Below are 82,316 nucleotides of genomic sequence, written 5' to 3'. Positions count from 1 at the left end.
ATATTTAAAAATAAAAAAAATTTGGATTTTTATAAAATCCAAATTTTTTTCTTAAGTTGATGACATTGTTTGGGCTTGAGCCCATTATCCTTCTATAACCACAAAAAACCACTCTCTTATAGTGTTCAGTACAGCTGACGCTATTAAGTTTTAAGATTTACCTGAGCAAAGCAAAAGGTAAATCCACCCTCATTGTCCTTTGAGTTAACTTCTAGTTTAATAGAATAGGATAAACTTAGAACTTAAAATTTTAACTTATTTATAGCTTGATACTAGGAATTTTGATGTTGCCCATTATCTTTCTTAAATATGACGAATTTACTTGCGAAATAGTTAAAGACAATTACAATTATATTTGCTAGTACTTTTGCAAGTAAGCTATGCATTTTAATGACTTGCACACATAAAAACATGGTTCCTAAATCAATAAAAAGTGATAATATTCTAAATGTAAAAAAGGATACAGTTTCTTTTAATACAGTATTTAAATCTTTATTATAGCTTTTAAAAACAAATAATTTATTTGTTATAAATGCAAAAATTACAGCAAAAACCCATGCAAATACAGAGGAAATCATGTAATTAAATTTAAGGATATAGGTGAAAAACCAGTAAGAAACTAAATTGATTAAAGTAGTAAAGCCCCCAAAAATAAGGTAGGATATTTTTTCTATATTACTTTCAGTTAAATATTTATCTTTAATTTCGTATAATGTTTTCATATAATACCACCTTAATATTATTCTAAATAATAATATAGCTTTTAAATAAAATGCTGTCAAGAAAGCAAAATAACATCATTTTGGAATATTAAATAAAATTAATAAATCTAAGCATTAAATTGTTAAAAGTTTAAGAGCTTTTAACAATTTGACACTAAGATTTATAAAAGTTTAATTGGTTACAAAGATTCACACTCAAAATTCTGTAGATACGGAGGAATTTTTTCATTGCACTATCGTTGGGGAGAAGTAACAATACTGAAGGAACGATTTAAAAAAATCTAATAAATCTTGATAAAAAAAATCATAAAATACTTAGATATTTCAATTGTTTGAGTATTTTCTAAGCGAGTTATTGAAATATCTTAGGATTTTATGATTTTTTTATCTTAGATTTATAGAGTTTTTTTAATGTGACGAAGCATTGTTACTTCTTTTTATTTTTCATCGTACCCGTGAGGATGGCTGCTGTGCCATTTCCAGGCTGTAGCTATTATAGTTTCAAGAGAATTAAATTTAGGCTCCCAACCTAATTCTTTAATGGCTTTTTCAGAAGAAGCAATTAGAGTAGCAGGATCACCAGCACGTCTTGCAGCAACTTCTGCTTTTATATCTATACCTGTAACCTTTCTTGCTACATCTATAACCTCTTTAACTGAGAAACCTTTGCCGTTTCCTAAATTGTAAATTTTACTGTCGCCGCCATTTTGAAGTCTTTTTAAAGCGAGCAGATGAGCAGAGGCAAGGTCAGAAACATGTACATAATCCCTTACGCAGGAGCCATCAGCAGTATTGTAATCATCACCAAAGATCATTATTTTTTCCCTTACCCCAGAAGCAGCTTGCAATATTATTGGAATAAGGTGAGTTTCAGGGCTATGATCTTCTCCTATCTTACCGTTTGTGTGAGCACCACAAGCATTAAAATATCTTAAAGCGGTATATTTTATTCCATACGCTCTGTCGCACCATTTCAATATTTTTTCAACGGCAAGCTTTGATTCACCATATGGATTTGTAGGAAAAGTTTTGTCTTCTTCCTGTATAGGTGTGTTTTCAGGTTCTCCATAAGTAGCAGCAGTAGATGAAAATACAATGTATTTTACTCCATGCTTATTCATTGCCTCTAAAAGCTTTATAACTGAATAAATATTGTTTTCAAAATACTTTAATGGTTTTTCTACGCTTTCACCAACAAGAGAATTTGCAGCAAAATCTATAACAGCATCTATTTTATTTTCAGAAAAAACCTTGTCTAATATTTCTGAATCTCTTAAATCACCAACATAAAGCTTGCCTCCAAGTAAAGAGGACTTATGTCCAGTCTGAAGATTGTCAAGAACAACAACTTCATGATTATTTTCTAATAAATGAGCTACCATGTGGCTTCCTATGTAACCAGCGCCACCGCAAACTAATACTTTCATCATTAAAACCTCCTAAATTAAATATAATATTAAGTGAGTTCAATTCATTATAGCATAATAAACAAGTCTAAATTTGAATATGAGTAGTTATTTCATTAAAGTTTTTGTTAACAACATAGGATTATAGAAAAGGTTTTCTATAACCAGTTATATTTTATCACATATTTTAACTTAATTAAAGTGAAAAATGGTAGGTTTTTAGCTAAATGTATTTACAATTATAAAATTACCTAGTAAAATTTAAGAAAAGATTTTCTAGTGAGGAGGTCTAGTTATGCCGGTAAATATTAAGGATGTTGCAAAAGAAGCAAAGGTTTCAATGAGTACTGTATCTAGAGTTATAAATAATAACTATCCTGTAAAAGAAGAAACCAGAAAAAGAGTTGAAGCAGCAATAGAAAAACTAAAATTTAGCCCTAATGTACTTGCTAGAGCTCTAATAAATCAAAACACTAAAACTATAGGTGTTTTGGTTCCAAGAATAGATAATTTGTTTTTTCCAACTGTTATAAAAGCTGTGGAAACATCACTTAAGGATAGTGGATATTCAATTTATCTTTGTGACACGGGGGATAAGGCGGATCAAGAAGTTATGTACATAAACTCGCTTATGGCAAGACAAGTTGATGGTATTATCTCTATTGATCCTAAAACTGAAAATATAAAAAGTGGATTTTATGAAGATGTGAGTAAAGATTTGCCACTTGTTTGTATAAACGGATATAATAAGAACATAAAGTGTAATTTTGTATTAAATGATCAGGAAAGTGGTACGAGACAGGCAATCAATTATTTATTAGAGCTTGGACATAAAAATATTATATTTGTAAAAGGAAGAAAAAGTTATTCTTATGATTTGAAAAAGGATGTTTACATAGATATTCTTAAAGAACATAAGCTGTTAAAAAATAAGCATATTGTAGATGTTGGGCAGGGAAATAGTTATGAAACTGTGTATGTAACTATGGATATTATGATTAAGGAGCTGAAAAATGTTTCTTTACCAACAGCAGTTTTTGCCTGTAATGACCTTATGGCACTTGGAGTTCTTAATGCATGTAAGAGATTGAATTATGAAGTGCCAAAGGATGTATCCATAATAGGCTTTGATAATATTGTAATATCAAGTCTTGTAGAACCACAAATAACTACCGTGGATCAAAATATGTATAGGCTTGGTGAAAGTGCAGCTAAAATGCTGTTAGACGTAATAAAGGATGAAAATCAACAAACCAGTATTATAAGATTAAATACAAAGCTTATAACTAGAGATAGCTGCAGAAGAGTTTGATTTTTATATTAGTCACCTTAAAAGAAATGCATAAAGTATATTGAATAAGTAGCATTACTATAGTCAATACTATTTAAATAAATGCTTATACGATATTTAAGGTGGGGTTTAATGTGAGATTGCCAAAACATATAGGGATAATTCCAGATGGAAATAGAAGATGGGCACAGTCAAAAGGGATGTCAAAAGAAATGGGTTATGAAAAGGGTATAAATCCAGGACTCTGCCTTTTTAAGTTGTGCGAAAAAGTAGGAATAAAGGAAATTACATATTATGGTTTTACAGTAGATAATACAAAAAGGCCAAGAGAGCAGAGAATTGCCTTTACAAATGCGTGTATAGATTCAGTTAATGTTATTTCAAAAGAAAATGCATCACTTCTTGTTGTTGGAAACAAGGAGTCGAAGATGTTTCCACAGGAACTAAATTATTATACTGAAAGAAAGCAATTTGGTACTGGTGGAATAAAGGTCAATTTTTTAATTAACTACAGTTGGCAGTGGGATTTAGGTCAAATAATGACTGGTGAGAACATGGATACCAGGGATATAACAAATAATATAGCATCCAGGGATGTATCCAGAGTGGACTTAGTAATAAGATGGGGTGGCAGAAGAAGGCTTAGTGGATTCCTGCCAGTTCAATCAGCATATGCAGATTTTTATATTATAGATGATTACTGGCCGGATTTTAAAGAGGAGCATTTTTATGAAGCATTAAAATGGTATGATAAGCAGGATATAACCTTAGGCGGTTGATATATTGATTACTTTTGACAAATATAATATATTGCATAAATTACTTAAACTGTAAACAATCCAATTTACTTGTTTACTATATTGAAAAAAAATAGTATTATATTATTGACTTGGCTTACTTATTATAAAAGTAATTGGTGCGTGTATTTTTTTACTAAAAGTAATAAATTGTAAAAGTAAGCTTGTTATGTTTTTAGATGTAGTGATTGTGGAGGTATAATTACATGAAATATAATGGACTAGTACTGGATATTGATGAGTTTAAGTTTCTAAATAAAGATGAACTTATAAATAAATTTAAAATGTTGAAATGTTTAATTGATAGAGATGTACCTGTAGTGCTGTATACAGATGGTAATGGGGAGCTTGTAGAAAATATTATGCGGGATTTAAATATAAAGGAACCTGCTATAATTATGGAAGGTGCTAAAGTTTATTCTCCGTTTAAAGGTGAGTATAATTTTGAATTCCATTTAGCTATAAAAACTACTAAAGAGCTTTGTTTTTGGGCAAAAAAAAGAAATATAGGTTTTCGAATTATTACAAGCAAGGGAGAAATAGATTATGAAAAATGGCTAGTTGGAGTAAAGAGCTTTTTATATACCTGTGATATGGGTGAATGCCCTAATGTTCTAGAAATTATTATGGATATATCAGAGGAAGAACACAATGAACTATTAAAATTTATTTCACAAAATTATTTAGAATGTTATTCACATGTTTGCGAAAACAAGGTCATTTTAAAAAACTTAAGAGTTGATAAGGGGATGGCCTTAAGATGCCTTGCAAAAAAGAAAAAATGGAAGCTCAAAGATTTTATAGCTATAGGAGAGTATCCTAAGGATGTTTCTTTATTTGAAGAGGTTGGCCTTGGAATCTCAATTGAAGAAGATGGGGAAACAATAAAAAACATAGAAAAAAGTAATAAAATGAATGTTTTAAAGGAATGTGTAAGTAATTATTTTTGATTTGTGGTAAGCAAGAACTATTTCTCATAAAAGTTTATAAGATTTATGAGAATAAATATCATGTAGAGAGGCAGAAGTTTTAATGAGTAAGTTTAGAAAAATAGGTGTTTTATTTGTTATTGTTATACTTATTGCTGGAGTAATATGCTATAAAAACCCAACTGCAAGAGGGTATATTAATGACAAAGTGAATAAGCTTGAAGGTAAAACATTGAACAAGGAATTTAAAAGCAAAATAAAATCAGGTAATCTTTCAACAGACTATAATATTGAACAAGCTTTGAGTGATGTTGATAAATTTAAATTGAATACTGTGAACGTGCCTGTTGTTGTAGATATAAAGGATTTAAAATCTGATACTATGAAGGTAAATGGAGACAGTGAAGAAAAAGCGATAACACTTATAAAGAAGTTAAATAAAAAGGGCATAAATGTTATTTTGGAACCATATCCTTGGATAGCAAATGGATCACTTGAAGAAACTAGCTGGAAACCAAAATCAATTAATTCTTTTTTTTCGAATTGGAAAAACCTTGTGTTAAAAAAACTTATTGATGATATAGCCGTTCCTTATCATGTGGATGCTATGAATGTTGCTTCTAACTATGTTTGTATTGAATATGCTCAAAATTATTGGTGCGATACAATAGATTTTGTTAGAAAATATTACAAAGGACTAGTTACATATAGAACACCTTATTGGTATACAGCAGCATGGGATAAAAAGACTCAGGAGGATTACAATAAAAAGTTAAATAATAAGCTGTTTTCTAAGGTTGATTTTATATCCATATCAGCTTATTTTGAACTTACTGATAGAGAAACAAATTCTGTAGACGAGCTTTCAAATGCAATCAATAAAACGGAAATATATTATAGAAATCAAAATGTAAAGCAGGAGATAAAAAACTTTTATGATAAGTGGAAAAAGCCAATTTTCTTTGGAGAACTTGGTTTTCCAAGACAAACTGGTGCCTCCATCCAGCCATGGAATCCTGCCTCTGTAAAAGTGCTGGCTGATAAAAAAATAACTGTAAAGGAAAATGGACAGGAACAGGCAAATTGTTTTGAAGCCTATAGAAGAAATTTTGAATACGAAAAGTGGTTTTTAGGTTTTTCAATATTTGCAGTAGGCGAACACAGTAGCAGTAAAATGTATTACCCAAGCAGTGAAAGCACGAAAGTGATAAAGCAGTGGTATAATTATAAATAAAAAAGAGCTGATGTCAATATAAGCTGTAGAAGTTTATATTTACATCAGCTCTTTTTTATTAAAGGACTAATGAATAAATCATTTTTATAGCAACACCAAGAGACATGCATATGAATATTGGTTTTATAAGTTTACTTCCTTTCTTTAGTGCTATCTTGGTACCTAAATTGGCTCCTAAAATCATAGCACAAGCCGTTATAAGTCCCAGGTAAAAATAAATTTGGCTGTGCAGTGCAAATATTATAAGAGCGGATACGTTGCTGGTTAAGTTTAAGACTTTTGAATTTCCGCTTGCGTTTATATAGTTGTAACCATATATTTTTATCATTCCAAAAATGAGAAATGAACCTACACCTGGACCAAAAAAACCATCATAAAAGCCAAGGCAAAAGGCGAGAACCATTCCTAAAAGTATGTTTTTTCTGTTTATCCCTTTAAAGTTGTCTTCCATACCCAATTTCTTTGAAAATAAGCTGTATACGCCAACAAATAATATTAATATAAGTACAATTGCTCTGATTAGATTTTCATCTATTTTGAGAACTGTGTAAACTCCAAGCATAGAGCCTACAAAAGAAAAGGGGATGAGGTATTTTAAAAGCTTAAGATTAACTTTCCCGTTTTTAAAGTATTGAAAGCCGCTTATAACTGCACCAGAGGTTGAAGAAAACTTGTTAGTACCTAAGGCTACATGGGAAGGTATGCCGCACAGTATGTAAGCTGGCAAACTTATAAGGCCTCCGCCGCCTGCAATAGAGTCCACAGCTGCAGCTGCAAAACACGCTAAAGCGAGAAATATAATTATGGTTATTGAAAATTTAGTGTGATTTAAGTAAATGAAATAGTTCAAAATTAGCACTTCCTGTCTTCTGCATATTTATTTTTTGTTTTCAAACTTCTTTATAAGGTTATGGTTTAATATGTCGTCTGAATACTCAAGGTTTACTAGGGTTTTATCTTTAAGGTTTCTTAGCTGCGCGGTTTCTGGCACTATGTTGCCCGTTTTTATGTCGTAATAGGTATTGGTCCAGGATACATAAAATGTAGTTCCGTCAGTAAAAGAACCATTTCTAAACATTACAGTTTCATTTTTTGTATTAAACAAATCATGTCCAAGCATATATTTCTGTGGTAAATTAAACATATTTGCTATGGTTGGATATATATCAATCTGGCCTGTATAAGAATGATTTATGCCCTTATAATCATCCTTTGGGAAATGTATCAGCATTGGCACCTTTTGCAGCTGAAACCAGTTTAAATCAGTAGGATTTTTTATACCTTCAAAGTTGTACAGCTCATTGGTTTTATCCTTAGGTATAGCATAATGATCTCCATAAAGTATTACTATTGAATTATCAAGCATGCCGCTTTTTTCAAGATTGTCAAGAAACATTCCAAGCTGAGCATCTGTGTAATGTATACCATTAAGATAGTCTCCGGTAAGGGTATCTTCAATAGGGTCAACGTTAAGATCACTGTCATAACCTTTTGTATCATCATAAGGAAAATGACTGCTTAGAGTTATCAAAAATGAATAAAATGGCTGCTTGAATTTCTGCATTTTCACAAGAGACTGATTTAAAAATGACTTGTCACTTAATCCAAGTCCCACAGTTTCATCTAAATTATATGATTTTTCTCCCCAAAAGTCATCAAATTTTTCAGCTTTATACATAACATTTCTGTTCCAAAAACCTTCGCTGTATCCATGCAACACGGAAGTATAATAATTTTTATCATTCATTTCCTTTGCAAGTGAGCTGTAAGTATTTCCGGCGTACATGTAATATACTGCACCAGAAGCAGCAGGATATAGGGAGTTGTTTGTTAAAAATTCAGCATCAGAGGTGTTTCCAGAGGCAACCTGATAAAAGAAATTATCAAAGTATAGAGATTTTTTTATCCATCTGTTTAAATTCGGGGTTATTTCCTGATCATTTATCTTAGCGTTTATAACAAATTGCTGCAAGGCCTCTACCTGAATCATTATGAGATTTTTACCTTTACCTATATTTTTCATATTGCTTGTGGTATTAGAACTATTTTTGCTTAAGTAAGTTTTTATTTCCTTCTCTTTTTGGGGAGAAATCGTTTTAAGGCTTGCAATTTTATTTGAGGTAACGTTATATAGGTCAAGCACATGAAAGTTAATATCACCCAAAAATTTTGAAATGTATACTCTGTTGTACATTGTGGTTATAAGTCTTGGCTGGTCAAGGGACATCTTGTATATTGATAGTCCATCCCAAACTGCTCCTATAGTAAAAATAATTATAAAGGAAGCAAGTCTTTTGTAAATGGATATTTTGGGACTTATGTTGTATTTTTTATAAAGCATTAAAAGTGGGATAAAAATTAAAATGTCTAAAAGATATAGGAAGTCCTGTGCCTTTATCAAATCCGTTACGCTTGACTTTACTCCCCCCAGCATAACTCCATTTCTTAAAACACCAACAGAAATTACATCTTTAAAATATCTGAAATAGACAGTGTCCGCAATTAAAATTAAGCTTATTATTATATTGGTTATGTATAAAAATCTTGTTCTTCCTTTGTTTTTGAAAATTAAAGAAATGCCTATTAAACATATAGCAGAATATATAATTGGTTTGATTACTAGCTTGTAATTAAAATGTTCAGGGGAAATTGATTTGTCAAACAGAGTTAGCTTAAGCGTAACCAGTATTAAAAAAAATAAAATATCCAGTCCACTAATTAAGAAATTTTTTAGTTGGTTTGAATTGATGTTCATTGTTGTGCCTCCACATAAAAATTTAAATATAAAGTAAATAATTTATTAACTGTATTTACATATAAAGCATAGTAGTGCATAATAAAACATGTGCTATTTATTATTATTATATTATATATTTGGGAGGAATTAAAATGTCAGATGAAAATAATTATTCTAAAGAGCAGAATTCTGATAAAGCTTTAGAAGAAAATAAAGCTGAAGCAGTAGTAAAAGAAGAGGCAGCAGAAGAAATGCTTGAGGAATTAACTGATGTAAGCTCTGAAAGAATTCCATTTTCAAGGGTTATTTATTCGGTATTTGTTGATCAAGTTGTACTTTTTGCATTATCGGGTATATTACTTTTAATAACAGGATTTATACTTAAAAATGTTTTCTATCTTTATATAAAGCAGGTTACTGCAATGTATTTCCTTATCTATGCAGTATGTAATATTTTATACACACTTATAATGTTAGGTTCAAAGAAAAATGCTACAGTTGGATACATACTAGGCGGATTTAAAATATCAAAATAAAGTTAAATTAGGAGTAAATATTACATGAAAAAAAATGGAGTATACGATTTTTTAATAGAGGATATAGAATTTCCAGCTGAAGGAATAGCAGTACATGAGAATAAAAAAGTATATATAAAGGGTGCAGTTCCGGGGCAGAAGGTAACTGCTAGAATAACAAAAAAACGTGAAAAATATGCAAAGGGCAAGCTTCTTCAGGTATTAGAAAATATACCTGGGGCTGTACAGCCTTCATGCCCTGACTTTGGAAACTGCGGAGGTTGTATATATCAATTTTTGTCCTATGAGGATCAACTCAAGCTTAAAGAAAAGCAGGTTCTCGATCTTTTTAAAAAAGCTGGCATAAGTGGTTTTAAATATGAAGGAATTATAGGCAGTCCAGAGCCTTTTGAATACAGGAATAAAATGGAGTATACCTTTGGTGATCTTGAAAAAGACGGAGAACTTACTCTTGGGCTTCATGCAAAAAACAGCAGCTTTTCTATAATAAATACAGATAACTGTAAAATTGTAGATGAAGATTTTAACATGATTTTAAGCACTGTTGTAACGTATTTTAGAGAAAAGAAACTGCCTTATTACAGAGTTATGAAGCATTCCGGTTATCTCAGAAATTTGCTTGTAAGAAAGGCTAAAAACACTGGCGAAATATTAATAGGGATAGTTACAACTTCCCAGCTTGATTTTGATTTAGAAGAAATTAATTCTAAGCTTCAAAATATAGCTTATAAAGGGAAGCTTAAAGGAATACTACATATTATAAATGATGGTCTTGCCGACATGGTTCGTGCTGACAAGATAGATGTACTATTTGGTAAGGATTACATAATAGAAGAGCTTCTTGGTCTTAAATTTAAAATTTCCCCATTTTCCTTTTTTCAAACTAATTCTAAAGGTGCGGAAAGGCTTTACAGCACTGCAATGGAGTTCTTAGGCGATGCTTCAAACAAGACTGTATTTGACCTTTACTGTGGCACTGGAACCATAGGACAGCTTGCAGCCTCAAGTGCAAAGAAAGTAATAGGCATAGAGCTCATAGAGGAAGCAGTAGAGGCAGCTAAAGAAAATGCGGAACTAAACAATATTTCAAACTGCACTTTTATAGCAGGTGATGTTGCAAAGGTTATAACAGAGCTTCAAGATAAACCAGATGCTATAATTCTTGATCCTCCAAGACCTGGTGTTCATCCCAATGCTATGAGATATGTTATAGAGTTTAACGCTCCTACTATAGTTTACGTTTCCTGCAATCCTAAAACACTTGTGGATGACCTTGGCGTGTTAATTGCTAAGGGATATGTAGTGGAGAGGGTTAAAGTGGTGGATATGTTCCCTTCGACAGGGCACGTTGAAACCTGTGTACTGTTATATAAGAAGTAAGCACATCTATACGACTCAGTCTTGAAGTTTATTAAATATGTTTCTGTACATGAAAATATGGATTACTGTTGAGAATGAGGATATGAAATAGTTTTAGGATAAAATAAAGTTTAAATATAATAAAGAGCATTTAATCGTTGAGGTTGAGTGCTTTTTATTATGGTTAAAAATAGAAAACTATTGAATTAAATTCCATTAGATAATAGAATAGTATTATAAAAAAATATGTGGAATTTTAGGAGGAAATAGGTATGTTTATGGATGATGTAATTAATAAATTTCTATCTACAAGAGAATTGTCTGAATCTTCAAAACCAATTTATGAAAATGTTTTAATGGTTTTTTCGGGATATTACCGAGAGAATAACTGCAATTTAAGTAATTTTACATATAAAAATATTTTTAAAAGTTTAGATTATTATATAAAAGAAAGAAAAATAAAATTTGAAAATACGGCAAGGGTTTATATATCAGCAGTTAAAGAATTTTTGATATATTGTGTTGATAATACAGATCAAAAAAATACAGAATTAATGAGTCTATTTGGATATGGAAGCAATAATGGAGGTTTTGAAGATAAAGTAGATATAAAAATAAATAGCTTGATAAAAAATAAAATTATTAAAAAAGAAAAATCAGGAATAGAGATTGATAGTAAAGATTTAAAAAAATTAATAATTCAATGTGATAGAGTAATAGATAGCTTTAAGTTAGAAGATTTGAATACAAAGGTATACAACGGAAAGTATATTGATTATATTGGAGCATTAGGTATAAAAATAATTTCATATACTGGTGTAAAAGTGGGAGTAGTTACTGATTTGAAGTTAGATAACATAATGGAGCAAAAAGAATACTTAGCAATACATAATATTAAAAAAAATAAGAGTTTTGAAGTTGAAATTCCAAGAAAGTTGTATAATCAGATTATTAAATATAGACATAATAGAAATGAATTAATAAAGTGCAGAGGAAATAAAAGCAATACAGATTATTTATTCATCGATTTTAATTTAAAATCTTTAAAGGAGGGGAGAAAAAATGAGCCTTTTAATAATTTAATATATAAAATAGTTGGCGAAAATAAAGAGATGGGGTCAGCGACAGCATGTATATCAAAAAGAGCTATTATAGATATGATAAGTGCAGGAATGAGCCTGAAAATGGTAGAGGATTTAACAGGATATGGTGAGACAGTAATAGAGTATTGTAAAGAAAAAGTAGATGAAATTAAAAGAGAAGAAAAAAATCCTAATGATTATATAAACAATTATATTTCTAAGAGAAATAGAGAAGAGAAGTACTATGATATTTTTCAATAAAGGGTCATGCAAAATTTTACAAAAGTAAAGATACTTTGATTTTCTCATAAGTTCTATTGAATTAATTCCCATTAGAGGATAGAATAATATTATGGAAAATTGTGTAGAAATTTATGGGGGAATGGATATGGCGTACCAAAGTGAAGCAGAATTAGAAAAACAATTAGTTGGACAACTTGTTAATCAGGGGTATGAACAAGTTAAAATAACTAATGAAGATGAATTAATAAAAAATTTTAGAGTTCAACTTAATAAGAGTAATGAGAAGAAGCTTAATGGAGTACCTTTTACAGATAAAGAATTTGAACGAATTATGCGTTTTATTGAAGGAAAGAGTGTATTCCAAAGTGCAAAAATTCTTAGAGATAAATTTGTTCTTGAAAGAGAAGATGGTTCGGAAGTATATGTAGAATTTTTTGATACAAAACAATGGTGTAAAAACTTTTTTCAAGTAACAACACAAACCACAGTTATAGGGAAATATATAAATCGCTATGATGTTACATTGTTAATTAATGGATTCCCATTAGTCCAAATAGAGCTTAAAAGAAGAGGATTAGATTTAAAAGAGGCATTTAATCAAATAGAGCGTTATAGGAAGCACTCTTATCAGGGGTTGTATAGATATATTCAAGTATTTGTTGTAAGCAATGGAGTTGATACAAAATATTTTGCTAATACAGATAGAGAACTTTTATTTAGAAATACATTTTTCTGGACTGATGATAAAAATGAAAGAATTAGTAATCTTAGTGATTTTGCTACTACATTTTTAGAAAAATGTTTTGTTTCAAAAGTTATCTCTCGTTATATGGTGATAAATGACACGGAAAAAATGTTGATGGTTATGAGACCATATCAAATATATGCGGTTGAGGCACTTATTAATAGAGCACTTGAAACAAATAATAATGGATTTATTTGGCATACAACTGGTAGTGGTAAAACCCTAACGTCATTTAAAGCTAGCCAGATACTTGCTAATGAACCTAAAATCAAAAAGGTATTTTTCCTTGTTGATCGAAAAGACTTGGATATGCAAACTATATGTGAATTTAATAAATTTGAAAAAGATTCTGTTGATACTACTGATAAAACAAGCACTCTTATAAGTCAAATTAAAGATGTAAATAAGCCTTTAATAGTAACAACAATACAAAAGATGGCTAATGCAATAAAAGCTCCAAAGTATTCAAATATAATGGATCAGTATAAAAATGAGAAAGTAATTTTTATTATAGATGAATGTCACCGTTCTCAATTTGGAGATATGCATACACTGATTAACAAATATTTCTCTAACGCTCAATATTTTGGATTTACTGGAACACCAAGATTTAAAGAAAATAAAAGCCAAGATGGTCGTGTAACAGCAGATTTATTTGAAAAATGTTTACACCATTATCTTATAAAGGATGCAATAAAAGATGGGAATGTTCTTGGATTTTCAGTTGAATATGTGTCAACATTTAAAGGACAATTTGACGAAAATGATGATACAAAAGTTGCAGCAATTGATACAGATGAAGTTATTATGGATGATGAAAGAATAAGCTTAGTTGCTAATCATATTATAAAAAATCATTCTATAAAAACTAGAAATAAAGAATATACTGCCTTATTTGCAGTACAAAATATACCTATGCTGATAAAATATTATGATAAATTTAAAGAATTGAAGCATGAACTTAAAATAGCGGCTATATTTACCTATGGGGCAAATGAAGAGTGCGAAGGCAGAGATGAACATTCAAGAGATAGCTTAGAAAGAATAATAAAAGATTATAATGGAATATATGATACAAACTATTCTACAGATACTTTTTCAGGATATTTTAAGGATGTATCAAAAAAAGTAAAAGCTGCACAAATAGATATACTTATTGTAGTAAATATGTTTTTAACAGGTTTTGATTGCAAAACATTAAATACATTATATATAGATAAAAACTTAGTGTATCATTCATTACTACAAGCATTTTCTAGAACTAATCGTGTTGAAAAGTCTACAAAACCTTATGGTAATATAGTTTGCTATAGAAATTTGAAGAAAAACACGGATGAAGCTATACGTTTATTTTCACTAACTCAAAATACAGATACTGTGCTTATGGAAAGCTATGAATACTATTTAAAAGTGTTTAAAGCACAACTAAAAAAATTATTTAATATAGCACTAACACCGAATGATGTTGATGAACTTGAAAGTGAAGAGGATAAGAAAAAGTTTGTAATTACATTTAGAGATTTATCTAATATTCTTGTAAAATTACAGACATTTACTGAATTTGGATTTACTCAAGAGAAAATAGGAATAAATGAACAGACATATCAAGATTTTAAGAGTAAGTATTTTACTATTTATGATTCAATAAAACGTGCTGAGGCTGGGGAGAAAGTATCAATTTTATCTGATATTGATTTTGGTATAGAACTTATGCATACAGACAAGATAAACGTAGCATATATAATGAATTTAATAAGAAATATTGACTTTGAAAATGAAGAAAATAAGAAAAAAGATATAAAACATATTATGAAAGAATTAGATAGGGCGGATAATGAAGAGTTAAGATTAAAGGTTGATTTAATAAAATCATTCTTAGAAAAGGTAGTTCCAACACTTACAGCAAATGATTCAGTAGATGATGCTTTTAGTGAATTTGAATATAATCATAGAAAAGAAGAAATAGAAAAGTTTTCTGATAAAGTTGGAATTGAGCCTGATGTAATTAAAGAACAGGTTTCAGAATATGAGTATAGTGGTATTTTAAATAGCGAAGAAATTAGCGATCAAATAAGTGCACCGTTATTAAAAAAGAGAAAACTAGTGCAGCAAATTAAAGATTTTATTGTTGAACATGTAGAAAGATACCAATAAAAACTTGTTATTTTAAAAAATAGCAGAAAATCTATTGACGGTTTCTGCTGTTTTTGTTATGCTATTTTACATAATAGCATAATCGGGGGTGAGGTTTTGAAAATAGATGCTATTGGTAAAGTAATTCATGGAGCTACTATATCCAGAATAGAATCTAAATCAGGTGAAGAGTTTTATACTTACCCTGTATTTACAATGCAGGAATTGAGTAGGGAAACTGGTCAGTATGGCATAAAAGAAGAATTTCAAGAAGTAAATATAATAAAGGAAAAATTTGATAAAAGTTTTTTGTCAGAGATTAATATGGTTGTTATTGGACTTACATCTTACAAGGCTCTTGTAATAGGGGATCAAAATAAAGGAAAGCTAATAACTTCAAATTTTGCTATTATAGAGTTTAATAAAAATATAATTGACCCCTTTTATTTTTCTTGGTATTTTAATGAACACCCAAAGATTGAAAAACAATTAAGAGTAGCTATGCAAGGCTCAATTATTAGAGCGTTATCTATTCAAATGCTTAGGGAACTAGATATAACAGTGCCATCATTGGAAAAACAGGAAAAAATAGGAAGGCTATATTACTTACGAAAAAGAAAAGAAAAATTGTTGTTTGAGAAAAAGTCATTAGAAGAATTATTTTATAAGCAATTAATAGTTGATAAATTGAAGGAGGACTCAAAATGTCAGTAAGTGAAAAACAGCAGGAACAACAAGCAAATCTACATACAAGATTATGGGCTATAGCAAATGATTTAAGAGGAAACATGGAAGCCAATGAATTTAAAAGTTATATATTAGGCTTGATATTTTATCGCTATCTCTCAGAAAAAGTAGAAGGGCGTGCTGAAAGGTTATTGAAAGAAGATAATATTTCCTATTTAAAAGCTTGGGAAGATGAAGAAATGAGGGAAGCTTTACAAGAAGAACTACTTGGTGAAATAGGATACTTTATTGAGCCTAAGTATTTATTTTCTTCATTAATGAAAGCTATTGAAGATGGTAAGTTTGACATTGAAATGCTACAAGGAGCTATAAATGACATTACAGAATCAACATTAGGAAATACAAGTCAAGATGATTTTGATCACTTATTTGATGACATGGATTTATCTTCTACAAAGCTTGGTAGAGATGTAAAAAGTCGTTCTAAGCTTATTGCAAAGGTCATGGGAAATATTGTACAAATAGATTTTAAGCATGAAGATGCTGAAATTGATGTTTTAGGGGATGCTTATGAATATTTAATATCACAATTTGCAGCAACAGCAGGTAAGAAAGCAGGAGAATTTTATACACCTCAGCAAGTTTCTAAGATACTAGCAAAACTTGTTACAGTAGGAAGAAAAGATTTGAAAAATGTATATGATCCTACATGTGGTTCAGGTTCACTTTTATTGAGAGTTGCTAAAGAATCAAATGTTCGTAAGTTTTATGGGCAAGAATTAACTTCTACAACATATAACCTAGCACGTATGAATATGCTGCTTCATGATGTGTCTTACCAAAATTTTGATATTAAAAATGATGATACCCTGGAACATCCAAGACATATTGATATGAAATTCGATGCAGTAGTTGCTAATCCTCCATATTCAGCTAATTGGAGTGCAGATGATAAATTTTTAGAGGATGAAAGATTTAGTGCATATGGCAAGTTAGCACCAAAATCTAAAGCGGATTATGCTTTTGTTCAGCACATGATTTACCAATTGGATGATAAAGGAACTATGGCTGTAGTACTTCCTCATGGGGTATTGTTTAGGGGAGCAGCTGAAGGAGCTATTAGGGAATATTTGATTAAGGAAAAAAATTATTTAGATGCAGTAATTGGTTTGCCAGCTAATATATTCTTTGGAACATCTATCCCTACAGTTATTTTAGTATTTAAAAAGTGCAGAGAAAATAGTGATAATGTTTTATTTATAGATGCTTCACAGGAGTTTGAGAAAGGTAAAAATCAAAATATTCTTAGAGATGAAGATGTTGAAAAAATAATTCAAACATATATAAAAAGAGAAAATGTAGAAAAATATGCTTATGTTGCTACATTAGATGAAATAAAAGAAAATGACTATAACTTAAATATTCCAAGATATGTGGATACTTTTGAGGAAGAAGAACCTATTGATATTGAAGCGGTAAAAAGTAAGATAGAAAATATAGATAAAGAGATAGCTGAGATTGATAAAGAATTAGAAGTTTATTTAAAAGAACTTGGAATATAGGATGGTGATATTATGAATAAGACACCAAAGTTAAGATTTAATGAGTTCAATGGAGATTGGAAACCGAAAAAGTTGGGAGAGTTGCTTGAATTCAAAAATGGTATTAATGCCTCAAAAGAACAATATGGATTTGGAATTAAATTTATAAATGTATTGGATGTTTTGAACAATGATTATATTACTTATGATAATATAATCGGTAAAGTTGATATTGATGAGGAAACACTAGAAAAAAACAGTGTAGAATATGGAGATGTCCTGTTTCAAAGAAGTTCAGAAACTAGAGAAGAAGTAGGAACAGCAAATGTTTATTTAGATAAAGAAAAAAAAGCTACATTTGGAGGGTTTATAATCAGGGGAAAGAAAAATGGAGAGTATAATCCAGTTTTTATTAACAAGCTTCTAAAGACTAGTAAGGCTAGAAAAGAAATAACATCAAGGACCGGTGGAAGTACACGTTATAATGTAGGTCAAGAGATACTTAAAGAGGTAGAATTATTATTTCCATCAGATGATGAACAAAAAAAGATAGGGAAATTTCTTTATTTAGTTGATATAAAAGTGCAAAAACAAAATGAAAAAATTCAAATAATGCAAAATTATAAAAAAGGTATAATGCAAAAAATTTTCAAACAAAAAATAAAGTTTAAGGATGAGAATGGAAGAGAATATCCTAACTGGCAAGAAAAGAGACTTCGTGAAGTTTTAAAAGAAAGAAAAACTTATTCTACTAAGGGTTTAGAATATCCACATGTAACATTATCTAAAGATGGTATTTATGATAAAGGCGAAAGGTATGAAAGAGATTTTTTGGTTAAAACAGAAAATAAAAGTTATAAAGTTACTTTGTTGGGGGATATATGCTACAATCCTGCAAATTTAAAATTTGGTGTTATTTGTATAAATAATTATGGTGATGCTATATTTTCACCGATATATGTTACTTTTGAAGTTAACAAAAATTTTGACAATAACTATATTGGCTATTTTCTTATGCGCAGAGATTTTATAGATAGAGTTAGAAGGTATGAAGAAGGAACTGTTTATGAAAGAATGTCTGTTAAGCCAGAGGATTTTTTGAAATATAAAACAAAATTTCCATGTTTATGTGAACAAGAAAAAATAGCAAAATTATTTATAAAAATCGATGAAAAGATTGAGAAAGAAAACGATAAACTTGTGTTATTGAATACTTTAAGAAAAGGATTGCTGCAGCAAATGTTTATATAATAAAGGAGGTATAATGAAATGCCAGGCATTAAATATGCAATCAAGCAAAACATAGGAACTCTTTCAGAATCACTAAAAGGCTGGAAGAAAGAATTAGATTTAATTTATTGGAATGACAAAGAGCCTAAATATGATTTAAGAGATTGGGATTCTGAACATAAGAAAATGGGTAAAGGTATTACTTTAACAGCAGAAGAATTGAAGAAACTTAAAGATGTTCTTAATGAAATGAAACTATAAATGTAAAAGCACTAGGTACTTTCCAAGAAGCATCTAGTGTTTTTGCATTTATAAAGATTAATATTTTTTTTAGAGTAAAGGTGCGATTTTCTACTAATTGCTATAAGTTATCTTCAATCCAATCTTTTACAGATGATTGTTTTCTAATATTTGATGGCAATTCATCATGAATTAATTTTTCGATTTTTTTGCCATTAGATGTTGAAGAAGCTATTTTATTAATCATATATAATACTTCATATCCTTCATGTCTATTAAATAATGTACTATCTGGCTCACCAGAAACTTTAGGATCATCATTTTCATAGGCTGTCCATGAATAGTCATCATAGACCATGTCTGATTTTTTGTATAAAGCCATTTAAAAAACCTCCTTATATTAGAATGCACCCTTACTGTAGTAAAAAACATTAACAACCATATTATAACATAATATATAATAATTTTAATAAGATGCAAATATATATAGTAAGTTTTAATGTCAGATACAGCAGTATTTGGTGTTTTATTTTGTCTAAAAATATTTAAATTGGTATCTTAAGGGAGTATAATTTAATTATTATGAAATTTTAGAATAGAACAAATTTATATATACATAACAGATTGGGGGCAAAATTTATGCAGCAAAGGCAGATTAAGATTTATAGTTTTGGAAGAAAGAACATTATTGATGGAGTTATTTCTGCTGAAAATTTAGAAGAAAATATAATAACATTAACAGAAAGTTTTCTTACGTTTGTTTATGAATGTTATAAAAGTGAAAAATTATTAGATGGACAATTTATAGATGAAATAATAAAAGTAATGCTGCCAGCATCTGAGGAAGATGCTAAAGCTGAATGGGACAATGGATTAACTTTTAACGATAAAAAATATTATGCATGGTTTGCAACCACAAGCGGCATGAAAAAAGAAAATTTGGGAAAATGTGAAACTATATTTTTAAGGGAAGATTTCTGTAATTTTGGCAAGGAATTTGAAGTGTTAATTTCTTTAGGCAAATTTAAAGAAATAGAGGACAGTAAGGAGAAAATCTGTATTAATAAGGATGTTCTAAGCAGGTTGTCATTAGGAGTTAGTAATTGCTATATGGCAGGGGATATGCCTGATGTTATAGTATTGCCACAGCCTAAGTTTCATATGATAAAGGATTATAAAACCGTAGAAAAATATAAAGAAAAGGTTAAAGATAAAAATGATGAGGAACGAGAAAGGATAAATTATAATTTAATTGATTACAATTTCGATGATGATATAGATGTTTTTGATGGAGGAGCTATATCAACTCCTAAAGTTTTTAGACAGATACAAAAAGAATTAAATATTAACTATGATGTAGAATTTGCAATCATAAGAGGCTATGGCATTGGAATAAAAGGAATGATTACTAAGTTTGATATTCTGAAATATTTAGATGTTTTCTATAAAGAAAATACAGATTTTTATAAAAAAATGACAAATATTATTTAAAAGATATGTTTAAGGGGAGAATTATAATGGAAAATAATAATAATCAAGTACAAAATAGCAGTGAAAATAACAATGGAGTAAGCGAAAATAATCAAAAGCAAAATAGATTTAAAAGCATGGCATCATGGGCAGCAGTAGCAGCTCTGGTGCTTTTTATTTTGAAAACTTATGGACTTTTAGCACCTATAGGACTTACAGAAGATAGTTACAAAGAGCTAACGACTTTAATATTTTCTGTGCTTACAGCCTTTGGAATATTTAATGATCCTACAAATAAGGGAAGTTTTTAAGAGGTGATATAGGTGTTTGTTGCTCAAAATAATTCAGTAGAATATTTAATCAGTAAATCTATATTAAAGGAGCTTTTAAAAGATAAACTTATAACAGAAATTGAGTTTACTAAAATAGATGCGGAAAATAAAAAATCCTTTAATAAATAAATTGAGGGCTTGAACTGCAATGGTTCAGGCTCTTTATTTTTTGAATTTTTGTACATGTTCCCACTGCCTAAATTACTTGCTTTGAGGCGGTAGTAGAGGTAACATGTATTACCAATGAAAGGAGGTTTTACGTTGAAAAAGATAACTGCCATTGCAGCAAGAAATACAGTGTCTGCTGATAATCAAGAGTTATTAAAAAAGAGAAGGGTTTGTGCATACTGCAGGGTGAGCACAGATAGTTTGAAACAAATGGAATCATTTGAAACACAAGTTTCTTATTATGAAAGTTATATAAAAAGCAAAACTGGATGGGATTATGATGGCGTTTTTGCAGATGAAGGTATTTCGGGTACTGGAACAGGTAAAAGAACAGAGTTTAATAGAATGCTTAAAGTTTGTGAATTAGGAAAAGTGGATCTGATAATAACGAAAAGCATATCAAGATTTGCAAGAAATACAGCTGATTGTTTAGAAGTGGTAAGGTACCTTAAAAGTTTTGGGGTAGGTGTATATTTTGAAAAAGAAAATATAAATACATTAAATGCTGACAGTGAAGTGATTTTAAGTATATTAAGCTCTATTGCACAAGATGAATCAAGGAACATTTCAGAAAATGTTAAATGGAGTATTCAGAAAAATTTCAAGAAAGGAAAATTTGAAATTAATACAAAAAGATTTCTTGGCTATGACATGAATGATAAAGGTAAGCTTATTGTAAATAAGGAAGAAGCAGAAATAGTAAAGAGAATTTATAATAGGTACCTTGAGGGCGAAAGTTTCAAGGCTATAAAATTAGAACTTGAAAAAGATAATATAAAAACTATATCAGGAAATGTTTTATGGAGTGAAAACTCAATAAAAGGCATTTTAAAAAATGAAAAATACTATGGCGATGCTGTGCTTCAGAAAACTATAACAACAGATTTTCTAACACATAAAAGAGTAAAAAATAAAGGTGAAGTTCGGCAGTATTATGTTGAAGATAGCCATCCAGCAATAATATCAAAGGAAATGTTTCAAAGGGTACAGGAAGAAATAAAGAGAAGGGCATCACTTGCAGGCTATTCAGAAAAAACGAAAAGTAGATACAGTAATAAATATGCCTTTTCAGGCAAGATAATATGCGGTAATTGTGGCAGTAAATGCACAAGAAAAATGTGGGGACCCGGTGAGAAATATAGAAAATATGTGTGGCTTTGTACCAATCATATAGATAATGGAAATGAGGCTTGCAGTATGAAGGCAGTGTCTGAAGAAAAACTAAAAGCTGCATTTGTAAGGTCTATAAATAAAATTATTGAAAACAAAGAAGCCTTTCTAAAAACTATAATGGATAATATAAATAAGGTATTAGAAAGTGAAACAAATGGCGATGAAGTGCAAGCTACAAATGAAAGATTGGAAGAACTGAAAGAGCAAATGATGAACCTAGTAAGGTTGGATGTAAGGAAAGGCTTAGATCATGAAATTTACGATGAGGAATATGGAAGGCTTGAAGAAGAAATAAAGCAGCTGAAGGCAAAGAAGCAAAGGTTTGATAATGTGGAACTTATAAGGAAGAATGGGATTGAGAAGGTAAAAGAAATTGAAAATATATTAAGAGGCAGGCAAAATACTATTAAGGAATTTGATAAGGAGCTTTTTGGGCAGATGGTGAAGGAAGTGAAGGTGGTAAGTTTGGTGGAGGTGGAAATCTGTTATAAAAATGGGGTTGTGGTAAAACAAATATTGTAAATGTGTAATTGATAAAAGTATTAGTAATGTTTTTTTTACTAATACTTTTATTTTGTATTGTAGAAAAGCGACCATAAGCATATTTGGTATTAAATTCTGATTTTTTAATCATAATTCTTATCTTCAAAGTCACATTTTTTATAGTATGTGTCTTTGGAGCAATTTTTAATATACAGCTAATTAATTAAAAAATTTATTTAAATAAATTAAAAAATGGATTGAAACACATTGAAATTTATGGAGCATAATAGTAATATTAACATAAAAGCATAAACTGATTAGTGAAATTATGAGAGGTGACACTATTGGGAGCAAGTGAACTAGAATATTCAGCAAGTATAATAAGTGAATGTTCATGCAATATAAAAAATGGAAAAAGCAGTTTTTCTAATGGACTAGGTACTACGAACTTAGATAATAGAGATGAAGAAAACTTTGCAGTACTTCAAATATTTAATACTATAAAAACGGAAGTGGACACACTTACAAATTTGATGGATGAAATAGCGGAAGAACTTCGTGAAGAGGCAAATCGTTTAAGGCAGGCTGAAGAAGAAGCAAGAGAAAAAGCAAAACAGCAAGCTGGGGCGGGTGCTTCAGCATGATTTCTGTGGATTTTGAAAAATTAAAAGAACTTTATGAAATTGTAAATAGATTTGAAGGTACAGTTAGCGAAAATTTAAGCAGAGCAGAAGCACAAACCTCTGGTATAACTGCAAGTGGGGACAGGCTTCTTTGTCATTTAAACGAAACCAAGCAATTTTTAGATGACGAAATTTCAAGGTATCAAAATTTAGAAAGAAAATTAAATGAAAAGGCAAATGCAATTACCTTTAGAGGTTCAAAAGCATTAAATGCAGTATACATAAATAATATAAGCGAAAATATACAAGTGAGAGTAGTTAATGCAAATGCAGAAGCTTTTATACCTCTAGCGTTAAATGGTGATGCAGCGCTTGAAAGCAAAAGCAGTGAATTAAAATTAAAGAGTGAAAATGCAGTTGATAAAACTTTAAAAGCAGCGGATGAGAAAGTGGATTCAACAATTGATATGGTAAAAAATACAGCAAATGAACTTAAGAATTTTGCAGAAGAAAAAATAGAAGATGTAGATAAGGCAATAAAGAATGCAGAGGAATACATAAAGTCGGAATTATCGGAATTAACACGACAAATAAATTCTGTATTAGAGGAAATTTTTAAGACCTTTGAGAATAAGAATTTTCAAAAGGCTGGAACAGATTTTTTAGTTCTATTAGCCTTTAAATCAGAAGAGTTAACTACAAGCAATAAATCAGAACTAAAAGTACTTCCTAAGTTTGAATCTGAATGTGAAAACAATCTAAGTAACGACTTCGATAATTTCAAGGCGGATGTTTGGAATGAATTTAGTAAAAACCATCCCGGAGGAGCAAAATTACTTAGGGACACCTCAAATAAAATAAATGATTTAGAGGGAATAATAAAGAAATCGTGGGAACTATACAAGAAAATTGATCCTAAACATGCTGGAATTTTAGCAGGAGCATGCACATTTGCAAAAGAAACTGTAGAAATTCCATATGATGCAGCAGAGTTTTGTGGAAAGCAGTGGTATAACCTAAGGACTGATACAAAGGGTACTCTTTTAAATTGGCTGGATACTGGCGAAAAGATATATGGTCTTCTAAATCCACAAATACCAAAAACAGCAGAACAGTTGGAATTTGAAGGCAATTTGCTTAACTCTATAAAAAACAGCGTAGATAAAAATTTAATTAATGGAGACGAATATACTAGAGCGAAGTTTGGTACAGAAGTAGTATTGAATATAGCTACACTTTTTTCAGGAAAAGGAGTATTGAAAGCTGCATCTGAGGCTGATAAGGTGGAGAATGTAGTAAGACTTAGCAAGGATGCAAGTGAAATGTCCAAGCTTGAAAAGGGTACATCATATGCAGAAAAAATGTCGGAATTATCAAGCAAACTAAAAGGTCTTGGCAAAGTTAGCGAGGAAATGTTTAAGAATACGTTAAATGAAATATTAAGTCTTCAAAAATCAATAACAGATAGGTTTGGTGGTATAGCAGAAAAGTTAAAAAGCATAGATAAAGAAGTGGAAATTAGAAATGAAGCGAAAGAAATAGCCGAAACTGCTAAGAAAAGTGAAGTTGAAGAAAAAACAGTAAATGATATAATAATTGAAAAGAATGAAATAGGTTCACCTGCAAAGGTTGATGAAGATATAAAAAAAGTAAATGTAGGCAGTGATGAAGAAAAAATAGAAACTGATTTGGAGAAAGTAAGTGACCCTAAGAGTGAACAGCTTAAAGATGTAAAAGACAGTGGAGCAAATGAAGAAATAAATACAAAGGCTGATGAGGCTAAAGTCGTAGGTGAAAATTCAAAAGTTGATAGTAAGAATGCAGAAGAAGTAAATGTAGAGTCTAAGACTGATGAAGTTGCTGGAAAAGAAGGTGCTAAGGGAGTTAGTGAAGCTAATGAGGATGATTTAGACACAAGCATACTCGATATTGATAAAACGAAGATGACTGATGCACAGTTTAAACAACTGTGCGATGTTGCTAAACGATTAGATGCTACTCCAGAAAATGCAATTAAAATAGGTTCGGAAAAAACTTGGAGTGAATTTTTAGCCGCAAATTCATCAACAGATTTGAATAAGAGTGCTGAAAGTTATATAAAATTGATTACTGAACAATCTCCTTGGCCAGAAGGATATACACCTGTAATAACAACATTGAAAGGTGGAGAGCAGTTTAATATGGTTTTAAATGCAGATGCAGAATTGGATGAATTAGGTGGATGGGGATTAATTGATGATGTGCCAGATATTAAATTTGTTAATAGTAATATGGGAGTAAAATCTAATTGGAAAACAAATTTAGGTAAGGTAGTACGATGCGAAGTTAATGATGGGGTTACATTAAATGCATTTTCTGGACCAATTGGACCTCAAGTTGATTTAGCTGCTGATACATATTTGCCAGGAGATTTATCATTAACACAGCTTGATTTATTTAATGGAATGGGCAAGATAGAAAGAACAGACTATATTCATGCAATTAGTGGTTCTGAAATATATTTAAAGTAGTGAGGTATAGTATTAATGAATATTAAAATCGATGAAAGTGTCAAATGGGAACAGGATGGCGAGATAGTTGAAATAAAGATAGCAGATGTTTTAGTAGCAAAGAAATATGGTTTAAACAAAGTATATATTAAAAGATTGGATAATGATAAAAGTGAGATAAATGAATATTATGATTTGAAAGGAAGACTAATTTATTCATATGCAAGAAAAAGTGGAAAAGTGGTTTGCTATGATAATGCAAAAATTCATGATTTTATAGTTGATGATTTGATTTCAATTAAATATTGTGAAAAACATAAAAGATTTGTTGTTCAGGTTGGTGTAAAAAGAACAAATAGTAGAATAATTGTATTGAATAATGTAGGAGATAGTCTATATGAGGTTAAAGCTCCTATGCATTATACATTTTATAGTTTGTCAGAAAATGACAATGAAATAGAAATAATATGTCAAGGAGATGAAGAAATGGCAGATAAGTTTGGACGAAATGATTGGCGTTTTTCAATTGACGTATTAACAGGTAAATTAATAAAGCAATCATTAGCATATTAAGAGAATGCTAGCTATGATAGAGAATGAAATGTATGCGATTTATAAAGGTAAAGAATGCAAATGTGATATAGAAGATGAAAACACTATTAGTATTTATAGCTCATCATTGGATGATGGTTTTAGTGACTTTATGGGAGTATACTATATGGATGTATCGTTTAAGGATTGTACACGAGTTTATAAAAAAACATTATGCTTCAAATATAACAATGATAGTTTTCTTATTCGTGAAGAGCATGATAATAAGGTTTTACTTGAAACGGGATCAAGATCTTATGATTTAATTAGCTTAGGATTTAAACGTGTTCTTAATGATATATTTCAAAAATGGGTATCATTAAGTGAAGGGAAAAGGTATTGGGCAATTTATGATTATAAATAGAATTGATTAGGTATAGCTATTAATAAAAGATATTTAAAGGTATATGCAGTGTCAGCTTACTGCGAAGAACGAGTTTGTTAAAAATTATTTGAACTAAGGATTAAAGTTCCCAGTGAAAAAGATGGTTTCCTTTTCACCTTATAGCTTGTCTTCATGCACGTGGAGACGGTTGTGTTGCTACGAAGAAAAATTATATAGAAATCCTTAATTTTAGGCACTTCGTCAACTATGTACAAAAATATAATATAAAATCACCTGCTTTTATATGAAAAACCAGGTGATTTTGTATTCGGAAAATGGAGGAGGTTCTCCTTATTATTTTTTTTCTAGAAAAAGAATTATGATAAATTGATTCTTGATAGTAATTTTTAGCATCACAACTATTAAGAACTATATATTTTTTGAAACACAGTATTATTCAATTTTACGGTGTTTTTTAATAAGTTAAATTCGATACCTTCACCTTAATCATTATGTAAAAAGTATTTCTTGAATTAATAGCTTTTCATACATATATGTATGAAAAATATATATTAGTCATTAACAATAATAGCTAATATAATAGTAGATGTTAGGACTTTTAAGAAGTTTTACATCCTCATGAGGAAAGCAAAATTCAAGAAATGACCTATCTTTATTTAATTTAATTAATGAAAGGGGAAAATTATTATGCCGTTAAATCCTAAGTATAATGAATTTTTAAAACAAGATTTTGATAAAATGTATGACATGGGAGTTGATAAGGTAAGAGAGCTATATTTTGAAATGGTGAAAGCAGGTAAAGGAGTTCACAAACAGGTTGGTTCAGTAGAAGATCGCATTGTTAAAACTTCAGTGAGAGATACAAGAATTAGAATTTATACTCCCGAAGAAAAAGCTTCAGATGGAGTAATTATTTGGATGCATGGTGGTGGATTTGTATTAGGAGATATTGAACATGGAGATTCTACTTGCAGAGAATTATGCAGCAGAGTAAAATGCCTTGTAATAAGTATTGAATATGGTCTTTGCCCGCCACAAAGGTTTCCAGATCCTCAAGAAGAATGCTATGAAATTGTAAAATTTATATATCAAAATGCTAAGAAATTTGATATAAATAACAATAAGATTTGCGTTGCAGGTGACAGTGCAGGTGGAACTCTTACTGGTTCTATTTGCCTGATGGCTAGAGATAGACAAGAATTCCCCATTGCCTTCCAAATGCCTGTTTATGCATGCTTTGATTGGAATGATATGGGAGAAAGAAAATCCAGACGAGAAAATGGTAAGGGATACAGGCTTACACAATATGGTATTCAATGGTTTATTCAATTTCTATATAAGGATCGCATAGTTGATGGTAATAATGAGCTGGCATCTCCGTTACTTGCTAAACACTTTGATAGACTTCCTCCTGCATTAGTTATTACAGCTGAATTCGACATATTTAGAGATGAAAATCAGGACTACGCGCAGGCATTGGTTGATGCTGGGGGTGAAGCAGAATATGTATGTTATCCTGGAGATCTTCACGGTTTTTTAGGTTTCAAGCAATTAGGGCTTGAATCTCCCGATCATTGCTATGATTTGATGGCTGATAGAATTACTAAGGCTTTCAATAAGATAAAATAGGCTCAAGTACTACCTATAAATTTTTAAATATAGATTGATACGGTAGATCTAATTTACATCTCTAACAATTGTTATATCTATGTTTTTCAAAATAATCAATTATATAATCTTTGAATTGTTTAGCTGCCTTTGATAAATAATGATCTTGAACAAAAGATAAAGAAGTTGTTTGTTTGCAAATAGGTTCTATTATATGCAAAGCAAAAGGTTTATTTTCTTGGAGTCCACTCCATTGAGATGTTGGGAGTAGAGATATTCCTAGATTTAAATTAATCATATTTATTATGTTTGCTGCTATATCACTTTCAAAAATAATATTTGGAGTAAAACCGGCTTGATGGCAGAGTGTTTCTGTTAAATCACGTATACTAAAGCCCTTCGGTAAGCTGATAAATGGTTCATTGGCTACCTCAATTAAATTAATAGACTTACGATTTGCAAATCTGTGTCCGTAAGGAACAATTAAAAATATTTCTTCTGTTATTAGTGGTATGCATTTTATATAGTCACCCTTAATAGGTAGTGAAGAGATACAAAAATCAACATCACCATTTTGAAGTTGCTGCTGCATTTTAACTGTTGTGCCTATGGTTTGACGAAAACTTGCATGTGGATAAAGTTCTAAATAACCTTCAAGGAGTTTTGAGAATGGATATAAATTATTTACAGCTATAGATACTTTCTCGTTTTCATTACCTTGCATATCCCATAGTTCTTTTTTTGCATCATCAAGCTCAAGGAACACTCTTTCTACTCTATGAAGAAATACTTTGCCAAACTGGTTAAGTTTAATCTGTCGCCCTATACGATCAAATAAAGGAATGCCCAAGTCTTCCTCTAAACGCCCAATAGCTTTACTTAAAGATGGTTGTGCCACATGAAGTTCATCAGCAGCATGGGTCATATGTTCATGCATAGCAACTGTCTGAAAATATTTTAATTGAAGTAAGTCCATATATTTTTCACACTCCTTAAATTAATAATCTTAAAGCTATTAATATAAGAAAAAGTATACATTAATGATTATTGATAATCAAGAATAGAATAAATATTATGGATGTGCAAAAGCCACTTTTGATATAAGGAATTCCTATTACTTTACTAAATCAAAATTGTCAAAATTAAAAATAAAGGAGATAAGCTATGGAAAATAACCTAGAAAGTCTAATAAAAAACTATAAAGGAAATGGTATACCTAAAATTGATATGCATGTACATTATCTACCACAAGCTTATAAGGCTGCATTATTAACTAGAGGAGAAAGAACCCCAGATGGATTTCCAACTCCTAAGTGGGATCCGGAAGTACATTTAAAAACAATGGAGCAGCTAGGCATATCTAGATCAATGCTATCAATTTCATCTCCTCATATTAATTTTGGGGATAGAGATGCTGCTAAAATTTTAGCTAGAAAAGTAAATGAAGATGGAGCAGAACTTGTAAAAAAATATCCTGATCGATTTGGTCTTTTTGCCTCTTTACCATTGCCTAATGTAGAAGATAGTGTAGAAGAAATTCAATATGCAAAGGATATTTTGCAGGTTGATGGTTTTGCTTTACCTACTAATGCGCAAGGAGTCTATTTAGGAAATCCTTGTTTGAATCCTGTATTTGAAGAGTTAAACAGGCATAAAGCCGTGGTTGTTCTTCATCCAAATAAACCTAGTAAGGTTCCTGAAAATGTTGTTGAAGGTTTGCCTATTCCTATGATGGAATTTTTCTTTGATACAACTCGTACTGTAATTAATATGATATTAAAAGGGACATTAAAGAAATTTCCTGATATTAAATTTATCATTCCTCATGCTGGCGCTTTTTTGCCAATACTTGCTGATAGGATTGCTCCTGCAATTCAAATGACACCAGACTTATTTGGTGAGAATATAAAAGGAGAGGCAGATACGATAGATATATATGATGCTTTAAAAAGTTTATATTATGATGTGGCTGGAGTTTGTCTTCCTAGACAATTAGCTGATCTTTTGCAAATTGTTAATGTTGAGCATTTATTATATGGGAGCGATTATCCGTATACACCAAGGTTTGGGAGTATTATATTAGCGGATGCTTTAGATAAAACTAATTTGCTTGATAATAAGCAGCGTCATGCTATCTATCATGATAATGCATTGAAATTATTTTCACATTTAAAAGATGAATAAAATTTATTAGGACATATATATTGTGGTGAAGGGAATGATGGTTAATATGAAAAATAATGTTGATTTCAATCTAGGTGAATATCAATTACATGCTAATCCTAATTTTAATTATCAATTAAACCGAACCTACAACGTAAGTAATGGGAATCTTGATGAAATTTTAGAGCTTGCTAAAAAAATAACTGATATTAAAGCATGGGAAAAAGAAATGATGTTTCTTGCTAAAAAGGCATTAAAGGAAGACAGAATAAAAGATGCTATTGCATATTTCAGAATGACAGAATTTTTTATGTATGACGGTAACCCAGATAAAATAAAAACATATGATAAGGCAATAGAGTTGTTTTATAAATATCATGATGAATTGTTTCAATCTGGAATATTAAAATTTGACCATGTTCAATATGATCAAGGGTATCTTCCAGTAATACATGCGGTACCTGAAGGGAAGTGTGTAGATACAATTTTAATACATGGGGGATTTGATTCCTATATGGAAGAATTCCTTCCTTCGGTATTATATCTTAGGGAAAATGGATTTGAGGTATATTTATTTGAAGGTCCAGGTCAGGGAAATGTATTAAGAAAACAGGGCATTACATTTTCAATTAAATGGGAAAGACCTGTAAAGGCTCTACTAGATCATTACAATTTAAGAGATGTGACAATAATAGGCATATCCATGGGGGCTATTCTGGCACCAAGGGCGGCTGCATTTGAAAATCGAATAAAAAGAGTTGTAGCCTGGAGTGTATGTGTTAATATGCTTGAATTACTTCTTGATGCTGTTTCTACAAAAGAAAAAGAGACTTTAATAAAATTGCTAAGAGAAAATGATAAAGATGCTGTAAATGATATAATGTATAAACAGATGAAGGAGGAACCTTTAATAGATTGGTCAATGCATCATGGTTTTTATAATATGGGGGTAAATAATCCTTATGATTACATGCTTGCAGCAAATAAATATGAATATAGGGATGTTGCGGATAGGATTACACAGGATTTTATGTTACTAGGTGCTGAAAAAGATCATTTAATACGTATAGAAAAATATAAAGATGCTATTGATAGCCTTAAAAACGTAAAATCATTAACATATAGAATGTTCACTGAGAAAGAGAATGCAGCAAGCCATTGTAATACTGGAAATCCTAAATTAGTTCTTGATACTATCATTTCATGGATAAAAACTATTAAAAATAGAGAGCAGTAGTTTTTAAGGTATTTATGGAAAGCATTTTAAGAGTTGTTAAATCAATTAAGGATATAGTAGAAAACAAAAATTCAAATAGAAAATCTATGTCGGACAAACTCAAAGGTGAATTTGAAAAAAACTTTTTATAGAACGGCAGCAGATAAGAAGTTAAGAAAAAAATACTTTAAACATAAAAAAACAAAATTGTAAATGACAATGTAGTGTATTTAGATAATAGAGGAGAACAAAGTCCAGACGGAGGATGTTACCCTTCTTTTTAAGTTTTAGATTGGTAATTTCATAGACTTTTTTAATTTTAAAAGCAACTGATATATAAGTGTATAGATTTATATATCAGTTGCTTTTAAGTATGAATATAATATAGCTAATCAGCTTTCAATTAAGGTATAATTCATGTAGAAAAAGCTTAAAAGTGGCGGCAAACCTTTTGAGATGATGAACTTAACGAAAATTTAGTATGTAACAATTGTGATTTAGCTATGAGGAGGAATTAAGATGGATAAAACAAACCCAGAAAAAGCAATTAAAGAATTGACTATGCTGCTGATGTATTTGACATGAGACTACTTATATCGGATAAGTACAATTAAATACTTCAATGAGTGAATTATCTGAAACAGACATTAAACGATTATACGCAGTGTCAGCTTACTGTGAAGAACGAGTTTGTTAAAATTGTTTAAAACAAGGATTAAGTGTACAATGAAAAAGATGGTTTCCTTTTCACCTTATAGTCGTCTTCATGCACGTTGAAACTGTCATAAAACTTTATAGAAAATAAGAAAGAAGAGTAATACTATGGATGGAACGATACGAAAAAATATCAAAGTAGGAACAAAGGTCCTTGTTGTTCAAAAGCAAGACCAGCGTTCTGGAAAGTTAACTGAAGGTGTTGTGCAAAGAATCCTTACAAACTCAGAGGTTCATCCCCGTGGTATAAAAGTAATGCTTGAGGGTGGAATTGTAGGAAGAGTTAAAGAAATAAAATAGAATTTAAGTATTATGAAGAGCATTCAATCTTGGGGTTGGGTGCTTTTTATTATAACTTAGATTAGTAATTTCATAGTTTTTTTATTTTAATGGCACCAGATGTATAGGGATGAGAGTTATATTGTAATTGCCTATAAGTACGAATATAATATAGATAATTAGTTCTTAGTTAAGGTACTTAAGAAAAGTTTTAAAGTAAGATAAGTTATATAATAGAAGAAAGTATAAAAATAAAGAAAGAAGAAGTGATGAAAATGTCATGTTTGATTAAAGCTTTAGATAACTGTAAACTTGCATTAAATAATAGATTGGTTTTTCCACCAATGGCAACTGGAAAATCAGATAATGGAATGGTAAGTCAGGAAATACTAGATTATTATAATGAAAAATCTAAAGGTGGTTATATATCCTTAATTATTATAGAACATAGCTATATAACACCTCAAGGTAGAGCGAGTAAAGGGCAGCTTTCTATAGCAGAGGATTGCAATATGGAAGGCTTGAAAAAATTAGCAGAGGTTATTCATAAAAATAATTCAAAAGCAATAATGCAAATTAATCATGCAGGAAGTGCAACTAACATAGATATTACAGGGGGATATGAGAATGTAGGCCCTTCAGCTGTAATTAATCCACTAAAGAAGACTGATGTCCCAAAAGAACTTACTAAAGAGGAAATAAAAGAAATAATTGAAAGCTTTAAAGCAGCAGCAAAACGCGTAAAAGATGCAGGTTTTGATGGTGTGGAAATTCATTCTGCGCATTCATATCTTTTAAATCAATTTTATTCACCAATAACAAATAAGAGAACTGATGAATATGGAGGAGATGTATTAGGCAGAATAAAAATTCATCTAGAAGTTATAAAAGCTGTAAAGGAAGCGGTAGGTAATGAATTTCCAGTTCTTCTTAGACTTGGAGCTTGTGATTACATGCAAGGAGGAACAAAAATAGAAGATAGCAAAATAGCAGCCGTAGAATTCCAAAAAGCAGGAATAGACATATTAGATATATCAGGTGGATTATGCGGTTATACTGCTCCAGATGGATCTAAAGAACAAGGATATTTTTCAGAAATTACAGAGGCCATTAAGGAAGTTGTCTCAATACCTGTTATATTAACTGGTGGAATAATAGATGCCAAGGCTGCTGAAAAATTACTTTCTTCTGGCAAAGCTGATCTTATAGGTGTAGGAAGAGCTGTATTTAGAGATTCAATGTGGGCAAAAAATGCAATTGAAAGCTTAAAGCATTCTTGAAGGGGTTGTGCAAAGAATCCTTACAAACTCAGAGGTTCATCACCGTGGCATCAAAGTAATGCTTGAGGGTGGAATTGTAAGAAGCGTTAAAGAAATAAAATAGAACTTAAGTATTATAAAGGGCATTCAATCTTGGGGTTGAGTGTCTTTTTGTTAGAATATAGGCAGTTCTTAGATTATTATATTTAAAATCAAAAATTAGGGAACAATTAATCCATAAAGCTTTGATAAAATTAAAAATCTGCTATACAATATTTATTATAAAATGAAGATAAAATTTCCAATTATAATATATAGCATGAAAGGTGGTTTAGCAATGAAGATTCTTATAGTCGGCTATTTTACAGAGGCATCAAAATTAAATATCATAAGGCACTTTCCAGAAGAATGGGACGTTGTAATTATCCCACCAGGTAAAGAAATGCTGAATCATATTAAAGATTGTCAGGTAATCATACCTGAACATATTAAAGTGGACAGCAGCCTACTATCTATAGCAAAAAAATTAAAGTTGGTACAGACGGGTGCAGGGTTTGATAATGTAGATATTGATGCTTGCACACAGCAGGGTATTTGGGTGGCCAATGCTGCAGGAGTGAATGCACAGGCAGTGGCCGAGCACGTAATGGCACTGATATTATCTTATTATAAAAATATACCGTTTCTTGATGCTTTCATGAAGAATAGGATGGATGAAAATCAATTGGATTATACAGGAAGTGAATTAAAGGGCAAAACGATTGGGATTATCGGCTTGGGAGCCGTAGGTAAAAAAGTAGCTGAGTTTTGCAGGGTTTTTGATATGAATGTGCTGGCTTATGCTAGGAATGCGGCTGTACAGTCTGATGGTTTTGTGAAAATAACGGATTTCGATACTCTTGTAAGCACATCAGATATAGTAAGTGTACATGTATCATTGAATGGACAGACCAAACAGCTGATAAACAAAGAAGTATTCAAGAAAATGAAGAGCACCGCACTTTTTATCAATACAGCCCGAGGTGGGATTGTAAATGAAAGAGACTTGATAGATGCATTAAAAAACAAGGATATTTTAGGCGCATGCCTGGATGTGTTTGAATCTGAACCACTTCCTATTGACAGCGAGCTCAGGAATTTTGGCAATGTGATACTTACTCCACATACAGCAGGCATGCCTGACGGTCTCAAATTCCACAAAAAAAGATATGATTTCTTTGTGAATAATATAAAACGTGTAGAGAATGGTGAAGAGCCTAAAAGTAAGCTAAATATATTATAATAATTAAAAAAGAGTTAATGTTTCTAACAAGGGAGCATTAACTCTTTTTTAAATGATAGAGTTAAATAGTATATTTTAGAGAATTCAAGAGCATGTCTAGAAAAATTTTAAATCCTTAAAAATCATTTGGAGACTATTTCTTCATTTTTTGTACTTGGAATATCCATAAAAAGTCCGTATGCAGTTCTATTTTCAAAAGCAAACTCCAGGTAAATGTTGGCAAATTATCTAATAGCTTCATCACCACTTTTTCCAATTAATCTCTTCATTAATGATGAATTTAGATCATTTAAAAGATAAACCGTCATTCCTATTTTTAGGTCCACTATATTATTGAAATGATTGTATAAAGAAGGATATTTTATACCAAGCTTCTCTGCAAGTTTAGGAAAAGTTACTTGATTAAGACCAATTTCATCTGCTAATGACAAAGCAGCAAGAATAATTTTTTCTTTTGTTAAATTTCGTTTTTGCATGAGTATATCACTCTCCTGTAATTACGCTTCTTAAAAATAGTTTATCATCATATAATATTTTTACTAAACTATATTAATTATTTACAAACTATAAAATATAGTTTACAATTATACTGTAAATGATATTGCGTTTCTTGTTGATATTTTTGATATGAAAAAGACATGAAGGGGAGGATATCTATGAAAATGTGGAAGAAAAATTTATTAGTTTGCTGGTTTAGTATGTTCGTAACGGGAATAGGAATGAGTCAGATTGCACCAATAATGCCTCTTTATATAAAACACCTTGGTATTTCTAATACTTCTTCAATTTCACAACTTTCAGGAATTGCTTTTGGAAGTACTTTTGTTATTTCAGCCATTTTTGCTCCTATTTGGGGAAGTGCTGCAGATAAATTTGGGAGAAAGCCAATGCTTTTAAGGGCGAGTCTTGGTATGGCATTGGTTATAGCTTCCATGGGGCTAGCATCAAATGTATATGTACTTATTGGACTGAGATTACTTCAGGGAGCTATAACTGGCTACGGTACAGCCTGCACTACACTTATTGCAACACAAACTGATAAGGAACATGCTGGATATGCATTAGGTACACTTTCAACGGCAAATATTGCAGGTTCGCTTATTGGTCCGAGTATTGGAGGACTTATTGAAGAATTATTTGGGGTAAAATATGTATTTTTTATAACAGGTGGATTACTTTTAATTGCTTTTATCACGACACTTCTATTTGTAAAGGAATCTTTTGTCCGAGAAGATAGAAAAATACTTACGGCGAAAGAGGTTTGGAGTAGCATTCCGGAGAAGAGCTTAACTATTGTATTGTCTGTAACCTTTTTAATAATAACTATGGCATTGTATACAATTGAGCCAATTGTAACTGTATATGTTACACAATTAAGCAAAAATACTAGCCATATTGCGCTTATATCTGGATTGGTATTTTCAGCTTCGGGACTTGCTAATATAATTGCTGCGCCTAGATTAGGTAAGCTTTCTGATAAAATAGGAGCACATAAAGTTATGTTAATTGCACTTATAGCTGCAGGACTTATTTATATACCACAGGCTTTTGTAAAAAATCCTTGGCAGCTTATGATACTTCGCTTTTTATTAGGCTTAACCTTGGGTGGATTAAATCCGTCTGTAAATATATTGGTTAAAAAAATTACGCCAACTTCTATTACAGGAAGAATTTTTGGTTTTACAACATCGGCAGGTTATTTTGGTGTATTTGCTGGTTCAGTTTTAGGAGGCCAGGTAGCAGCAAGACTTGGAATTAGTTGTGTTTTCTTTGTAACAAGTGCATTACTGCTGTTAAATGCTGTGTGGGTTTATTTTAGATTATATAAAAAATTAACTTAGTATGGAGGGATTTTAAATGAAAATTAAATGGTTTGGGCAGTCATGTTTTATGGTGGTAGCTAAAAATGGTACAAGAATATTGATGGATCCTTATAAGGATGCTTTAGGGTATAAGTTGCCAAAGGAGCTTGAAGCAGAGATAGTAACAACAAGTCATGAGCATAGTGATCATAATTGTATACAAGCAGTAAAGGGGGACTTTGTACACATAAATAAAGTAGATACTTTTTTTGAATATGGTATAGAAATAAAAGGTGTTGAGACCTTTCATGACAAAGTATTAGGAGCAAAGAAGGGCAAGAATACTATATATAATTTTAATGTTGATGGGATAAATATTTGTCATTGTGGTGATTTAGGGCATACTCTGGATTCTAATATTATGAAGGAAATAGGAAATGTAGATATACTGCTTATTCCTGTTGGGGGAGGATATACAATAGATGCTTTTGATGCGGTTAAGGTAATGCAGCAGTTAAAGCCTATAGTTATTATACCAATGCACTATAGAACAAAAGCATTAGGAGTGTTAGGTTTTAAATTTGAAAAGGTTGATAAATTTATATCCGCATCAGAGCTGCCAGCAAGAGAGTATGCAGAACTTGAGTTAGATAGTTCAAATATTAAAAATTATTCAGGAATTGCCGTGTTAAAATATGACTAATGTTTAAAAAATAAAATAATCCAGTAACAGAGTAGTAAAAGCTTATTTTATGTTCCCTCAGCCTCATGGTTTGGGGAATTTTTAACTTATGCATAAAAGATAAAATTGGATAGTTTAAAGAAATTAACTTAAATAAAGCTTTATGTGAGAATAGATACAATGTTCTATTCTCACATAATAAAATTGTACTTTGAAAGTTGAATAATGTGGTGAAGTATAGTATAAAAATTACAATGTTTCTTTTTTATATTTATAAACTTCATCTCCCCATTCACCAAGACCCTGTAAAACAACTATGAGTTTTTGACTAAGTTCTGATAGTTCATATTCTACTCTTGGTGGAATTTCATTGTATTGACGACGAATAATAAGACAGTCGTCTTCAAGCTCTTTTAGGTTTTTTGAGAGCATTAGACTCGATATTCCGCTAACTTTTCTTTGTAATTCATTAAATCGGATAACTCCAGTTTGGGACATAACCCAAATGATTAATAGTTTCCATTTTCCATTTATAATTTTTAAAGCATATTCTATAGAACAGTCTTCCATAAAGATAACCTCCATTACTTATATAAATATTAGTAGCTAAACATTTTTTGCGTACTTGTTAATTTATATGTTACTTAATATAATGAAGTTAGTCAATAGATAATTGACTTGATTTAAGAAGATTCTATATTAAAAGGAGAAATGTGAAATGTCAAAGGTAGTTATTTTCAATGGTAGTCCAAGAAAAAATGGATATACTTCAAAATTATTAGCAGAAGCTGCAAAAGGAGCACAATCTAAAGGTGCTGAGGTTATTGAATTTGATTTAAATAATCCTGGAATTCGTGGATGTCAGGGATGCTTTTATTGTCGTACACATGATGGGTGTGCTGTTAATGATTATCTCCAACCAATGTATGATGCTATTAAGGAAGCTGATGCTATAGTATTTGGTTCTCCAATATATTATTATAGAATTACAGGTCAAGCAAAGGTTTGGTTTGACCGTACATTTCCAATGCTTGGCAATGATTATAAACCAAGACATCCAGGTAAAAAATTTATAACGATATTTGTCCAAGGAAACCAAGATTCTAAAATAGGCGCAGATGGCGTTGAATTTGCTAATAATATGTTAAAAGAATTAGGTTGGAAGTTAGAGGATAGTATTCATTATTGTGGAACTAGTCATAATTCTGATTTGGCAATTTTTAATGAGTTATCTGTAAGAGCATTTAAAGATGGGGAAAATTTAGTTAAATAAATTCCTAATATACAACTATTAAATAAACATAATTGTAGATTGTATTGAATTGTAATAAACATCTATATGGCTAAAATACAGTCTTCTTATTTAGTGAAGTAATAATAAAAACTTAGTGATAGGCAAAAACGCCGTATTATTCAGAAAATGAATTTTACGGTGTTTTTGTGTTTATAAGATAATAATGTTCTTTTGCTATATAGGATATTTTGTAGCCTATCATACAATTAAAAATAAATTATGAAAATATATTGACATTGTAATGTATAAGTGAAATAATATACATATAGATAATAATCACTATTAGATAATAATTTGTACAAGTCATATAAAGGTGTTATGATTAAGTTAATAGGAGGGAAAATTATGAAAAAGTTATTTAAATGTTCAGTTTGTGGATTTATATTTGAAGGTGAAGCTGCTCCAGAAAAATGTCCAAAATGCGGTGTAGGAGCAGATAAGTTTGAGGAGCTTAGCAGTGAAGCTGCTGAAAAAATATATCGTTCAGATAAGACAAATGCAATACACATGGAAATTATAACTTTAGCTGAGAAGATAATAGCTCTTAGCAAGGAAGGTATAGAAGATAACTTAGATCCTAAATGTGTAGCTGCCTTTAATCAAGCTAAAGATGAAGCATGGATTATTAAACAGAGATCAAAGACTGAACTTGCAGGACATATGAATTTAGGCAAGTGGTAAAATATAAACTCTTATTAAAGGCTTGACATTACGTGTGTTAAGCCTTTAATAATATCAGAAATATTTTTCGAGAGGAGAACAATATGGATACATTGAGAAAAGTAATTAAAATAACGAAAGGAGAACCAGCTGTTGATGGTGCAGGTGTAAAACTGGTTCGTGTTATTGGGTATAGTGATGCTGAGGATTATGATCCATTTCTGATGTTAGATGCTTTTGATTCAGAAAATCCTAAAGACTATACAAAAGGGTTTCCATGGCACCCTCATAGAGGAATAGAAACAATTACCTATTTGATTCATGGAGATATTGAGCACGGAGATAGCCTTGGTAACAGAGGAAGCATTCTTGATGGTGAAGCTCAATGGATGACGGCTGGTTCTGGTATTATCCATCAGGAAATGCCTAAAGCAAGTAGATATATGCTAGGAGCTCAATTATGGTTGAATTTACCCGCCAAAGACAAAATGACAGAACCAAGTTATGGAGATATAAAGTATGAAAATATACCTGTGATTGATGAAAGCGGAACAAAGGTTCATGTGATTGCAGGAAACTATAATGGACATAAGGGTGCTTTTGAAGGAAAATATATAAAAGCGACCTATCTGGATGTTGAATTGCCTCGTAATAAGGAATGGCATTTCATAAATGATGCTGAAAATACTTTGTTTGTCTATATTTTCACCGGAAAAGCAATTTTTGATCCCCACAAGAGCGTGAATAATCCAGAAGATTTAGTGGATGAAAAGCAAGCTGTATTGTTCAGTCATGATAATAAATTTTGGATTAAGTCAGCAGATAAGGATGTACGTTTTATTCTTTTATCCGCTAAGCCGCTTAAGGAACCTATGGCTTGGGGTGGTCCAATTGTTATGAACACAAATAAAGAGCTCCAGTTAGCTTTTGAGGAGCTTGATAATGATACTTTTATAAAAAATCAATAAAGATAGTTAAGAAAGCAATAAAATTTTTTATAAAAAATAGCTTATTAAGGTTATAGTAAGCTATTTTTTTATTGCCAAAATTAGATTTATTATAGATATTAATTTATAATAGCTATAATAAATGAATTATTTATAGGCAGATAAAAGGTGATGATACAGTTGTTAAGCAAAATGTTTGGGAAAAATAAAATAGATATAATTCCAATAAAAAAATTAGAGAAAGATAAGAATTGCTGGGGTGGAGATGGTATTGTTTTTTACCTCAAAAATGGGAAGGGTATGCTTAGACAAAAATATGGGAGTAATGATACTGAGGGTTTATCTTGTTTAGTTTATGATAATATTCCGCTAAGTAAATTTCATGGAGATGAGTATTTTTGTCCAACTTGTGAGAAACTAATTTCTGCGGGATATGGGCTAGACAAAACTAATGATCAAACTATATCAAAATTAAGAGAAACTCTAAATCAACCTTTTGTTTCATTAGAACAAGCATTAAAGAATTTAGAGCCACTTCTAGGTCTTCTGCCATCAGGATATTATGCTTTGGCAGATTTGGAACTATTTCCTACAGATGGAGATGGAAAGTTCTTTTGGGCTATAGAAAATAAGCCTACACTCAATAAAGCATCATGTCAAATATATGATGATGGTAATTGGAGTGAAGATAGACCTAAATATATTTTACCAACTCAACCGCCAAGACTCTTTAATAATGATACAGCAGAATTTTATAGAAAGAATGAAAATTATAGAGCAATAGCATATTATTTAGACGGGTATTTATGTGCGTTGCTTGATGGACATCATAAAGCTGTTGCTGCTGCTTTGGAGAAAAGACCAGTAAAAACTTTAGTTATTCTACCTGCAACAGGAGTATTTTTACCTAGCCATAGTAATAAAAGTATTGAAGGTGGTCTAGTTATATCAGGAGAAACAATTTATGAAAATGAACTGCTAAGTAGTTTGAAAAAAGTTAGAGATTCTTTTCCAGACAATAGAATGTCAAAAAGTGAGATGGAAAATTATCTAAGTTTAAAGGATGAAAGCTTTGGAACATATAATTGGTCAGAAGATATTTTAAGAACAAGTGACTATTTTCCTAGTGCATTTACAGAAGCTTGCATTGAATGGGCAGGGGATTTATCTGATTCAAGACTTAATAAAATTATTACATATGAGGAAGCTTGTGATGATAGAACGTTATATTATATTGCTAAAGCATTATTTGAACTAAAAAACCCAAGATTCAAGCAATTAGCATTTTTTATTGGAAAAAATCAATCTTATGTTTCTATATGGAATGAGGTATATTCTTTAATTGCAGAGATTAAAGATGAAGAAGTTGAAAATTTCTTTGTAGAATTCTTAGTAAATGATGAAAAATTAAGGCCAGATATAACTAAAATAGTAGATGATTATTTTAAAGTACAATAAAATAGTTATAAAAATGGAATATAATAAAGTGAATGGTGGCAATATCCATGAAATTGGAAGAAGTACGTAAGATATAGTCTAATAATTTTGTAAAACTTGAAGTTGAGGAGAATTATTTATGGATGCAAAAAAGTATGAAGATTATAAAAATCAATTAGTAGAAAAATTAATGGAATTTCTCAATAAGTTGAACAGTTTGGAGAAAAAATATAACGTCATGGAACAGGAATTTAACGATTCCTATGAGGGCAATCAGATTCCTGAAGAACTGGTTGATAAGGGAAGAAGGATATGGAAGGAATTTAGCCAGAAGAAAAGAGAAATTTTGCGAGAATATTGTACTGAGAAAATTAGCGAAGCATCAAGGATAGGGGGATGTATGGGGGAACCAACACAGTTTTATTTTATTGATAAGGAACACGACTTGCAATTTATAATGAAAACAGAAAAAAAGCTGTTATTGAAATTAACTATGAAGAATGGAAAGGTTCTTGTTTTGGTAAACAATTTATTTTTTCGCCAACAAAAGATGGTTGGAAAATTAATAGTATAAAAGAACGACTTGGAAAAGATGAAAGTTGGTCTAAAACATATATGTAGTTATTAAAGAAGGGGGAATATATGAGATATGAAGTTAGTAAATGGATGTGAATTATATAAGATAACCGACACTGAATATGTTTATTACTATAGGAGCAAAGAGAATTATGGACCGTGGGTTACAGTAAAAAAATCTGCTATGGGAAAGTGGTATTACATTAGATTAAATGATGTAAGTGTATCGGACGAGTATGAAGATTTCGAGGTGTGCATCAATGTGGCTTATAACGATATGGTTCGCTCGAAATATTAGTAGAGGTAGTGATTTTTGTAATGTATTATGGAGGAGTAAACTATGGGATTAATGGAGTTAAATGAAGATAGTATTAGAACGAATAGAGTTGTAATTAGAAGACAATGGGATGAACTAAGACTTGCAGTGGATGCAGCAATATTTCCACTATATTGTACAAGGTGCAATCATCCACAGCCTAATTTATATGTCCATTGTGGTTCTAGATATGGACAGGTTGGAACTGCAAAGTGCTGTAAATGTGGAGGAGAAATCCATGTAATTGACAACGATAATATTGTGAATTCTATTTTTATTAACAATTATCCAAGCAATGAAATTTTCTTTAGTAAACTTTATTTGTTGGATGTAAAATATCTAAAGCAACTTGGAAAAGAACATTTTAATAATATTAAAGCTGCATTGTTAGAACTTGCAGAACAAGATAGATTTATTGCTGTTGACAGATTAAGAACAATTGTAGAAAATGAAATGAATATTTTGACAACAGGTATGAAAAAGTATGTGACAGATGAAAGATTTTTAATTTTGCCAGAGGATATTAATAGGTGGATTGAGGCATTGGAGAATGCTGGCATAAAGCATTTGCCAGTCAAAGAGTGTAAAGAGTCTAGTGATATTAGTAAGAAAAGGGGAGTTTTAATGGGATTATTTGATAAATTAAAAAAGCATGGACAAAAAATAACATCAGAAAATAAAAATATTAAATATACTTCTAATATTAATTTGGGACAGCTTGGTTTCATGGAGCAGCTTGACCGCGACATAGTAGTGATAAGTGATGATGAAAATATTGAAATAGATAGAGCTGTGCATATGTGTATTTCCCAGGAAGCCTTAAATCAAACTTTACAGGAGTTTAAACGGGCGAAGCAAAAAGAGTATCAGTTCATTCAGCTGCCTCTTGGAATGGCAGTAGATAATGTGATTCAGAAGACTTCTTTCGATGCTCTTATAATTCGTGGTCTTACACCACAGGCGCTTATTATTACCAAAGAAGATTTAATGCCTATAAAGGATTTGATTGATTCCTTTTGCATTATGTATGCAGCAGCTAGAAATAGAATTAGTAATGAAAAGGCATTTGAACTCATGAAGGATAAGGTGGTATATATTCTTGGAACATTGCCTACTATTAGCATGAAATCTGAAGGGAAATTTGGTTTTGATATAATTAAGCGAAAAGCAGAAGATGGCGAAGAATATGAATCTGTTAAGTGTTTTTTAACGATGGAAAGTGCAAATAAATATAATGGTGGCAAAAGCGAAATTACTCCAGTAGCAGTTAATCAAATTAAGCATTTCTTTGGTTCTATTATTATTGAGCCACATAGAAATTATTGGGTTGAGTTTAGATAAGTAATCCAAGCAAGCTTGTGGAGTATGGTTGCTTGTAATCTACTGTGTAGGAAAATTTATAAAATGAAAATAACATTGGGTATTTCAAGCACCCAATGTATGTTTATGTATACATTTGTGTAAAAATAACCGTTAGCAGTGGTTGTCAAGAAAAGCAATTGCTTGATTGCGTAGATTATCCCAAGCGGGCATAGACACACCTGCTTTTCTTTTGAGTTCTTCAAATTTTTGATCCAACGCAGACATTTCTGGAACTGCGTGAGAACAATGAGTGCTAATAACATATTTTCCGGCCGGAGTTTTTACCATTAAATAAAGTAACCTCTGCTTTTTTTTACGTTTTTCTTTGTAAGCTTCCTCTTCTCCATCCGGTCGAATCGGATACCCAAGTTTTTTTAGCATTTTATGAGCCTCCGAAGTGGCATCAATTGCCAGACGGATTTGTTCTTTACTTGTGCGTCTTAAATTACAATCTACACTATAGCAAATATATGCAGTTGGCAATATATGCGCTGCATGAGATAAAAGCCACCCCTCCATATTTTGTTCCCATGTCAATTGGTATCCTGTGTTATTAAATGCAGTAATAATGAACTTTTGAAAGTCTGAAGTTAAATGCCCATTTAGACCACCAACTGTCATTCCAACATGAAAAGAGTGCATGCTGATGACCTTACCGTTTTCTCTGCGTCCACCAGTCCCCTGAAAACCAAAAGCAATTTCTTTTTCTGCAGTAGATAGATTTTTTATTTGTTCCGCACAATTCAATGGAGTCATATTGTTTCCTACTAGCACGATATAGTGGCTTACATTGTTTGCTATCTGTTGTAAGACATTCAATATTTGATTATATTGCATTGTTACAAAAATTAAATCATATTTGTCGTCTGTGTTTAGTTTTTCTATTGTATTAACAGAGTCTTTTGTTGTATGCAGCTGACCATAATGTTGTACAACTAGACCATTTTTTTCTATGCTCTGTTTCCAATTTCCTCGTGCTAGAATCGTAACATCATTTTTTCCTTTACACAATTCATGCGCTAGTTCACATCCGATTACTCCTGCGCCATAAACTAAAATTCTCATATAAATCATTTCCTTCTTTCTATAATATAAAATAATAGGAGAATATTTTATTTAGTCAACATGTTTACTATATCGTTATTTATTCAATTTGTCAACATGTTGACTATATAGAAATTTTATGTTATACCATTTATAGTGATATTTTTGCTTTACATAACGAAAAGGTGGGAGATATAAAATGGATTTTAATCATTATAAAAAGGAACTTGAGATTTTAGATGATATGCATCAAGCCTTTAGCCTTCTTTTTATAGCTTTAAATAAAATACAGGTAGAAGCGGATTCACAATTAGAAAGTCTTACTTTAAGGCAACTGATGCTGTTAATTGCAATCGCTCATCTAGAACCGAGGGAAGCAACAATCGTAAATATAGCCAATACTCTTGGAACAAGCAAACAGAATGTAAATCGTCTCGTAAGCAATATGGTTAATGTTGGATATCTTTCTAGTAAACCGAGTGAAACTGATAAAAGAAGTGTAAATATCAGTATCACAGAGATGGGGCTATCCGTAATGCAAAAAAACGCTATCAATTCAAACAGATATTTTCTGAATCTCTTTAAGAGTTTTACAAAAGATGAAATTGCAGCGTTTCGTAAAGCTCTAGAAAAACTAGCCAACCATGATTATATCGATCAAAAGCACTTTGAAGAGAAAGTTGAAATTGATATTGGAAAAGAATCAAAGGATATGGAGAAATTTTTGGAACAGATTAGAGAAGAATTTTTATAAAATCACTAAAATCCAGTTGATATGTTTCATCAAACTAGAAATTAGCATTTAGTACGCTAATATTAGTAAATAAAGGTTGACATAGGAGTAGTTGATGAAGTAGATATAAAAATGATTGAACTAGGCTTGCAGTAAGTCGTTCTGATAAAAATAAAATAATTTATGTAGGTGCAGTTAAGCAAGATAAAGTTAAATATTATCAAAAGACTGGTTTTAAAACAGGAGAATCTAGAAGATGTATGAAGGGCAATATAGGAAGTTCAAACCAGCTTCAAGCTTTAGCAGGGCAATTAGGAATTGAAATAAGCAAATTTAAAATTAATTAATATTGATAGAGTTTAGGATGCATTTTAAATAAAAAATGTAGCAAACTACTCTACTACTTCATAAGATATTTTGAAAACTAATAATAAAAATGGAGTTATCATGTATAATTGTTGTTTCAGGCAAGCTACTCTATATACTAGAGTTGTTTCTTATGGGCGTGGAGATGTAAATGGCGACAAAATACCTGATAATGTGTATTTGACTGCTGTAAAGACGCAAGATAGTCCTTTTGAACAAAATATCACGCTTGTAATTCAAGATGGAGCTACAAGAAGGTTTACAAGCATACCTCTTAAAGCAAATGCAGGCTACGATCCAAAGCTGTTTTTGGCTGATTTTACAGGTGACAAGGTGAAGGATATTAAGATAAGCATTTTTTCCGGCGGCAGCAGTGGATATACTTTTCACTATATTTATTCCTTTGTAAACAATATACCAAAGCTAATCTTTGACTTTGAAGCATATAATGAGGAATATAAATATGATATTACCTTCAAAAATAATTACAAGGTTGAAGCTTTAAGCATGAAAAACAAAGAAAAATACATTATAGATATATCCCTTAGGGACAAAGATTATTTGAATGAAACATATGATGCAAATGGAGTTTTAAAGCAGCCAATAAGCGGTTTTGTAGATCCAATAAGCAACCTTTATCCTGTGGATTATGATTTAGATGGAGTATATGATCTAATGGCCTATCAAAAAATAGCTGGAAGATCTAATGTTGACGGTTTGGGTTATTTTTTGAATATCTTAAAATGGAAGGATAATAAGTTTGATTTATATGATCAGAATGTAGCTATTTTTGGAGTTCAAGTATAGGAGCGTATCCATTTTCCTAAAGTAATATTATAATAATATGGGCTATTCATTTCCCACTTATAGAAGCTGGGAGGTGAATAGCCTATTTAGTTAAAATTAATTTTTGTATTAGGATTAAAAGGTGAAATATATATTCAATAAGAACTATTATTCATTTCTGGTATAACTCTTATTTCGACATAAAATTTCATAATTTCATAATACCTGTATATTAACATATGATTTTTTGCAATATTTAATATTTTAATAATTAAAACTTGTGAAACTTTTGCTAAAAATATGAAGAATTAAGTCGAAAAACATTCAGAGTTGAGTGCATATTTCGATAATAAAGAAATACATATAATTGTATGAATTAGAATGGAGGAAAGAGGTATGAAATTAAGAAATAAGTTTATTATTTTATTTACAGTTTTTGCTATAATCCCTTTAATTGTATCTGGATTTATAATTAATTCAATTGTGCAAAGGTCTAATAAAAGTGATGCGCACACTAGGTTAAATGAGGAATTATTAGTGTCGCAAAAATCTATGGAAGGGAACATAGAAATGCTGAAAAATCTTGCCTTAGATAGTCAAAAGGATGAAACCTTAATAAAGTACTTTAGTAATAATACTTCAACAGAATTGAAGCAGCAAGTATCAGACAAATATGCAGGAGTATTAACTAGATATGGTGTTTTTGCTAATATAGTTTTTATTAGTAGTGATGAAAAACGTTTAACTGATGCTTTAAAAAGTGGGGTTGAAAAGGATAAGTCGCCAATGCCAGACTATTTAGCAAAGGTTAAGAGTACAAAAGAAATGGTGGTTTCTAGTATTAGAAAAAGTAGCAGTACTGGAAAATCCATATTTGCAATATGCGTTCCTATTTTAAGTAGTGATAATCAAATAATTGGATATATCATATATGCTGTGGATCTGGAAAAGTTATCAAATAAATATGTGACTAACATTAAGATTGGATCATCGGGGTATATTTTTGCTATACAAGAGGATGGGACAACTGTAATACATCCTAATAAGAATGAAATATTTAAGAAAGGTTTTCTCAAAATAGATGTTTCAAAAGAAATTCTAAATAAAAAATCTGGAATTGCAGAATATGAATATAACAATATTAAAAAATTGGCAGCATACAATGAAGACAAGTCCATGAGCTTAATATATGTAGCAACTATACCAACATCTGAATTTATGAAAACATCAAAAGCAGTTACTAACTTACTTATAATTATAGTTGGAATAGTTATAATTATTTCAATTGTGCTTGCAGTAGCAATTTCAAAAAAATTTACTGATGGTATTAATGGTGTCGTGAAAGCAATGGAAATTATAGCTACTGGTGATTTTACAATTAAAACAGATATTAAGGGTGATGATGAAGTTGCTCTTATGGGAAAGAGAATAAATAACACAATGGAAAAGTTGAGATTTACCATATCTGGAGTTAAAGAAAGTAGTTCAAAGGTTAGTGATTTATCAGGTAATCTTACAAACAATTCAAAGGAAATGTCCATAGCAGTAAATGAAGTGGCAACAGCAATTGGAGAAATAGCTAGTAGGGCGGTAAATGAAACTAGTCAGCTTCTAGATATAACAAAGGAATTGGAAGAATTTGATAATGACTTGAATGATATATATTATAAAGTTTCAGAGGTTAATACAAGCAGTAAATCGGCAGAAGAAAAAGCGGTAGTTGGAAAGGATTTTGTTGAATCGTTGACAGTATCTATTGATAGTGTAAAAAATTCATTTTCTATGGTTAGAACTAAGATTAATGGTTTAGGGAATACTGTAGGCGAAATTGGGAAAATAACAGATTCGATTAATGAAATCTCAGGGCAAACTAATCTTTTGGCTTTAAATGCGGCTATAGAGGCAGCAAGGGCAGGGGAGCATGGTAAAGGATTTGCAGTTGTAGCAGATGAAGTTAGAAAATTAGCAGAAGAGTCAAGTAAATCAGCAGCAGAAATCATGAATTTAATAAATTTAGTTAGTGGAGAAACCGCAGAAGTTATTGATACTTCAAAGGAGATGGATGAACTAATTGGTGAGCAGGCAAAGGTTATTGGAAAAACAATTGAATCCTTTGATGATATATTAAAATCGGTTCAAGATATTACACCAATGGTAGATGAAACTTATAGTTCTGTAAAAAAGGCAATTAAGGTTAAGGCTACGGTGGTAAATAAAGTTGAAGATATAGTAGCTGATTCCAAAGAAGTATCAGCTTCAACAGAACAAATATCAGCATCAGCAGAGGAAATGGCATCTTCTATAGAAGAAGTTTCTGGAGTTGCTTCACAATTGGATAAATCAGTAGAGGATTTAGTTAGTAAGGTTGATGGATTCAAGGTGGAGTGATTCAAGTGATTAATGGTGTTATAGAAAGATAACATGAAACTTCAAAATTGCATAATCCAAAATTATCCTTACAAACTGGAATTTGAAAGAAAGAGTAGAGAGTAGAGAGCAGAGAGTAGAGTGAAGGATGATTTTTCTCTGCTATGCTTCGAAAAATCTAAAACTTATTGCGCCCAAGGCGTTTAAAATATAGTGTTCAGCGGAGCTGACACTATTAAGTTCTAAGATTTACCTGAGAGAAGCGAAAGGCAAATTCACATTCACTCTACTCTCTACTCCTTATTCTCTACTCTTCTTCAAATTCCAGTTTATTGGGATGAATTTGGCAGTGGTAATTTTAATATTCCAAGTTGCCATCTATATAAGATTGTTAGGCAAAATAATTATTATAATGTATTAGTATTGACAAAATACCTAACAGTGTATATACTTAATAGTGTTAGATAATATTCGGCTCAAGAAGGTGAAAAAATGGATTATGAAAGTTTAGCACATGATTTTATGGAGGTAATGCATCACATGCACGGAAGAAATCCTCAGAAGAGGGTTAACGATTCCTTGCATGGTGAAAATTTTGTACTCTCCTATATTTCAAGCCATGAGGGAAATGTGATTCCAAGTGATATAAGTAATGCTATGGGAGCAACTTCAGCTAGAATTGCAGCAGCACTTAACAGTTTGGAGAAGAAGGGGCTAATTTCACGAAGAATTGATGTTGAAGATCGAAGAAGAATTTTAATTGATTTAACTGATGCCGGAAGAGAGCATGTACACGAGCAGAATCAAAAGATGATGAATTTCGTAACCAATATGCTTAAGTATCTCGGAGAAGACGATGCAAAGGAGTATATCCGGATTATGAAAAAGCTGGCTAATAGAAATCCAGAAGATTTTATATAGTATGCAGTCACGCTGTGTGACTGTATACATTATCATAAATTGCTAACAGTATTAGTAAACAACACTGTTAATAAAAGGAGGAAAAAACATGATTAAATTATTAAAACGTCTGAGAATGAAAGAGTGGATTCAAGCATTTGCCAGTCTGGTATTTATAGTAGTACAGGTCTGGCTAGATTTAAAACTTCCAGATTATATGTCTGATATTACAAAGTTTTTGCAAACACCAGGAAGTGAGATGTCAGACATATTGTTAGCCGGTGGAAAGATGATGCTTTGTGCCTTGGGAAGTTTTGCAGCTGCTGTAGTGGTAGGATTTTTTGTTGAAAGAATTGCGGCTTCTTTTTCAAAGACACTTAGAAGCCTTTTGTTTTCTAAGGTAGATTCTTTTTCAATGGAAGAGATCAACCGTTTTTCAACAGATAGCCTGATAACTCGATCAACGAATGATATTACTCAAGTGCAGATGCTTGTTGCTATGGGCTTACAGACGCTAATCAAGGCACCAATCCTAGGAGTATGGGCAGTTGCAAAAATTGAGGGAAAAGGGTTCGAGTGGACGGTTGCTACTGGAGTGACTCTTGGAATTATGGTTATTGTCATAGTTATGATTATGATTTTCGTCATGCCAAAGTTTAAAAAAATGCAAGTTCTTACTGATAATCTCAACCGTGTAACAAGAGAAAATCTTACAGGACTTAGGGTTGTAAGAGCATATAATGCAGAAAAGTATCAAGAAAAAAAGTTTGAAAATGCAAACGAAGAATTAATGGCTACGCAGCTATACACCAGCCGAGGTATGGCTGTTATGATGCCGATGATGACAACCCTTATGAGTGGATTGTCCCTGGCTATTTACTGGATTGGGGCTTATCTTATTAACGGAGCAGAAGCTATGAATCGTTTGAAACTATTTTCTAACATGGTGGTGTTTTCTTCTTATGCTATGCAGGTATTTATGCCTTTCTTGATGCTTGTAATGATTTTTATCATGCTGCCAAGAGCATCTGTATCTGCAAAACGCATAAATGAAGTGCTGGAAACAGAACCTTCAATTATAGATGGACGTGTAAAGGAAGGAAATAAGGAAATGGAAGGGCAGGTTGAATTCCGAAATGTTAGTTTCAAGTACCCAGGAGCTTCTGATTATGTTCTGGAAAATATAAGCTTTACTGCAAAGAAGGGAGAAACAGTTGCTTTTATTGGCTCAACGGGTAGTGGTAAGAGTACACTTATCAGCTTGATTCCAAGATTTTATGATGCGACTGAAGGTGATGTTCTGGTAGATGGTGTAAGTGTGAAGGAATATACGCAGGAAACTCTGCATAATAAAATTGGGTATGTTCCACAGAAAGTAGTAATGTTTCGAGGAACGGTAAGTAGTAATGTAGGTTACGGTGACAACGGAAAGAAAAAGCCAGTAGATGAGGAAATAAGGTCCGCGGTGAGAATTGCACAGGGAAGCGAGTTTGTAGAAAAAATGGAAAATCAATATGAAGCAGACATTTCCCAGGGAGGAACAAATGTGTCAGGCGGTCAGAAACAGCGTTTAGCCATAGCACGGGCAGTTTGTCGTAAACCAGAAATTTATATTTTTGATGACAGTTTTTCGGCACTGGATTATAAGACTGACCGAGTATTAAGGTCAACGTTGAAAAAGGAAACATCAGGAGTAACTAACCTTATTGTTGCCCAGAGAATCGGCACTATTATGGATGCGGATAAGATTATTGTTCTGGATGAAGGTAAAATAGTTGGTAAGGGCACACACAAAGAGCTTTTAAATACCTGTGAGGTTTATAAAGAAATAGCCATGTCACAATTAAGCGAGGAGGAATTGATATCATGAGTGAACAAAATTTTAAGGATAGTTCAAGTAAAAGAGGGACTATGGACAGAAGAGTAAAAAAACCGAAAAGTTTTATGGAGACTATGGGTAAACTGGCAGGGTACTGTAAAAAATATATACCAGCAATATTGATTGCATGGATTGCTGCTACGGCTGGAACGGTGCTGCAGATTATCGGACCGGATAAATTAAAAGATTTAACCAATGAAATTATGAAGGGTCTTCCAGCAATGATAAAAGGAAATCAGGTGATTGGAAGTATTAATATGAATGTGATTTCTAAAATTGCATGGACACTGGCAGTGCTTTATGGTATTTCAATGCTTTTGAATTATTTACAGAATATGATCATGGCAAAGGTAACCCAGGTTATTTCCAAGAAGATGCGAACGGATATTTCGCAAAAAATTAATCGTCTGCCGCTTAAATATTTTGATTCAACTAGTATTGGAGATGTCTTGAGCCGTGTAACAAACGATGTAGATGCAATTGGGGAATCACTTAATCAAAGTATTGGTACACTTATTACTTCAGTTACAATGCTGATAGGTTCTCTTGTTTTGATGGTCTATAGCAACTGGATTCTGGCATTGACTGCTGTAGGAGCAAGTGCTTTTGGAATTGTTTTTATGCAAATCATCATGAAAGGTTCACAAAAATACTTTATGGAACAGCAGGAAGCCTTGGGCCGTATCAACGGTCATATTGAAGAGGTTTATACAGGACATAATGTTGTTAAGGTCTATAATGGAAGCAGTGAAGCTAAAGAAATCTTCGAAAAGTACAACACAAATTTGTATGGAAGTGCGTGGAAATCTCAATTCTTATCTGGATTAATGATGCCTCTCATGAGCTTTATGGGAAACTTCAGCTATGCAGCAGTCTGTGGAGTTGGTGCAGCACTAGCTATGGATGGAAAAATTACCTTCGGTGTCATTGTAGCATTTATGATGTATGCTAAATTATTTACACAACCACTGTCACAAATGGCAATGGCAATGACAACTTTGCAAAGAACTGCAGCAGCAAGTGAACGTGTTTTTGAGTTTCTTGATGAAGCTGAATTGAAAAATGAGTCAGAAAAGCAGAGTAAGCTTGCTAAGGTTAAAGGAAATGTTGAATTCAAGAATGTTAAATTTGGATATACACCGGATAAGACAATTATTAATAATTTTTCAGTTGATATAAAAGCAGGACAGAAGGTGGCAATCGTTGGACCGACCGGAGCAGGAAAGACCACCATAGTAAATCTGCTTATGAGATTTTATGAACTTAATTCAGGAGAAATATGTATTGATGGTGTTCCTATTCACAAGGTGCCAAGAGAAAATGTACATGAGCAGTTTAGTATGGTATTACAGGATACCTGGATTTTTGAGGGAACCATAAAGGAGAATATTATATACAACAAGCAGGGAGTTACAGAAGCAGAGGTAATAAAAGCATGTAAAAGTGTTGGGCTTCATCATTTTATCAAAACTTTACCAAATGGCTACGATACTATGCTTAATGATAAAACAAGTCTTTCAGAAGGGCAGAAACAGCTCATTACTATAGCAAGGGCAATGATACAAAATGCTCCATTATTAATACTAGATGAGGCTACAAGTTCGGTGGATACACGTATGGAACGAATAGTACAAGCAGCTATGGATAGACTTACCGTTGGAAAAACCTCCTTTGTTATTGCTCATCGTCTGTCAACAATAAAAAATGCAGATATTATTCTAGTAATGAAGGACGGCGATATTATCGAAAGTGGAAGCCATGAGGAACTGCTTGCAAGAGAAGGCTTTTATGCAGAACTATATAACAATCAGTTTGAGGCGGCGTAATTTATGCATAGAGGTAATTTTTTTCTGCTTACTACGAATTATACAGCATAGTTCTCTAGGTTTCTAGAAATATTATTTATGTTTACCCATGACAGATGGAGTTGTCAGAACGGTATTTGTGCCTGCATTCTCATTTTCTTAATGTCTCTTTTTGGAGGACTTCCAAAAAAGTTTGAGTAATCACGACTAAATTGAGAGTCACTGATATATCCTACCAAATGGCAGGCGGTAGTTGCATCTATTTGGCGAGATAACATTAAATGTCTCGCTTCATGGAGCCGAAGGGATTTTTGGTATTGCAGCGGGCTCATATTAGTAAGTGACTTAAAATGCCGGTGAAATGCGGATGTACTCATGTTTGAAAGCTTTGCAAGGGCTGCAATTTTTATTGGCTTTGCAAAATTCTCATTCAGCCAGGAAATTGCTTTTGTAATCTGTTGTGATTCGGAATTTGAGAAACCAATTTCAGCGATATGATCGCCGATGGGACTGCAAAGTAGGCGCATTAAAATTTCGTCAATTATGAAAGGAGCAAGAAGTTTTGTATCTTTCGGGCTCTTTAATAATTGTAGAAGCCTTGAAAAAGCACTTACAATATTTATGTCAATATCAGTGAAATAGTTAACATTCATTTTTTGTGCTTTAGGTAAACCGTGTGGGTACACTTTGGGGATAAGAGAAGATATTCTTTCAGGATTAAGCTCCATTCTTATGCCAAGATAAGGTCTTGAAGGACTAGCTTCTATGGTTTGAAGAGTAATTGGCATAGCAATGGGAACAATATGCATATGTGTTCCGTCATTATGATATATTTCATTTCCGATTGTAACGAGAGTAACACCTTGTAGTGCTATGCCTAAAGATGGCAAGTAAAGGCTTTTGACATTCTTAGCACTAGGATGTGAAAACCGCCCTACATATAGACCAGGGATATTAAGAGGAAAGCCACCATCTTTAGGAGTGAGATCTTCTATTAAATGTGTAAGTCGATTTATTTCAAATGAAAGCTCATCCTTGGTATTATATGGAGTTGAGCCTGATAAGTGTTCATTATTTATGGCCATGTTTAATGAGTACCTCCTCGGTATGATTTTTAAATGTGAATATGATTTTTATATTTTTAATTATATCATGGTAGGATTAAGAAAATATATAAATTGAAGCTGTTTCTATTTATGAAGCAGGATTAGGCAAAAAAACAAATTTTAATAGGCAACCTCATGAGATTAATTTGTCCTATAATGTTTCTAGAGTTCAAAAACATAAGCATTGATGCAATTTTATAATTTTATTATGATTTTATAATTATTCAAGGAGGAATTTTTATGCAAATTTTTGTAACTGGAGCAACAGGTTATATTGGTTCAGCGGTTGTACAAGAACTAATTCAGGCTGGGCATAAAGTGATTGGCTTAACACGTTCAAAAGAGGGGGTCAAAAAATTAGAAAATGTTGGAGCAGAAGCACTGATTGGAACGCTTAAAGATACGGAATGCCTTTGTAAAGGGGCTTCCATGGCAGAAGGTGTCGTTCATTTGGCCTTTTCACATGATTTTTCAGATTTTGCAGGATCGCTTGCAGCTGATTTAAATGTAATTAACACAATAGGTGAAACTCTTATAGATACTGGGAAACCATTTGTGACCACTGCTCATGCTAATGGGGATGCATCGGATAAGGCTACATTAGCGTTAGCTGATAGAGGAGTTCGCTCTGCTGTCATTAGTCTTGCGCCTTCAGTACATAGTGATGCGGATAGCCATGGATTTATTCCACGACTTATAAGTATTGCACGCTCAAAAGGAGTATCTGCATATGTTGAAGATGGAACTAACAGATGGCCAGCTATTCATAGACTTGATGCTGCTAAGCTTTATCGTCTGGCAATTGAAAAAGCACCTGCCGGTTCATATTTTACTGGAAGAAGCGAAGAAGGAATTCCTTTTCGTGAAATTGCCAGTGCTATCGGAAAACACTTAAATATTCCAGTGGTAAGCATTTCGCGTGAAGAAGCTGATGAGCATTTTGGATTTCTTGGTGCGTTGGCTGCACTTGATTTTCCAAGCGTAGCGCCGGGAAACTCTGCACAAACAAAAGAAATTTTGGGATGGAAGCCAGTGCAACCAGGCTTGATTGCAGATTTGGAACTAGGTCACTATTTTAGCATGTAGTGTGCTGCACTACAAAAGCATGCTATTAGAGATACTCGAAATGGGTATCTCTTTTTAGATCTCAAAAGGGTGTTCAATTACAAAGACAAGACTCGAAGTGGCAGGCTTTATGCACATTAAAATAAATATAAAGATAGGCACTGGTAGAAATATTGGTGCTTATTTTTATTTGTAACTTAAACAAAATATTACAGAATTAATATGAAAAATCCAATTTACTATATATTATGACTGCCTTCTTTCTTAAAATGTTTTTGAAAGGAGGTTTTAAAATGTCGAAAATTCAGGACATAGAAGTAGAAATACAAAGATTAAGAGAAAAGTTGACAGAACTAATTGAACAAAAAGAAAATCTGCTTAATCCAGAAGTTATCGCTGCAAGCAAAGTACTAGATTCTAGTCTAAATGAATACAGCGAAATAATTAGTGAAAGAGTAGAAAAGTAGCAAAAAGAGAGGCCAAATAGGCCTCTCTTTTTGTATAAAAAATTATCATCCTAATATATAATTTCTTAATTACTTGAGAAATAAATTAATCTCCCATTTTAATTATAGCATATGAAATTTTTAAATAACAGGCTTATAATTTGTGCTTATTGTGTGTATCATAGGAACAGATATCACTTTATGAAGAATTGTTTGTTATGATCGAGTTAATTCCCCTGAAATTTACTATAGAAAACCTATAAAAAATGCTGTTCATCAATTTTTTTAATTCTATAGTGTTATGCATAAATATAAAAGGAGTGTATCAGCATGAATGACAAAAAAGATGTTTTAGATAGTGGTCCTTTTTTTCATGGTACTAAAGCAGAACTAAAACTTGGAGATTTATTAGAACCACAACATTTATCAAATTACCAAAATAAAAAATCTAACTATATTTATTTTACTGCAACGTTAAATGCGGCTAAATGGGGTGCTGAATTAGCGACATCTAAATCAAAAGAAAGAATTTATATTGTAGAACCATTAGGTGAATTTGAAAATGACCCGAACTTAACTGACAAAAAATTCCCTGGAAATCCGACACGTTCATATAGGTCTAAATCTCCCTTGAAAATAATAGCCGAATTAGGTTCATGGGAAAGACATTCTGATGAAGAAATAAATCATATGCTTTCATTTTTAAAAAAGTTAAATGAAGAAGGAAAAAATGTAATATATGACTAATCCATAAATATTTAATTCGCGGCATTGCAAGTTTTATTTATGTTGTAAAATCAACATTATTCTTCACCCTAGGATTCTTGTTTAATTCTCTGTACCAATAGGGGATAGAAATATACTAGCATGCTTATAATCTCCTATACAATGGTTATCTAGTTCCGTCAATTACTTTAACTGTACTGATGCCCTTATACTCAGGTTTACCTAACATTGCTGAACCAATTGAATCCTTAATTAGCTGTTATCGATCCATTTGTACATAACGTATAAAACTACTGTTGAACCTAGCACTTAACCAACACCTCCCCTTACTCAGAACTTAAATCCTACGGAGTTGGGGAAGAGGTGCAACCTTATGAGCAAGAAGAAGCATCTCCGTCTAGGAATAATAATGCAAAATGATGTAGCTAGGCAGATTAGAAGCTATTTATTTAATGTTGAGGATAAGTTTTCTTATAGTCCCATTAATCCTTTCTATAAATGTTCACAAAAAAATAGTATAATACCCCTTGTCATATTATATTGTAAAGGGTGGATGGAGAACAAATGAGTGAAAACAAAAGTTTAACTTCATGTAAAGCATGTGGCAAAGAAATTGCAAAAGGTGTAAAGAAATGCCCTCATTGTGGTAAAGACCAAAGAAATTTCTTTATGAAACACAAAATAATAACTGTAATATTAGCACTTGTAATATTAGGCGGTATTGGTTCGGCAATGGGCGGAAATAAAAATGCTACAACATCTACGAATACTACTGATACGAAGAAAACTGAGAAAAAAAAGGTAGAAGCAATCACTGTTTCAGCTGTTGATTTAGCTAAAGCCTATGAGGACAATGAAGTAAATGCAGATAAGAATTATAAAGGTAAAACAGTTTTAACAAGTGGTACAATAAATGATATTGGTGTTATTGCTGGACAAACTTTTATTGTACTTTCATCAGGAAAAGATTTTGCAGTAACAAATGTTCAATGTTTCTTTAAAGAAAAGGGAGAAATTGATAAAATATCAAACTTGAAAAAAGGCGATACTGTTACAATACAAGGAGTTGTTGATGGAAAGTCAATGAATGTTGGAGTTAATAACTGCGTATTAAAGTAGTTATAGCTTAAAAACAAAATATAAATTATAACATTAAGATAGCATTGACTATAACAGGTTAGTGTTATTCTTTTTTTTATGCTGTTTTATCTGGGAAGTGTATAACCAAATAAGGATGATTTCTTCTCCACCCTCACTGTGCTCTGTACTCTGTCAGTTGTGCTCTAAGTCAAACCATAATTTAATAGCATAAATTTGGTATTGTGAATTTAAATCTTTCATGTTGTTTATCTATATTTAAGGGTTGCTTGTTTAAATTTTTAGTAAATGTTAAATATAATGTAGATCGATGAATAATGTTGAAAATGCTGCACTACATATATATACTATACTAAAGGAGTGATAAAAATGGCGGAAGTAACAATGTGTCAAAGTTGTGGTTTACCGTTTAATAAAGAACATGCACATTTCATAGCAACAGAGCCAGATGGAAGTAAAAGCATTTATTGCACAAATTGCTATAAAGAAGGAAAGTTTATTGACCCCAATATATCTATGGAAGAAATGATTGAGCTAATTGTGCCTGTTTTGGGAAAAGCAATAGGCGAAGAAGAAGCAAGAAAAGAAATGACAGCGTTACTACCAACTCTTAAGCGGTGGAAAAAAGCATAATTTACGTAAACCTTAATATACAAATTTAATGGACGATGGTATGTGAGGATACTCCTTTGAAACCTTTATTCGAATTATTTTATAAGGAGAGTTAATTATGGAAAATGAAAAAAGAGAGCTATCACTAGAAAAACGTGAAGTATTACTCAAAACATTGCAAGCCCGTTTTGAGAAAAACATAATCCGCCATAAAGGTCTTGAATGGGATAAAGTAAAAGCAAGGCTGGAAGCTAACACTGAAAAGCTGTGGTCCCTTAATGAAATGGAAGTAACTGGTGGTGAGCCAGATGTTGTGGGTTATGACGAAACGACAGGTGAGTACGTTTTTTATGATTGTTCAACGGAAAGTCCTAAAGGCCGCAGAAGTGTTTGTTACGACAATGAAGCGCTGGAGTCAAGGAAAGCAAATAAGCCGAAAAATAGTGCTGCTCATATGGCGGCTGCTATGGGAATTGAGCTTTTAACAGAAGAACAATACAGGGAGCTTCAAAAACTTGGAAGTTTTGATATGAAAACATCCAGCTGGCTTAAAACACCTTCTGAGATTAGAAAACTTGGAGGTGCCATCTTTGCAGATTTTCGCTATGGCAATGTTTTTGTGTATCATAGTGGTGCCGAATCTTACTATGGTGTAAGGGGATTTCGTGGTTCAATCTGGGTATAAATTTTGAAAGGGAACTAGTCATTAAAGAGCGAATTAGTTCGTCATAAGGTATGCAATATACAATTATAAATGTTGGTAAAGCCTTGAAAAGTAAAACAAAAATTGTGGATTTCAAAGGTTATGCCTCATTTTCACTAATGAAATCCACAAATATATTAGTTTATCAAAAGAAGGTTAAATATTGCTTTTTGTTCTAGTTCTATAGGGTCTGAAGAATGTACGGATTTCTTCTGCTAGAAGTTCAGGTTCTTCCATGGCAGTAAAATGTCCACCCCTAGGCATTGTAGTAAAGCGCTTTATATTAAGATTACGTTCAGCCCATTCCTTGGGTGGCAACAATATATCAGCAGGGAAAAGAGCCATACCTGTAGGTACTTCTATATGTCCCATTGGTGGCAAAGAATGCATGTTTTCATAATATATACGCGCTGATGATCCTATTGTATTTGTAACCCAATAAATCATTATATTAGTAAGCAATTCATCCCTGCTAAACTTTTGCTGCAGCTCACCATTACAATCGCTCCATGCATAAAACTTTTCAATAATCCAAGCAGCCAAACCTACTGGTGAGTCTGAAAGTCCATATGCAAGAGTTTGTGGTTTTGAGGATTGAATAGACATATAACCTCCTTCATTGGAAACCCATTCAATGGCACTTTTTTTGTATTGTAATTCGTCTTCTGAAAGTTTTGTATTGTCCTGTGAAGTCATGAGCTCTCTTATAATACCAATATCTGTTAGGTGAATTCCAATTAAAAGTTCTGGGTGCTTTAGTGCCAGATATCTTGTAACACCGGAACCAACATCACCGCCCGCAGCAGCAAATTTATTATAGCCAAGTTTTTCAGTCATTAGTTTTGCCCAAATTTCAGAAATGCGGTAGTTGTTGACGCCACTATATTTAGGGCTGCTGGAAAAGCCGAATCCGGGCAATGAAGGGACAATTACATCAAAAGAATCTTCAGGCTTGCCTCTGTGATTAGCGGGATCAGTAAGAAGAGGAATAATCTTTTGGTAGCGTATGTAACTGTCAGGCCATCCATGAGTAAGTATAATCGGTATAGGATTAGGCCCCTTACCTCGCTCGTGTATGAAGTGAATATCTATTCCGTCAACATTGCAGCGGAATTGAGAAAAACGGTTTAACTCTTTCTCTTGTGAGCGCCAATCGAATTTTTCTTTCCAATAAGAAATGAGGGACTTCAAATAGTTTATTTCAGTTCCTCTTTCAAAGCCTAAGCCTTCTAATTCATCAGGCCAGCGAACATGCTCCAGCTTGTATTTTAAATCATCAAGTATTTCATCAGAAACTTTAATATGGAAGCGTTCAATGCACATAATGATTCTCCTTTCGTATAAATTATGGGAAATATATTGAGCATAACTTTTGTTCAGTTATAGATAATAGTTTAGCATTAATAAATTATGATACAATGTTATAAATGAAGCTTTTAACTATACTATTTGTTAATGGAGGGCTTTTTATGCCACAAATGGATCGCCACAAGAACAGGAAGGTATATATTGAATTTGTTGCAAATGAAGGTTTTGTAAATTTGCCTTATAATGAACGTTTTACTATAACCTTTATTACAAGTGGAAGTATAAATTTAAGCTTGAATGATCAGCAAAGAAAGGTTGTGGCTCCAAGTATTCTTTGTTTATCTATGGAGGATAAGCTGCAAGTTTTTGAAAAACACAATGTATCTGCACAATCATTTTCTTTTCACCTTGATTTTTTTAATACCGCTCATTTTTCTGAAGCACAGGGGTATCTGTCAACCAGTTTGAAAATAGAAATGGGTCTTTCACTTTTTAAAAAAGATAATATTCATACTAATGTGTATACTGTAAATGAGAAGGTTTATCCAAAATTATATGAGTGGTTCTTTGTTATGGGAACAGAAGTATATGAGCAGAGTGATTCTCTTTGGGTGTGTAGAATAAAAAAGTATTTGATACAAATATTAGGGTTACTTGAAGAGCTAAGTATTCATAATGAAGAAACACCTGTTAATTTGGTTTTGGAATATATACATACAAATTATTCTGATAAAATAAGTTTAGAAGATTTAACAAGATGTGCTCACTTGAATCGCGTGTCCCTAAATAAATTATTCCAGAGCTTGTATGGATGTACAGCAATGGGATACTTATTGTCATATCGTTTAAAAGTTGCAGAGAGTCTTTTAACACATACAGGTATGAGTTTAAATGAAATTGCATATGCTGTTGGCTTTGAATATGATACATATTTTATTAAACAATTTACAGCTAAAAGAGGTATGACTCCAACTGAATTTCGAAATAGTTCACGAGAGTTTGGAAAGTGCCAATAATAAAATTCTGGATCATTTGAAACTTATGTATATAGATTTGTTGTTGAGTTATGATTACCTAATGTTGGAACAACAATTTGGAGTGCAGTATTTTTAGTTATTTTCTTTCATTACAATTAAAAAAGCTTGTATGTTAATAAAAGAAGAGGTATTATATTTCTTACCTGGGAGAATATTAAAATGTAAAATAAGGTAGGCGGACTTAAAAGGAGGGGATTAATATGGAATATAAAAAGATTATAACAATTAAAAGCAATCCATCGCTGGAAGGTATGGCACTTATGGTTCCAGATGTAGTGTATTCTAATGCACATGGAGTTGAATTAAAAATGCAGATTTTTAGACCATGGTCAGATGATACTGCAAAAGAAAAACCTAAATATCCACTGATTGTTTTTGTACAGGGAAGTGCGTGGAAATTTCCAGATGTTTATTATGAAATACCTCAATTGGCTCAGTTTGCAAGGGAAGGCTATGTGGTAGCTACTTTAACACATAGAAATAGTGTGGAAGGCCATCCATTCCCTGCATTTTTACAGGATATTAAGACGGGTATCAGATTTTTAAGGAAACATGCATCGGATTACCTAATAGATCCAGAAAGAGTTGGAATATGGGGAACTTCATCTGGCGGCAATACTGCATTACTTGTAGGCTTGACAGGGAATGAGGATCGTTATAAAACAGAAGAATATGCGGAGTATTCAGATAGCGTTAAAATGGTAGTTGACTGCTTTGGACCTGCTGATTTTACTAGTGTGTTAAAAAATTTAGAATATATGGATGATGAGTCTAAGAAAATTTTTGAAAGCCTTAGAGGAGAAGACACAAAAGAAAATATTGAAAGACTCATGGACATTAATCCGGTAAATCACATAGAAGAGGGAAAGGAATATCCTCCATTTCTTATTCTTCATGGAAATAAGGATACTGATGTTGAATTTTCTCAAAGCGAATTAATGTTTCACAAATTATCTGATGCGGGTTATGATGCAACTCTTGTATGTGTTGATGGAGCACCACATGAAGGGTCATTCTGGAGCAGAGAGGTTTTGGATGTAATAAATAAATTTATTCTTAAAAATCTGTAAGAATTGCTTTGTAATATATAACAGACTTGTAATTTATTACTGGTCTGTTTTTTTAGTACAAAGTAATTTCTATTTGATTAAAAAATTGAATATACTTAAATATATTAAAAGTTGTTGAAATAGAAAGTGAAATTTTGCATTATTTATGGTATAATACTTTGGTATCTTATTGCTGTAACACTTTAACGAGTTAATATAGTAAAACGCTTTGCTAGCATATAGGATATGAAAATTAAGAAAATATAATCTTAGCGTAGCCGCTAAAGAATTGATTTTTTAATATACTTGAGCAGAAGAGGTGGCAATTTTAATGATGGGGAAGTTAGATAAAAAAGAGCAAGTAGGGGAATTACAAAGAAATTTAAAAACAAGACATATGAATATGATTGCTATAGGAGGTTCAATTGGAACAGGACTATTTTTTACTAGTGGTAACACAATTAGCGCTGCCGGACCAGGTGGAGCAATTGCGGCATACGCCATTATGGGTATTCTTGTATATTTTTTAATGACCTCCCTTGGAGAAATGGCAACAATGATACCAAGCTCCGGTTCTTTTGAAACTTATGCATCAAAATTTGTTGATCCAGCATTAGGCTTTGCACTAGGATGGAATTATTGGTTTAACTGGGCAATTACTGTTGCAGCAGAGTTAGTTGCAGCTGGATTTGTTGTTAAGTTTTGGTTACCTAATACGGGAACAACCATTTGGAGTGTAGGATTTTTAGCTATTTTATTTGGTTTGAATTTATTATCTGCAAAAGCATATGGTGAAGGAGAATATTGGTTTGCAAGCATAAAGGTCGTAACAATTATTATCTTTCTTATTGTTGGTGTGCTTATGATATTTGGAATTATGGGAGGACATTCGGTAGGCTTTAGCAATTGGGTACTTAAGGACGGAAAAGGCAATTCTGCACCCTTTGTAGGTGGCGGAGTTGCAATATTAATGAGCTTTTTAACAGCAGGTTTTTCCTTTGCTGGTACAGAAGTAGTTGGACTAGCTGCCGGTGAATCCGAAAATCCAGAAAAAGATGTGCCAAAAGCAATAAATTCAGTTTTTTGGAGAATACTTATTTTTTATATTGGTGCAATTATTGTTATTGGTTTTATTATCCCTTTTACTAATCCTAATTTACTTAAAAATGGGGTATCAGAAGTAGCATACAGTCCGTTTACTATTGTATTTAAAAGATCTGGTATTGCTGCTGCAGCTTCAATAATGAATGCAGTTATATTAACCTCTGTTCTTTCTTGTGGTAATTCAGGACTTTACGCAGGCTCTCGTATGTTGTATGCTATGGCTAAACAGGGAAAAGCCCCTAAAATGCTTGGAAAGATAAACAAAAGAGGGGTTCCTATAAATGCACTTATTTTTACATCAGTTATTGCATCAACAGCTTTTTTTGCATCGCTTATAGGAGACGGTAAGATATATTCTATTCTTTACAACTTATCGGGAATAACAACCTTTATAACATGGCTTGGAATAGCGATTTGTCATTATAGATTCAGAAAAGCTTATGTTGCTCAAGGCAGGAAACTTGAAGCTTTAAAGTATAAAGCCTTGTGGTATCCTTTTGGTCCTATACTTGCAATGATACTTTGCACTGTGGTCTTATTTGGTTCTAATATATGGATATTTCAAGCTAAAACCTTCAGCTTTTTTGACTTTATAACCAACTATGGAAGTATTCCTTTGTTTTTATGTTTTTATTTTGTGTACAAGAAAATGCATAATACAAAGATAGTTTCTCTAATGGAATGCGACTTTGAAAATGCAGAAAAAAGTATATAGATGGTGTGAAAGATTGGAATTTGAAAGAAAGAGTATAGAGTAGAGAGCAGAGAGTAGAGTGAAGGATGATTTTTCTCTGCTATGCTTCGAAAAATCTAAAACTTATTGCGCACAAGGCGCTTAAAATATAGTGCTTGGCGTAGCTGACACTATTAAGTTCTAAGATTTACCTGAGAGAAGCAAAAGGCAAATCCACATTCACTCTACTCCTTACTCTCTACTCTTCTTCAAATTCCAGTTTATAGGAATAAATTTGGTATTAGTAATTTAAAGCTTCCAGCTTGTTCATCTATAATATAGATTCGAGTAAAGTTCATTAAATTATTTTTTGTAATAAAATGAGCTACAAAGATTCATGCCTAAAATTCCGCAGGTACGGAGGAATTTTTTTCTTGCACCACTGTGGGTGCGAAGTAACAATGCTGAAGGAACGATTCACGGCATCTTCAAAAAAATAGCAAGTCCATCTAGTGGCTAATTTTGCGTAATATTTCGTCAACTGAACCCGCTAAGACTGCCTAGTATTAACGGAACCATTTTTCTCATATTACACAAAATTATCTCACAATATAGACTTGCTATTTTCTTTCAGATGCCTAAAAAGTCCTAATAAATCTTGGTTCAAAAATCATAAAATACTTAAATATTTCAATTTGTTTGAGCATTTTTTCAGCGAGTAAACATGCACGAGGTTTGGGCTAATATAAGATGACTAATACAAGTTAAAGAAGGATAATGGGATTACATCCTAAACCCCGTATATGATCGTTATCCTTCTATACCTCAAGCAAGCACTCGCTTAGAATCGCCACTGAGATTTATAGGACTTTTTTAACGCGACGAAGCATCGTTACTTCGCAACTTTCTTCTGGTTCCATCTGGCTCGACAATTACTGTATTATCTAATGTAGCCTTAAGATTTGCTCTAAAACCTGCAATATATTCTTTTCTTAATTTATCTCTTTCAGCTAGTTCTTCCTCTGTAAGAGGGCCTGTCTTAGCTTTTTTTGCTAATTCGTTGATACGTTCAAGTGCGCTTTTCTCCATAACATTCATCCTCTCTAAGGTTTATCATATACTAATTTATTATATATGAAGCTCACATTAAATCAATACTTTTTGGACAAATAGATTTAAGTTTTTGGGTAATAGTTATTTATATAAACTTCCATCTTTTGCTATGGACAAATTATCTATGGCTCCTGATCCACCGTTCTTTTTCATTGATATACTGTATAAACGAACACTATAGTATTTTTTTCCGTTTTCAGTAAATGAGCGGAATACAGTAGCAGCTATATCACCATTAGCAAAATTGGCATATCCATCACCGCTTGGACCTTCTGAAACACTGGCTACTTTATTATTTGCTCCTAATTCGTGATTTATAGCTGTAATTGTTGCGTCCTCAGGTGTATAGTTATCCTCTTCATTAGAACTGGCAACTGTACTTTGGTTATTTGAGGCAGCTGGTTTAGTATCAGCACTACTTTGTGAGGAGACATTTACATTTTTTTTCTGAGTTTTTTGTACTGCACTTGTATTAGAAGTTTTATTTTCAGCATAAGAATTACCGCTGGTTACTGCCAAGTCGGTACTGCTTTTTTTGTTACTGTCAGTTTTTGAAGGAACACCTTTGTTTGAAACATTTGTAGTAATTTTAGGTTTTGAGTTTGCAGTCTTAATGCTTTTTATATTTGTGCTTTTAGCATTAGTTAAAACACTACCACCTATAACACATGCAGCTATTACACCAGCTAATGTTCCAATTAATGTTCTTCTTTTAAATTTAGTAATCATAATAATCCTTTTTTTTATCTCAGACTTACTTACTATTGAAGCCTCCCAAGGCCTTATCTTAAAAGCTGAAACAAGTGAGGTTAAATTAATAATTGCATTACCATACTCTTTATGGGCATCGTCTTTTATATAGCTTAATACTTTGGCATCACAGGCTATTTCAGAATCTTGTCTTAGTCTTTTAAATGCAAAATACAATATTGGATTAAACCAATGGATAAGATTTAATACTGTGACTGTCCAGTTTATAAGAATATCTTTGCGTTTAAAATGTGCGAGTTCGTGAATAATTATGTATTTTATTTCTTCATTCGTTAATTTCTTCGTCATGTACTTTGGTATTAATATAACAGGAGAAATTAAACCAGTTATACATGGCGTACTTACGTTTTTGGATTCTTTTATCTGTATATTGCGGTTTATTTTCATTATTTTTTTACACTGTTTTAAGGTGTCGCAGATATCAACGTCTCTAAAGGGCCTTTCTAATTTAATTTTAGAACAAAATACTGTATATACAGTTAATAGATATACAGCACCAACAATTAGAACAATAATCCATGCTATGCTTAATATGTTCAAAATATTTTCATGGCCAGCTTGGATATAACTATTACTAATATTAAATTTTGCATAAGCAGTTGTAGTACTATTTATAGCTTGAGTACTATCCAAATTTGTAAGGTTTTTTGGAACATGCTTATAAATATTTACAGTGTTGTATATGCTAATTGGACTGCTTAAGGAATAAGGCAATAATAATCTAATAATAACAATAAACCATATATAATAGTGCCAAGCTGTACTGAGCTTATTTTTAAATAATAGCTTTATAAACCATATAATAATAGCTGCTGCTGATGCCATAGCGGACAGCTTAATCGTCTGAAGAAATAAAGAAAAAATCATATGCATATTTTATCAATTCCTTTACTTCATATTTTTGTTTTAATACTTCCTCTTTGCTTACAAATGTAATACATATTAAAAGACTACACTTGCGGAAGAAATTTGTCAATAGTTGAAGCAGTTTATCTAAAGGCGGTTGTGAAAAACATAGGTATTCTTTTTTACGAGCCGCTCATGAGGCTTCATGCACGGTATAGTAAAATTTATAGAATACCTTTTTTCACAACCTCCTATAGTGAAACTATTAATTGGAGAAGTATGTATTTTATATGCGAATTAATTAAATAAAGTAAAAATTAGAAGTGAAAATATGCAATTTATATTATAATGAAAATAGATTATATGAGGAGGGTTATTATGAAAACATTACTTTTTTTAGCAAAAGGCTTTGAAACAATGGAGTTTAGTGTTTTTGTTGACGTCATGGGATGGGCAAGAAATGATTATGGATATGATGTTGAGGTTGTTACCTGTGGCTTTCAAAAGCAAGTTATAAGTACCTTTAATATTCCTGTGTTAGTTGAAAAAACAATTGATGAAATTGATGTAAATGACTATGATGCATTGGCAATTCCGGGTGGATTTGAAGAATATGGTTTTTATGAAGAAGCCTATGATGAAAAATTTTTAAAGCTTATTCGTGAATTTGACAAGCAGGGTAAAATAATTGCAACTATATGTGTAGCTGCACTTTCTGTTGGTAAAAGCGGAGTATTAAAGGGAAGGAGAGCCACAACATATCATTTAAAGGGTGCATATCGTCAAAAACAGCTTAAAGAATTTGGTGTAAATGTAGTAAATGAACCCATTGTTGTAGATAAAAATATTATTACCTCTTACTGCCCAGAGACTGCACCGGGAGTGGCATTTAAGCTTTTGGAAAAATTGACTTCTACGGAGCAAATGGAAATTGTTAAAAGAGATATGGGTTTTGACGAAGAGTACAGAAATTAGTTATTAGTTTAAAGCCACAAACTTGTTTATATACAGAAAGTAGGTTATTTTAATGATACTTTTGAATAATATTAATAAGAATCTAAAGGAAAAATTAAATAGATTACTAAGCGATTGTAAAAGATTTGATATTACCATAGAAAGTATACTGGACGAAGAATATAATAATATAAAAATTTTTGTAGATAACCTTAGTTCTTCCACAATAATTGAAATTATTCAAGTTTATTAGCTCAAAAATTGGGATATGACTATATTGATGAGTATAGTATATATTATAGATAAACAAGCTTAAATATTTAAATTGCTAATACCAAATTTATCTTGGTAAACAAGACCTTGACTTAGAGTACAGAGTACTCTGTGTTCTTTGATAAATTAATTTGATAATGTTTTGAAAGGTGACTTGAAAATGATCATTAGAAAGGTAAATGATTGTGACATAGAATTGATTGCTAATTTATATATTAAAAATTGGAAGAAAACATATATAGGGATGCTGCCAAATAAATTTTTGAATAGTTTAAAGGTTAGCTATGGAATACAAAAGTGGCAGGAATATCCTAGAAAAGAACGGCATATGATTTTTGTTGCATATGAGGACGAAAAATTTCTTGGTTTTTCTGCCTGCAAAGAAGATGATGAAATAAATCATTGCTTATATTTAGATTCTTTACATGTATCTGAAGATTTAAGAGGAAAAGGCATTGGCACCAAATTACTTAACACGGTAGGTAATTATGCTTATAAAGAGGGATATAAATGTATGAGCATTTGCATTGTAAAAGGAAATTCAAATGCTAAGGGTTTATATGAAAAACTTGGTGCAAAGCATTATAAAGATTTTATTGATTACTTTGGCAGCACTAAATCCAATTCAGAAAAACTTATTTGGGATAATTTAATTTCTTTCAGGTAAATTTAAAAATAATTATTAAGGCGGGTGATTTATATATGAAGTTATTTTTAACAAGTAATATTGGTGGGATACAGGAGGAGAAAGGAAGGAGAGTTCCATGTGCACTGGATTCTTCAAATCATTTTACAAAGCTTCTTCAAAAATATTGGAAAGCAAATTCAAAAATTCTCATTATAAGCTCTGATCCAGAGAATGAAGAAATCAATGATAAATTTAAAGCATTATATGAAGCAGCTTTTAAAATAAGTGGATTTTCATTATCTCAAATTGATGTTTGCGATAGGAGAAATGAAAACAAATTTGCGGATATGTTATATGATTATGATGTATTAATACTTGCAGGTGGACATGTACCTACAGAAAACAATTTTTTTGTTAGACTTCGTTTGAAGGAACTAATTAAAAGTTATGATGGTATTGCCATCGGCATAAGCGCTGGAAGTATGAACTCCTCAGATGTTGTCTATGCACAACCTGAACTAGATAGTGAAGCAGTCGATCCAGAATATAAAAGATATCTGAAGGGATTAAATTTAACGAATATAAGTATTTTACCACATTTTCAGCGCGTAAAAGATTTATCAATAGGTGGACTTCGCGTTTTAGAAGACATTTCTTTACCAGACAGCAAAGTAAGACCCTTTTATGCATTAGTAGATGGTTCTTATATTTTTGTAGAAAATAATAAAACTACATTGTATGGTGAAGCATATTTACTTAAGGATGGGACTATTGAGAAGGTATGTGAGAAGGATAAAAAGATGTTACTTGACTAGAGAGATAATTTGAAGCATGGGTGTCGCACTAAATGAGAAGGTGGGATAAAATGAATGCATTTTTCACTGTGATACCAATTATACTTATTAGGTATGGGCTTTTGAGCATATTAAGCAAAGAAGCACTTAAACGTGCAAGCTTATTTGCCCCGGTAATGGGGAAAGAAAAAGTAGCATATTGGGTTTATCAGATTTCAACCGTTCTTATGCTGCTATATTTGTTATTGCTTAAAATTAGGGTAGACTCTGATTGGTTTTACATAGGTATAATAATATATAGTTTAGGAATTATTTTATATGTAGTATCTATGATAAATTATTCTAAGCCTAAAATAAATGGAATAAATTTAAATGGATTATATCGAGTATCCCGTAATCCTATGTACATTGCATATTTTATTTATTTCTTAGGGTGTGTATTTCTAACTCAATCATGGATATTGCTTGTGCTATTAATATGTTTCCAAATATCTGCACATTGGATTATTCTTTCAGAAGAAAGATGGTGCATTAAGAAATTTGGAGAAGAATATATAAAATATATGAATAGAGTAAGACGCTATATTTAAAAAGAGTGATTAAGCTTTGCTTTTTCACTCTTTATCTATCTTTAGCGTTCTTAATTTTAAATAAGTTTCCTTACCCTTTGCCCAATTTTTTAAATTTATTAGTCTTTCGCCATTATCCCCATGTTCTTTATTGTTGAAAGCAGCTTGCAGTTTATTGCATGGTAGATTTGGACAATGTCCACAATGATTATATTCATTATTAATTGAACATTTAGCAATTGAGCACTCTCCCCAAAATGGTTTGCCTTGACAGGCTTGACAACCAGGACAGCTTGTTTTTTCCTTCCATTCGCATACCCCACAATATGTACCGCACATTCCAATCATTTGCTTATCCATACACTTCATCCCCCTATGCTTAACTATAAATTTATGGTTTAAGTATAACATTAATTTAAACATAATGTATGTTTTTGCATAAAAAGAATAAAAAATACAAAGGTAACCTTAATTTAAAACAAAATTAACAATTAAGGAATAATATTGTAAGAGTAGACTTGGACATAAATGGTAAATTATCATTAGTTGTGCATTGAACTTATGGGGGTGTTGTGGATTTCAAAAAATAAAAATAGTAGTTTTTCAAACTTTGTGGAAAGGGGAAAATTATGATGAAAATAAATAAGCTATTTATACAAGCTTTGATCATTGTATCCTGCATTATCATAGGAACGAGTAACGTACATGCAGATACTGCAGTGCAAGAGGATAAACAGGGTACACAGATAACTTCTTATAAGACAAGCCTATCACCTACTATTGACGGGGATTTAAGCGATGCCATATGGCAAAACAGACCTTTTACTCCCTTAGCAAATAGATATAAAAACGATGGAGAGAGCTTAAAAGCAGATTTCAAAACTGCTTGGGATGACAAGTATTTTTATGTAGCAGCAAATATGAAGGAAAAAAACATAAAAGATGGAGGAACCATATGGTCCACAGATGAAGTAAGTATTTTCATAGATGCAAATAACAGCAAAACTCAAAGCTACAAGGTTCCCTATGATGTGCAAATAGGAGTAGGCTATGGAAGTACAGAACCTGTATTTGCTTTTGGTGGAGGAGCTTCTGGAAGAGATGCTTCTAAGATTCAAAGAGCCTGCAAAAAGACAGCTGATGGATGGTCTTTAGAGGTAGCTATACCTTTTGAAACTTTAGGGGTTGATCCTAATAAACAGCAAGTAATGGGTTTTGACATAGCTGCAGATACTAACGATGGAACTACAAAATTTTGGAGTAATACAGAAACTACAGATTCCTGGAGATATACTTCAGGCTTCGGCACTTTAATACTTTCACCAAGCACCCTTCAAGATAAAAAGGTAAGCGTATCTGGAATAACCTTAGATAATAATAATTTAAGTTTATATAAAGGACAAACTGTAACCATCACGCCTACTATCCTGCCACTTAGTGCAAGCGATAAATCAGTTATATGGACCTCCAGTGATAATAATGTTGTAGCTGTAACAGACGGAAACGCACCAGAATCCTCTATGAATGACATATCAAATAACTCAGCAATATTGACGGCTAAAAATTCTGGTACTGCAACTATTACAGCTGCTACTGAGGATGGAAGCAAAACTGCTGTATGTACGGTAACAGTTTTAGATGGAAATGGAACTGATGCTAATGATGATGTGAAAATCGATGTAACAAATGAAAAAAATGTTGCTTTAGGACAAAATGCGTTAGTCTCTGTTTCAGCTCAAAACAATAGCTATAATATTAAAAATGCTACTTTAGTAGTGGCTCTGTATGACAGTCAAAATAAAATGATAGATATAGAAACCTCTAGTGATTCTATAGATCCAGAAGGTACGTCTTATTTAGCTGCAAGCGTTAATATACCTTCTACGGGAAAATATACGCTTAAGTATTTTGTATGTGATGATTTGGAAAATTTGACTCCGCTTAATACTGCGGTAGTTAGAACTATTCAATAAGTAAAGGATGGAGGTAAAAAATATGAAAGGCTGCAAATTAAAAAAGAAAGTACAAGCTTTAATCTGCATGGCTGGTATTTGTGGTGTTGTATTAAATACTGGACTTAGTGTACATGCAGCGGATAACACTTCAGATTCAAGATTAAGAATGTCTTTTGCTGTAATGAGCGATGTTCATAATGATGACGTAAAATTTGATAAAGCTTTAAAGGATATTCACAACAATATAGATCCTAATTATAGTGCTCTTGTGTTAAATGGAGATATAGCAGATGAAGGAAAGCAAAGTGAATACAATAATATTAATATGGTGCTAAAGAATGATGCAGGGATTATTCCTAAAACCGTGATAAAAAATATAGGGAATCATGAGTTTTATGATTATAGTAAAGGTGAAAATACAGAAGATGATTCAAATCAATTTTTGGCCTTAAGCTTAAATTTTGAAGGTCAAGTACATCCCTATCACGATACCTGGGTAAACGGATATCATTTCATAAGTCTTGGCTCTGAAAAAACTTATACGAAAGATATGAGAGATGACTGCCAAGCATACTTATCTGATGCACAGCTTAATTGGTTTAAGAATGCCCTTACAAAAAATTATAGAAAGGGTAAGCCTATCTTTGTGTTTATACATCAGCCTTTAGATCATTCCTTTTTTACAACCTATGATGATTGCACGCAGGCTATTCAGCAGGATGCTGAGGTTAAAGCAATTTTAGCTAATTATCCAGAAATAATACTTTTCTCAGGTCACACTCACTATTATCTTAATGACAAAGATCCAAATAAAAAGAACTTTCTTCCACATCTGCCAGGTGTAGATAAGGGATTTGCAATGGTGGACAGCAGCTCTGTGCATAGACCAGTAAATTATGGTAATAGCGGAGCACCTTATACACCAGATAAGGAAAAGGATGTGATTGGGTTAAGTCAAGGATTATTTGTACAAGTATACAATGACAAGGTTGTTATAAAAGGAAGAGAGTTTTCCAACAGTACCTGGATAGATGGCGCTAATTTTGTTGTTAACTATGACAATCAGTATTTAAATCAGTAATATGGAGGGGTGTATATGAATAAGAAAGGCTTCACTTTTGCATTTTTAGTTTTTGCATTTATGCTTGTGGGATTTTGTTCTAGAAGAGTTTATGCAGCAGACGCAAATTCATCAATAGATATTTTAGAAAAGGCTAAAGATCAAATTGAGTTTAAAAATCTTGATAATTTAGAGGAAAATTTAAATCTTCCAAGTATGCTGACTGTTGATGGAAAAAATGTTTATGTGTCATGGAAATCAGACAAGGAAAATGTTATTTCAAGCAGCAGCGGATATGTTAATAGGCAAAATATAAATGAGCTTGTTACCTTAACAGCTACTTTAAAATGTGATTCCTATGAAGATACAAAAACCTTTAAGGCAATAGTTCCGGCTGAGGAAAGCAAAGCAAATTTATTAGACCTTAAGGTTGTAGATGTTAACACCATAAAGCTTACCTTTGATGATGTGCCTTCTCAAGACAAAGAAGACTATGTTGTAAGGTTTTACGGCTTGGATGAGGATAAGATTATTCCCGTAAATGCTGTAAAGGTAGATGGCTTCACGGCAACCTTATCTGTAGATTTATCAAAACTTGCAGGAGAGCTTGTAGTGAATGATTTACCTGTCAGCGATTTAATTAACTTTAAAGATGTTGCTCCCAGTTCTTCAGGCATAAAATTAACTCTTGTTAGCAGTTCAAATCTGGAACTTGGTAAGATTGCAGATATTACTGTTCATGCTCAAAACAATGCAAGGTCTGCAGAGGAGGTACCTATTTGTATAGCCTTATTTAATGCCGATAATAACAGCATTGTAAAATACACTTATTTGTCTAAAACAGTAGGGGCAGGAGACAGCTGCAAGTTTAGCGGAAAGATTAAAATTCCTGAGACCGGCAATTATTATTTAAAATATTTTATGATAGACAATTTGGACAATATGAAGCAGCTAGAGCCCTCTGATGCTATAACAATAGAAAAAATAGTTCATATAAAAAATTAAATGAAAAATATATGAAGGAGGAATATATTTATGCAGAATAAATTGTTTTATAAAGCTGCAGCAGCTGCATTAGTAGTGCTCATGAGTCTTTCAATATGCGTACCTAAAGTACAGGCTAAAGTTCCGTCTAATTCCGTAACTAAAGTACAGGCTAAAGTTCCGTCTAATTCCGTAACTAAAGTACAAGCTAATTATGCACCTAAGGTTCACACTAATAATTATACTAAAAGTGATAAGTCGAATATTTTAGCAAACCATAATGAAGGCAATGCAGCTGCTTCTTCAATTAAATTAGCAGGTACACCATCTATAGCAGTATCTAAAAGCCAGGTTACAGCTAATGATGCCTCAGAGACAATAACTATTACAAATGGAAGTACTCATAAAGATGCTTGGGTTGGACTTTATGAAGAGGATCAAACACCGGGTGAAGTTGGATCTATGTGGTATTGGTACTTACAAGATTCTACTAATGAGGAAAAATATTTAGACATTCAAAATGGAAATGGAACAGCTAATATAGATTTAAATTCAAATCCAAGTAAAAAGGTTCAAGCGGGAAAAACCTATAAGCTAGTATTATTTAAAGATGACAAAAATGATTATGTAAGTGAGGCTTCTGTAACCTTTGAAGTAGTTGATAAGGTAACGCCTAAAATCAACCTTTCAAAGACTACCAATATTAATACAGGAGAAACAATTACTATGGAAGCCTCTTGTTTGGAGGTTAATAGCAGCTCCTGGGTAGGCATATATAATCAGTCAGATGCAGTGGATGCTAGTATCGTTCCGATTTGGAAGGAAAACTTGAGTGATTTAAGTGGTACAGGACTTAATTCAAATGGTGATGGTAATTTCAACTTGGATCTCAGCAAAGTAAGCAATTTAAAAGCAAATTCTAAATATAAAATAGTGTTGTTTAAAGATGCGGCGACTGTTGAAGCTGAAGAAAACTTTGATACTGATTTAGATTTATCAAAGACTACAGCAATTACATTATCAGAGAGTAAAGTTACAATGAATGACAAACTTAATATTACTTTTCAAAATGGAAAGTCAGATGCGTATTTAGGTCTTTATTCAAGCAGTGATAAGCCTTCTGAAGGTAACTCAAAGCTTCCAAAAATAAAATTAAGTGATATAGTTCCTTCAGGCAGCGGAACGTATTCAATAGATTTAAGTACCTTCAAGTCCAGCGGAATTGATTTGGCACAAGGAAGCTATAATATAATTGTGTATGAGGTTATAAATGGTACTTACACCATTGAAGGCTCGGCAAGCGTTAACGTAATTTCTTCTCCAACTATAAAGGTCTCAAAAAGTGTAGTTGAAGCTGGGGATCCAACGGAGGATATAACTATTGAAAATGGAAGTACTGAGCCTGATGCCTGGGTTGGACTTTATGAAGAGAATCAAGTGCCGGGCACTGTAGGTTCTATGTACTATTGGTATTTAAGAGATGCAAGCTCTGGGGCAAGGTATTTAAATATACAAAATGGTAATGGTAAAGCTACTATAAATTTAAACTCAAATGCAGATAAAAAAATTCAACCTGGAAAAACTTATAAGTTAGTTTTATTTGATGATGATAAGAATGATTATGTAAGTCATGCCAGTGTATCTTTTCAGGTTGTAGATAAAATAGGGCCAAGTATTACCCTTTCTAAATCAACGGGAGTGGGCTTACAAGAAGCTGTAAATGCACAAATTAAATTTGCAAGTGTAGATTCAAATGCCTGGGTTGGGGTATTTAACCAAAGTGATGCAGCAGATGGAACTAAAGCTCCACTGTGGAAGGATACCTTGAGCAGCTTGACTAATGGAACTTTATTAAATGCAGATGGGTCTGGCAGTTTTTCTCTTGATTTAAGTAAAATAAGTAATTTGCAGGTGAATTCTAGCTATAAATTAGTGCTTTTTAAAGATGGAGGAAACTCAAATGTTGTAGCTAGCACAAATTTTGATACAATGCTTCCCTCTATTAAATTAAACTCAGCTGATTATAATTTAGGAGACAAGGTTACAGTTAATGTAGCAAATGCAAGCTTAAATAAAAATGCCTGGGTAGGAATTTATCATAAAGGAAAAGTTCCAGGACAGGATGAAGCTCCTATATGGTATGAAAGTTTGGCAGATCTTAACATTGTAAATGGAAGCGGAAGTTTTGCTTTAGATACTCTGCAGTGTAATTTGAAGGCCGGAGAAGCCTATTCCTTAGTTTTATTTAAGGATGGTGCTTTTAAAGTGGATTCCAGTGTAGATTTCAATATTGATGGAGGGCAGCTTTTAAGTAATGCAACTTTAACAGGAATAGAAGTGAACGGTAATATATTAAGTGACTTTGATAGCAGTACTAATGTATACAATATTAAACTTCCATATGGAACGACTCTAGTACCAACTATAGCTGCAATAGCTTCAGTAGTAGGAGCAAAGGTAGAAATTACAGAGGCACCTTCTGTTAATGGTACAGCTGTAATTAAAGTAACAGCCTTAGATGGAAAAACTACAAATTCATATACTGTAAATTTTAGCGTAGATACCAAAGTGCCAACTAATCTTAATGATGCAAATATAGTTAATGTAAGAGTAAGTACAGCAGCTAATAACAATGAGGTTACTGTATCAGGAAACATTAACACAGGTATTGGTAAAAATGTTATACTAAAATGCTTAGATCCATATGGCAATTTAGTAAATTTAGATGAAACTAGTAGTTTAAGTAATGGCAGTTTTACTTTTGATTTTACCACCGATGATGTGCAAATTGGTAATTACACTCTAATGATTGGTGGAGATGGGGTACAAAAGCCATGTCAGCAGGTTTTTTATTTTATAGCTCCATGGACACCAACACCAACTCCAGCTCCGGTACCACCACCAGGAGAAACAAGACAGGTACCTGTTGTGCTTGGAAATGGGGGATTGCAAAATACAGCAGTACAAGTTAACGTTACAAGAAGCACAGATGTAGATGGAAAGAATAAGGATACTTTAGAATTCAGTGAAGATAATGCGAGTGTAACAGTACAAAAGGCTTTAGAAACCAACACAAATGCAGCAGCAATTGATATTACAGATATACCAGGAAATAATGCAGATAAAATTGAAATAAATATTCCAAAGGAGTCAACGAAGCTGCTTGGTGATAATAATATTTCTTTAGAGGCCGATACAGAAAAGGCAAAGGTAGAATTGCCAAAGGAAACATTAGCAGCTCTTGAAGGTCAAGATGCACAAATTCAAATTAATGAAGTAGAAGATAGCAGCCAGGTTTCACAAAACAATCAGACGGTTCTTAAATTGGCAGCAGGCTCTACAATAATAAGTGCACCTATTGAAATTAAAGCTAATTATTCAGGTTTAACAAAAATAACAATTCCATTTAAAGCAGGAGAGCTGCCTTCAAAGGATAAGCTGGACAAATTCCTTTCATCTTTAGCTGTAGTAATAGAGCACAGTGATGGAGAAAATGTAGTTGATAAGGGAACTATAGTTTATGATGAAAAAGGAAATCCAATAGGAATCTCAATATGGGTGGACAAGTTCAGTAACTTTACTACTGTAGAACTTCCAGAAGATTATTTTGATGGAAAGACTACATACATCCCATATAAGGTGGCACCGGATAAAGTATGGAGTATTAAATTTTCAAAAGAAGCAGATAAAGCAACAATAACATCTGAAAATGTATATGTCCTTGATTCAAAAGGAAATAAAGTTGACATAAATATAAGTTATGACTCAAGTAATTTGCTAAAAATTGCCCCGGTAAATAAATACACTGCAGGAGAGACATATTCTTTATATATTAGTAAAAAAGTTACTTCTAAAGATGGAAAAGCGTTAGTAAATGCTTTGAAATATAATTTTACAATAACAGAATAAAATTATATAGTGAAAAAATGAAGGAAAGTTTTCAATTACTGATTTTAGAGGATGACATTTTTTAAGGGAAGCCCTGTGACTTCTCTTAATTTGCCACTTGCAAAAAATTATAATAACAGATTAAGATACTTGGATAAGCATTTAAAGTATTCATCACTGTATCTATAAAAACTTTTTTCTTTAATCATTTGCTGCAATTCTGTTTTAGTAACCCACTTTATATCCTTTACTTCTTCCTTCTGCAATTTTATATCCTTCAAATCAACATCTTGTTTTAAAACATAAATATCACAAAACTCGTTACTGCTCTTACGTTTATATCTTGTAGGGCCTTTTAGGTTGTCAGGATTAATGCAAATACCTATTTCCTCTTTTAGTTCTCTAATAGAAGCCTGCATACTTGTTTCTCCCGATATTACTTTACCACCGTGCACAGCCCACATATCTGGTGCAAATGTACGGTTGCTCTGACGCTGCTGTATTAAAATCTTATTATGGCTGTTTATAATCCATACATGTACACTCAAATGGAATTCGTTTTCTTCTAATTTATCACCTTTCTTAACTATTTTGCCTGTTGGATTCCCAAACTTATTAAGCACATCCCAAAACTCCATGTAAAATCCTCCATTCCTCGCTATATAAATTAACAATCAAGTTTATTAGTATGTAAAATCTTATAATTGTAAAATAAATTATGGTTAATATATGCTGTAAGTATAACACTAATTTCAAGATAATGTATATATTTCGAACAATACTGGTTTTTGCTTAAAATAGGATGATTTTGATTACAGATACACCATGTTGATGACGAAAAAGTTGGATATATAGAGGTATTAGAAAATTGTAAACCTGACATTAAGATTAAAGTTAGGATATATAATAGCAGGAATGAGTGATAACAGTAGTCCACATTCAACTATAAATTATAGTGAAAAATTATACCATAGGATTTAGCATAATTCTATAATAAAAATAAAAGCTATTATTTAGTGATAAGTAGGGAAGAAATAATCAGTTTAGAATGAAATGTATCATAAATAATAAAATATTGAGGATCACCAGATGATGGAGGTGACCTTTTTTTTAATGCCAAAAATAAATTTAATGAAAAGTATATGTTGATAGTTACCCAAAAGTTAAATATACACCAGAGGAAATAATTAAAAAAGCTGAAAGTAAATTAGGTTCAGATTTTGGAGGGTATAATCTTATATTCAATAATTGTGAATACTTTGCTAATTGGTGTGTAACTGCTGTAAGGCAATCAAGTCAGAGCTTAAATGTAAATCCTAATGATGATAAAAGAGATATTGTTGAAAAGGAATAGATAATATATTTAATTCATTAATAAATTAGGGGATAAAATGTATAAAAAATTTAAGAGTGGGAGATTGTAAAGAAGCATATTAGAGAGGAGATACCAGTGAAACGAGTATATATGATGTTATTGAATCAATTTTAAAAATTGGTAAATTTATTGATAATATCTTTGATAAATAGGTATATTAAGCTTGGATTGTAAGTGAATATATTTACATAAAGGTATAAATTTGATATAATTGATAATAATGATAAAACATGTATAAGTTAGGAGCGCTTTGAATGGAAAAATGTATAGTAATATCGGACGGTGATAAGTTAAAAGCAATTAGGAAAAAGTATAATTTAAAACAAGATGAGATTTCGGGAAAAGATATAACCAGAAATTTAATAAGTGAAATTGAAACTAATAAAGCAAGTATAACTAAAAAAACAGCAGAAGTAATTATAAAAAACTTAACTGAATTAGCAAAGCAAAAGGATTTTAAAGTTACTGAAACAGTTGAGTATCTAATGGAAAATCAAGTTTTACAGGCGAATAAGGTTCTTGATGATTACATAGAAGAACTGAATACATTAGTAATATCTAAGGATGGAAGCTTTATAGAAACACTGAAAAAAGCAGAAGTTTTTTTAATTGATTGGGATATTAAAGATAAAAAATTAAAGATATATGAGTTGGCAGGAGATTATTTTTGTAATAATAATGAGATATATAAAAGTGTTGTATATTATGAAAAAGCATCAGCATTACTTAGTAGAATGTTTTTGGATAAAGAGCGGCTAATACTTTCAAGAAAGTTATCCATAGTTTATGGACGTATGGGGAACTATGAAAAAACTATTGAATGTTGTGAATTTGCATTAAGTTGTTTTCAAGATATGCCATTAAAAGATAAGGTTATTCTTAGATACAATAATGCTTTGGCGTATAAGCTTATTAATAATTTAGAATTGGCAATGAAAAATATTGATATATCAGAAAAATTAGTTGATAAAAATGATGCAATGTACATTAAGATTTTAAATAATAAAGGAAATTGTTTTTATGAGATGAAGCGTTATGAAGAAGCTATTGGTGTTTTTAATGAGATTTGGAGATTAATTGATAAAAATGAAAAGGATAAATGTTTGATTAATTTAATAAATATTGTTAATAGTTACTGGTATTCAGGAATGAAGGATAAATCAATTGAAAGTTTTAATGCTGTAATTAAAGAGCTGCCTAATTTGAATAATAGTGGTCTATGTGTAGCAAATATTTACTTTGAGATAGGTAAGATATACGCAAGGCTAGATAAATTTGATTTGACAGAAGAGTATTATTTAAAGGCATTAGATTTTTCTGAGAAACAAAAAAATTATGTTTTGGCAAATAATATATTAAGTCATTTAATAGAATTGTATACAATTACAAAAAATGGTGATAAAATGGATAATATAAAGGAAACAGCATTTAGGCTAGCTAATGTACAGTGTAAAGTTAACAATGACATTATGTATAAGCTTATAGTTTTTTATACTGAAAATAACAAAGCTATAGCAAATCAGGTTGCTAAATTTGCTTTGAATTTTTAAATAAGGGGGAAGTTGTATTATGTTAAAAAAGCATTATAAAAAAGCAATAGTAATATTATTTCTTGGTATATTTCTATATTCGGGATTTTTGTTTATGCATTCCAATATGAAAGGAAATTTATGCAATATTGACTATCCTTTTCAAGCACTTTATCAATAGCTTGTATTTACATTATAGAGTGAATATTAATTAGGATTTAAGGTATATGGTACAATCATTAAAAACTCTTATCTTATAAAAGGGATAGGAGTTTTTATTTTGCTTATGATTAAGATATAGAATAATTAAGCTTATACTTATAATATTAAGCAGATGATGAAACTTATAAAGATGATTAAAATCAAAGCAAAAGTTAAATAATAAGTTGAATTACACTTAAGAATTGTTGAAAAAGAATCTGAAAAATAATATAATTATAGTAATAAAGTATATAAATTGGAAATTTAGTTAATAAGTAAATGATTTAAATATCACGTACCTTAATTTTTATATAAAAGAATAGTATAATTAGGGAGGACGTAAATTTGTCTAGAATTCAAATTGACATTAGCAAGGTTAGAAGCT

Annotated in this window: 75 protein-coding genes and 2 pseudogenes; 62 read left to right on the top strand and 15 right to left on the bottom strand. The window is 31.7% G+C overall.

What is annotated here, in order from left to right:
• Positions 1 to 272: 272 nt before the first annotated feature.
• Both ACJDT4_RS21200 and galE read right to left on the bottom strand, forming a co-directional pair.
• Entirely contained in the window at positions 273 to 722 is a 450-nt protein-coding gene (locus tag ACJDT4_RS21200) for a GtrA family protein (protein WP_406789599.1), read from the bottom strand.
• A 437-nt stretch (positions 723 to 1,159) separates the two neighbouring features.
• Positions 1,160 to 2,149: a UDP-glucose 4-epimerase GalE gene (gene galE, locus ACJDT4_RS21195; RefSeq protein ID WP_406789598.1), complete on the bottom strand. Its 990-nt coding sequence runs from the start codon at positions 2,147 to 2,149 to the stop codon at positions 1,160 to 1,162.
• A 274-nt stretch (positions 2,150 to 2,423) separates the two neighbouring features.
• On the opposite strand from galE, the gene ACJDT4_RS21190 reads away from it, so the two are divergent.
• From ACJDT4_RS21190 to ACJDT4_RS21175, 4 genes are all read left to right on the top strand, one after another.
• On the top strand, positions 2,424 to 3,440 hold the full coding sequence (locus tag ACJDT4_RS21190; protein ID WP_406789597.1) for a LacI family DNA-binding transcriptional regulator: 1,017 nt from the start codon (positions 2,424 to 2,426) through the stop codon (positions 3,438 to 3,440).
• 113 nt (positions 3,441 to 3,553) lie between these two features.
• Positions 3,554 to 4,198, top strand: coding sequence for a polyprenyl diphosphate synthase (gene uppS / locus ACJDT4_RS21185; protein ID WP_406789596.1), 645 nt, complete (start codon positions 3,554 to 3,556; stop codon positions 4,196 to 4,198).
• Positions 4,199 to 4,422: 224 nt separating this feature from the next.
• Positions 4,423 to 5,166, top strand: coding sequence for an HAD hydrolase family protein (locus tag ACJDT4_RS21180; RefSeq protein WP_406789595.1), 744 nt, complete (start codon positions 4,423 to 4,425; stop codon positions 5,164 to 5,166).
• A gap of 82 nt (positions 5,167 to 5,248) precedes the next feature.
• Entirely contained in the window at positions 5,249 to 6,379 is a 1,131-nt protein-coding gene (locus ACJDT4_RS21175; RefSeq protein WP_406789594.1) for a glycoside hydrolase family 113, read from the top strand.
• Between the two features lie 58 nt (positions 6,380 to 6,437).
• On the opposite strand, the gene ACJDT4_RS21170 is transcribed toward ACJDT4_RS21175, so the two are convergent.
• Both ACJDT4_RS21170 and ACJDT4_RS21165 read right to left on the bottom strand, forming a co-directional pair.
• A complete protein-coding gene (locus ACJDT4_RS21170; RefSeq protein WP_406789593.1) occupies positions 6,438 to 7,238 on the bottom strand; it encodes a TSUP family transporter in 801 nt (266 codons plus the stop codon).
• An 18-nt stretch (positions 7,239 to 7,256) separates the two neighbouring features.
• Positions 7,257 to 9,134 carry an LTA synthase family protein gene (locus tag ACJDT4_RS21165; protein ID WP_406789592.1) on the bottom strand — a complete coding sequence of 626 codons (1,878 nt, stop codon included), beginning with the start codon at positions 9,132 to 9,134 and terminating at the stop codon, positions 7,257 to 7,259.
• A gap of 134 nt (positions 9,135 to 9,268) precedes the next feature.
• On the opposite strand from ACJDT4_RS21165, the gene ACJDT4_RS21160 reads away from it, so the two are divergent.
• The 8 genes from ACJDT4_RS21160 to ACJDT4_RS21125 all read left to right on the top strand — a co-directional run bounded on the left by ACJDT4_RS21160 (position 9,269) and on the right by ACJDT4_RS21125 (position 18,933).
• Positions 9,269 to 9,652, top strand: coding sequence for a hypothetical protein (locus ACJDT4_RS21160; protein ID WP_406789591.1), 384 nt, complete (start codon positions 9,269 to 9,271; stop codon positions 9,650 to 9,652).
• 24 nt (positions 9,653 to 9,676) lie between these two features.
• On the top strand, positions 9,677 to 11,032 hold the full coding sequence (gene rlmD / locus ACJDT4_RS21155; protein ID WP_406789590.1) for a 23S rRNA (uracil(1939)-C(5))-methyltransferase RlmD: 1,356 nt from the start codon (positions 9,677 to 9,679) through the stop codon (positions 11,030 to 11,032).
• Between the two features lie 251 nt (positions 11,033 to 11,283).
• Positions 11,284 to 12,354 carry a site-specific integrase gene (locus ACJDT4_RS21150; RefSeq protein WP_406789589.1) on the top strand — a complete coding sequence of 357 codons (1,071 nt, stop codon included), beginning with the start codon at positions 11,284 to 11,286 and terminating at the stop codon, positions 12,352 to 12,354.
• Between the two features lie 127 nt (positions 12,355 to 12,481).
• Positions 12,482 to 15,235 carry a type I restriction endonuclease subunit R gene (locus ACJDT4_RS21145; protein ID WP_406789588.1) on the top strand — a complete coding sequence of 918 codons (2,754 nt, stop codon included), beginning with the start codon at positions 12,482 to 12,484 and terminating at the stop codon, positions 15,233 to 15,235.
• 96 nt (positions 15,236 to 15,331) lie between these two features.
• Positions 15,332 to 15,928 carry a restriction endonuclease subunit S gene (locus ACJDT4_RS21140; protein WP_406789587.1) on the top strand — a complete coding sequence of 199 codons (597 nt, stop codon included), beginning with the start codon at positions 15,332 to 15,334 and terminating at the stop codon, positions 15,926 to 15,928.
• Positions 15,919 to 17,463 carry a type I restriction-modification system subunit M gene (locus ACJDT4_RS21135; protein ID WP_406789586.1) on the top strand — a complete coding sequence of 515 codons (1,545 nt, stop codon included), beginning with the start codon at positions 15,919 to 15,921 and terminating at the stop codon, positions 17,461 to 17,463. Before ACJDT4_RS21140 ends, ACJDT4_RS21135 begins: the two co-directional genes overlap by 10 nt.
• Before the next feature lie 12 nt (positions 17,464 to 17,475).
• The gene (locus ACJDT4_RS21130; protein WP_406789585.1) at positions 17,476 to 18,693 is read left to right on the top strand and encodes a restriction endonuclease subunit S; all 1,218 of its coding nucleotides are present in this window, start codon (positions 17,476 to 17,478) and stop codon (positions 18,691 to 18,693) included.
• 18 nt (positions 18,694 to 18,711) lie between these two features.
• Complete coding sequence (locus ACJDT4_RS21125; protein ID WP_406789584.1) at positions 18,712 to 18,933, top strand: YdbC family protein; 222 nt, start codon at positions 18,712 to 18,714, stop codon at positions 18,931 to 18,933.
• A 100-nt stretch (positions 18,934 to 19,033) separates the two neighbouring features.
• Here ACJDT4_RS21125 and ACJDT4_RS21120 read toward each other — a convergent pair whose 3' ends face one another.
• Entirely contained in the window at positions 19,034 to 19,294 is a 261-nt protein-coding gene (locus ACJDT4_RS21120; protein WP_231016727.1) for a hypothetical protein, read from the bottom strand.
• A 257-nt stretch (positions 19,295 to 19,551) separates the two neighbouring features.
• On the opposite strand from ACJDT4_RS21120, the gene ACJDT4_RS21115 reads away from it, so the two are divergent.
• From ACJDT4_RS21115 to ACJDT4_RS21075, 9 genes are all read left to right on the top strand, one after another.
• On the top strand, positions 19,552 to 20,403 hold the full coding sequence (locus ACJDT4_RS21115; RefSeq protein ID WP_406789583.1) for a hypothetical protein: 852 nt from the start codon (positions 19,552 to 19,554) through the stop codon (positions 20,401 to 20,403).
• A 26-nt stretch (positions 20,404 to 20,429) separates the two neighbouring features.
• Positions 20,430 to 20,693 (top strand): phage holin, encoded by a 264-nt coding sequence (locus ACJDT4_RS21110; protein ID WP_406789582.1) that lies wholly within the window; start codon positions 20,430 to 20,432, stop codon positions 20,691 to 20,693.
• Positions 20,694 to 20,705: 12 nt separating this feature from the next.
• The gene (locus tag ACJDT4_RS21105) at positions 20,706 to 20,843 is read left to right on the top strand and encodes an SHOCT domain-containing protein (protein WP_406789581.1); all 138 of its coding nucleotides are present in this window, start codon (positions 20,706 to 20,708) and stop codon (positions 20,841 to 20,843) included.
• 132 nt (positions 20,844 to 20,975) lie between these two features.
• Positions 20,976 to 22,577: a recombinase family protein gene (locus ACJDT4_RS21100; RefSeq protein WP_406789580.1), complete on the top strand. Its 1,602-nt coding sequence runs from the start codon at positions 20,976 to 20,978 to the stop codon at positions 22,575 to 22,577.
• 305 nt (positions 22,578 to 22,882) lie between these two features.
• Positions 22,883 to 23,182 (top strand): hypothetical protein, encoded by a 300-nt coding sequence (locus tag ACJDT4_RS21095; RefSeq protein WP_406789579.1) that lies wholly within the window; start codon positions 22,883 to 22,885, stop codon positions 23,180 to 23,182.
• Positions 23,179 to 25,671, top strand: coding sequence for a hypothetical protein (locus ACJDT4_RS21090; RefSeq protein WP_406789578.1), 2,493 nt, complete (start codon positions 23,179 to 23,181; stop codon positions 25,669 to 25,671). The genes ACJDT4_RS21095 and ACJDT4_RS21090 overlap by 4 nt, the downstream gene beginning before the upstream one ends.
• A 15-nt stretch (positions 25,672 to 25,686) precedes the next feature.
• On the top strand, positions 25,687 to 26,223 hold the full coding sequence (locus tag ACJDT4_RS21085) for a hypothetical protein (RefSeq protein ID WP_406789576.1): 537 nt from the start codon (positions 25,687 to 25,689) through the stop codon (positions 26,221 to 26,223).
• A gap of 13 nt (positions 26,224 to 26,236) precedes the next feature.
• Positions 26,237 to 26,605: a hypothetical protein gene (locus tag ACJDT4_RS21080; RefSeq protein ID WP_406789574.1), complete on the top strand. Its 369-nt coding sequence runs from the start codon at positions 26,237 to 26,239 to the stop codon at positions 26,603 to 26,605.
• 669 nt (positions 26,606 to 27,274) lie between these two features.
• Positions 27,275 to 28,216: an alpha/beta hydrolase gene (locus ACJDT4_RS21075; RefSeq protein ID WP_406789573.1), complete on the top strand. Its 942-nt coding sequence runs from the start codon at positions 27,275 to 27,277 to the stop codon at positions 28,214 to 28,216.
• Between the two features lie 61 nt (positions 28,217 to 28,277).
• On the opposite strand, the gene ACJDT4_RS21070 is transcribed toward ACJDT4_RS21075, so the two are convergent.
• Positions 28,278 to 29,171, bottom strand: coding sequence for a LysR family transcriptional regulator (locus tag ACJDT4_RS21070; RefSeq protein WP_406789572.1), 894 nt, complete (start codon positions 29,169 to 29,171; stop codon positions 28,278 to 28,280).
• Positions 29,172 to 29,359: 188 nt separating this feature from the next.
• On the opposite strand from ACJDT4_RS21070, the gene ACJDT4_RS21065 reads away from it, so the two are divergent.
• From ACJDT4_RS21065 to ACJDT4_RS21040, 6 genes are all read left to right on the top strand, one after another.
• A complete protein-coding gene (locus ACJDT4_RS21065) occupies positions 29,360 to 30,379 on the top strand; it encodes an amidohydrolase family protein (RefSeq protein ID WP_406789571.1) in 1,020 nt (339 codons plus the stop codon).
• 46 nt (positions 30,380 to 30,425) lie between these two features.
• Positions 30,426 to 31,595 carry an alpha/beta hydrolase gene (locus ACJDT4_RS21060; RefSeq protein WP_406789570.1) on the top strand — a complete coding sequence of 390 codons (1,170 nt, stop codon included), beginning with the start codon at positions 30,426 to 30,428 and terminating at the stop codon, positions 31,593 to 31,595.
• Between the two features lie 801 nt (positions 31,596 to 32,396).
• A complete protein-coding gene (locus tag ACJDT4_RS21055; RefSeq protein ID WP_406789569.1) occupies positions 32,397 to 32,588 on the top strand; it encodes a YwbE family protein in 192 nt (63 codons plus the stop codon).
• 254 nt (positions 32,589 to 32,842) lie between these two features.
• Positions 32,843 to 33,847, top strand: coding sequence for an NADH:flavin oxidoreductase (locus ACJDT4_RS21050; RefSeq protein ID WP_406789568.1), 1,005 nt, complete (start codon positions 32,843 to 32,845; stop codon positions 33,845 to 33,847).
• Between the two features lie 7 nt (positions 33,848 to 33,854).
• The gene (locus tag ACJDT4_RS21045) at positions 33,855 to 33,950 is read left to right on the top strand and encodes a DUF2196 domain-containing protein (protein ID WP_406789567.1); all 96 of its coding nucleotides are present in this window, start codon (positions 33,855 to 33,857) and stop codon (positions 33,948 to 33,950) included.
• A 213-nt stretch (positions 33,951 to 34,163) separates the two neighbouring features.
• A complete protein-coding gene (locus ACJDT4_RS21040) occupies positions 34,164 to 35,108 on the top strand; it encodes an NAD(P)-dependent oxidoreductase (protein WP_406789566.1) in 945 nt (314 codons plus the stop codon).
• A 134-nt stretch (positions 35,109 to 35,242) separates the two neighbouring features.
• Here ACJDT4_RS21040 and ACJDT4_RS21035 read toward each other — a convergent pair.
• Positions 35,243 to 35,584: pseudogene (locus tag ACJDT4_RS21035) on the bottom strand (TetR/AcrR family transcriptional regulator); the annotation flags it as partial.
• Positions 35,585 to 35,764: 180 nt separating this feature from the next.
• Between ACJDT4_RS21035 and ACJDT4_RS21030 the strand changes: the two are divergent.
• Entirely contained in the window at positions 35,765 to 36,949 is a 1,185-nt protein-coding gene (locus ACJDT4_RS21030; protein WP_406789565.1) for a multidrug efflux MFS transporter, read from the top strand.
• A 16-nt stretch (positions 36,950 to 36,965) separates the two neighbouring features.
• A complete protein-coding gene (locus ACJDT4_RS21025; RefSeq protein WP_406789564.1) occupies positions 36,966 to 37,613 on the top strand; it encodes an MBL fold metallo-hydrolase in 648 nt (215 codons plus the stop codon).
• A 228-nt stretch (positions 37,614 to 37,841) separates the two neighbouring features.
• Here the strand turns inward: ACJDT4_RS21025 and ACJDT4_RS21020 are convergent, their stop codons facing one another.
• Positions 37,842 to 38,162 (bottom strand): winged helix-turn-helix transcriptional regulator, encoded by a 321-nt coding sequence (locus ACJDT4_RS21020; RefSeq protein WP_406789563.1) that lies wholly within the window; start codon positions 38,160 to 38,162, stop codon positions 37,842 to 37,844.
• A gap of 148 nt (positions 38,163 to 38,310) precedes the next feature.
• Here ACJDT4_RS21020 and ACJDT4_RS21015 point away from each other — a divergent pair, with 148 nt between their 5' ends.
• The 7 genes from ACJDT4_RS21015 to ACJDT4_RS20985 all read left to right on the top strand — a co-directional run bounded on the left by ACJDT4_RS21015 (position 38,311) and on the right by ACJDT4_RS20985 (position 44,163).
• Positions 38,311 to 38,865 carry a flavodoxin family protein gene (locus tag ACJDT4_RS21015; protein ID WP_406789562.1) on the top strand — a complete coding sequence of 185 codons (555 nt, stop codon included), beginning with the start codon at positions 38,311 to 38,313 and terminating at the stop codon, positions 38,863 to 38,865.
• Positions 38,866 to 39,231: 366 nt separating this feature from the next.
• Positions 39,232 to 39,567: a rubredoxin-like domain-containing protein gene (locus tag ACJDT4_RS21010; RefSeq protein ID WP_406789561.1), complete on the top strand. Its 336-nt coding sequence runs from the start codon at positions 39,232 to 39,234 to the stop codon at positions 39,565 to 39,567.
• Positions 39,568 to 39,650: 83 nt separating this feature from the next.
• Positions 39,651 to 40,514, top strand: coding sequence for a pirin family protein (locus ACJDT4_RS21005; protein WP_406789560.1), 864 nt, complete (start codon positions 39,651 to 39,653; stop codon positions 40,512 to 40,514).
• 159 nt (positions 40,515 to 40,673) lie between these two features.
• On the top strand, positions 40,674 to 41,951 hold the full coding sequence (locus ACJDT4_RS21000; protein WP_406789559.1) for a hypothetical protein: 1,278 nt from the start codon (positions 40,674 to 40,676) through the stop codon (positions 41,949 to 41,951).
• A 118-nt stretch (positions 41,952 to 42,069) separates the two neighbouring features.
• Positions 42,070 to 42,504 (top strand): hypothetical protein, encoded by a 435-nt coding sequence (locus tag ACJDT4_RS20995; RefSeq protein WP_406789558.1) that lies wholly within the window; start codon positions 42,070 to 42,072, stop codon positions 42,502 to 42,504.
• A 75-nt stretch (positions 42,505 to 42,579) separates the two neighbouring features.
• Positions 42,580 to 42,804: a hypothetical protein gene (locus ACJDT4_RS20990; protein ID WP_406789557.1), complete on the top strand. Its 225-nt coding sequence runs from the start codon at positions 42,580 to 42,582 to the stop codon at positions 42,802 to 42,804.
• Positions 42,805 to 42,846: 42 nt separating this feature from the next.
• Positions 42,847 to 44,163 carry a hypothetical protein gene (locus ACJDT4_RS20985; RefSeq protein WP_406789556.1) on the top strand — a complete coding sequence of 439 codons (1,317 nt, stop codon included), beginning with the start codon at positions 42,847 to 42,849 and terminating at the stop codon, positions 44,161 to 44,163.
• A gap of 132 nt (positions 44,164 to 44,295) precedes the next feature.
• Here the strand turns inward: ACJDT4_RS20985 and ACJDT4_RS20980 are convergent, their stop codons facing one another.
• Positions 44,296 to 45,249 (bottom strand): ketopantoate reductase family protein, encoded by a 954-nt coding sequence (locus ACJDT4_RS20980; protein WP_406789555.1) that lies wholly within the window; start codon positions 45,247 to 45,249, stop codon positions 44,296 to 44,298.
• 178 nt (positions 45,250 to 45,427) lie between these two features.
• Here ACJDT4_RS20980 and ACJDT4_RS20975 point away from each other — a divergent pair, with 178 nt between their 5' ends.
• From ACJDT4_RS20975 to ACJDT4_RS20950, 6 genes are all read left to right on the top strand, one after another.
• Positions 45,428 to 45,982: a MarR family winged helix-turn-helix transcriptional regulator gene (locus ACJDT4_RS20975; RefSeq protein ID WP_406789554.1), complete on the top strand. Its 555-nt coding sequence runs from the start codon at positions 45,428 to 45,430 to the stop codon at positions 45,980 to 45,982.
• Between the two features lie 426 nt (positions 45,983 to 46,408).
• Positions 46,409 to 47,134: a VCBS repeat-containing protein gene (locus ACJDT4_RS20970; protein WP_406789553.1), complete on the top strand. Its 726-nt coding sequence runs from the start codon at positions 46,409 to 46,411 to the stop codon at positions 47,132 to 47,134.
• A gap of 375 nt (positions 47,135 to 47,509) precedes the next feature.
• Positions 47,510 to 49,501: a methyl-accepting chemotaxis protein gene (locus ACJDT4_RS20965; protein WP_406789552.1), complete on the top strand. Its 1,992-nt coding sequence runs from the start codon at positions 47,510 to 47,512 to the stop codon at positions 49,499 to 49,501.
• A gap of 471 nt (positions 49,502 to 49,972) precedes the next feature.
• Positions 49,973 to 50,401: a MarR family winged helix-turn-helix transcriptional regulator gene (locus ACJDT4_RS20960; RefSeq protein WP_406789551.1), complete on the top strand. Its 429-nt coding sequence runs from the start codon at positions 49,973 to 49,975 to the stop codon at positions 50,399 to 50,401.
• An 88-nt stretch (positions 50,402 to 50,489) separates the two neighbouring features.
• On the top strand, positions 50,490 to 52,250 hold the full coding sequence (locus ACJDT4_RS20955; RefSeq protein WP_406789550.1) for an ABC transporter ATP-binding protein: 1,761 nt from the start codon (positions 50,490 to 50,492) through the stop codon (positions 52,248 to 52,250).
• Positions 52,247 to 54,085 (top strand): ABC transporter ATP-binding protein, encoded by a 1,839-nt coding sequence (locus ACJDT4_RS20950; protein ID WP_406789549.1) that lies wholly within the window; start codon positions 52,247 to 52,249, stop codon positions 54,083 to 54,085. The genes ACJDT4_RS20955 and ACJDT4_RS20950 overlap by 4 nt, the downstream gene beginning before the upstream one ends.
• Before the next feature lie 104 nt (positions 54,086 to 54,189).
• On the opposite strand, the gene ACJDT4_RS20945 is transcribed toward ACJDT4_RS20950, so the two are convergent.
• Positions 54,190 to 55,149 carry an AraC family transcriptional regulator gene (locus tag ACJDT4_RS20945; protein ID WP_406789548.1) on the bottom strand — a complete coding sequence of 320 codons (960 nt, stop codon included), beginning with the start codon at positions 55,147 to 55,149 and terminating at the stop codon, positions 54,190 to 54,192.
• 261 nt (positions 55,150 to 55,410) lie between these two features.
• On the opposite strand from ACJDT4_RS20945, the gene ACJDT4_RS20940 reads away from it, so the two are divergent.
• The 6 genes from ACJDT4_RS20940 to ACJDT4_RS20915 all read left to right on the top strand — a co-directional run bounded on the left by ACJDT4_RS20940 (position 55,411) and on the right by ACJDT4_RS20915 (position 59,802).
• Positions 55,411 to 56,256: an SDR family oxidoreductase gene (locus ACJDT4_RS20940; RefSeq protein WP_406789547.1), complete on the top strand. Its 846-nt coding sequence runs from the start codon at positions 55,411 to 55,413 to the stop codon at positions 56,254 to 56,256.
• A 272-nt stretch (positions 56,257 to 56,528) separates the two neighbouring features.
• A complete protein-coding gene (locus tag ACJDT4_RS20935; RefSeq protein ID WP_406789546.1) occupies positions 56,529 to 56,702 on the top strand; it encodes a Spo0E family sporulation regulatory protein-aspartic acid phosphatase in 174 nt (57 codons plus the stop codon).
• Between the two features lie 309 nt (positions 56,703 to 57,011).
• Entirely contained in the window at positions 57,012 to 57,428 is a 417-nt protein-coding gene (gene arr / locus ACJDT4_RS20930) for an NAD(+)--rifampin ADP-ribosyltransferase (RefSeq protein WP_406789545.1), read from the top strand.
• A 543-nt stretch (positions 57,429 to 57,971) separates the two neighbouring features.
• A complete protein-coding gene (locus tag ACJDT4_RS20925) occupies positions 57,972 to 58,526 on the top strand; it encodes an OB-fold protein (RefSeq protein WP_406789544.1) in 555 nt (184 codons plus the stop codon).
• Between the two features lie 348 nt (positions 58,527 to 58,874).
• Complete coding sequence (locus ACJDT4_RS20920) at positions 58,875 to 59,138, top strand: zinc ribbon domain-containing protein (RefSeq protein ID WP_406789543.1); 264 nt, start codon at positions 58,875 to 58,877, stop codon at positions 59,136 to 59,138.
• 97 nt (positions 59,139 to 59,235) lie between these two features.
• A complete protein-coding gene (locus tag ACJDT4_RS20915) occupies positions 59,236 to 59,802 on the top strand; it encodes a DUF4256 domain-containing protein (RefSeq protein ID WP_406789542.1) in 567 nt (188 codons plus the stop codon).
• Positions 59,803 to 59,976: 174 nt separating this feature from the next.
• On the opposite strand, the gene ACJDT4_RS20910 is transcribed toward ACJDT4_RS20915, so the two are convergent.
• Positions 59,977 to 61,143: an epoxide hydrolase family protein gene (locus ACJDT4_RS20910; protein ID WP_406789541.1), complete on the bottom strand. Its 1,167-nt coding sequence runs from the start codon at positions 61,141 to 61,143 to the stop codon at positions 59,977 to 59,979.
• 146 nt (positions 61,144 to 61,289) lie between these two features.
• Between ACJDT4_RS20910 and ACJDT4_RS20905 the strand changes: the two genes are divergently transcribed.
• The 3 genes from ACJDT4_RS20905 (at position 61,290) to ACJDT4_RS20895 (ending at position 65,033) form a co-directional block, all read left to right on the top strand.
• Entirely contained in the window at positions 61,290 to 62,144 is an 855-nt protein-coding gene (locus ACJDT4_RS20905; protein WP_406789540.1) for a helix-turn-helix domain-containing protein, read from the top strand.
• A gap of 221 nt (positions 62,145 to 62,365) precedes the next feature.
• On the top strand, positions 62,366 to 63,235 hold the full coding sequence (locus ACJDT4_RS20900) for a prolyl oligopeptidase family serine peptidase (protein ID WP_406789539.1): 870 nt from the start codon (positions 62,366 to 62,368) through the stop codon (positions 63,233 to 63,235).
• Positions 63,236 to 63,548: 313 nt separating this feature from the next.
• Positions 63,549 to 65,033 (top strand): amino acid permease, encoded by a 1,485-nt coding sequence (locus tag ACJDT4_RS20895; RefSeq protein ID WP_406789600.1) that lies wholly within the window; start codon positions 63,549 to 63,551, stop codon positions 65,031 to 65,033.
• 831 nt (positions 65,034 to 65,864) lie between these two features.
• Here the strand turns inward: ACJDT4_RS20895 and ACJDT4_RS20890 are convergent.
• Both ACJDT4_RS20890 and ACJDT4_RS20885 read right to left on the bottom strand, forming a co-directional pair.
• On the bottom strand, positions 65,865 to 66,080 hold the full coding sequence (locus ACJDT4_RS20890) for a DUF896 domain-containing protein (RefSeq protein WP_406789538.1): 216 nt from the start codon (positions 66,078 to 66,080) through the stop codon (positions 65,865 to 65,867).
• Positions 66,081 to 66,185: 105 nt separating this feature from the next.
• Positions 66,186 to 67,748: a M56 family metallopeptidase gene (locus ACJDT4_RS20885; RefSeq protein ID WP_406789536.1), complete on the bottom strand. Its 1,563-nt coding sequence runs from the start codon at positions 67,746 to 67,748 to the stop codon at positions 66,186 to 66,188.
• A 351-nt stretch (positions 67,749 to 68,099) separates the two neighbouring features.
• On the opposite strand from ACJDT4_RS20885, the gene ACJDT4_RS20880 reads away from it, so the two are divergent.
• From ACJDT4_RS20880 to ACJDT4_RS20860, 5 genes are all read left to right on the top strand, one after another.
• Positions 68,100 to 68,696: a DJ-1/PfpI family protein gene (locus ACJDT4_RS20880; protein WP_406789535.1), complete on the top strand. Its 597-nt coding sequence runs from the start codon at positions 68,100 to 68,102 to the stop codon at positions 68,694 to 68,696.
• A gap of 52 nt (positions 68,697 to 68,748) precedes the next feature.
• On the top strand, positions 68,749 to 68,928 hold the full coding sequence (locus ACJDT4_RS20875; protein WP_406789534.1) for a hypothetical protein: 180 nt from the start codon (positions 68,749 to 68,751) through the stop codon (positions 68,926 to 68,928).
• Between the two features lie 180 nt (positions 68,929 to 69,108).
• Positions 69,109 to 69,615: a GNAT family N-acetyltransferase gene (locus ACJDT4_RS20870; protein WP_406789533.1), complete on the top strand. Its 507-nt coding sequence runs from the start codon at positions 69,109 to 69,111 to the stop codon at positions 69,613 to 69,615.
• Between the two features lie 35 nt (positions 69,616 to 69,650).
• The gene (locus ACJDT4_RS20865; RefSeq protein ID WP_406789532.1) at positions 69,651 to 70,391 is read left to right on the top strand and encodes a Type 1 glutamine amidotransferase-like domain-containing protein; all 741 of its coding nucleotides are present in this window, start codon (positions 69,651 to 69,653) and stop codon (positions 70,389 to 70,391) included.
• A 50-nt stretch (positions 70,392 to 70,441) separates the two neighbouring features.
• Positions 70,442 to 70,960, top strand: coding sequence for a methyltransferase family protein (locus ACJDT4_RS20860; RefSeq protein WP_406789531.1), 519 nt, complete (start codon positions 70,442 to 70,444; stop codon positions 70,958 to 70,960).
• 24 nt (positions 70,961 to 70,984) lie between these two features.
• Here ACJDT4_RS20860 and ACJDT4_RS20855 read toward each other — a convergent pair whose 3' ends face one another.
• Positions 70,985 to 71,299 (bottom strand): DUF3795 domain-containing protein, encoded by a 315-nt coding sequence (locus ACJDT4_RS20855; protein ID WP_406789530.1) that lies wholly within the window; start codon positions 71,297 to 71,299, stop codon positions 70,985 to 70,987.
• A 269-nt stretch (positions 71,300 to 71,568) separates the two neighbouring features.
• Here ACJDT4_RS20855 and ACJDT4_RS20850 point away from each other — a divergent pair, with 269 nt between their 5' ends.
• The 4 genes from ACJDT4_RS20850 to ACJDT4_RS20835 are packed head-to-tail and all read left to right on the top strand — an operon-like array spanning position 71,569 to position 78,847.
• Positions 71,569 to 72,912 carry a sugar-binding protein gene (locus ACJDT4_RS20850; protein WP_406789529.1) on the top strand — a complete coding sequence of 448 codons (1,344 nt, stop codon included), beginning with the start codon at positions 71,569 to 71,571 and terminating at the stop codon, positions 72,910 to 72,912.
• Between the two features lie 22 nt (positions 72,913 to 72,934).
• Positions 72,935 to 73,975, top strand: a complete 1,041-nt coding sequence (locus tag ACJDT4_RS20845) for a metallophosphoesterase family protein (protein ID WP_406789528.1) — start codon at positions 72,935 to 72,937, stop codon at positions 73,973 to 73,975.
• Positions 73,976 to 73,990: 15 nt separating this feature from the next.
• Positions 73,991 to 74,959, top strand: a complete 969-nt coding sequence (locus tag ACJDT4_RS20840; RefSeq protein WP_406789527.1) for an immunoglobulin-like domain-containing protein — start codon at positions 73,991 to 73,993, stop codon at positions 74,957 to 74,959.
• A gap of 30 nt (positions 74,960 to 74,989) precedes the next feature.
• Positions 74,990 to 78,847, top strand: coding sequence for an Ig-like domain-containing protein (locus ACJDT4_RS20835; RefSeq protein ID WP_406789526.1), 3,858 nt, complete (start codon positions 74,990 to 74,992; stop codon positions 78,845 to 78,847).
• A gap of 107 nt (positions 78,848 to 78,954) precedes the next feature.
• Here ACJDT4_RS20835 and ACJDT4_RS20830 read toward each other — a convergent pair whose 3' ends face one another.
• Positions 78,955 to 79,464: an NUDIX hydrolase gene (locus ACJDT4_RS20830; protein WP_406789525.1), complete on the bottom strand. Its 510-nt coding sequence runs from the start codon at positions 79,462 to 79,464 to the stop codon at positions 78,955 to 78,957.
• 521 nt (positions 79,465 to 79,985) lie between these two features.
• Here ACJDT4_RS20830 and ACJDT4_RS20825 point away from each other — a divergent pair.
• Positions 79,986 to 80,180: pseudogene (locus ACJDT4_RS20825) on the top strand (lecithin retinol acyltransferase family protein); the annotation flags it as partial.
• A gap of 275 nt (positions 80,181 to 80,455) precedes the next feature.
• Positions 80,456 to 81,751, top strand: a complete 1,296-nt coding sequence (locus ACJDT4_RS20820; RefSeq protein WP_406789524.1) for an XRE family transcriptional regulator — start codon at positions 80,456 to 80,458, stop codon at positions 81,749 to 81,751.
• Positions 81,752 to 82,316: the final 565 nt, after the last annotated feature.

The organism is Clostridium neuense, from assembly GCF_045310695.1.
GTDB classification, from domain to species: domain Bacteria; phylum Bacillota; class Clostridia; order Clostridiales; family Clostridiaceae; genus Clostridium_S; species Clostridium_S neuense.
Note: the sequence above shows the minus strand (reverse complement) of the source record. Positions and strands in the feature narration are given on the sequence as shown.

Coding starts and splice junctions, on each gene's coding strand:
- ACJDT4_RS20860 (WP_406789531.1), top strand. CDS start 70,442: ATGAATGCATTTTTCACTGTGATACCAATTATACTTATTAGGTATGGG.
- ACJDT4_RS20995 (WP_406789558.1), top strand. CDS start 42,070: ATGGATGCAAAAAAGTATGAAGATTATAAAAATCAATTAGTAGAAAAA.
- ACJDT4_RS20940 (WP_406789547.1), top strand. CDS start 55,411: ATGCAAATTTTTGTAACTGGAGCAACAGGTTATATTGGTTCAGCGGTT.
- ACJDT4_RS21015 (WP_406789562.1), top strand. CDS start 38,311: ATGTCAAAGGTAGTTATTTTCAATGGTAGTCCAAGAAAAAATGGATAT.
- ACJDT4_RS20970 (WP_406789553.1), top strand. CDS start 46,409: ATGTATAATTGTTGTTTCAGGCAAGCTACTCTATATACTAGAGTTGTT.
- ACJDT4_RS20830 (WP_406789525.1), bottom strand. CDS start 79,464: ATGGAGTTTTGGGATGTGCTTAATAAGTTTGGGAATCCAACAGGCAAA.
- ACJDT4_RS21065 (WP_406789571.1), top strand. CDS start 29,360: ATGGAAAATAACCTAGAAAGTCTAATAAAAAACTATAAAGGAAATGGT.
- ACJDT4_RS21150 (WP_406789589.1), top strand. CDS start 11,284: ATGTTTATGGATGATGTAATTAATAAATTTCTATCTACAAGAGAATTG.
- ACJDT4_RS21030 (WP_406789565.1), top strand. CDS start 35,765: ATGAAAATGTGGAAGAAAAATTTATTAGTTTGCTGGTTTAGTATGTTC.
- ACJDT4_RS20895 (WP_406789600.1), top strand. CDS start 63,549: ATGGGGAAGTTAGATAAAAAAGAGCAAGTAGGGGAATTACAAAGAAAT.
- ACJDT4_RS21130 (WP_406789585.1), top strand. CDS start 17,476: ATGAATAAGACACCAAAGTTAAGATTTAATGAGTTCAATGGAGATTGG.
- ACJDT4_RS21075 (WP_406789573.1), top strand. CDS start 27,275: ATGCCGTTAAATCCTAAGTATAATGAATTTTTAAAACAAGATTTTGAT.
- rlmD (WP_406789590.1), top strand. CDS start 9,677: ATGAAAAAAAATGGAGTATACGATTTTTTAATAGAGGATATAGAATTT.
- ACJDT4_RS21055 (WP_406789569.1), top strand. CDS start 32,397: ATGGATGGAACGATACGAAAAAATATCAAAGTAGGAACAAAGGTCCTT.
- ACJDT4_RS20985 (WP_406789556.1), top strand. CDS start 42,847: ATGGGATTAATGGAGTTAAATGAAGATAGTATTAGAACGAATAGAGTT.
- ACJDT4_RS20885 (WP_406789536.1), bottom strand. CDS start 67,748: ATGCATATGATTTTTTCTTTATTTCTTCAGACGATTAAGCTGTCCGCT.
- ACJDT4_RS21160 (WP_406789591.1), top strand. CDS start 9,269: ATGTCAGATGAAAATAATTATTCTAAAGAGCAGAATTCTGATAAAGCT.
- ACJDT4_RS20820 (WP_406789524.1), top strand. CDS start 80,456: ATGGAAAAATGTATAGTAATATCGGACGGTGATAAGTTAAAAGCAATT.
- ACJDT4_RS21145 (WP_406789588.1), top strand. CDS start 12,482: ATGGCGTACCAAAGTGAAGCAGAATTAGAAAAACAATTAGTTGGACAA.
- ACJDT4_RS20835 (WP_406789526.1), top strand. CDS start 74,990: ATGCAGAATAAATTGTTTTATAAAGCTGCAGCAGCTGCATTAGTAGTG.
- ACJDT4_RS20905 (WP_406789540.1), top strand. CDS start 61,290: ATGCCACAAATGGATCGCCACAAGAACAGGAAGGTATATATTGAATTT.
- ACJDT4_RS21025 (WP_406789564.1), top strand. CDS start 36,966: ATGAAAATTAAATGGTTTGGGCAGTCATGTTTTATGGTGGTAGCTAAA.
- ACJDT4_RS20870 (WP_406789533.1), top strand. CDS start 69,109: ATGATCATTAGAAAGGTAAATGATTGTGACATAGAATTGATTGCTAAT.
- ACJDT4_RS20955 (WP_406789550.1), top strand. CDS start 50,490: ATGATTAAATTATTAAAACGTCTGAGAATGAAAGAGTGGATTCAAGCA.
- ACJDT4_RS20840 (WP_406789527.1), top strand. CDS start 73,991: ATGAATAAGAAAGGCTTCACTTTTGCATTTTTAGTTTTTGCATTTATG.
- ACJDT4_RS21070 (WP_406789572.1), bottom strand. CDS start 29,171: ATGGACTTACTTCAATTAAAATATTTTCAGACAGTTGCTATGCATGAA.
- ACJDT4_RS21180 (WP_406789595.1), top strand. CDS start 4,423: ATGAAATATAATGGACTAGTACTGGATATTGATGAGTTTAAGTTTCTA.
- ACJDT4_RS21110 (WP_406789582.1), top strand. CDS start 20,430: ATGGAAAATAATAATAATCAAGTACAAAATAGCAGTGAAAATAACAAT.
- ACJDT4_RS21050 (WP_406789568.1), top strand. CDS start 32,843: ATGTCATGTTTGATTAAAGCTTTAGATAACTGTAAACTTGCATTAAAT.
- ACJDT4_RS21005 (WP_406789560.1), top strand. CDS start 39,651: ATGGATACATTGAGAAAAGTAATTAAAATAACGAAAGGAGAACCAGCT.
- ACJDT4_RS21175 (WP_406789594.1), top strand. CDS start 5,249: ATGAGTAAGTTTAGAAAAATAGGTGTTTTATTTGTTATTGTTATACTT.
- ACJDT4_RS21080 (WP_406789574.1), top strand. CDS start 26,237: ATGATAGAGAATGAAATGTATGCGATTTATAAAGGTAAAGAATGCAAA.
- ACJDT4_RS20890 (WP_406789538.1), bottom strand. CDS start 66,080: ATGGAGAAAAGCGCACTTGAACGTATCAACGAATTAGCAAAAAAAGCT.
- ACJDT4_RS20845 (WP_406789528.1), top strand. CDS start 72,935: ATGAAAGGCTGCAAATTAAAAAAGAAAGTACAAGCTTTAATCTGCATG.
- ACJDT4_RS20990 (WP_406789557.1), top strand. CDS start 42,580: ATGAAGTTAGTAAATGGATGTGAATTATATAAGATAACCGACACTGAA.
- ACJDT4_RS20900 (WP_406789539.1), top strand. CDS start 62,366: ATGGAATATAAAAAGATTATAACAATTAAAAGCAATCCATCGCTGGAA.
- ACJDT4_RS20945 (WP_406789548.1), bottom strand. CDS start 55,149: ATGGCCATAAATAATGAACACTTATCAGGCTCAACTCCATATAATACC.
- ACJDT4_RS21085 (WP_406789576.1), top strand. CDS start 25,687: ATGAATATTAAAATCGATGAAAGTGTCAAATGGGAACAGGATGGCGAG.
- ACJDT4_RS20980 (WP_406789555.1), bottom strand. CDS start 45,249: ATGAGAATTTTAGTTTATGGCGCAGGAGTAATCGGATGTGAACTAGCG.
- ACJDT4_RS21040 (WP_406789566.1), top strand. CDS start 34,164: ATGAAGATTCTTATAGTCGGCTATTTTACAGAGGCATCAAAATTAAAT.
- arr (WP_406789545.1), top strand. CDS start 57,012: ATGAATGACAAAAAAGATGTTTTAGATAGTGGTCCTTTTTTTCATGGT.
- ACJDT4_RS21125 (WP_406789584.1), top strand. CDS start 18,712: ATGCCAGGCATTAAATATGCAATCAAGCAAAACATAGGAACTCTTTCA.
- ACJDT4_RS20920 (WP_406789543.1), top strand. CDS start 58,875: ATGGCGGAAGTAACAATGTGTCAAAGTTGTGGTTTACCGTTTAATAAA.
- ACJDT4_RS21020 (WP_406789563.1), bottom strand. CDS start 38,162: ATGGAAGACTGTTCTATAGAATATGCTTTAAAAATTATAAATGGAAAA.
- ACJDT4_RS20855 (WP_406789530.1), bottom strand. CDS start 71,299: ATGGATAAGCAAATGATTGGAATGTGCGGTACATATTGTGGGGTATGC.
- ACJDT4_RS21090 (WP_406789578.1), top strand. CDS start 23,179: ATGATTTCTGTGGATTTTGAAAAATTAAAAGAACTTTATGAAATTGTA.
- galE (WP_406789598.1), bottom strand. CDS start 2,149: ATGAAAGTATTAGTTTGCGGTGGCGCTGGTTACATAGGAAGCCACATG.
- ACJDT4_RS20880 (WP_406789535.1), top strand. CDS start 68,100: ATGAAAACATTACTTTTTTTAGCAAAAGGCTTTGAAACAATGGAGTTT.
- ACJDT4_RS21060 (WP_406789570.1), top strand. CDS start 30,426: ATGAAAAATAATGTTGATTTCAATCTAGGTGAATATCAATTACATGCT.
- ACJDT4_RS21165 (WP_406789592.1), bottom strand. CDS start 9,134: ATGAACATCAATTCAAACCAACTAAAAAATTTCTTAATTAGTGGACTG.
- ACJDT4_RS21190 (WP_406789597.1), top strand. CDS start 2,424: ATGCCGGTAAATATTAAGGATGTTGCAAAAGAAGCAAAGGTTTCAATG.
- ACJDT4_RS21115 (WP_406789583.1), top strand. CDS start 19,552: ATGCAGCAAAGGCAGATTAAGATTTATAGTTTTGGAAGAAAGAACATT.
- ACJDT4_RS20975 (WP_406789554.1), top strand. CDS start 45,428: ATGGATTTTAATCATTATAAAAAGGAACTTGAGATTTTAGATGATATG.
- ACJDT4_RS21200 (WP_406789599.1), bottom strand. CDS start 722: ATGAAAACATTATACGAAATTAAAGATAAATATTTAACTGAAAGTAAT.
- ACJDT4_RS20865 (WP_406789532.1), top strand. CDS start 69,651: ATGAAGTTATTTTTAACAAGTAATATTGGTGGGATACAGGAGGAGAAA.
- ACJDT4_RS21010 (WP_406789561.1), top strand. CDS start 39,232: ATGAAAAAGTTATTTAAATGTTCAGTTTGTGGATTTATATTTGAAGGT.
- ACJDT4_RS20925 (WP_406789544.1), top strand. CDS start 57,972: ATGAGTGAAAACAAAAGTTTAACTTCATGTAAAGCATGTGGCAAAGAA.
- ACJDT4_RS20875 (WP_406789534.1), top strand. CDS start 68,749: ATGATACTTTTGAATAATATTAATAAGAATCTAAAGGAAAAATTAAAT.
- ACJDT4_RS20965 (WP_406789552.1), top strand. CDS start 47,510: ATGAAATTAAGAAATAAGTTTATTATTTTATTTACAGTTTTTGCTATA.
- ACJDT4_RS20850 (WP_406789529.1), top strand. CDS start 71,569: ATGATGAAAATAAATAAGCTATTTATACAAGCTTTGATCATTGTATCC.
- ACJDT4_RS20935 (WP_406789546.1), top strand. CDS start 56,529: ATGTCGAAAATTCAGGACATAGAAGTAGAAATACAAAGATTAAGAGAA.
- ACJDT4_RS20910 (WP_406789541.1), bottom strand. CDS start 61,143: ATGTGCATTGAACGCTTCCATATTAAAGTTTCTGATGAAATACTTGAT.
- ACJDT4_RS20915 (WP_406789542.1), top strand. CDS start 59,236: ATGGAAAATGAAAAAAGAGAGCTATCACTAGAAAAACGTGAAGTATTA.
- ACJDT4_RS21120 (WP_231016727.1), bottom strand. CDS start 19,294: ATGGCTTTATACAAAAAATCAGACATGGTCTATGATGACTATTCATGG.
- ACJDT4_RS20950 (WP_406789549.1), top strand. CDS start 52,247: ATGAGTGAACAAAATTTTAAGGATAGTTCAAGTAAAAGAGGGACTATG.
- ACJDT4_RS21135 (WP_406789586.1), top strand. CDS start 15,919: ATGTCAGTAAGTGAAAAACAGCAGGAACAACAAGCAAATCTACATACA.
- ACJDT4_RS20960 (WP_406789551.1), top strand. CDS start 49,973: ATGGATTATGAAAGTTTAGCACATGATTTTATGGAGGTAATGCATCAC.